Below are 112054 nucleotides of genomic sequence, written 5' to 3'. Positions count from 1 at the left end.
AGGCCTGCTTACAGGCGCGGTTCGATACGCGAACGCTGGGGGTTGCTCGGCACGGGCGGGCGACCGTAACGGTCATCACCGGCCACGCCGAACGGTGGCTCGTCCTCGGGCTCATCGGCCACGGCGGCGGCTTTGGCGGCGGCAGCCCGTTCCTTGCGCGCATTGGCGGCCCGCTCGATGGGGAAGCGGATCAGCACGATCACCAGGTAGAAGCCGAAGGCGATCATGCCATACATGAGCAGATCGGACGCCGCCCGCCAGACGTTGTTGCCAACCTTGAACAAGATGTCCAGGGCGACAATGGCCAAGGCTGGGGCAACTTTGTCCTTCACCGGGTCGACGACGGTGGGGCTGAACAGCAACACCGCCATCAACAAGCGCAGCGGCTCGCGCAACCAGCGCCACATCCAGCGGGTCATGCGCATCCACACCAGTAGGCAGCCCAGGGCGGCGAAGGCGTAGAGGCCCCAGGCGATCAGATAGTCATTCTCGGTCATGGTGTCCATGGCAAGGCAGGCAAAGAGACGCTTATAGTAACGGCTTTTCACGCGTCAGGCTGCCCCGGCGTCTGGCGAATGGCCTGTGTGGTGGCTTCTGTCCAGGCCGCGTGTCCCTTTTTGTACAACGTTCGAGAGCCTTTCATGTCCCTATCTGCCCACGTTTCCAACGCCCCGATTGCCCGCAAGGACGCCGGCGTTGACCCGTACGCCTGGCTGCAGGAGCGCGACACCGACGCCGTGCTCGACTACCTCAAGGCGGAAAACAGCTATCAGGACGCGCAACTCGCCGATCAGGCGGAACTGCGCGAAACCCTGTTCCAGGAAATCAAGGGGCGTATCCTCGAGACCGACCTGTCCCTGCCCTCGCCCTGGGGCCCGTACCTGTATTACACCCGCACCACCGCCGGTGACGAATACCCGCGCCATTACCGTTGCCCGCGCCCGGCCGACGACAGCCTGACCGTGGACGAGAGCCGCGAACAACTGCTGCTGGACCCGAACGCGTTGGCCGGCGGCGGTTTCTTTGCCCTGGGCGCCTTCAGCATCAGCCCCGACCACCAGCGCCTGGCCTACAGCCTGGACACCACGGGCGATGAGATCTACACCCTGTTCGTGAAGGAATTGTCCAACGACAAGGTCAGTGAACTGTCCTTCGACGATTGCGACGGCAGCATGACTTGGGCCAACGACAGCCTGACGCTGTTTTTTGGTGAGCTGGACGAGACCCACCGTCCTCACAAACTCTGGCGCTATCGCCTGGACGGTACGGCCGCCGAGCAAGTGTTCCATGAGCCGGACGGGCGCTTCTTCCTGCATTGCTATCGTTCGAGCTCGGAAAAGCAGTTGATCCTGTCCCTGGGCAGCAAGACCACCAGCGAAGTCTGGGTGCTGGACGCCGCGCAACCGCAACAGCCCTTCACTTGCCTGGCGCCACGCCTGGAAAACCACGAATACGACGTCGACCACGGCCGGCTCGATGGCCAATGGACCTGGTTGATCCGCAGCAACCGCGACGGGATCAACTTCGCCCTGTACCAGGCTGCCGACACCGGCGTGGCGCCGACCGAGGCCGACTGGCAAAACCTGATCCCCCACAGCGACACGGTGATGATCGACGGCCTGAGCCTGAACGCCGGGGCCATGACCCTGAGCCTGCGCGAGGGCGGCCTGCCGATCATCGAGGTGCATCCCCAGGGCTTGCCGGCGTATCGGGTGCAGTTGCCGGACGCGGCCTACAGCCTGCATGTGCAGAACAGCCTGGAATTTTCCAGCGAGCGCATCCGCCTGCGCTACGAAGCCCTGAACCGCCCGGCGCAGATCCGTCAGTTGGACCTGGCTAGCGGCGCGCAGGTCGTGCTCAAGCAAACCCCGGTGCTGGGGCCGTTCGACGCCGATGCCCTACGTCAGCCAGCGGCTCTGGGCGACGGCAGCGGACGGCACCCAGGTGCCCATCAGCCTGGTGGTCAAGCGCGAAGCCCTTGGCCAGCCGGTGCCGCTGTACTTGTACGGATATGGCGCCTATGGCGAAAGCCTCGACCCGTGGTTTTCCCATGCGCGGCTGAGCCTGCTCGACCGTGGTGTGGCGTTTGCCATTGCCCACGTGCGCGGCGGCGGTGAGTTGGGGGAAGCCTGGTATCGCGCCGGCAAACAGGAGCACAAGCACAACACCTTCAGCGACTTCATCGCCTGCGCCGAACATTTGATCGCCAACGGTTTCACCACCGCTGACCAACTGGCGATCAGTGGCGGCAGCGCCGGCGGCCTGCTGATCGGCGCGGTGCTCAATCAACGTCCGGAGCTGTTCAAGGTGGCGATTGCCGAAGTGCCGTTCGTCGATGTGCTCAACACCATGCTCGACCCCGACCTGCCGCTGACCGTCACCGAATACGACGAATGGGGCAATCCAGAGGAGCCGGACGTTTATGATCGGATCCGGGCCTACGCCCCGTACGAAAACGTCCGCGCCCAGGCGTACCCGGCGCTGTTGGTGATCGCCGGGTACAACGACAGCCGCGTGCAGTACTGGGAGGCGGCCAAGTGGGTGGCGAAATTGCGCGCCACCAAGACCGACGACAACCCCCTGCTGCTCAAGACCGAACTGGGCGCCGGCCACGGCGGAATGAGCGGGCGTTACCAGGGATTGCGTGACGTAGCGCTCGAATATGCATTTGTCTTGAAGGTTTTGGGGGTGGTCTGAGGAACTCCATCGGATCGCTGGGTCTTAGCTCCATGCGCAAGGCTCTGAGACAACTAAAATCCAATGTGGGAGCGAGCCTTTGTGGGAGCAAGGCTTGCCCGCGATACAGGCGACTCAGTTCTGTCTGTCAGATCAAGCTGATGCCATCGCGGGCAAGCCTTGCTCCCACAAGAGTCTGTCCCAAAGATCTGCTTACACCCGGGCCAACCTGAACCCGTAACAAACACAAGAAAAAGACCGTGACGACATGTCAGAACCGACCTTACTGAACAAAGAAATCCGCGACTGGCTGATGGACTGCGGTCTGTTCGACCAGTTGCTGCCCGTCGACTTCGCCGCGGCGTCGGGCTATTTCAGCATCAGCGCCATCGCCGAGGGCGAAGCGATTTTCCGCGAGGGCGATGCCGGCAGCTTCATGTGCATCATCCACACCGGCCAGGTGGCCGTGCAGAAAACCGGCCCCGACGGCCAACCCGTGACCATCGCTACCCTGCGCAGCGGTCGGGCCTTCGGCGAAATGGCCGTGCTCGACGGCGAACGGCGCTCGGCCAGTTGCATCGCCGCCAGTGATTGCCAGTTGCTGAACCTGGGCAAGGACTCCCTGGAAAAAATGCTCAACGACGCCCCCAAGATCGCCGCCAAGATCATCCGCGCCCTCGCCGTCTCCCTGTCCAAGCGCCTGCGCATGGCGGATGGGCAGTTGTTGTCGCAGCAGGTCTGACAGCAACCATTAAACCCACAGGAGCCCCTGTGGGAGCGAGCTTGCTCGCGATGGCGGAGGGTCAGTCGGTATCAATATTGACTGACACACAGCCATCGCGAGCAAGCTCGCTCCCACAGGTTATTGCGTCGTGTCGAGGATTTACCCCCCCGGCGACTTGGCCTTCACCGGCTTCGGCTCCATGCCCGGTATCGGCTGGTCCTTGGGCGGCTTGGGCATTTCAATGGGCGGCAGCAAGGGCGGTCCACCGCTTCCCGGGCCAGCCTTGGGCACACCGTTGGGTGTGACCGGCGGATACGGCATCGGGGTATCAGTGCCCGGCGACCCTGGGATGCTGGGCGGGTTGACCGGAATCGTCGGTTGTTGAGCCTGGGCGCAACTTATTGAGAGCGCCGCCAGGGCAATGGCCGTTAGAATGATGCACTTCATCAATGGCTCCGTGGCTATTGTCTGCTTTAAGGCTAGTCGTTACCGCGCGGTTTGCCCTCCTATGAGATTTCCATGAAACGTTTCGTTCTGCTCGACACCACGCCCATCCCTGATAACGGCGGTGCCCTGTGCCTGTTCGAGTACGGCGAAGACTTCGTCATCAAGATCCAGGGCGGTGACGGCGGGCAGTTGATGAACACCCGCATGCACGGGTCCGAAGACGCCCTGGCGGAGATTCCTTGCCGCAAGGTCGCCGGTCGTCCTGGCTCACGCGTGCTGATCGGCGGCCTCGGCATGGGCTTCACCCTCGCTTCGGCCCTCAAGCACCTGGGCAAGACCGCCGAAGTGGTGGTGGCTGAGCTGGTGCCCGGCGTGGTGGAGTGGAACCGTGGCCCCTTGGGTGAAAAAGCCGGGCGGCCGCTGGCGGACCCGCGCACGGTGATCCGCCTGGAAGACGTGGCCAAGGTGCTGCAAGCCGAACCCCAGGGGTTCGACGCGATCATGCTCGATGTCGACAACGGCCCGGAAGGCCTGACCCAGAAAGCCAACAGTTGGCTGTACTCGGCCGGAGGCCTGGCCGCCTGCGCCAAGGCCCTGCGGCCCAAGGGCGTGCTGGCGGTATGGTCGGCCAGCGCCGACCGGCAGTTTTCCGACAAACTGAAGAAAGCCGGCTTCAAGGCCGAAGAGGTGCAAGTGTTCGCCCATGGCAACAAAGGCACCCGCCACACCATCTGGATTGCCGAGAAACTCAAGGGCTGAGCTAAACTGTGCCCAACCGTCATCTGTCTTTTTTACAAAGGTGAACCCATGAGTTCGTCAACGCCACCGTCCAACACCGCCAAGCTGGACCGTATCCTCGCCGATGCCCAGCGCGATCGGGAGATGGGCTACCGCGACAAAGCCCTGAAAATGTACCCCCATGTCTGTGGCCGCTGCGCCCGTGAGTTTTCCGGCAAGCGCTTGAGCGAACTGACCGTTCACCACCGCGACCACAACCACGACAACAACCCCCAGGACGGTTCCAACTGGGAACTGTTGTGCCTGTACTGCCACGACAACGAACACTCGCGCTACACCGACCAGCAATACTTTGGCGACGGCTCCCTGAGCACCCCGAAAATCGCCAAGGCGACCCACAACCCCTTTGCCGCTTTGGCTGGGTTGATGAAGAAAGACGAGTAATCCAGCCATAGTGACGAGCCCTGCTTTGTGGGAGCAAGGCTTGCCCGCGATGAAGCCGATGCGGTCTTTCAGAAACCGAGGCGCCTATTTCGCGAGCAAGCTTTGCTCCCACAGGGTTTCGTGTATGCCGAAAATCCAATGTGGGAGCGAGCTTGCTCGCGATGGCGATCAAACAAACACCACACATCTCGAACCTGACCACCCTCCCCCATTCCCCGTATAATCGCGCCTTTTCCCCAAAGGCACCCCGCCCGTGGCCAACAAACGCTATAGCTGCATCGGTCTGTTCAACCCCAAGTCACCGGAAAATGTCGGTTCGGTCATGCGTGCCGCCGGTTGCTACGGCGTGGCGTCGGTGTTCTACACCGGCAAGCGCTATGAGCGCGCCGCCGACTTCGTCACCGACACCAAGAAAGTCCATTACGACATCCCTCTGATCGGCATCGACGACCTGAAGAAAATCCTGCCCCCTGGGCTGTGTGCCAGTGGCCGTGGAGCTGGTGGAAGGCGCACGTCCGCTGCCCGAATACACCCACCCGGACCGGGCGCTGTACATCTTCGGCCCGGAGGACGGTTCGCTGGACAAGGACATCCGCGACTGGTGCGAGGACGTGGTGTACATCCCCACCACCGGCTGCATGAACCTGGCCGCCACGGTCAACGTCGTGCTGTATGACCGCATGGCCAAAGGCAACAACACCCGCTCAGGGCCGCAATTCCGCTGATCGGTGCAATATTCGATTGAACGAGGCAATCGCTCAGGCAGTCAGTTTTATACCAATCCCCACACTGGAGACAGATCATGAGCGATAACAATCCGTTCGAGCCGATTGAGAGCACCCCTTTCCAATCCCATCCGCCACAAAACGTGCACGGCTGGGAACGCGTTGGCTCACTGGCCGGCGGTGTGCTGATGATGATGGGCAAGGGCTTGCGTCGTGGCGGGGTGATCGGCCTGGCTCAACTGGCGATCGGCGGCCTGGCCCTGGCGCGGGGGATCACCGGACATTGCTCGGCCAAGAGCCTGCTGGAAAAGAATCGCCAGAATCTGCACAGCGCCCGCACCCGGATCGAGCAGGCCGGTGAGGAGCTGAGTCGCCTGAAGGCCAATGCCGAGGCGGCGACGAGCACGGCTACGGTGACGGGGAATGATTCGTTGGATTCGCCCAAAGTTGGGCTCTGATTTTTTGCGGTGGGGCTGATGGCCTCATCGCGAGCAAGCTCGCTCCCACACTGGGTCTTTGGTGCACACACTATTTGTGTACGACATCGATCAATGTGGGAGCGAGCTTGCTCGCGATGGCGGGTTCACTGAAGTAACCGGCTATCCAGCACAGTAGAGGCCCCACCCAGAACGCTCTCACTGAGCTGCACAAACTCCTGGGTATCGACAGTTTCCAAGCGCATCGCCCCCTGCAACACATCATCCAGCGAACGCTTGTTGCGGGTCTTCAGGCGAATCTCGCGGTCCAGTTCCTGCAACAGCAACACCGCCTTGGCCACCGCCGCCGGGCTGATCTGCTCGCCGCGCAAGGTGGTGACACCCTTGCTCTCGCGGGCGAGTCGTTCGTTCAAGGTCTGGTAGCGCTCATCACTCAGGCCGCCGGCGCGGCGGAGCAGTTCGATGGCGTAGTACTCGGTCAGCCCCTCACTGATCCAGTCGCTACGGTCCTGATCATTGACCCGGGCCAGCGCCTGCACCAACTCCCGCAACAACGGGCTGCTGCCCCGCTCGCTGACCAGCGGCGGTCGGCTGTGCAGGTAAATCGAGTCGTGGCCGGCCTGAGCGCCACGCCACAGCGGATCGCCAGCGCCGACAATCAGCAGCTTGCCCGGATAGCGCGGTACCAGCGCTTGCACCTGCGGCCAGACGAACGTCAGCAGCGTCAGCACATCCATCCGGCGCATGCCCTGGCCCTGGGGCGAGGCCACCGTCACCTCGGTTTCGCCCAGGCGTGTGCGGCGGCTGCCGAGTTTGCCGGCGAGCATCCAGCCAGTGGGACGGTCGAACAACCGCGAGGGATTGTCGATGCGAAAACGTTGCTTGCCGATGCGCGGCCAGGGAGTCTCGATGCTTTTCCAGCCGTCGGGCAATTCCACCTCAAGACGGGCCACCAGTTCGACGCCATCCTGCTGGTCGAGCTTGGCCGACGGCACCAGATCGTCGCCACGCAGCAACGCCCACGTCGGGGTCATGCGGGTTTCGAAGGTGGCGTTCTTGCGGACATGGCTGATGCGCACACGGTAGCTCAGGCTGGCCTTGTCGGCGGCCGGACGCCAGACGCCACGCGCCTCCTTGCCGGGGGTGAGCTGCCACTGACCGTCGGCTTTGAAATCGCTGTAGCGGCTGCCGTCGCCGAGGTCGAAATCCAGGCTGCGCACCGCAGAACCCCGGGCCAGGGTCAGGCGCACCTCGGCCTGATCGCTCTGTGGCAATAAATGTACGTGATAATCCAGGTCGACTTTCTGCGCCGCCCACAACGGCCCGCACACCGCCAGCAGCCCGGCCGCCAGCATCCGTTTCAATCCTGCAGCCATGGGTTCTCCCTGGTGGTGCGCCGCCGGTGGTTCAGCCAGCGCGGAAAATCAGATGATCTTCCCAATCGTCTTCCGGCACGCTGCCTTCGGCCAGCATGCGCCCGGACTGGGAAATGCGTTCGTGGTGCACGGCATCGCGATCGCCGCAGACCAAGTGGTGCCACAACGGCAAGTCCTTGCCCTCGCTGACCAGCCGATAACCGCAGGTCGGCGGCAGCCATTTGAATTCATCGGCCTTGCCCGGCGTGAGCTGGATGCAATCGGGCACGAAATCACGGCGGTTGGGGTAGTCGGTGCACTGGCAGGTTTTCAGGTCCAGCAGTTTGCAGGCGATACGTGTGTAGTAGACGCTGTTGTCGTCTTCGTCTTCGAGCTTTTGCAGGCAGCACAGGCCACCGCCGTCGCACAGCGATTCCCACTCATGCGGATCGAGCTGATCGAGGGTTTTGCGTATCCAGAACGGTTCGACTTTGGCGGCCATGGCTCGAGCATCAACATCAGGTGGTGAAAAGGCCGACAGTCTAGTGCCGGGACCTCGTCAGGCCAAGCATTGGCGACTGTCGGTAGGCAGGGGCTTGTCAGGCCGGGCGGCGGGACGTAGGTTTCTGCATTGTCTTTCCAAACTCGAGCCAGGTAAGCCCATGAGCGCCAATTCCCGCATTGCCGATTACGCGATTCACCCTCAGTTCATCGAACGCTGGTCGCCCCGTGCGTTTACCGGCGAAAGCATTGCCGAAGAAACCTTGCTGAGCTTCTTCGAAGCCGCGCGCTGGGCCCCTTCGGCCTACAACTCACAACCATGGCGCTTCCTGTACGCACGGCGCGACACGCCGAATTGGGAGCGCTTCCTGGGTTTGCTCAACGAGTTCAACCGCGGCTGGGCCCAACACGCTTCGGCGTTGGTGATCATCGTCTCGAAAACCACCTTCGCGGTGCCCGGTGCCACCGAGGAAACCCCGGCGCAGTCCCACACCTTCGACACCGGCGCGGCCTGGGGCCACCTGGCACTGCAAGCCAGCCTCAGCGGCTGGCATACCCATGGCATGGCCGGTTTCGACCAGGAACTGACCCGCAAGGAACTGAAGATCCCGGAAGGCTACGCCCTGCACGCCGCCGTGGCGATTGGCAAGCTGGGAGACAAATCGACCCTGGCCGAGTACCTCCAGGCCCGCGAAGTCCCAAGCCCGCGCCGGCCATTGAGCGAACTGGTGGCGGAAGGCGACTTCAGCCTGTAACCCCATTTTGTGACCGCTGAAGACTCCCCTGTGGGAGCGAGCTTGCTCGCGATGGCGTCAGATCAGCCACTTTGATGTCGACTGACCCACCGCTATCGCGAGCAAGCTCGCTCCCACACTGGATCATGCTGAATCCGGGGGTCAGTAACCCCGGCTGAAATCCACTTCCCCGCGCAGTGCTTCGCCCGCCTGGTAGGCCCGCAGGTTTTCCAGGAACAATTGCACCATCATCGGTGGCGAGGTCGGTGCCGAGCTGTGGCCGGTCAGCAGCAAGCCCCAGGCGGTCCAGAACGGATGGCGCTGTGGCAATGGCTCCTGGCGGCAGACGTCGATCACCGCACCGGCCAGGTGCCCGTCCTTCAGGGCTTGCACCAGGTCCGCATCCACCACCGCCACGCCGCGGCCGACGTTGATGAACAACCCGCTCGGCTTGAATTGCTTGAACAGCGCCGCGTCGTAGATGTCATGGGTATCCGGCGTATTGGGCAGCAAATTGATCACGTAATCCATTTCGCCCACCAGACGGGGCAAGTCCTTCAACGCCCCGACTTCGATAAACGGTGCCAACGCCCTGGCTTCGCTGGCGATGCCATACAGCTGCACACCGAACGGCATCAGGAACTGCGCCACACGCTGACCGATGTCCCCCGTCCCGACGATCAACACCTTGCGCCCAGCCAGGCCTTGGCCCTGGCGGTTGTCCCACTTGCGCTCGACCTGGCTGACCAACCGTGCCAGCACCTCGCGCTCATGGCCGAGCATGTAGGTGAGCACGTACTCAGCCATCACCTGGCCAAAAATGCCCACCGCACGGGTCAGGCGGTAATCGCGGCTCAAGCCATCGGCCAGCAGCGGCGTGATGCCCGCCCAGGTCGATTGCAGCCAACGGGGCTGGTGGCCTTGACGCAACAGGGTGGCCAGCAGATCAGGCTGGCCGAGCCAGACCGGACAATCGGTGGCCAGCCGCGACAGTTCGGCGGAATCGCCGCTGGTCAGGACTTCAATATCGGGTGCAGCCTGACGCAGAAGCTGGGCGTACACCGCGTGATCGTGTTCGGCAATCAGAACGCGCATGAATCAAACCTTTCAAAAACAGTGCAGACGACCGCCGGCAGAGTGTCGCTCCATCCCTGCGATCGTCGTCAATAAATCATTCCAGTGTTACAAAAGGCACCCAGGACAGGTGCCCCCATTACCGTCAGACCGGGTCGTTGCGGCGCAGCAACTCTTCGGGCAAATGCTCGATGTACTCGTCTTCGGCCGGCGGCATCTGCAAGTGATAACCCTGGGTGTCGAGGTTTTCCAGCACTTTGTTGATGTCTTCCCGGGACAGCTCCCGCTCGGGGCTCAGCACCAGGTCGAAGGCATGGATCGCCTTGCCAAAGGCGGTCATCAAGGGCTCGGGCACACGCTTCAAGGCATCGCTCTTGAGCACATAAAGGTACATCTCGTTTTTCTTCGAGCTGCGGTAGATGGAGCAGATACGTTTCAAGGCTGTTCTCCGGCAGTGGCCAGGCTGTCGAGCAGCGCCTGGCCCATCAATTCGCGGCGCCAGCCACGCAACGAATCGGGCAATTGGTAAGGCCCCTCGGGGAAGCCGCTCTTGATCAGCGCTTCGAGGGTTTTCTTGCGCAGCATCAGCTCCGGGGCGATCTCCAGGCGCTCGGCTTCAGCCTGCCCCAGCGCCCGCAGGCGCTTGACCAGGGCCGCAGCCTCGATGGGCAATGGCTCGGCCACGGCCGGCGGCCATTGCTCGGGCGCAATGCTGGCGGCGCGCTGGATCAGGTCCAGCAGAAACTGGCCGTCCTGGCGCACGGTACGCGGGTGCATGTCTTCAATCTTCGCCAGTGCGCCGAGATTATCCGGCTGGGTGCGGGCCAGGGGCCACAGCGAGTGCTCGCGGATGATGCGGTTGCGCGGCAGGTCACGGGCCCGCGCCTCGCGTTCGCGCCAGGCGCACAACTCGCGCAGCACGGCCAATTGGGCGCGGGACAGTTTCCAGGCCAGCTTGGCCTCGCGGTAAACCTCGTACGGGTCGACTTCGCGACGCAGGTTGGCCACCAGTTCGGCGCCATCCTCCAGGACCCAGCGGTATTTTTCGTCGGAAAGCTTCGGGCGCAGTTCTACGAAAACTTCCGCCAGATGCACGGCATCTTCTGCCGCGTAGCTGATCTGCGTCTCGGACAGAGGTCGTTGCAACCAATCGGAACGGGTCTCGCCCTTGGGCAGCTCGATGCCCAGCACTTCCTGCACCAGCCGCGAATAGCCCATGGAGAAACCCAGGTTCAGGTAGGCAGCGGCCAATTGGGTATCGAACAGCGGCGCGGGCAGGCTACCGGTCAGGCGCAGCAGCACTTCAAGGTCTTCGCTGCAGGCGTGCAACACCTTGAGCACTGCCGGGTTTTCCAGCAGGGCGGCCAAGGGTTGCCAATTGTCGATGGTCAAGGGGTCGATCAGGTAGGCACGCTTGCCGTCGCCGATCTGCAATAAACCGGCAATGGGATAAAAAGTGTCGACCCGCATGAATTCGGTGTCGAGGGCGACGAATGGCAGCTGTTGCCACTCGGCGCAAAACTGACCGAGGCTATCGTTGTCGCGAATCCAGTGAATATCGATGGCCACACGGCTCTCCCTTGAAGAATGGCGCGCAGTATATATCGCCGCTGGCGATTGCGAGCATCCATAGAGCAGCCCCTTAAGAGAAATCGCCTGCGAAAAAGCAAGAATAGTCCTACATCAAGACTTAACCGGTCTTACGCAACACATAAACACGCGTCAGCGCAAAACCGGGCAGGAAATCCTGATACCACAGCACGCTGAAACCGGCCTGGCAGAACTCGGCTTCTACACCGGCCTTGTCGGCCAGGCTCCGTTGCGGCGCCTGGCCGATCTTGAGGCGTCCTTCGATTTGCACCGAAACGATCACCGTGTCGCGACTGACCCGATGAAACTCGCGCAATAGCGCCAGGCGATGCTCGCTGGCACTGACGTGGCGAAACAGTTGCAAACAGAAAATACAATCCACCGCGTTGGCCGGCAGCCCGATGGTGAACGCCGAACTCGGAAAGGTCTTGACCCGCTGGAGCAACGCGCCGCCATGGTGGGTGAGCGCGTGTTCGAGCATGTCCGGCGACGGGTCCGTCGCCAGGATCACCCGGTTGGCATGCTCGGCCAATACCGGCCAGAACCGCCCCGCCCCACAGGCCACATCCAGCACCAGCCCCGGCTCACCCGCCATCTTCAGAGCGTTGCGCACCATGTGCTCGTCGCGCCAGAACGCCAGGCGCAAGCGGCGCGGTGCCAGCCGATGGCAGACCTGCGCATGTTCCTGGTCATGCTGCCGGGCGAACTCAAGTTCGACGGTGGATGGGGGTAACCCGGACATACAAACGACTCTTGGAATAGATTGGATGACAGGTTAACCAACCTTGCGTGAAAAAAAGGTCCAGGCGCTCACTCCCGCGCCAGGACACCGTCAATCACCGCACCGCGACAGTTGGCGAACAGGTCCAGGTCGCGGTTGTAGACCTGGCTGTTGACTTCCAGCAGCCCGAGCATCGAGTGGAACAGGTTGTCCTGGCTCAAGGGTTTTTCCCGGCTCAGTTGCAAGCAATGGGTGTCGACCGAAAAGGATTTCTGATAGCTGTCGGAAAACCAGGCCAGCATCGCCACGTGTTTCTGTTGCTCCGGGGCGAGCATGTAGGGCGTGCCATGGAGAAACAGGTTGTATTCACCCAGGGACTCGCCATGGTCCGACAGGTACAGCATGGCCGTGTCGACCTTGTCCTGGTTGGCCCGCAGCAGATCGATCAAGGTCGACAGCACGTGATCGGTGTACACCAGCGTGTTGTCGTAGCCATTGACGATGCTCTCGCGGCTGCAATTGTTCAGCGCGTTGCTTTCGCACACCGGGGTGAAATGCTCGTACTCCTTGGGGTAGCGCTTGAAGTACTCCGGCCCGTGACTGCCCATCTGGTGCAGCACCAGCACCGTGTCCTTATCAAGCGTGTCGATGAAATGCTGCAGGCCCTGGAGCAGGATCTCGTCGCGGCACTCACTGTTGGCGCACAGGGCCGGGTCCTTGAGATTGCTGACATCCTGCAGCGTGACCCGGTCGCAGGTGCCCTTGCAGCCGGACTGGTTGTCCCGCCAGATCACCTCCAGCCCAGCGCGCTTGAGTACATCCAGCAAGCCCTCTTCATTCTTGGCGACGCTGGCGTCGTAGTTCTTGCGCCCCATGTTGGAAAACATGCAAGGCACCGACACGGCGGTTTCGGTGCCGCAGGAATGCACGTCGGTGAAGGCGATCAGGCCGGCCTCTTTGTCCAGTGTCGGCGTGGTGTCGCGGTTATAACCGAGGATGCCGAAGTTCTCGGCCCGGGCACTTTCGCCCACCACCAGGACGGTCAGGGATTTGCGGCCGTGGGTTTGCCAGGCCGGGTTGCGGCTCGCGTCTTCGCCCAAGGTGATGAACGGCTGCTTGGCCGATGCGACCTGCTCACGCAAGTACCCGAGCGAAGCACCGATGTAGTTGCTCGGCACGACCATCAAGCGCAATTCGTGGTGGTTACGAAACAATGAAGACAGGCCTTGGTAGTTGGCCAGGGCGACCAGGCCGATCACCGCGGCCGAGGCCACGCCGACCAGCAACTTACTTAATAATTCCTTGGGCCAACTACGGTAGTTGATCGGAGTCTTTAACAACAACCAGCACGGCAAGACACCCAATAAGCCGATATAGACAAACAACTTCAGTGACAACAGATCACGGACTTCCGTGGCATTGGTTTCAGCGAAGTTGCGCAACATGCCGGCATCGATCAGTACGCCATATTGGGCCATGAAATACGCCACGCCAGCACTGATCAGGAACAGCAACATCAGCACGGGCTTGAGCAGCGGACGGAAGGCCACGAGCGTCAACACCAGGTTGAACGCGCAGAAGATCATCAGCCCAAACGCCACGCACATCAGCAGGCCCCGGGCGTCAGCCGTGGTGATCGCCAGCAAGTGTTGCCAGAGCACGATATTGAAGCCCACTAACAAAAAGGCACTGGCGGCCAGCGTCACCCACTCGGGGCGCACGGCTTTAATAGTCAGCATGATGGTTGACGGTTTCCTGAAGTTGCTCTTTTAAAAAGAATTTGCCGCAGGAAATGTGAAAAATTCATTTCCTACGGCAACACAAACTTTAGGTAGCGCACCATCAATTTTTCGTGAAAAAGTTGCTATTAAATAATTATTTAAGCAGCAAGCCATAAGCGGCAAGCCTGATCTGCTTGAAGCTTGAAGCTGCCCTCAAGCCTGATTCAGATACCAACGCCAATCCTGCTCCCCGACTTCCCCCATGAACTGACGGTACTCGGCGCGCTTGACCGCCAGATAGACACCGAGGAATTCATCACCAAACGCTTCTCGCGCCCAAGTCGAAGCCTCGAGGGCGCGCAGCGTGGTGAGCCAGTCGGTGGGCAGCAATTCGGTCGCCTGGGCGTAGCCGTTGCCTTCGACAGGTTTACCGGGATCACACTGTTCACGTAGACCGCGATGAATGCCGGCCAATATCGCCGCCGCTGCCAGATAAGGGTTGGCATCGGCGCCACAGATACGATGCTCGATGTGCCGTGAGAACGCCGGGCCGCCCGGCACCCTCAGGCTCACGGTGCGATTGTCCACGCCCCAAGTGGCGGCCAGAGGTGCGTAGCTGTTGCTTTGGAAACGTCGGTAGGAATTGGCGTTCGGACAAAACATCAACAACGAGTCGAGCAAGGTGTCGAGCATCCCGCCCACGGCATGGCGCAGCAGCGGCGTGCCGTCAGCGGCTTCGCTGGCAAACAGGTTGTGGCCGTCACGGTCCGCCAGGCTGACATGCAGGTGCATGCCCGAGCCCGCCAAGTGCTCGAACGGCTTGGCCATGAAACACGCCTGCATGCCGTGCTTGTGGGCCACGCCCTTGACCAGCCGTTTGTAGCGCACCGCTTCATCCATGGCTTGCAAGGCATCGCTGCGGTGTTCGAGGGTGATCTCCACTTGCCCCGGAGCGTATTCGGAAATCGCGGTCCGGGCCGGAATGCCTTGCAGCTTGCACGCGGCGTACAGGTCGGCCAGGAACGGCTCGATCTGCTCCAGCTCACGCAAACCATAGACCTGGGTGGCCCGCGGTCGACCACCGTCAGCGTCCCGCGCCGGCTGCGGCCGACCTTGGCTGTCGCGTTGGGCGTCCAGCAGATAAAACTCCAGCTCCGCCGCCATCACCGGGTAATAACCGTCGGCCTGCAAGCGCTCGATCACCTGGCTGAGCAGATGACGCGGATCGGCGATGGTCGCCGGCAGGCCTTCCTGGGGATGCATGCTGACCTGCACTGCGGCCGTAGGCATCAACCGCCACGGCATGCGCTGCAGGCTGCCGCTGATGGGATAGGCGCGGCAATCGATGTCACCGACGTCCCACACCAACCCGGAGTTTTCCACATCATCGCCATTAAGGGTCAGCCCGAGAATCGTACTGGGCAACGGCCGGCCACTTTCGTAGACCGCCAACAGCTCGTCCCGATGCAACAACTTGCCCCGGGGCACGCCGTTGTTATCCAGGATAAACAGCTCGAACAGCTCGATATCGGGGTTCTGCGCAAGAAACGCCTGGGCGTGTTGCACGGGGGCGAAAGAAAGCTTGGAAAGGCTCATGAGAAGGCTCGTATTTCCATGTCGGACGGGCGACAAGTCGCCGTCGTTCTGTGCTCGCCATTGAGCGAGCACCGTGAATGATCAACAGGCAATACGAGTATCTGGAGGACGCGCATGACGGCAATGCCAGAGCGCCCAAAAGGCCAGTTCGGAGGGCAGCGCGCTGAGGGCTGGGGCCATGGCAGGCAGGAACCTGCCGACCGGATCGACGGCGGCGGATGAAGGGTAGTGGAATGCCAGGGGCCAACCGTCCATGAGCGCATCACAGGAAACACATTGAGCAAGCGTCCCATGCCACCTTGGGCGGTTAAACCTGGATTTGATGGAGCTTGGATTGCCGCTAACTAAACATAAGCAAACGCATCAGTCGATGATCAACACGTCGTGTTCCCTACACTATCTGTCCCGTTCCCGACCATGAAAACGCCTGCCTGGCATTCTCTTGGTACCATCGTTCCGTTAGGATCATCAGCCTGGTTTGCGCAAGATCCGCGCAAGGAGCACAGCGAGAGACAGAACGGATGCTGAACAGTAACGCCCTCAGAAAGCTCGACATGCAGGACCTCATGGTGTTTAGCGCCGTGTACGAGCAAAGCAGTGTCACCGGCGTGTCCGAGGCATTGTGCGTCAGCCAGTCAACCGTCAGTTATTGCCTCAAGAAACTGCGAACCTATTTCGAGGACGAGTTGTTTATCAACACCCGCACCGGCATGCGCCCCACTTGTAAGGCCGAGGGCATGTACGATCATGTGCGCGGCATTTTGCAGAGCATCAACCTGTGCCATGCCGGTCCGCCAACCTTTGATCCGACACGGCAAGCCATTACCTTCAATATTGGCGCACCGGAATATTTCGAACACCTGATCCTGCCGCAGCTGCTGCATGGCTTCGATTACGCCAAGCTGCCGGTGGTGGTGAACGTGCACAAGCTTGAAGCCGACAATCCCGCAGAGGAGTTGCGCGACGGCAGCCTGGACCTGGCGATCTGCTTCGGCCCGAACGTGCACCGCAACCATGCCGAATTCAAATTCCGGCAGTTGTTGGAGGAGGACCTGGTTTGCGTCGTGGACAAACGGGCGACGCCACTTGAACCACAGCTGAGCCTTCAATCTTTCGTACAGCGCCGACACGTGTTTCCGACGCCCTGGGCGTCAGCGACCAACAGGGTGGATGGTTGGCTGTCGCAGCAGGCGCATCAACGGCAAATCGCCGCGCGCGCCAACAGCTACAGTGCCGCACTGAAGATGATCACTGGCACCGACTTTATCCTGACCCTGCCCCGCCGCATCCAGAAGCTGCTGGCCAACGAGGCGATTTTCAATCACCACGAAGCGCCCAAGGGCCTACCGGGGTTTACCTTGAACATGCAGTGGAGCCCGGCCTTCGATCAGGACAGTGCCAACGCCTGGCTACGCGAACAGATCATCAAAGCCTGCGCCCACGTAGCACCTGATCGTCATTGACCGATCAAGGCCTTGGCATAAGGCTCTCGGTCGATGTCGAGAATCTCCACGCACAGCTGCACGCTGACCTCGGCCGGCCATGGCCCCAGGTCCTGGATCACCGCCAGCAGGCTAGCGGACAGTTGTTTCTTGATTTCCACCGAGCGGCCGCTGAGCAAGGCCAGCTTCACGTGCACGAAACCCCGTTCGCCTATCCCTGTACCCACTCGAAAAGTCTCGAGCTTCACGGCCCGGCTCTTGACGTCCAACTCGGCGCCGAATTGACCGGAGAGCACCAGTGCATTGTTCAGGCGCATCAGTGCGACCTCGGCATTCAGCTGGGGCAGGTTGGCGGTGTATTCCATGTGCAGGTGAGGCATGTGTTCGACTCCGATTCGAAAAGATGACGAGGGGGTTTCAGCCGGCACAACCTTACCTCGACTTGATTCGTTCAGGCAGGTTTTGTTTCGGTGCGGGCCGGGGTCAGGACTGTTCCAGCGGCACGCGTTCGCCCATGAACGCCTCCAGCCGCGACCGCAACCAGCGCTCGGCCGGGTCACTGTCGACATGGCTCAGCCAGACCATGGACAAATCCAGGGTCGGGGTCTTGAAGGGAAAAGGTTCGTTGAACAGGTGCCCCGAAGCGGCCATGGCAGCAGCGGTATAGTCCGGCAGGCTGGCGATCAGGTCGGTGCCGGCCAGCAACGCCGGCAATGCGCTGTATTGCGGCACCGACAGCACGACCTGGCGCGTGCGTCCGATCTCGGCCAGCCATTCGTCAGCGAACCCGGCAACGTTCGCGGTATGGGAGACCAGCACATGAGGCCGCGAGCAGTACTCGTCCAGGGTCAGCGGCGTGTCCGACGCATCGGCGCGCAACACGCGAGGCTGGATGTGGCGCAACAGCTTGCGCTTGGCGTTGGCCGGCAAGCCGCGCGTCTGGCTGATACCCACAGTGATATCGCCCGATGCCAGCAAATCGGGAATGCGCCAGTAATCGACATGCTGGACCACGAACACGATTTGCGGCGCCTCTTGCCGCAAGCTGCTCAACAGCGGCGGCAACAAGCCGAACTCGACGTCGTCCGACAGGCCGATGCGAAACGTCATGGTGCTGTTGGCGGGATCGAAATCGTGGGTCAGGCTCAAAGCCACCGACAGCGAATCGAGCGCCGGCGAGAGATGCCGGATGATTTCCTCGGCCCGGGCCGTCGGCTCCATGCGGTGGCCGACGCGAATGAACAGCGGGTCATTGAACATTTTGCGCAAACGATTGAGGGCCGAGCTGATGGTCGGCTGGCCCAGGAACAGTTTTTCCGCCACTCGCGTCACGTTGCGCTCAAGCATCAGCGTTTCGAAAACCACCATGAGGTTGATGTCGGCCTTGCGCAATTCGTTGCGGTTCATCCACTGCCCCCCGATTCCTTGATGGGATGCAGTGTAGAAACGCCGGGGGTTGTGCGTCTATGCGCGAAAAGGCGAAGCGCCTGTGTAATACCGTCAAAGAACTTGGAAGAGGCACCCTCGCCACAGTGAAAAGCCTATTTCAGGGATTGAACAGAAATGCCGACCTCATGTTCGCGACATGACTTTTTTCCTGAAAGGGTCGAATACCCGATCCGGGCCATGCCCAGCAATATTTGATAACCAATGGAAACGAATTTCCCATAGCCAAAACCACCCACTTCGCTAGGCTTGCAGCCACATGTTCAATGCATGTCTTGAGTGAATGAATCGCAGGGAGCGAACCGATGTATTTTGAGATCTATCGACAGACCCGAGGCACCCCGAGCACCGGAAAAGGCCAGTGGCGCTGGCGCTTGAGGGCCGGCAACCACGAAACGATCGCCAGTGGCGAATCCTATGTGAACAAGAGTGACTGCCTTCACGTTATCCGGCTGATCAAGAATGTCCAGGGTGAAACGCCGGTAAAAGAGATCTGAACTGTGGCGAGGGAGCTTGCTCCCGCTGGGCTGCGAAGCGGCCCTATGATTTTGCGGTCGCTGCGCAACCGAGCGGGAGCAAGCTCCCTCGCCACAGGTTTATTCGCCTCAAGTAAACAGTGCTGCAGCCTGAGTTTTTTTGCTGTGACGAAGGTCACCCGGCAGGTAGGGTATACGGAAAAAAGCAGGAGGCCGGTGCAATGACTCGATCCATCCACAACCGCGACTGGCTGGTGCGAGCGCCTGAATCGAGGAAAATGGAACGCATCGAGGCCTATTTCAGCGGGCATGGCTACACCACCCATCGCCATGACACCTACGCCATCGGCATCACACTTTCGGGTGTGCAGAGCTTCAACTATCGCCACACTAAACGCCACAGCCAACCCGGCGGCACCATTGTCCTGCATCCGGACGAGGTGCACGATGGTGAAGCCGGGACGAGCGAGGGGTTTCGCTACCGGATGTTCTACATAGAACCGTCGGTGATCCAGCACGTGTTGGGGGGCAAGACATTGCCCTTCATCGAAGGAGGATTGTCCAGCGATCCTCGCCTCAACATCGCGACCCGTCGATTATTGAACAGCCTGGATCATCCCCTCGACCCGTTGGAAGAAGAAGACGCCATCTACGATGTAGCCCAGGCACTGGACACCGCGGCGGGCAACAGGCGTGGACGGCGGCTGATCGACTACCCGGCGGCAGAGCGTGCCCGTCTGTTCATCCACGATGCCCTCGACCAGACGATCACCCTGGACGATCTGGTGCAGGCCAGCGGCAGGGATCGATGGAGCCTGTCCCGGGATTTCCGGGCGCTGTACGGCACCAGCCCCTATCGCTACATCACCCAGCGTCGCTTGAATGAAGCCCGGCGCCTGGCCTTCCACGGCACGCCATTGAGCGAAGTGGCCCTGGCCTGTGGTTTTTTCGATCAGAGCCACATGACCCGGCTGCATACCCAGGCCTTCGGTATTTCACCGGCACGCTGGCTGAACATGCTGCGCTAAGACAGCGACTGCGCGCCGCAAAAAGCTGCACGATCATCCAATACGCACGCAGGCTCGAACCATAAAGTAGGACGCACCACCCCACCAAGGAGCATGCCTCGATGACCCGTTACGCCCCCATCAACTTCGCTCAGAAATACACCCTGTTCCAAGAACAGTGGGCACCGAAAGTCGTGGCCGAAATGAACGATTACCAATTCAAGATCGCCCGGCTCGAAGGCGACTTCGTCTGGCACGCCCACGCCGATACGGATGAAACCTTCATCGTGCTGGAGGGCGAGCTGCGTATCGACTTTCGCGACGGCGCAGTGACAATTGGCCCGGGCGAGATGTTCGTGGTCAAAAAAGGGCGTCGAGCATAAGCCCAGCGCCGCAGAGGAAGTGAAATTGCTGCTGATCGAGCCACGCGGCGTCCTCAATACCGGCGAAGAAACCAATGAGCGAACGGCGGTCAACGATGTGTGGATCTGACTGAGCCAGGCTCAATCGTATTCAGCGTCCTGATGGCCCCCCAGCAACCGCCGTTGACGAGGTGTCGCGGCGGCCAGGACCTCAGGATTGAACTGCCAGTGCAGATAAGGTGAGAACTTCTGCGCGACCATCCGCCGACCGTAGTGCACCTGGAGCAGGTACCGCGTGCGGTCGATGATCTGCCCGGCATTCAACACACCGGGCAGCAGGACAAAGCCCTGCTATGCAGGGCTCGCAGGTGGTCGTCAGTAGACGCAACACCACCGGTTTCAGGTGCGGAAGCGACCGACCAGCCCTGCCAGGTTTTGCGACAGCGTGGAAAGCTGTCGGCTGGCGTGCATGCTCTGGGCGGAATTGGCGGCTGCTTCGTTGGACAAGTCGCGGATGTCGGAGATGTTGCGGGCAATTTCTTCGGTGACGCTGCTCTGCTCCTCGCAAGCGCTGGCGATCTGTGCGGCCATGTCGTTGATCCGCTGGATCGAACCGCCAGTACCGCTGAGCACCTGATCGACACCCGCCGCACGTTCGACGCTGTCCCGGGCCTTGCTGCTGCCCACATGCATGGCTTGCACAGCCTTGGCGACACCGCTCTGCAACCGCTCGATGCGAACCTGAATGTCCTTGGTCGAATCCTGGGTGCGGGCCGCGAGCGCCCTGACTTCATCGGCCACCACGGCAAAACCACGGCCCTGCTCACCGGCCCTCGCGGCTTCGATGGCGGCGTTCAGCGCAAGCAGGTTGGTTTGTTCGGCGATACCACGAATCACCTCGAGCACGGCACCGATACTGGAAGTTTCCTGGGCCAATGCCTCGATCGTGCCCGAAGCGCTCTCCACTTCCTGGGCCAACTGGCGGATCGATTCGATGGTACTGCTGACCACCTCGGCGCCGTCACGAGACTGGCTGCTCGCCTGTTGCGCGGCACCCGAGGCGTTCGCCGCGTTATGTGCAACTTCATGCACCGCCGCGCTCATCTGAGTGGCGGCGGTACTGACCTGATCGAGCGCCGCATGCTCGCTGCTGATCAACCGGTCATTCGTCGTGGCCATGTCGGCCATGGCGCGCGCCGCGGAGTCGACCTCCCCGGTCACCCGTCCAACCTCGGCGATCAAAGGCTGCAGCTTGTCGAGAAAACGATTGAAGGCACTGCCGAGCTGGCCCAACTCGTCGGCCGAGCGTACCTCGAGACGCCCTTTCAGATCGCCCCCTCCCTCGGCAATCTGCTCGACGCGGTGCAGCAGTCGACGCATAGGACTCAGCACCACGAGCGGCAGAACAACAAGCACCAGGATACAACCGAGCAGCCCAACCAGCAGAATCGCGCCCTGTTGCACGCCGACTGCCTCGCCGTTTTCAATCGCCGCATCGCCTTCGCGATGTGACGCCGCGTCTTCCAGCTCACCCAGCTTGTCGATGGAGTCGCGCATGGTTTCGAACAGACGCTCACTGTCACCAAAGCTCAAGGCGCTGGCGCCCTGCGGATCGCCTACAGACTGTTCGAGGACCCGCCGCGAAACCTGCATCCATTTCCCAAAGCTGTCATTGAATTGGCTGACCAACGCCTGCGCCTCGGCACCAGGCTGCATCGCGGCATATTGCTGCACGCGGTCATACGCCTGCTTCGCATTCTCGCCATGGCTGGCGCCCAACGCTTGAATATGCTCATCCGCATGACCGTCAAGCAGGCTGCGCTCGGCGACGAAAGCCTGATAAAGATCGCGATCGGCATTGAGCAACAGGCTGATGGCCGGCAGATAACGTTTGGTCAACTGCGTGCTCGATTCAGTCACCTGACCGATGCCGCGCATGCCCGTCCATCCCATCAGCACCAGCAGCACAGCCAGGAATGTAATCGGGAGAGTGATTTTCCAACGAAAGCCCAGATCGGCAAAAAACCGTGGCATGGGGTGTCACTCCTTTCATGGGGGATTGACTGACCTATCGGCAGCCATGTCTTGAGCTATAGACCATTAGTCTAATTGTTACAAAGCTTTGGGTCTGGCAGACACCGGGGTTATGCAGGTCGCGGAGGGGGTTGGGCGGGATAAAAAAGGCGGGGGAGGCAATAGCTGCGGGGAATTTTCTGACATTTCCCGCCCACATAATTTAGAGAATTTTCTGACTCATCATCTGATTGATGATTTCTCCAGAAGGGCTCTATAGTCCAAGTGCCGTTCGTAAGAGCGGCTTGGGTTTGGCGACCCATGACAAATATGCAGGAACCTCTCACGGATTGCGGAACGCTACCGTGCGCAATATGCTGCTTTTCGGTAGCTGTGCGTGGGAGATCTTCGGATCTGCCGGTTTTTCTATTTGTCCGGTTCGCCAACCCGCGTACAGCTACCACCTTATTCGTTTGGCGACGACTAAGAAGGTCCTCAATCAAATGGAATTTAAAAAATGAATAGATACATGGCTCTTACCAGCAATGCCGACGATCAACCTCTCTTCGTCGATACCTCCGCACCTTTGCACATCCTGCTCGACACGGCGGGCTATAGAATCCGCGCGGTCACCCAGCTTTTAGAGAACCTCGCCATGCGAGGGGACATTCCAAGTGATTCAGTGGTCCTTCAGGACTTTGCACAACTATGCTGCATCTCCTTGAGGGATGGCTGCGACGTACTCGACGTCATAGCCCGGCGGTTGGATGCAGAACCGGCGTAGCTCAAAGGGCCTCTCTCACGGGGCCCATTTCGTCGAAACGGCATGGTTCGATGACACCGAAACCCTCCGGTTTGCCCGAGGTCGATTAATCACATAAGCTGATCAGCATGAATACACACACCTCGGAGGCTCCGATGGCTACCACAAAAAAAGTCGAGAAAGCACGCAGAAAAGTCACTCACGAAGAGCTGACATTTCTTGACGTTCGACAAGCTGCACGTGATGGTCAGAAAGTGTTCGATAAATTTGTAATCACTGGCAAGCTTCCTATTACAAAGTAGGCGTGGATGCCAGCCGTTAAAATTTCCGCACTTTTTGAAGAAACACAGAACTGGAAAAATATTGCCGCACACTTTTATAACTACAAAGTGTGCGGCGACCTTCCGGCTATCTTTGGCAGAGATGAAAAGCTCGATCTGAGCGATATGTATCACATCCATTTGGCTAGCACCGCAGAAACACAAGCTCGCTGGGCCCAAATCGGCCGCCAGTACTATCGCACAGCCCTAACGGAAGACCCTGACAACGACTTCTGGCTTATTTACGCCTATGATGACTTCAAAGATGCGTACCTACTGCTGACGATCATTGGGCCAGACGCTCACAACCGTACGGAATGGGGATCGTTTTTACGTACGGTTCATAACGACATCGTGCAGTCTTGGATTGTGGGAAAAATCATTTTCCCTGAGCTAGATGACTAACGCTATCTAACCTAATCACATTGCGCGTGCTCACTGTAAGTATTTCATCAGCCTCTCGAGAACATTACAAGTGTAACTCTAATAGAGTTTCAGCCTAGTCCGGCGTCAGGTTTTTCCCGAAACAAATCCATTGCACTTCCAAACTCGGCACCCATTACCGTCCATTGGCGCTCTAACTGTTGCTCAAGAGCAGGAATATCACAGACAATTCCGAGATCATTGCGAATAGATATCATGAGCTTTAGTTGCATCTTGGAAAGCTCTTTCATATCTGGCATCAGCAATTTGTTAAATTCCCTCAATCGAGCATTGTAGACATCGTATGCAGTCGACCTAGCATCGGCGTAATCCTGAGCCTGACTGGAAAAAAAATCGTAAGAGTTTTGGAGAGTTTGAAATATCTCAGCATCCTGCCGCCCCTCTTCATTAAACTTATGCATTTCTCGCAATATTCTTGAGGCTTCAGCGGATGAACCTATATAGCCCGTATCATTAATTTCAATATCGGCTTTTGCATCCTGCACCGGAAGAAGCCTCGGTAGTAGTTTCAAAAACAATATTCCGAACGCCACACTTAGCTCCCCTGCTAGCTGCGTGGTTTTCGGCTCCGCCACTAACTTCAACTTTGCCATCGACGCTGTTATTGCCTGAAGCTCAGAACTCATAGTCAACGTAGACAAATCACGACTAGCCAAACTGCCAACATGGATATTGGTTACTTCAATATCCTCAACAGCTTTTAAATAAACCTCACGCCGAAGATTACTGTTCTTCTCCTTAGACTTCTCGCGTGCATCATGGTCAAGTTGAAGCTTCAGCCGAGTATTGTTACTTCTATTCGAGAGCATGACACCTATGAGCGTAATGCACGATGCACCAATACCTGACCAAATTACGTCCGGAACTGATTTTAAGAATGTAACGAACTCATACCACATTGACGCCCCCTTTCTAATATCATAATCGTGGTCTGTCCCCGTTTCCCCCTTGGGCCGGTTTATCCCTTTCGGAGCTCATCGCATTGGCAGTGGAGGACGTGGATCTGGTAGCCGGCGTAGTGCATGTGCGCCGGGCGTTGGTTGTGGGTGAATTCAAGGTGCCCAAGGAACGCACCAGATTACGTACAGTGGAGCTTATCGATCCCGCCCTTGATCTGATGAGGGAAATTGTCGCCGCAGCTCACCGGGCCCCCTATGAAGAGATTAAGGTAATTCAGCGAGATAACATCACTAGCAAGAAGCAGAAAGTACGGTTTCTGTTTCGCAGCAGCACCAGTGGGTTGCTATGGAACGGGAGGACGTTGAGCAAATGGTTTACTGAGCATTTGAAAAAGGCTGGGGTTAGGCATCGGGGAGCTAACCAATGTCGGCATACCTTTGCCAGTCAGATGCTGTCGAGTTATGTGCCGGTGGAGTGGGTGGCTAGACAGTTGGGCCATGCGGATACGACGATGGTTAGGAAGCACTATGGGCGGTGGATTCCTACTGATACTAAGAGCATGGCAGGGATGGTTTCGGAGATGCTTGGGTTCAGGAACTAAAAAAGCAAGCAGTGAGGCCATAGTTATCTCAAGTGGAGAATTATGGCCTTCCAAGCAAGAAAGCTATTACTTTTCTTTATCTAAAGACTTTTTACGCGGCCTTTTAGGTTTGGAAGCCCCCACCTTGGTCTTCTTAAGAATATAAGCCTGCCGCCTAACTTCATCCTGCTCAGCCTCCTCTTGAGCTGCCTCATTAAAGTTCGCCGAAGGCAAAGACCAAATACCGTGAGACCCCCTAGCAGTAAGATTAGAAACCATCTCACGAATAGCACCATACAAAATCACATACCCGGTAGCTCTGACAGCGCGAAAAAGCTCCATCCCATGCAACGTGTCAGATTTATATCGGAGATACACAATAGCCTTAATATCTACACTATAAGGCAACTCAATAGGGCTCTCCGTACCTTCGTCATTAACAAGAATAATATTCAGACCAAAAATAAAATCTTTGGGATCTTCGGCTTTGTCCTTGTCATATTGCAGAGTCATCCGACGCCTAAAAAGCACACCCTTAAAAGGGAAGTCAAGCTGCAAAAATTCTTGCGAATACTCGCCCTCAAAACTCGGATTAGCTTCAACTTTAACGTGAACAAACTCCACTTTATCAATTGAAAGCGAAGGAACCTTCATTGGCCTCTACCTCTCCATCATTGAAACCATACCTAGAGGAATTTGCAGCGCTGCACAAACCACCATTCTCGACTTCAAAAATATCTGCTTCAGTTTCAGAAAAGCTCAAATGAGACAAGGCGGAACGTACTTGAGCCTCACCAAAGCAAATATTAAGCTTTTCTTGAATAGCATCAGCGAGCAAATAGATAGTATCAAGTTTCAGATTCTGGTCTCCTTTGAGCCACCGGGAGACATTTGCCTCGGAAACGCCAAGTCTTTCCGCGACATCAATATTCTTCAGCCCCTTCGCAGCCATTACTCGCCTAATCTCAAAAACTGGAGCTGCACGTCGCGCAAAAACGAAAACTTCCGAGTCTTCTTCAATCTGCCGAGCGATTTCGAAATTATCCATAAATTAACCCTTCGAAATAAGCATAATTTTTGAGTCAACTATTTTTTTAATCAATTCTTCAGCCCGATCTTTAACTGATTTCTCTGTCGTCTGCTGATTTTTATGGGCAGCCTCAAGGAAAAAAACATAACGCTCACCTAGCCCGGTGTATGGGTATATATATATTCTATCTTTATTGCCATGTTTCAACTCACGCAAGTTTTCGGTTTTACCGGCATATTTAAAACTATGTGCGACCTTGTAGCTCACGATGCTGTTCGCAAAATGCTCAGAAAAATCCTCCATCATCATCCCGCTATAAATGGCATCGACCATAGCAACGAAATGGCTCTTTTTGGAGTTATCATTAACTTCAGCGATGACCGACTTGGCGAAAAATGACTTATCGGCCTGCTCGGAGGCGGGAAGAATCATCACAGGGACCCACTTAAGAGTGCCATTGAGTACAACCTGCTTGCCAGTATTGACGCCGGCTTTTTCAAAGATGTACTTCCTTGTCAGTACGCACAGCTTCATGCTGAATCCTTAACACACAGGTTAACCCATAGAGCAGGTGACATCAAGCCAGCCCGACGACGTGCAGCGAATATGTCATGAAATCAGGCACCATAGCTACTACACCGCCATCATTTCGCCTCTACTGAGCTAAGCAAAAGCAATCACTGAACGCATAACCGTCCATTCGTATGCTCCGGCGGCTCATATCGATAGCGCAGGGAAGACGCCGGCATCGCAGAGTTTTCACCCGACCTCTCCAAGGAGCTTGATACCTGCCAGGAGATTCAAGGGCTATTCACTTGCCCTAAAAATGCCCTAAACCAAACGCCAGAAACGAAAAAGCCCCTGAAATGTTCAACCATTTCAGGGGCTTAGTCGTATTCAATAATGGCGGAGAGATAGGGATTTGAACCCTAGGTACTGTCGCCAGTACAACGGATTTCGAATCCGTCCCGTTCGGCCACTCCGGCATCTCTCCAGTGGCGCGCATCATACCAGCACATTCGCCGGAAGCGAACCCCCGAGCGAAATTTTTTCCGTGCTATCAGATGCTTGCGTCGATTACAGCGGCACACCCAGACGCTGGGCGACTTCTTCGTAGGCTTCGATGACGTCACCGAGGCCTTGGCGGAAGCGGTCCTTGTCCATCTTCTTCTTGGTGTCCTTGTCCCAGAGGCGGCAGCCGTCCGGGCTGAACTCGTCGCCCAGGACGATGGAGCCGTCGCTGAACACGCCGAATTCAAGCTTGAAGTCCACCAGCAGCAGGCCGGCGTCGTCGAACAGCTTGGTCAGCACTTCGTTGACCTTGAGGGACAGCTCCTTCATGCGGGCCAGTTGCTCGGCGGTGCCCCAACCGAAGGCCACGACGTGGGATTCGTTGATGAACGGGTCGCCCTTGGCGTCGTCCTTCAGGAACAGTTCGAAGGTGTAAGGGTTGAGCTTCATGCCCTCTTCCACGCCCAGGCGCTTGACCAGGCTGCCGGCGGCGTAGTTACGCACGACGCATTCGACCGGGATCATGTCCAGCTTCTTGACCAGGCATTCGTTGTCGCCCAGCAGCTTGTCGAACTGGGTCGGCACGCCGGCGGCTTCGAGTTTTTGCATGATGAAGGCGTTGAACTTGTTGTTCACCATGCCCTTGCGGTCCAGCTGTTCGATGCGCTTGCCGTCGAACGCCGAGGTGTCGTTGCGAAACAGCAGGATCAAGCGGTCAGCGTCGTCGGTCTTGTAAACCGACTTGGCTTTGCCGCGGTAGAGTTCTTCACGTTTTTCCATGATGGGCTCCGCTTGCTAAGTAGTGGGCTAGGCGATATGTCGCCAGTCGAGCCCTGAATCTTGATCGGCCAGTTGCAGCCAGTCCGGGTCGCACCCGAGGGTGTCGACGAAACATTGCCGGGCCAGCTGCGGCAGGTTGTTCTTGCTGCTCAGATGGGCCAGGACCAGGTGTTGCAGGCCTTGCCAGCCCAACTCGGCCACCAGGAACGCGGCCTGATGGTTGTTCAAATGTCCGTGCTCCCCGCCTACCCGCTGCTTGAGGAAGTACGGGTAGTAACCACGGGCCAACATGTCACGGCAGTGGTTGGACTCGATCATCAACGCATCGAGGTCCCGGTAACTGTCCATCACCCTGTCGCAATACGACCCCAGGTCGGTGAGCAACCCGAAGCGCCGCTCGCCATCGCTGAACACATACTGCGTCGGTTCCCGGGCATCGTGCGCCACGCTGACCACGCTGATGTCCAGGTCACCGATGCGCAGTTGCTCGCCACCGGCCACGAAACCGGCCGGCTCGATGGGCTTGCGCAGGCCTTGCAGTGTGCCATGGCTCAGGTACACCGGCAGATTGTAGCGCCGAGACAGCAAACCCACGCCATGCACGTGGTCGGCATGTTCGTGGGTCACGAGTATCGCGCTCAGTTGCGCCGGGTGCACACCCAGGCGCAACAGGCGTTTCTCGGTTTCCCGCAGGGAGAAACCACAATCGACCAACACGTACGTGCCAGCGCTGGCGACCAGCGTGCCGTTGCCCTGGCTACCGCTGCCGAGAACGGCAAAACGCATCGGATCAGCCCAGGTTATCCTGAATCACGCTCAACACCTTGCGGGCCACATCGGCCGGCGCCACGGTGTTGATGTTCTTCTCGACGGTGACCTGGACGTTGTCGCCGACCTTGCTCAGGCGAACCTGATAACGCTCGGCGCGGGCTTCGACTTCTTCCTTGTCCGGCTTGCTGCCGAACAGGCCACTGAAGAAGCCAGGTTTCTCGTCTTTCTTCTCGGCCTTCTCGGCGAGGTTGATGTAGTACAGGCCCAGGCTGCGGTTGATGTCTTCAACGCGCCACTCACCCTGCTCCAGCGCACGGCCAACGCTCGACCAGGCGCGGTCCAGGTCGGAGCCGACGTTGAGCACCGGGTTGCCGCTGCCGTCTTCGTTCAGGCTGACGCGACTCGGGGTGTCGTAGTCACGGGTAGCCAGCATCGACACCGAACCGCCCTGCTCCGCGTTACGACTCATGCTGGCAAGCATGTCGTCCACCAGCGCAGCGTCGAGGCCGGTATTGACCGAACGGTTGGTGAAGGCCACATCGGCGGTGCTGCCGGCGGGACGCTCGGCGCTGACCACGTAGATTTCACTGGTGTTGCGCTGCACGCCCGGCTCGATGCGCACCCGCACGCGGGTTTCGCTGTCGGCTGCGACACCGGCGGCGCTCAGGCGCTTGGCCATGGCGGCGGACAGTTCATCGGAACGCTGCCAGGTGGTGGTGAACTCGCCGGTTTGCGGACGCTGTTCATCCAGGCGAAAACCGTTGTCCTGGAAGAACTGGATCGCCACGGGCCAGACTTCGGCCGGTGGATGCTGGCCCATGACCCAGCTGGAATCGCCACTCTTCTGCAGGGTGTAGTCGCTGGCATCGGCCACGGCCGACAGCGGCTGCGGACGTGGAACGACGTATTCGCCCTTGACGCTGTCGTCGGCTACGTTGCGCGGGATCGGCAGCAGCGGATCCAGGCGCTTGGCGACGTTGACGTCTTGCGGCAGTTGCATCGGTGCAGTCTGTTGCGCTTGCAGGTAATCGCTACCACGATCGCGGAAGTAACCTTCCGGCCCCCAGATCCATCCACAGCCGCTGGTGCTGGAGATAATCAAGGCAAGTGCGGAAAGTCCGGCCATTCGCTTCATGCGTTGTACTTCCTCAATTAAACCAGGACGCCGGACTGGCGCAGGGCCTGCCGCAGCGGTTCGTGACAGGAGGTGCTCAGCCAGGTCAGTGGCAAGCGGATGCCTTCGTGCATCAGGCCCATTTCAACCAAGGCCCACTTCACCGGAATCGGGTTGGCCTCGATGAACAGATCCTTGTGCAACGGCATCAGTTTTTCGTTGATGGCCCGTGCAGTCTCGGCGTCGCCCTTGAGCGCAGCCTCGCAAAGGTCGGCCATTTCGCGCGGGGCGACGTTGGCAGTGACGGAGATGTTGCCCTTGCCACCCAGCAGGATCAGCTCGACCGCTGTCGGATCATCGCCGGACAGCACGATGAAGTCCTTGCTCACGCCATCGAGGATGGCCTTGGCGCGCTTCATGTCGCCGGTGGCTTCCTTGATGCCGATGATATTCGGCACGGTGGACAGGCGGATCACGGTCTCGGCCTGCATGTCGCAGGAGGTACGGCCGGGAACGTTATAAAGAATCTGCGGGATGTCGACGGCTTCGGCAATGTGTTTGAAGTGCTGGTACAAGCCTTCCTGAGTTGGCTTGTTGTAGTACGGGACGACCAGCAGGCAGGCGTCGGCACCGGCTTCCTTGGCGTTGCGGGTCAGCTCGACGGCTTCGCGGGTCGAGTTGGCGCCAGTACCGGCGATGACGGGGATGCGACCGTTGACCTGCTTGACCACGGCACGGATGACTTCGATGTGCTCATTGACGTCGAGGGTTGCCGACTCGCCGGTGGTACCGACGGCGACAATGGCATGGGTGCCGTTCTCAAGGTGGAAGTCCACGAGTTTGCTGAGGCTGGCCCAGTCAAGATGCCCTTGTGCATCCATGGGTGTGACCAGTGCCACCATACTGCCCGCAATCATGAAACCGCTCCTGCCGGAAAAAGAGAGCGGTAATGGTACTGGCGCCAAGATGCTTGTACAAGCGAACTACCATTCCCCTGGGCGATGGTTTTCGCTACCCTTCAGGCTTTGATCGGTACCGACAGGCTCATACGCCGGTTTCCAGCCTCCGTTTTCGACGCCACAAGCCCCGATCCCGGGTTTATCCTGGTGCATTCCTGCTGTCGCGGAATGCAGCGCAACCCCGGGTACAAGGCTTGAGCCGTTGGTTTTTTCCGGGCCTGGCGCTGTGTCGAGCGGCAAAGGTACCGACCGCTCATCGCTTTAGGAATGCTGCATGTCCACCCCCACAGTCCGCGAACAATTCCTTGTTATCAGTGCCCTTGGCGCCAACCCCATGGAGCTGACTAACGTCCTGTGCCGCGCCAGCCATGAGAATCGCTGCGCCGTCGTGACCTCACGCCTGACCCGTCATGGCGAATGCAGTGCACTCGTGCTCGAGATCTCCGGCAGCTGGGACGCCCTGGCACGCTTGGAAGGCAGCCTGCCGGTGCTGGCCAAGAAGCATGCCTTTACCGTCAACGTGGTACGCAGCGCAGCCCTGGAGAACCGTCCCCAGGCCCTGCCCTATGTGGCCTATGTGAGCTCAGCCTACCGTCCGGACATCATCAACGAGCTGTGCCAGTTCTTCATGGACCACCACGTCGAGCTGGAAAACCTGACCTGCGACACCTACCAGGCTCCGCAGACCGGCGGCACCATGCTCAACGCCACGTTCACCGTGACCCTGCCCGCCGGCACCCAGATCAGTTGGCTGCGCGATCAGTTTCTGGACTTCGCCGATGCGATGAACCTGGATGCGCTGATCGAACCGTGGCGCCCACAAAACCCAATGTAAGGAAGCGTTCATGGCCGTTGCCGTCGACCAGCCGGTTACCGATTTCCAAGCGCCCGCCACCAGCGGGCAGACCATCAGCCTCGCCGCCCTCAAGGGCAAGCAGGTGGTGATCTACTTCTACCCCAAGGACAGTACCCCCGGCTGCACCACCGAAGGCCAGGGTTTCCGCGACCAATACACACAATTCCAGGCCGCCAACACTGAAGTGTTCGGCGTCTCCCGGGACAGCCTCAAGTCCCACGAGAACTTCAAGTGCAAGCAGGAGTTTCCGTTCGAGCTGATCAGCGACAAGGACGAGGCCGTCTGCCAGCTGTTCGACGTGATCAAGCTGAAGAAGCTCTATGGCAAGGAATACCTGGGCGTTGATCGCAGCACGTTCCTGATCGACAAGGACGGTGTGCTGCGCCAGGAATGGCGTGGCGTGAAGGTGCCGGGGCATGTGGATGCGGTGTTGGCGGCGGCTCAGGCGCTGAACAAGGGCTGAAATTTTCGCGGCCTGTACTGGCGCTATCGCGAGCAAGCTCGGCTCCCACACTGGATTTGCGGCGTTAATAAATCCCCTGTGGGAGCCGAGCTTGCTCGCGATGGGGCCATAAGCCTCACCCCATTACTCACGCTACAACAACGGCGCTACAACCGGCTCCTTGCTCGGCCACGCATCCAGCACGGCCTTGAACAGCGTCGCCAGGGGAATCGCGAAGAACACGCCCCAGAATCCCCACAACCCGCCAAACAGCAGCACCGCGCAGATGATCGCCACCGGGTGCAGGTTCACCGCCTCGGAGAACAGCAGCGGCACCAGCACATTGCCGTCCAGGGTCTGGATGATTCCGTAGACCGCCATCAGGTAGATGAACTGATCGCTCCAGCCCCACTGGAACAGCGCAATCAAGGCCACCGGCACGGTCACCACCACGGTGCCGACGTAAGGCACCACCACCGAAATGCCAACCAGCAGCGCCAGCAGGGCCGCGTAATTGAGCCCCATGGTCACGAAACCGATATAGGTCACGGCGCCGCAGATGAAAATCTCGATGACTTTTCCGCGAATGTAATTGGCGATCTGCCGATTCATCTCCTGGGCCACCCGGGTGATCAGCGCCCGCTCACGCGGCAGGTAGCCACGCACCCAACGTCCGATCATTTCCCGATCCTTGAGGAAGAAGAACACCAGGATCGGCACCAGCACCAGGTAGATCATGATGTTGACCAGCAGCGGCAGGCTGGACAGCGAAAACGTCAGCGCCCATTGGCCGAACTTGCCAATCTCGCCGCGCACCACTTCGATGGTCTGCAACACCTGCTCATCGGAGACCAAGTGCGGATAACGCTCAGGCAGCAGCAATAGCAGGGACTGCCATTTGGCGAGCATCCCTGGCAATTCGTTGAACAAGGTCACCAACTGGTGCCAGAGCAGCGGCACAATCACCACGATGAACACCACCAGCACCCCCATGAACAGGGCGAACACCAGCCCCACTGCCGCGGTGCCGGGCAGCCGCAGACGCTCCAGCGTCGTGACCAGCCCCTGCATCAGGTACGCCAGCACCATTCCCGCCAGCACCGGCGCCAGCATGCCGCCCAAGGTAAGCACGGCGGTAAAGGCCAGGAACAGCAGCACTGCCAGGACAACCGCCTCTTCATCGGAGAAGTAGCGCTGAATCCAGTCGCGTAACACTTTGAACATTAAAAATCCTTAAGAGACGCTGTCGGTTTTTTCAGGCCTTTTTCAGCCAGTAACGGTAGACGCCGTTTTCGTCTTCTTCACGCAGCAGCGTATGACCGGCCAATCGGGCGAAGGTGCGAAAGTCCCGTTGCGAGCCCGCATCCGTGGCGATCACCTTGAGCACACTGCCGCTGGCCAGGCGGTTGAGTTCCAGCTTGGCCTTGAGCAACGGCAACGGACAGTTCAGGCCGCTGGCGTCCAGTTCGGCATCGTGGGCTACAGCATCAGTCATGGGTTCGCTCCGCGGCAGGTCGTTGAGCGGCCTAGAATATCTGGTCCCGGGCCCGGTGTCCGGCTACAGTAGGGTCTTTGTCAACTAAGGCCTCGTGCATGACATTTCTGCGCCCCACCCTGCTGACGCTCGCTTGCCTGCTTGCCTCACCGGGCTTCGCCGACGACTTGCCGTCACTTGGCGATGCCAGTTCTGCCATCGTCTCGCCAGAACAGGAGCACCAACTGGGTCGCGCCTGGCTGGCCCTGCTGCGCAGCCAGGTTTCACAGCTCAACGATCCACAGCTCAAAGACTACGTCGAGACCAGTGTCTACAAGTTGGTGGAGACCAGCCAGGTCAATGACCGGCGTCTGGAATTCATCCTGATCAATAGCCCGCAACTCAACGCCTTCGCCGCACCGGGCGGCATTGTCGGGGTCAACGGCGGCCTGTTCCTCAACGCTCAGACCGAAGGCGAATATGCCTCGGTCATGGCCCACGAACTGGCGCACTTGTCACAACGCCACTTCGCCCGCGGCGTCGAGGCCCAGCAGCGCATGCAAGTGCCGATGATGGCCGCGCTACTGGCTGGCATCGTGATTGCCGCCGCCGGTGGCGGTGACGCCGGGATCGCGGCCATCGCCGGGACCCAGGCCGCCGCCATCCAGGAGCAACGGCGCTTCTCGCGCCAGAATGAACAGGAAGCCGACCGCATCGGCATTCAGAACCTGGAAAAGGCCGGCTACGACCCACGGTCCATGCCAACCATGTTCGAGCGCCTGATGCGCCAGTATCGATTCGACGCCAAGCCCCCGGAATTTCTGCTGACGCACCCGGTGACCGAATCCCGGATCGCCGACACCCGCAACCGCGCCGAACAGGCCAAGCCGGGCGGCATCGAGGACAGCGTGCGCTATCAACTGATTCGCGCGCGGGTCCAGTTGACCTACGAAGAAACCCCGGGCCTGGGCGCCAAGCGCTTCCGGGCACAGCTGGATGAGAACCCGAAGAACGACGTGGCCCGCTATAGGCCTGGCGATCGCACAGATCAAGGGCGGTCAGTTGAATGAAGCACGGGAGAACCTCAAGCCGTTGCTGGCCAAATCTCCCAACGAAATCATCTACAACCTGGCCCAGGTGGACCTGGACATCACCAGCAACAAACTGGCCGACGCGCAATCGCGCGTCGACCGGATGCTGAGCCAGTACCCGGGCAACTATCCGCTCAACCAGGTACGCGTCGACCTGCTGCTCAAGCAGAACCGCCCCGCCGATGCCGAGAAGGCCCTGGAAACTTTGCTCAAGTCGCGCCCGGACGACCCGGACGTCTGGTACATGGTGGCCGAGACCCGTGGCCTGTCAGGCAATATCATTGGCCTGCACCAAGCCCGTGCCGAGTACTTCGCCCTGGTGGGCGACTACCGTCAGGCCATTCAGCAACTGGACTTCGCCAAACGGCGCGCCGGCACCAACTTCCCCCTGTCGTCGCGCATCGATGCCCGCCAACGGGAGCTCATGGAGCAGGAACGCATGGTCAAGGACATGATGGGCTGAGCATTCGCCAGGCATAAAAAAACCGCCTCTTTCGAGGCGGTTTTTTCAGCGGCTAACCGATCATTCGGCCAGCTTGAAGGTGATGAAGCTCGCACGCCCCTGACGCAGGACCCGCATCGACACCGAACGATTCTTCGGCAATGCCTTGGCAATGTCGGTGAACTCCTTGGCCGAACCGATAGCCTGGTTGTTCAGGTGCGTGATGATGTCGCCCGGCTGGAGACCGATCAGCGCGGCAGGACCGTCCTGCACTTCCTTGATCACCACACCGCCCTGGAGCTCCAGGGTACGCTTCTGCTCTTCGGTCAGTTCGGCCACGGCCACGCCCAGACGGTTACTGCTGCGCTCGACACCGGACTTGGGCAGCGAATCCAGCTCCTTGCCCTCTTCAGGAATGGCGCCGACAGTCAGCTCGACGTTCTTGCGCTTGCCTTCGCGGATCACTTCCAGATTGGCCTTCGCACCAGCCTTGAGGGCACCCACCAGGTGCGGCAGGTCGGCGGACATGACAATCGGCTGGCCATTCATGCTCAGAATCACGTCACCCACTTGCAGGCCGCCCTTGGCAGCCGGGCCACCTTCCTGGATCTGTGCCACCAGCGCACCGGCGGGTTTCTCCAGCCCGAACGACTCGGCCAGGTCCTTGTTCACTTCCTGGATCACTACGCCCAACCAGCCACGGCTGACCTTGCCTTCGCTTTTCAGTTGGTTGGACACGTCCATGGCAACGTCGATCGGAATCGCGAAGGACACGCCCATGAAGCCGCCCGAACGGGTATAGATCTGGGAGTTGATGCCCACCACTTCACCGTCGAGGTTGAACAGCGGGCCACCGGAGTTACCCGGGTTGATCGGCACGTCGGTCTGGATGAACGGCACGTAGTTTTCGTTCGGCAGGCTGCGACCGATGGCGCTGACGATGCCCTGGGTCACGGTATGGTCGAAGCCGAACGGCGAACCGATGGCCACGACCCATTGGCCGGCCTTCAGGTCCTGGGATTTGCCCAGCTTGAGCACCGGCAGGTCCTTGCCCTCGATTTTCAACAGCGCCACGTCGGAACGTGGGTCGGTGCCGACCAGCTTGGCCTTGAGCTCGCTGCGGTCGGCCAGGCGTACCAGGATTTCGTCGGCATCGGCGATCACATGGTTGTTGGTCAGGATGTAGCCATCAGGCGAAATGATGAAGCCCGACCCCAAGGATTGCGCTTCGCGCTGGCGGCCACCGCCGGGCGAACGAGGCTGTTGTGGCATGCCACGCTCGAAGAACTCCCGCAGCATCGGCGGCAGGCCTTCCAGATCCGGCATCTGCTGGTCTGATACACGGCGATCCGGCAGCTTCTGGGTCGTGCTGATGTTCACCACGGCGGGTGAAGCCTGCTCGACCAGTTGCGTGAAATCAGGCAATTCGACCGCCAGAGCAGGAACGGCCTGGCCGAGCACAAGCACGGTGGCAAAAATGGAGAGATAGGTTTTCAAGCGTGGTATCGACATACGGCTCCCGTTACGACGAGCATGGTTAAGCGATATGGAGCAAGGAATACCAGGGGAAAGATACGCCGGTATTTTTGTTCCGGGAACAGACAAGGCCAGGGCCGAGCGGCTCTGACCTATAGAAAAAAAGCTGGTTTTTTGCAAATGAAAATGCTGACAGGAAGTTTCGGCATTTCGATCAAGCCCTGGCGTCATCAGCCTCTCGCGCAATCGAACCACCCGTGCTGTCAGCCGACTATTGAGTCGCGGTGACGTCGGAGCGCATGGAAAGCGCGATCCGTTCCGCCGTACCGATAGGAATCTCACCGACCACCGTGACCATCATTTCGCCCTGGGGCGTCGTGAGCCTGCGGGAGACGGCAGCCGTTGGGCCAAGCTGAGTACGGGTATCGGCGGCGTTGGCACCGTTCAACGGCTCCAGGAACACCGAGAAGCGCGCCAGACCATCGTCATACATCAAGCTGTTGACCTGGACATGGGTGTCTGGGTCCTTGCGCGCGGCACTGCTGGTCAGTTCAAAGCCGGGTGGCAACCAGTCCGAGTGCCAGGCGGTTTTCGCCGCGACGGCCTTTCCGGGATCCTGCGCGACAGCCTTGCATTCGGCACTGGCCTGAAGGTCACTATCCGTGGGAGCGGTGACGTTCAAGCGAGTGAACTGGAAGCGTTCGAGCAATTGGCCCTTGTCATTGAGCAACAAGGACTTGAGCGGCAGGCCGGTCTCTTTGTCCAGGTGCAGTTCAAAGCCATAGCGATGCTGATCCTTGGGCGTCAATGCCACGATGACCGCTTGACGCCCAGCCACACGCGACTTGCCAATGACGGCAAGGTCATACCAATTCTTGAGTTTTTGCGGATCGAGCGCACGTGAAGTGCTGTCCGGCGTATTGCCCAGCCCCGCGATCAAGGAGCCGCTGACGCATTGAGTATGCCCATCAATGCGCAGGACTTCCTGTGCCGAGCCGTCGAGCTGGAGTAACCGCTCGCGGACCTTGCCATCCTGGACGCGATGCCAGATGTTATGGGTAGAAAAGCTACCGTTGCGCTCGTAAACGAAAGTGCCCTGGAAGCTCTGCTGTTGCTCGGCTTGACTCAGGCGGTTCAACCAGTCCTGAGCCTCATCGGCATGGGCTGGCATCGCACACCAGCCACCAAGCAGAAGCGTGAATAGAGGTATGGCGCGCAATGGCTTTCCTTATTAACGGTTTTCCAGGCTGGCGGCACGGGCGTAAGGCAGCGCGCTTTCGGTACCTTTCAGGGCAGCTTGCTGGGCATGCTGACGCAGGTAGTTGGGCAGACGCTGATCATGCCAGCCAGGCTGGCCTTGCAGAACACCGTTGACCATCGGGCCTGCGGCTTCCGAACCTTCGCTGTAACCGGCCAATACCGCTGGGCCCTTGACCTGTGGAGCAACCAAGCCAGGCTGGTTGGACTGCTGCGCCATTTGCACGCCGGCAATCTCATCCTGGTTATACAGGCGTACACCGGCCAGTACGGCAACGGTGACCGACGCGGCTACCGCCAGACGGCCCAGGCTGCGCCATGGTCCGCGTGAAGCTTTAGCCGGTACGGCTTCGTCAGCCAATGCAGCAGAAACGGCCGCGGCGATGTCCAGGCGTGGAAGCAGCAAGTCCTTGTGCATGACAGCCCGGGCGATCTGGTAACGAGCCCAGGTCTCACGTGTTTCAACATCGTCGAAGGCATTCAATACCCGACGCAATTCAAGTTCGTCCGCTTCGTTGTCCATAACTGCGGACAGCGATTCCTGCAGGGCTTCACGACTCATGGCGTTCCTCTCTTGGCTGTCGCCGCTGTCTCTAGTTTTCCTGCAACAAAGGCTGCAGGGCTTTATCGATGGCCTCCCGAGCGCGGAAAATCCGGGAGCGCACGGTGCCCACAGGACATTGCATGACGCTCGCAATGTCTTCGTAACTCAGACCGTCGAACTCACGTAAAGTTAAAGCCGTACGCAAATCTTCAGGCAGTTGCTGGATGGTTCGATGGACGGTGCCTTCGATCTCATCCCGCAGCAACGCACGTTCCGGTGATTCGAGATCCTTGAGGCCATGATCGCCATCGTAGAACTCGGCATCTTCAGAACTTACATCGCTATCCGGCGGCCGGCGGCCGCGTGAAACCAGATAGTTTTTCGCCGTGTTAATGGCGATGCGGTAAAGCCACGTATAAAACGCGCTGTCCCCGCGGAAATTACCAAGTGCGCGGTAGGCCTTGATGAAGGCTTCCTGAGCGACATCCTGCGCTTCATGGGTGTCGTGCACGAAACGCACGATCAACCCGAGAATTTTGTGCTGGTATTTCAGCACTAGCAGATCGAAAGCTCGCTTGTCGCCGCGTTGGACGCGCTCGACCAGCTGCTGATCCTCTTCCTGGGTTAGCATGAACACTCCTCGATAAGCTCGAAGGAGGCTTGCATTACTAAATGACCGGGCTTGCAAACATAGACTCGGGCTTTTCGCAAAAGTTCTCCCCCTTCCAAGCAAGTTTCCGGCGTGCTCTGATCTCGGCACGCACGAAAAACGCAGCAGGAGATTCCCCGGCTGCGCGAATAATCTGTCATCGGGTCTGTCGGCAGAGATTTCAATCGAAATCTTGCACCAACCCGACGCTGCTCCCTTTTGCAGACAACCGTCTATTGAACGTAGGCGCTTGGCAAAAGTTCCCGCTATTTATAGCGCTGTAGATAGAATAATGGGCAACCATGACGTGATAAACAGCGCTCTGTCCTCGAAACGGCCGTCTTTGTCGACTCAAAGCCAAACCGGCGATCCGACGAAGTGTGTCGCTTTTCTGTCACGCTGGTTTCACATTGCCATGAATGCCCGGCTATTGTGCCGATCCCCCCCTCTATATACTAGTGGGCTGCGTGGCTGCCCGACCCGTTGAAGCGGTGTCTGGCGCCAACCCCGACCCGGGTCGCCTTGAGCGGAAACCATTCGAATGAGCCAACAGTTTCAACACGATGTTCTGGTAATCGGCAGCGGAGCCGCCGGATTGAGCCTGGCGCTAACCTTGCCTGCGCATTTGCGCATCGCAGTACTGAGCAAGGGCGACCTGGCCAACGGCTCGACCTTCTGGGCCCAGGGCGGCGTCGCCGCTGTGCTGGACGATACCGACACCATTGAATCCCACGTCGACGATACACTCAACGCCGGCGGAGGCCTTTGCAATCCGCAAGCGGTGCGCTTCACCGTCGAACACAGCAAGGAAGCCATCCAGTGGCTGATCGACCAGGGCGTGCCGTTTACCCGTGACGAACAATCGGGCACCGAAGACGGTGGTTTCGAGTTCCACCTGACCCGCGAAGGCGGCCACAGCCATCGGCGCATCATCCACGCGGCCGACGCCACAGGTGCGGCAATCTTCAAGACCCTGCTCGCCCAAGCGCGACTACGGCCGAACATCGAATTGCTGGAACAACGCGTCGCGGTCGACCTGATCACCGAAAAACGCCTGGGCCTGGACGGTGATCGCTGCCTCGGCGCCTACGTGCTCAATCGCGGTACCGGCGAAGTCGACACCTACGGCGCGCGCTTCGTCATCCTGGCGTCCGGTGGCGCGGCGAAAGTCTACCTGTATACCAGCAACCCAGACGGCGCCTGCGGCGACGGCATTGCCATGGCCTGGCGTTCGGGTTGCCGGGTGGCGAACCTGGAGTTCAACCAGTTCCACCCCACCTGCCTCTATCACCCGCTGGCCAAGAGCTTCCTGGTGACCGAGGCCCTGCGTGGCGAAGGGGCTCACTTGAAGCTCCCCAACGGCGAACGTTTCATGCAGCGCTTCGATCCGCGCGCCGAACTGGCGCCGCGTGACATCGTCGCCCGGGCCATCGACCATGAAATGAAGCGCCTGGGGATCGATTGCGTCTACCTGGACATCAGCCACAAGCCAGAAGCGTTCATCAAGAGCCACTTCCCGACGGTGTACGAGCGCTGCCTGGAATTTTCCATCGACATCACCAAGCAACCGATCCCGGTGGTGCCGGCGGCGCACTACACCTGCGGTGGCGTAATGGTCGACCAACAGGGCCGCACCGACGTGCCGGGCCTGTATGCCATTGGCGAAACCAGCTTCACCGGCCTGCACGGCGCCAACCGCATGGCCAGCAACTCGCTGCTGGAATGTTTCGTCTACGCCCGCTCGGCGGCGGCAGACATCCTTGAGCAATTGCCACAGATCGCCATTCCGGCCGCCCTGCCCTCGTGGGACGCCAGCCAGGTCACCGACTCGGACGAAGACGTGATCATCGCCCACAACTGGGACGAACTGCGGCGCTTCATGTGGGACTACGTGGGCATCGTGCGCACCAACAAGCGCCTGCAACGGGCACAACACCGGGTGCGCTTGCTGCTGGATGAGATCGATGAGTTCTACAGCAACTATAAAGTCAGCCGCGACCTGATCGAGCTGCGCAACCTGGCCCAGGTGGCCGAACTGATGATTCGCTCGGCCATGGAGCGCAAGGAAAGCCGGGGGCTGCATTACACCCTCGACTACCCGAACCTGCTGCCCGAGGCACTGGACACTATCCTGGTGCCGCCCACCTACGGCGACTGAACCTGAGCCGCACCCGCAGGCGCCGGTGGACATCCGGCGCCAGCGCGTCGAGGGGCACGCACAGCGAGCGGACCCGCCGCTCGCCCTGCAAGCGAAAACGCAACACGATGATCAGCGGCAACGCCAGGCTATCAGGGCGTAGCTGCACAGCCTGCCAGCCATCGGCCCGGCTCCAGAGCTGCCAGCCAGCGGCATTGCGACGCAACCCGCAAAAGGCCCGGCGATGGGTCAGCACTACCTGTCGGGGGATTACCCAGGCGCCATGGGCCAGGCACAGGATGACGCCCAGCGCTGCGCACCAGGAAGGGATGGACAACAGGAACAACGAACCCAGGGCGAACACCTGAGCCAGCAGGTAGGCCGCCAGCAACTGCCCGGAGGCCTGCCCGCGGCATTCGAAGCGATTACTTGGGTTGGACACGGTCCAGGATCATCCGGACCATGCGCTGCAACTCAGGGTCTTCGGATTCGCTGCGCTCCATGAACCAGCCGAACATGTCCTGATCCTCACATTCGAGCAGGCGGACATAGCACGCACGGTCCACTTCATTGAGATGGGGATAGACCTCTTTCACGAACGGCACCAGCAATACGTCCAGCTCAAGCATGCCGCGGCGGCTGTGCCAGTAGAGGCGATTCAGTTCAACATCTTCGACCATGGAGCGCTCCTCAAATAGAGCGCAAGTATACAGGCCTCGCCACAGCGCAACAGACCGCTTTGGTCAGGCACCACAGATCCTTTGTGAACTACCCATTTCAAGGGCGTCCCCTTATGATGTCTACCAGACTTTTTACCCTGCGATGACCCATGGCTGATTTCGCTTTTTTCTGCACCCTGTCCCACGAAGGCGTCCTCGCGGTCCGCGGCGTGGATGCCAGCAAATTCCTGCAAGGCCAATTGACTTGCAACCTCGAGTACCTGAACGACAGCCGAGCCAGCCTCGGCGCCCGCTGCACGCAGAAAGGCCGGATGCAATCGAGTTTCCGCATCCTGCTCCAAGGCGATGGTGTATTGATGGCCATGGCCACCGAACTGCTCGAACCGCAACTGGCGGACCTGAAAAAATATGCCGTGTTCTCCAAATCCAAGCTCACCGACGAAAGCGCAGCCTGGGTTCGCTTCGGCCTGGAAAAACGCCGACAAGACCTTGGCCGGCCTGGGCCTCGAACTGCCGAGCGACACCGACAGCGTGGCGCGCCATGAAGCCTTGATCGCCATCCGTGTGTCTCCCGACCGCGCCGAGTTGTGGGCACCCGCTGAACAGGCACAGGCACTGCGGACCCGCCTGGGCGCAGAACTGGCCGAGGCAGACCTGAACCCCTGGCTGCTGGGCCAGATCCGTGCCGGGATCGGCCAGGTCATGCCGGCCACCCGCGAACTGTTCATTCCACAGATGCTCAACCTGCAAGCCGTCGGCGGCGTCAGTTTCAAGAAAGGCTGCTACACCGGGCAGGAAATCGTTGCCCGTATGCAATACTTGGGCAAGCTCAAGCGCCGCCTGTATCGTCTACGGCTGGACGCCAGCGAACTGCCGGAACCCGGCACGGCGCTGTTCTCCCCCACGCACGGCAGTTCCATCGGCGAAGTGGTGATTGCCGCTCGTGGCGAGGGAAACATTGAACTGCTGGCGGTATTGCAGGCCGAAGCAGCAGAAGACGACAATTTGCACCTCGGTGCCTTGGAAGGCCCTCGCCTTCAATTGTTGGACCTGCCTTACGAACTGGACCGCGACCGCGAAATCCAGCGCTGATCGCAGCATTTGTCGCAACACCCTAGAGAACCGAAATGAGCGATTTGGCGGATAAGGTCCAACGGGATTTGGTGCAGGCCATCGATAACGATGACTTGGTTCTGCCAACATTACCGGAAGTGGCCATGCAGATTCGCCGGGCCGCCGAAGACCCGGAAATCAGTGTCAGTAACCTGAGCAAAGTGATCGGCCGCGATACGGCCCTCTCGGCACGCCTGATAAAAGTGGTCAACAGCCCGCTGCTGCGCGCCACCCAGGAAGTCACTGACCTGCACACAGCCATCACTCGACTGGGCGTCAACTACAGCAGCAATCTGGCCATTGGTCTGGTAATGGAGCAGATTTTCCACGCCCGCTCCGAAGTGGTGGAACTGAAGATGCGCGAAGTCTGGCGCAAAAGCCTGGAGATCGCCGGCGTCAGCTATGCATTGTGTCGTGGCTACACCCAACTCAAGCCCGACCAGGCCGCATTGGGTGGGCTGGTGCATCAGATCGGCGTGCTGCCGATCCTCACGTATGCACAGGACAACAATGAGTTGCTGTCGGACCCGGTCAGCCTCAACCACGTCATCGAGACGATTCACCCGATACTGGGAGACAAGTTACTCAGTGTCTGGGAGTTTCCGGAGCGGTTGGTGAAGCTGCCGGGGTTGTATCTGGATTTCAACCGGGACTCGAAGCAAATCGATTATGTCGACCTGGTGCAGGTCGCGGCGCTGTATTGCTACAAGGACACCGACCATCCTCTGAGCAAGATTGACGTATTCAGCGTCCCGGCCTTCAAGAAACTGGGCATCGACCCGGAGAACAAGGCCCGCTGCGCGGATATTGAAGAAGCGCGGTCGATGTTCTATTAAGCAGGTCGGACACCTACGAACTCGTAGTCAGGCCTGAATCTGCGACCTGTGGCAACAGGATTTGTGGGAGCAAAGCTTGCTCGCGAAACAGGCGCCTCGTATAAAGACCGTGTCGCCATCATCGCGGGCAAGCCTTGCTCCCACAGAATCAGTCTGCGCCTGGAATAAAACTCACCCGCACCTTCAACCCGCGCACCTCCCCGTCGTGCAAAGTGATCTGCGCCAGATGAGCGCGGCAGATTTCGCCGACGATCGCCAACCCCAGTCCCGAACCGGCCACTTGCTGGTTGCGTCGATAGAACCGCTCGAACACCCGGTCGCGTTCATGCAAGGGAATGCCGGGCCCATCGTCCTCGACCTCCAGCACGGCCGGTGCAGACACCCGCAGGATCACATTGCCGCCCGATGGGGTATGGGCCAGGGCGTTGTCCACCAGATTGCTCAACAGCTCGTTCAACAAGGTCGGCTCGCCCCGCAGCCATACCGGCTCGTCGGCTTCCAGGGCCAGCGCCACGCCTCGGGCATGGGCCAGCGGGGCCATGGCCATGCCCAACTCTCGGGCCAACTGACTGAGGTCAAGCAACTGCGCGCCGCCTTCGGCAATCGCCCGGGCACCATTTTCCACTCGCGCCAGGGACAGCAACTGGTTGGCCAGGTGAGTCAATCGATCGGTCCCCTGGGCCGCGGTTTCCAGGGTTTCACGCCAGGTCGCCGGCTCGCTGGCACGCAAGCCCAGCTCCAGGCGCGCCTTGAGCGCGGCCAAGGGCGTGCGCAGTTCATGGGCGGCATCGGCAATGAACTGCGCCTGGCGTTCGAACTGCCCGCGCAGACGCTCGGTGAAATGGTTGAGGGCCCGCACCAACGGCCATAATTCGTGTTGCACCTCCACCAACGGCAGCGGCCGCAGATCGTCCGGCTGGCGCTCCTCCACCGCCGTGCGCAAGCGCTCCAACGGGCGCAACGCCGCACTGACCGCAAACCACACCAACAGCAGCGCGCCCACGGCCAGCATGCCCAGGCGCAACAGCGTGTCGGCCATCAGCCCGCGGGCCATGCTGACCCGCGCCTCTTCGGTCTCTGCCACGCGAATTTCCGCCATGCCGTTCATGTTCGGCTCGCTGACCGCCTTGAGCAGGCTTACCACCCGCACGTTCTGCCCCTGATATTGGGCGTTGTAGAAGCGCGCCAGGGCGGGGTAATCATCCGTGCGTGGCGTTCCCGGGGGCGGACCGGGGAGGTTTTCGTAACCGGAAATCAACTTCTTGTCGATGTCATTGACTTGGTAATAAATGCGTCCGGCGCTGTCGTAGGCAAAGGTGTCCAGGGCCACGTAGGGCACATCCGCGCTGAGGCTACCGTCGCGCTGGGACAAGCCCGCGGCGATGGTCCGGGCCGAGGCCAGCAGGGTCCGATCGTAGGCAGTGTCGGCAGCCTCGCGACCGTTCCAATAGGCGCTCAAACCGCTTGCAAGCATCAATACCACCAGCAGCAGTGCCAAGTTCCGAAGCAGCCGCCAGCGCAGGCTGTCGGGGCTTATGCATTGCGGTTTTCCAGCAGGTAGCCCAAGCCGCGGAACGTCACGATCGCCACCGCATGGCCGTCGAGTTTCTTGCGCAGGCGGTGGACGTAGATTTCGATGGCGTCGGGGCTGGCTTCTTCGTCCAGGCCGAACACCTGGGCCGCCAGTTGTTCCTTGCTCATCACCCGTCCGGGTCGGGCAATCAACGCTTCCAGCACGGCTTGCTCGCGGGATGTCAGGGTCAGCAATTCATCGTCGAGGGTGAAGCGGCGGGTGTCCAGGTCATAGACCAGTCCACCACATCGCTGCTGGCGCTCACCGCCCAGTACGCTACGGCGCAATAGGGCCTTGACCCGGGCCTCCAGTTCAGTGAGCTCGAATGGCTTGGCCAGGTAATCGTCGGCACCGAGGTTGAGGCCATGGACGCGGTCCTTGACGTCGCTGCGGGCGGTCAACATCAGCACTGGCAAGGTCTTGCCGCGCGCCCGCAGGCGCGCCAGCACCTCGAAACCGTCCATGCGCGGCAGCCCGACATCGAGCACCGCCACAGCGTATTCCTCGCTGCTCAAGGCCAGGTCGGCCGCGACACCGTCGTGCAGCACGTCCACGGTCAAACCGGTGCTCTTGAGCGCTTGGGCAACGCTTTCGGCGAGCTGCAGATGGTCTTCGACGAGCAGAACACGCATGGGTTATTCCTCGATTCAGGGATGGTCGACGCCATTCTTTGGCGCGGAGTTTACAGCCGCATCCGTCGCTGTGGAGGCAAAAAACATTTTGAAAGCTTTTGAAAGGTTAGCGAAAGGTTGGGCCATTAGAGTCCCTTTACGGATAGTTTCGACTGCCCGCCGCGACGCCCCATCGCGAACGAAAAATGCCTCGAAGCGTTTTCGCCCTATAAGAAAATTAAAAGCGGAGTATTCACCATGCCGTCCATGCAGCTCCAGGCCCCAGCGCCTGCTCGCCCTTCTCGCTTCAATCAGACCGCCCTGGGCGGTGCCACCACGCATTCAATTCCGATAACGACCTGCGCCGATCATCAGCGATGACCGGGGGCGGGAATCCGTCAACGACAAATTTCACCACACACAACAACAACTCCTGTGGAGACGATAATGAATCTATCACTGCGTAAAGTAGCCTTGGCAGCCGGATGCCTGATGTTCGCCGGGCAGTTGCTCGCCGCTGATCCATCCAAAGAACCCAAGCGTCCCGAATGCATCGCCCCGGCCGCCCCGGGCGGCGGTTTCGACCTGACATGCAAACTGGTGCAAAGCGCACTGGTCAACCAGAAGCTGCTGACCAAACCCATGCGCGTGACGTACATGCCTGGCGGCGTCGGCGCGGTGGCCTACAACGCAGTGGTTGCACAGCGCCCGGCCGATGCCGGCACTCTGGTGGCCTGGTCCAGCGGTTCGTTGTTGAACCTGGCCCAAGGCAAGTTCGGCCGCTTCGATGAAAACGCCGTGCGCTGGCTGGCCGCCGTTGGCACCAGCTATGGTGCCATTGCAGTGAAGAGCGACTCGCCCTACAAGAATCTCGATGACCTGGTACAGGCCCTGAAGAAAGATCCGGGCTCCGTGGTAATCGGTTCCGGTGGCACCGTGGGCAGCCAGGACTGGATGCAAACCGCGTTGATCGCCAAGGCTGCAGGCATCGATCCGCGCAAACTGCGCTACGTGGCGCTTGAAGGCGGCGGTGAAATCGCCACGGCCCTGCTCGGTGGCCATATCCAAGTGGGCAGTACCGACATCTCCGACTCCATGCCGCACATCCAGAGTGGTGACATGCGCCTGTTGGCGGTGTTCTCCGATAAACGCCTGGACGAGCCGGAAATGAAAGACATTCCGACGGCCCGTGAACAAGGCTACGACATCCTCTGGCCGGTGGTTCGCGGCTTCTATCTCGGGCCGAAGGTCAGCGATGAAGACTACGCCTGGTGGAAAGACGCCTTCGACAAACTGCTGGCTTCCGAAGAGTTCGCCAAGCTGCGTGACCAGCGCGAGCTGTTCCCGTTCGCCATGACCGGCCCGGAACTGGACACCTACGTGAAGAAGCAAGTGGCTGATTACAAGGTGCTGGCCAAAGAGTTCGGCCTGATCCAGTAACCGTCTCTGTTCTCGCGGCGGCGCTGGTACTGTCCGCGCCGCCCAGGAGTTAGTCATGCTCACCATCCAACGTATTTTTGCCGCGGTGCTGCTGCTGGTTTGTATCGGCCTGGCGCTGATGGCCTGGCCGTATCAGGCCGCCTTTTCCTATGAACCGGTCGGCCCGCGCGCCTTTCCATTATTGATCCTGGGACTGATGGGCCTGGCGCTGCTGTACATGCTGTTTCGCCCTACGCCCGTCGTGCACAGCGACGACGACCCGCAACTGGACCGCGAAACCCTGCAGAAGATCGGCATTTGCGTGGTGCTGTTGCTGGTCTTCGCCGGGACCTTCGAACCCCTGGGCTTCATCGTCGCCAGCATCCTGATCGGTGTGCCGATGGCGCGCCTGTATGGCGGTCGCTGGGTACCGAGCGTGGTGATCATCAGCCTGATGGCCATCGGTCTTTATCTGTTGTTCGACAAGCTGATGGACGTGCCGCTGCCCCTGGGCCTGCTCGACGTCCTGGGAGAATTGATATGGATACCCTGAATTATCTCGGCCAGGGTTTTGGCGTTGCACTGACCCCCTACAACCTCGTCACGGCACTGACCGGCACCCTGATCGGCACCGTGGTCGGCCTGCTGCCGGGCCTGGGCCCGATCAACGGCGTGGCGCTGCTGATCCCGATCGCCTTCGCGCTGGGGCTGCCGCCGGAATCGGCGCTGATTCTGCTGGCGGCGGTGTACCTGGGTTGCGAATACGGCGGACGCATCAGATCCTGCTCAACATCCCCGGTGAAGCCTCCACCGTGATGACCACCCTCGACGGCTACCCGATGGCCCGTCAGGGCCTGGCCGGGGTGGCGTTGTCGCTGTCAGCGTGGAGTTCGTTCATCGGCGCGTTCATCGCCACCTGCGGCATGGTGTTGTTCGCACCGCTGCTGGCCAAATGGGCGATTGCGTTCGGGCCGGCGGAATACTTCGTCCTGATGGTGTTCGCCATTGTCTGTCTCGGCGGCATGGCCGGCGACCGACCGCTCAAGACGTTCATCGCGGCGCTGATCGGCCTGTTCCTGTCCAGTGTCGGGATCGATGCCAACAGCGGCGTCTACCGCTTTACCGGTGACAACATCCACCTGACCGACGGGATTCAGTTCGTCGTGCTGGTGCTGGGCTTGTTCTCCATCAGTGAAATCCTGTTGCTGCTGGAGAAAACCCATCGCGGCCAGGAAGCGGTGGAAGCCACCGGGCGGATGATGTTCAACATCAAGGAAGCGGCCTCGGTGTTCTGGGTGAACATCCGCTGTGGCGTGCTCGGTTTCATCATGGGCGTATTGCCTGGCGCGGGCGCAACCCTGGCCAGTGCCGTGGCCTACATGACTGAAAAACGCATCGCCGGCACCAGTGGCACGTTCGGCCAGGGCGACAAGCGTGGTCTAGCGGCGCCGGAAACCGCCATCGGCGGCGCAGCCTGCGGCGCACTCGTGCCGATGCTGACCCTCGGCGTTCCCGGCTCGGGCACCACGGCGGTAATGATCGGCGCGCTGTCGCTGTACAACATCACTCCCGGTCCCCTGCTGTTCCAGCAACAGCCGGACATCGTCTGGGGCCTGATCGCGTCGTTGTTCGTCGCCAACATCATGCTGGTGATCCTCAACATTCCGATGATCCGTGTCTTCACCCGCATCCTGGCGGTGCCGAACTGGGCATTGGTGCCAGTCATCGCGATCATCACCGGGATCGGTGTCTATGCGGTGCATGCCACCACCTTCGACCTGTTCCTGATGATCGGCATCGGTATCTTCGGCTACATCCTGCGCAAGTTGGACTTCCCGCTGTCGCCTGTGCTGCTGGGCTTCATCCTCGGTGGGCTGATGGAGCAGAACCTACGGCGTGCGCTGTCGATCTCCAACGGTGCGCTGGAGATCCTCTGGTCGAGCCCGATCACCTTCGGCTGCTGGATCCTGACGGCGATCATGTTGCTCCTTCCTCTGCTGCGCATCTGGCGTCGTCGCAGTGCTCAGCGTCGTGCCCTGGCCAATGTCTGAGGCGACCTTCAGACATTGGTGGGGAACACCGCTGGTCGGCCTGGCCGGCGGTTACCTGGCCAGCCTGATCGGCTGGCCTTTGCCCTGGATGGTCGGCTCGTTGCTGGCGATCATCCTGGTGCGCTGTCTTACGCCGTGGCAACTGATGGAAATCCCCGGCGGCCGTAAATGCGGCCAATGGGTGGTGGGCATCGGCATCGGCCTGCACTTCACCCCCGTGGTGATGGAGCAGGTCCTGAGCCACTTCGGCCTGATTTTCTTCGGCGCGCTGATCACCAGCGTGTCCAGCGTAGTGAGTGTCTGGCTGATGCGTCGCACCGGCGAGGACCGCGCTACCGCGTTTTTCTCGAGCATGCCGGGCGGTTCCGGCGAAATGGTCAACCTCGGTGCCCGCAACGGCGCGGACCTCAGCCGTGTCGCGGCGGGTCAGAGCCTGCGGGTGCTGGTGGTGGTGCTGTGCGTGCCGGCGGCGTTCAAGTATCTGTTGGGCGAAGGTGCGCCGGTGCAACACGCCACGACGGTGGACTGGCTGTGGCTGGCGCTCCTGTTTCCGGCGGGCGCCCTGCTCGCCTGGGTCTGGGAGCGCTTGCGCCAACCCAATCCCTGGTTGTTCGGGCCGTTGCTGGTGAGTGCGGCGGTCAGCATCGGTTGGGACCTGCACATTGGCCTGCCGAACGGCGCCAGCCAGATCGGCCAATGGCTGATCGGCAGCGGGTTGGGTTGTCATTTCAACCGGCAGTTCTTTCGTCGGGCACCGTCGTTCATGGGCCGCACGTTGGTTGGCACGGTGTTGACGATGCTGATTGCCACGCTTGCAGCCCTAGGCTTGAGCACCTTGACCCATCTGGATCTGCGTTCGTTGACGCTGGGCATGATGCCCGGCGGCATCGCGGAAATGAGCCTGACGGCGGAGACGCTGCAACTGTCGGTGCCGTTGGTGACGGCGTTGCAGGTGATGCGGTTGCTGTTCGTGCTGTTTCTGGCGGAGCCGTTGTTCAGGTATTGGACGCGCAGGCCGGGTTCAAACGCTTAAACCGAGTTGCCTTCATCGCGAGCAAGCTCGCTCCCACAGGGGATTTGCGGCGTACAAAAATCGGGTGGCCACTGAAGATCAATGTGGGAGCGAGCTTGCTCGCGAAGGCACCGGCACATTCAACATCACCGCCGCTGGTCCACCGCTTTCGCGAGCAAGCCCGCTCCCACAGGGGATTTGCGGCGTACAAAAATCGGGTAACCACTGAAGATCAATGTGGGAGCGAGCTTGCTCGCGATGGGGCCAGCCCGACTAGCGCATCAAACCGGCGGCAACCGCCACTCGATCGGCGTCTCGCCCTGCTGCTGGAGAAACTTGTTGGTCCGGCTGAAATGCCCGCAGCCGATGAAACCTCGGTGGGCCGACAGCGGTGACGGGTGGACCGAAGTCAGCACCAAATGCTTGGTCGCATCGATCAGCTTCTGCTTGCTCTGGGCATGGGCGCCCCACAACAGGAACACCAAGTGCGGCTGGTGTTCGCTGACGACTTCAATGATCCTGTCAGTAAAATGCTGCCAACCTTTTTTGGCATGGGCGTTGGCATTGGCGCGCTCCACGGTCAGGGTCGTGTTGAGCAGCAATACGCCCTGGTCGGCCCAGCTCTGCAGGTAGCCGTGATTCGGGATATCGATGTTCAAATCGCGCTTCAATTCCTTGTAGATGTTGACCAGGGACGGCGGTGTCGGCACGCCCGGCTGTACCGAGAAGCACAAGCCATGGGCCTGGCCTGGACCGTGGTACGGGTCTTGGCCGAGAATCACCACCTTGACCTTATCCAGCGGCGTGGAATTGAGGGCGTTGAAAATCAGTGGAGCCGGCGGATAGATCTCCTTGCCGGCGGCGTATTCACTGCGCAGGAACTCACGCAACTCCGCCATGTAGGGCTGGTCGAACTCGGCACGCAGTGCCTGCTTCCAGCTCGGTTCGAGTTTGATACGGTCGTCAGCAGTCATGGTTGCATCCGGTAAAAACAATGGGCGCACCCTAGGAAAGCCTACAGGGCTTGTCAATTGATCTGACGCAGAACCGGCACTTTCCTACGCAGCGGTCATACTGAACATTCAAATTTCTGATCGAGGTCACGATGAATCTGCACTTCGAAGAACTCACCGGCATCGACGGTGCCCGTATCGGCATCGCCACCCTGGACGCCGAAAAATCCCTGAACGCTCTTTCCCTGCCCATGATCAACGCCTTGCGTGATCGCCTCGATGCCTGGGCCAGGGAGCCGCAGGTCGTTTGTGTGCTGTTGCGCGGCAATGGCGCCAAGGCCTTCTGCGCCGGCGGTGAAGTGCGCAGCCTGGTGGAGGCCTGCCGCGCTCATCCCGGCGAGGTACCGCCGTTGGCGGCACAATTCTTCGCGGCCGAATACCGCTTGGACTTTAACCTGCACACCTACCCCAAGCCCTTGCTGTGCTGGGGCCACGGTTATGTACTGGGCGGTGGCATGGGGCTGCTGCAAGGCGCCAGTACCCGCATCGTCACGCCCAGCAGCCGCCTGGCCATGCCGGAAATCAGCATCGGCCTGTACCCGGATGTCGGCGCCAGTTGGTTCTTGTCACGCCTGCCCGGCAAGCTCGGGCTGTTTCTCGGCCTGACCGGTGCCCATATGAATGCCCGGGACGCCATCGACCTGGGCCTGGCCGACCGTTTTTTGCTGGATGAACAACAAGACGACCTGATCGAAGGCCTGCTGCAGCTCAACTGGCAGGAGCAGACCGAGATGCAGCTCAACAGCTTGCTCAAGGCTCTGCAGCAGGAAGCCATCGCCCAACTGCCCGAAGCCCAATGGCTGCCGCGGCGGCCGAAAATCGATGAGTGGTTGGATGTCAGCGATGTGCGCTGCGCCTGGAAAGCCCTCAGCCTGCTGGTGGATCACCCTGATCCACTGATCGCCCGCGCCGCCAAGACCATGACCGAAGGCTCACCGTTGACCGCTCATCTGGTCTGGGAACAGATCGCCCGGGCCCGACATTTGTCTTTGGCCGGTGTGTTCCGGATGGAATACACCCTGAGCCTCAACTGCTGCCGTCATCCGGAGTTCAGCGAAGGCGTGCGGGCGCGATTGATCGACAAGGATCACAAACCGCGCTGGCACTGGCCGGACATCAACCATGTGCCTGAAGCGGCGGTCGAGGCGCACTTTCACAAGGCCTGGGAAGGCCGGCATCCATTGGCGGATCTGTCCAACGAGTAAAGATCTGGGTGACATTCTGGAGAGTGCCATCTGTGGGAGCAAAGCTTGCTCGCGATGACAGGGTATCAGTCAGCCTCCCGGTGACTGGCATACCGCTATCGCGAGCAAGCTTTGCTCCCACAAGCGTTGTCCTATCGGGTTTATTACAGGCATAAAAAAACGGCGCTCAATGCGCCGCTTTTTTTCTGCCCAGAGATCAGCGGTGGTGGCCCCGTCCATCGTGATTGCCGCGTCCACGGTCATGATCGCCGCGTCCCCGATGATCACGCCCGCCTCGACCACGTCGGTCGTCATTCCAGCCGCCCCGGTTATGGCCGTCCCAGCCGCCCCGGTGTGGGTAAGGTCGATACGCCGCTCGCGGTGGCGAGTAATAGCGTGGGCCTTGCTGGTAGTAACGCGGTGCCGAGTAATAGCGGGGCGCCGATTGGTAGTACCGCGGGGCGTAATAACCACGCGGTGCCGAATAATAACTCCCACCACCGTAATAGACCGGTGCCGGTGAGGTGTAGACCTCGGAACGGTAGTAGCTCGAATCTCCGTCGTAATAAGGCACGCAGGCCGAAAGAGTCAAACCGAGAAACGCAATGAGCAGCAGTCGTCGATACATGGCGGCCTCCTGGACCGCGGATGGGCCACATCAGCGACGCTGATGGGCGGCAGTCAACGTTGTGTGACTGACAACTACTCAGACAGCCAAATCGGAATCTGGTGCGACCTGGCAACAACTAGAAACATGTCCCTCGTCGCCCTCTTCCGGTGCGCGAGGGCACCACAAATAAGCACAAATCCGCCCTTAGTCCTCCCTTTCCAACACTTGCCCCCTCTGGCCCGGGCCTTTGCCGGAATTGGCACGGCTCTCGCTTTAACAAACTCCGTGCAGGAGTCATCACAGGTTCGCGGCACCACAATTTGCAATGGCTGACTAGGGTTCCGGCTCGCTTCTGGCGAGTGGCTGGTCCGAGAGTTGGCGACCTCCAGTTGAGGTTACACGGCGGGACAAAAGCCCGGGAGACAAGCCACCGTTCGCGGTGCCGCGTTGCTCCTGTCCGCCCTTGATCAACTGGAGAACCACCATGTTCAAGCTTCGTCTGTCTGCCCTGCTCCTCGCCGCACTCTCGGCCCTCGCGAGCTTCTCATCCGCCGCCGCACAAAAAGACCACTTCAGCGTCTGCTGGACCATTTACGCCGGCTGGATGCCCTGGGAATACGCCGGTAGCCAAGGCATCGTCGACAAATGGGCAAAAAAGTACGGCATCAAGATCGATGTCGTGCAGCTCAACGACTACGTCGAATCCATCAACCAATACACCGCCGGACAGTTCGACGGCTGCACCATGACCAACATGGATGCCCTCACCATTCCCGCCGCCGGTGGCGTAGACAGCACCGCGCTGATCGTCAGCGATTTCTCCAACGGCAACGACGGCATCGTCCTCAAGGGCGAGGGCAAGAAAGTCGCTGACCTCAAGGGCATGGACGTCAATCTGGTGGAATTGTCGGTGTCCCATTACCTGCTGGCCCGCGCCTTGGATTCGGTTGGCCTCACCGAGAAAGATCTGAAAGTCGTCAACACCTCCGATGCCGATATCTCCGCCGCCTTCAACACCGACCAAGTCAAGGCCGTCACCACCTGGAACCCAATGCTCTCGGACATCAAGGCCCAGCCTGGCATGAGCGAAGTGTTCAATTCCAGCCAGGTTCCCGGCGAGATCATGGACATGATGGTGGTCAACACCCAGACCCTGCAGGACAACCCGGCCCTGGGCAAAGCGTTGACCGGTGCCTGGTTTGAAGTGGTGGCGCTGATGAACGCAAAAAACGCCGCCAGCCAGGCCGCGTTGGAACACATGGCCAAAGCCTCGGGCACCGACCTCAAAGGTTTCCAGGCGCAACTGGACACCACCAAGCTGTTCGCCACGCCCAAGGAAGCCCTGGGCTTCGCCACCAGCGAGCAACTGCCCACGACCATGGGCAAGGTGGCCGAGTTCTCGTTCCAGCACGGCTTGTTGGGCGAAGGCGCCAAGGACACGAACGCGGTCGGCATGGCGTTCGCCAATGGCGTGACCCGCGGCGACAAGGCCAACCTCAAGCTGCGCTTTGACCCGACCTACGTACAGCTGGCCGCCGACGCCAAGCTGTAAACCGGAGGACCTGGCATGCGCCTGATCAACCGCTACCCGGATCGTCCCAGCCGCTTGTTGCTGGTGATCCTGCCATTCGCGCTGGTGTTGTTCGCCTACTTCATGGGCTCGGCCGAACGGTTGACGGATAACCCCAACGACAAATTGCTGCCCAGCGCCGTGCAAATGGCCGATGCGGTCAAGCGCCTGGCCTTCACCGCGGACGCCCGCAGTGGCGACTACCTGCTCTGGCAAGACACCGCGTCGAGTCTGCGGCGGCTGGCCATCGGCTTGGGTATCAGCGCCCTGGCCGGGCTGTGCCTGGGCATTGCCGCCGGTACGTTGCCGCTGTTTGGCGCACCGCTGTCGCCGCTGCTCACCGTGGTGTCGATGGTGCCGCCGCTGGCCATCCTGCCGATCCTGTTCATCGTCTTCGGCCTGGGGGAACTGTCAAAAGTGATGCTGATCGTGATTGGCATCACCCCCTGCCTGGCTCGCGACCTGGAACAGCGCGCCCGGGAAATTCCGTCCGAACTGCTGATCAAGGCCCAGACCCTCGGCGCTTCGACCTGGACCCTGATACTGCGGGTGGTGCTGCCGCCACTGCTGCCGCGCCTGTTGATTTCCCTGCGGCTGATGCTGGGTTCTGCCTGGTTGTTTCTGATCGCGGCCGAAGCCATCGCCTCCACCGACGGGTTGGGCTATCGGATTTTCCTGGTGCGCCGTTACCTAGCGATGGACGTGATCTTGCCCTACGTGATGTGGATCACCCTGCTCGCCTGGCTGATGGACTGGGGCCTCAAGCGCCTGACCCGCCGAGCGTTCCCCTGGTACGAGGGGGCGAAGGCATGAGCTTCATCACCGTGAACAATGTCTGGCAACAGTATGCCGATCAGGTGGTACTGGAGCGTTTGAACCTGAGGGTCGCCGAGGGTGAGTTCTGCACACTGGTGGGGGCGTCGGGTTGCGGCAAGTCAACCTTCCTGCGATTGCTGCTGGGCCAGGAACGCGCCAGTCGCGGACAGATTCTGCTGGACGGTGAACCCTTGGCCGGCGAGCCGGATGCCAGCCGGGGCGTGGTGTTCCAGCGCTACTCGGTGTTCCCGCACCTGACGGTTCTGGACAACGTCGCCCTGGGCCTTGAGTTGCCGCGCTCGCCGCTGCTGGGACGGCTGTTCGGCAATGCCAAGCGCCAGACCCGCGAAGAAGCCGCCCAACTGCTGGATAAGGTCGGCCTGGGCCATGCGCTGGACAAATACCCGGCGCAACTGTCCGGGGGCATGCAACAGCGACTGGCCATCGCTCAGGCACTGATCATGAAGCCCCGTGTCCTGCTGCTGGACGAGCCCTTTGGCGCCCTCGACCCGGGCATTCGCAAAGACATGCACGCCTTGTTGCTTGAGCTGTGGCGCGAAACCCGGCTGACGGTGTTCATGGTCACCCATGACCTGTCCGAAGGTTTCAGCCTCGGCACGCGCCTGCTGGTGTTCGACAAAGTCCGTGTCGATCCCCACGCCCCCGGCGCCTATGGCGCACGCATTACCTACGACATTCCATTGAACAGCGACCGCCGCATCCGTGCCGCCGTCGACGCCCTGCCCGCCGAACTGGCCGGCACGTTGCGTATCGCTTGAAAGGAGTTTTGCCATGACCGATTCGATCTCTATGTTCCCCCCCTTCGCCGAAGAGCTGCTGCCCGGTGGCGGCCACCGTTCCTTCGTGCTCAAGCGCGGCCAACTGCTGCGCCTGACCGACCTGCGCGGCGGGGCCAACGTGAGCCTGACGCTGCTCAATGCCAACGAGAAAACCGAACGCCTGAACCTGCCCGACAGCCTCAAATGCCAACACACCGCCAAGCTCACCGCCGGCCATTGCCTGTACTCGGACATGGGTCGAGTACTGGCGGCCATCACCGCCGACACTTGCGGCTGGAGCGACAGCCTCGGCGGCGTGCTCTGCGCCGAAGAGGTCGCTGAAAAATACGGTCAGGGCCGCTATCAGGAACTGCGCAACGGCTTCTTTCGCAACGGCACCGACAACCTGCTGGTGGAACTGGGCAAATGGGGGCTGGGCCTGTCCGACCTGCTGATGACCCTCAACCTGTTCAGCCGGGTCGATGTCGATGAGGCCGGAGGCTTTCATTTCGTTGAAGGCAACTCCCAGGCCGGCGACTACATCGAGCTCTATGCACCGATGGACACCCTGGTGGTGCTGACCGCACTGCAACACCCTATGGACCCGAACCCGCACTACGCCCCGCAACCGCTCAAGCTCAGCTGGATGAACGCCGACGCCAGCGTCGCCGAGCATTGCTGCCAGTCGCGCCCGGAAAACCAGCGCGGCTTCATCAACACCGACCGCCTGTTCGCCTGAGGATCGCTGCCATGTCACTCGCCATCGCCACCGTACCAAAGCAGCCTGAAAGCGCTATCTACCGCGCCACCATTCCCGCCGGGGAGCCCTGGCTGACGGAAGTCAAGAAGGGCCAGACCCTGCGCATCCTCGACCTGGAAGGCAACCAGGCGGTCGATACGCTGTTCTACAGCCTGGCCAACCCCAAGGAACGCTACGACGTGCAGCGCACCTTGCGCCGGCAGAACAGCGTTTACCTGAGCACCGGCAGCGTCCTGTACTCCAACCTCGGCCAGCCAATGCTGACCATCGTCGAAGACACCTGTGGGCGCCACGACACCCTCGGCGGGGCCTGCGCCCAGGAAAGCAACACCGTGCGCTACGCCTTGGAAAAACGCTACATGCACAGCTGCCGCGACAACTACCTGCGGGCCTGTGCCCACGACGGTCGGCTGGGCAAGGGCGACATCGGGCCGAACATCAACTTCTTCATGAACGTGCCGGTGACCGCAGACGGCGGCCTGACCTTCGAAGATGGGATCTCGGCACCGGGCACATACGTCGACCTGCGGGCCGAGATGGATGTGATCGTGTTGATCTCCAACTGTCCGCAACTGAACAACCCCTGCAACGCCTACAACCCCACACCAGCGGAGCTTTTGATATGGAACTGAAACTCAGCCGCCTGCGCCGCTGGCTGTTTGTGTTGTGCCAGAGCCGGTCGGGGCAATGCCTCAAATAACACCCTGATCCACTGTGGGAGCGAGCTTGCTCGCGATAGCGATCTGTCAGTTACATCAAGGTTGGATGTGCCGCCGCTATCGCGAGCAAGCTCGCTCCCACAGGGGACATAAGGTGTTTGGAAGTTTGCTGTCGGGGACGACCCCGCTGGCCATCGAAAACTGCGGGACGGCCCGCATCCCAGTTCAGGCAGCACGCATGCCTGAGGGGGCAATGCCATGTTCGAAAAAATCCTCATCGCCAACCGTGGCGCCATCGCTTGCCGCATCCTGCGGACCTTGCGCGAGCTGGAGGTCAAAGGCGTCGCGGTGTACTCCCAGGCCGACGCCGCCAGCTTGCATATCCAGCAGGCCGATGAAGCTTATTGCCTGGGCGATGGTGCGGCGGCCGGTACTTACCTGGCGGTGGATAAACTCCTGGCAATCGCCAAAAGCAGCGGCGCGACCGCGATCCATCCCGGCTACGGTTTCCTCTCGGAAAACGCAGCCTTCGCCGAAGCCTGCGAGGCCGCTGATATTGCTTTCATCGGCCCAACGCCGGAGCAACTGCGTGTGTTCGGCCTCAAGCACACCGCCCGCGACTTGGCTCGTCGACACGGCGTGCCGCTGCTCGAAGGCACCGAACTGCTCGACAGCCTCGACGCCGCGCTATTGGCGGGCACCCAGCTCGGCTATCCGGTGATGCTCAAAAGTACCGCGGGCGGCGGCGGCATCGGCATGCGCGTGTGTCGCAGCGCCACCGACCTGAGCGAATCCTTCGAAGCGGTCAAGCGCCTGGGCCAGAACAACTTCAGCGACGCCGGGGTATTCATCGAGAAGTACATCGAACGCGCGCGGCATCTGGAGGTGCAGGTATTCGGCGACGGCCAGGGCCAAGTGATCGCCTTGGGCGTACGCGACTGCTCGGTGCAACGGCGCAACCAGAAAGTCCTCGAGGAAACCCCGGCGCCGAACCTGCCCGAAGGCATGGCTGACGAACTCTGCGCAGCGGCGATCCAACTGGCCCAGGCGGTGAACTACCGCAGCGCCGGCACCGTGGAGTTTGTGTTCGACAGCGACGCGGGGCGCTTCTACTTCCTGGAAGTGAACACCCGCCTGCAAGTGGAGCACGGTGTCACCGAGCAGGTGTGGGGCGTGGACCTGGTGCGCTGGATGGTGCAACTGGCGGCCGGTGATCTGCCGCCACTGAGCGAGCTGGGCCAGGGATTGAAAGCCGAAGGCCACGCGATCCAGGCACGCCTGTATGCCGAGGATCCAGGCCGGGATTTCCAGCCAAGCCCGGGGCTGCTGACCGCGGTGAAATTTCCGCAGGCCGACGGCAAAGCACTGCGCATCGACACCTGGGTCGAGGCCGGTTGCCAGATCCCGCCCTACTTCGACCCGATGATCGCCAAGGTCATTCGCTGGGCGCCGACCCGTGAGCAAGCGCGGCTGGGCTTGCATCAAGCGCTGGACGAAAGCTTGTTGTACGGCGTCGAAACCAACCGCCACTACCTGCAACAGATTCTCCTCGACGCGCCGTTTGCCAGCGGTCAACCCTGGACCCGCTGCCTGGAGGCCTTGGTCTACCGCGCCAACACCGTGGAAGTGCTCAGCCCCGGCACACAGACCAGCGTCCAGGACTATCCCGGCCGCCTCGGTTATTGGGCCGTGGGGGTGCCGCCGTCGGGACCGATGGACAGCCATTCGTTGCGCCTGGGCAATCGCCTGCTGGGCAATGAAGAAGGTGCCGCGGCGTTGGAAATCACCATGAACGGGCCGCGGCTGCGCTTCAACTGCGATGCGCGGGTGGCGATGACCGGCGCGGTGATTGCCCTCACGCTCGACGGTGAAGCCGTACCGATGAACACCCCGTTGTCGATTGCTGCCGGCTCCACCCTGACGATCGGCACCATCGCTGGGGCCGGGTCGCGCAGTTACCTGTGCCTGCAAGGCGGCGTGCAAGTGCCGGATTACCTGGGCAGTAAAAGCACGTTCACCCTCGGTCAGTTCGGCGGCCATGGCGGACGGGCGTTGTGTACCGGCGATGTACTGCACCTGACTGAACTGGATGAGCACGCCGCGCTGCCACAACAGAACGCGCCGATCCTGGAGTTGCCGTCGGAACGGCAGATCCGCGTAATCTACGGCCCGCACGGCGCGCCGGAATATTTCACCGAGCGCTACATCCAGACCTTCTTCGACACTGCATGGGAAGTGCATTTCAACTCCAGCCGCACGGGCGTGCGCCTGATCGGGCCGAAACCTGAATGGGTTCGCGCCGACGGTGGCGAGGCTGGGCTGCACCCCTCCAACATCCATGACAATCCCTACGCCATCGGCGCCGTGGACTTCACCGGCGACATGCCCGTCATCCTCGGCCCCGACGGCCCGAGCCTGGGGGGGTTCGTCTGCCCGGTGACGGTGATCGAGGCGGACCTCTGGCAGTTAGGGCAGCTCAAGGCCGGGGACAAGGTGCGATTCGTGCCGGTGGATATATCGACCGCCCGCTCACTGGCCTTGAATTGGGCCCCTTGTGGGAGCGAGCTTGCTCGCGATAGCGGTCTGTCAGTTTCATCAAGGTTGGATGTGCCGCCGCTATCGCGAGCAAGCTCGCTCCCACAGGGTATGGGGTCGCCTGTGGTGTTGGATATTGGGCAGGACGACACCCGCCTGGTGGCGAGATTAGCCGGCGACACCCACCTGTTGCTGGAAATCGGCGCCGCCGAACTGGACCTGGTGCTGCGCTTTCGCGCCCACGCGTTGATGCAGGCTTTGGAACACAAACAACTGCCCGGCGTGATCGACCTGACGCCGGGCATTCGCTCGCTGCAAGTACACTATCAACCCGAACAAATGCCCCTGGCCGATCTACTGAGCATCGTCGTCGGTGAGTGGGACGCCGTATGCGCCGCGCAGGACCTGCAAGTGCCGTCGCGCATCGTCCACCTGCCGCTGTCCTGGGATGATCCGGCCTGCCAGCTGGCCATCGAGAAATACATGACCACGGTACGCAAGGACGCACCCTGGTGCCCGAGCAACCTGGAGTTCATTCGACGCATCAACGACCTGCCCAACCTCGACGAGGTGCAACGCACCGTGTTTGACGCCAGCTACCTGGTGATGGGCCTGGGGGACGTTTACCTCGGCGCGCCGGTCGCCACGCCGCTCGACCCACGGCATCGACTGGTGACCACCAAATACAACCCGGCCCGGACCTGGACCGCGGAAAACTCGGTGGGCATCGGCGGCGCCTACATGTGCGTGTACGGCATGGAAGGGCCTGGCGGCTATCAGTTCGTCGGGCGTACGTTGCAGATGTGGAATCGTTATCGGGAGGTCGCGGCATTCGACGGCAAGCCCTGGTTGCTGCGGTTCTTCGACCAGATCCGCTTCTACCCGGTCAGTGCCGATGAACGGCTGCACATCCGCCGTGAGTTCCCGCTGGGCCGCTTCGACCTGAAGATTGAGCACAGCCAGCTCAACCTCGCCGACTACCAGCGTTTTTTGGTGCAGGAAGCCGACAGCATCGCCGCGTTCCGACAACAGCAACAAGGCGCCTTCAACGCCGAGCGCGAGCGCTGGATCGCCAGTGGCCAAGCGCACTTCGACAGTGAAGAACCGGCCGTCGCACCAAGCGAAGATTCGCTGCTGACCGAGGGTCAACTGAGCGTCGACAGCCACATCGCCGGCAACCTCTGGCAAGTGCAGGTAGACGTTGGTGCGCGGGTGGCCGCCGGTGATGTGCTGGTCATCCTGGAGTCGATGAAAATGGAAATCCCGCTGCTTGCGCCCTCGGCCGGCGTAGTGCGCGAGGTGCGCGTCCAGCCCGGTTCGGCGGTGCGCGCCGGACAACGCGTCGTGGTGCTGGACCGTGCCTGAACTCAATCAAAGGATTAACACCATGAACTTCTCTCTTCGCTTGGACGACCTGCGCAATCACTACCGCAGCGGCGAACTGACGCCTCGGAAACTGCTGTTGGGCCTGCGGGAAAAAGCCGCGGCGCTGAACCCGGACTATCACCTGTTCATCCATCTGCTCACGGCCGAGGAACTGGAGCCCTACCTGGCCGCGTTGGAAGGCCGCGACTTGGAGAGCTTGCCCCTGTACGGCGTACCTTTTGCCATCAAGGACAACATCGACCTGGCCGGCATTCCGACCACGGCCGCCTGCCCGGCGTTTGCCTATGTGCCACCCTGCTCGGCGACCATTGTCGAGCAGTTGCTGGCACTGGGCGCGATCCCCCTGGGCAAGACCAACCTCGACCAATTCGCCACCGGGCTCAATGGCACTCGCTCGCCCTACGGCGCCTGCCGCAACAGCGTGTTGCCCGACTATCCGGCAGGCGGTTCGAGCGCCGGTTCGTCGCTGGCCGTGGCCTTGGGCGTAGCGAGTTTTGCCTTGGGCACCGATACCGCCGGCTCCGGCCGGGTGCCCGCGGCGTTGAACAACCTGGTGGGGTTGAAGGCCACTTTGGGGTTGATCTCAACGGCGGGCGTGGTCCCGGCCTGTCGCACGCTGGACTGCGTCACGACCTTCACGGCGACGGCCAAGGAAGCCAGCCAGCTCTTGGCGCTGACGGCCCGTCCAGACCCTGGTGACGACTACAGCCGCTACAACCCGCAGTGGAACGACGGCGCCGCGTTCGGCGCGCCCCGGCGCTTTCGTTTCGGCGTGCCACGCCAGCAGGACTTGGAATTTTTCGGCTGCCAGGAAGGTCCGCAACTGTTTCAGGACGCCGTCGAACGGCTCGAACGCCTGGGCGGCGAAGCCGTGGAACTGGACTTGTCGCCGTTCCTGGAAGCCGCACGGCTGCTTTATGAAGGTCCGTGGGTGGCCGAACGCTACAGCGTTGCCGGCCCCTTGATGGAACGCGAGCCGGAGGCCGTACTGCCCGTCATCCGCGCCGTCCTGGCGAAAGCGCCTACGGTAGATGGCGTGCAAACCTTCCGCGCCCGGTACCGTTTGCAAGCGCTCAAAGCCCAATGCGACCGAGCCATGGACACACTTGATTGTGTACTCACTCCGACCATCGGCCGCCCGGTGACCCTTGCCGAACTGACCGCCGAACCCGTGCTGCGCAACTCTGAGCTGGGTTACTACACCAATTTCATGAACCTGCTGGACTACGCCGCCGTCGCCGTTCCCAGTGCGTTCATGGCCAACGGCTTGCCCTGGGGCGTGACGCTGTTCGGTCGAGCCTTCACCGATCAATACCTCTTGAGCGTGGCCGATGCCTTGCAGCGTCAACAGGACAAGGCCTTGCCCATTCCCGCCCACCCGGCTCGCCACGACCGGGCGCGGCTGGTGGTGTGTGGCGCACACCTGGACGGGTTGGCGCTGAACTGGCAGCTCAAGCAACGCGGCGCCCGGCTGATCGAGGCCACCCAAAGCTCAGCGGACTACCACCTCTATGCCTTGGCTGGCGGCCCACCGTTGCGTCCCGGCATGGTTCGGGTTCGTGAAGGCGGCGTGGCGATCGAGGTCGAGGTCTGGGAGCTGCCGAGCAGCGAACTGGGCTCGTTCCTGACCGGCATTCCCGCACCGTTGGGGCTGGGTAAGGTGCAACTGGCCGATGGACGCTGGGAAAGCGGATTCATCTGTGAATCGTATGGCCTGGAAGGCGCACGGGACATCAGTCATTTGGGGGGATGGCGGGCTTATCTAATTACCCTTGAGTAAACAGGACTCTGTGGCGAGGGGATTTATCCCCGCTGGGCTGCGCAGCAGCCCCAAAACCTGTCAGCGCGGTATATCAGACAGAGTGCATTGGGGCCGCTTCGCGACCCAGCGGGGATAAATCCCCTCGCCACAATTTTGCAAACCTGCAAATCCGAGCACCTTTTCCCACAGGGCCACTAAACTGATTTCATTGGGTCTGCGCCAAGGGAATCGCCATGTCGCTCCGTTCGCCGTTGTATTCCCAGCGCAAGCCGCTCCTGGCGGTGGTGGCGCTGCTCGGTACAGGTTTCCTGATCATTACGTTGCTGGGCTATTACGCCGCCCATACCTCGATACGCGATCACATTCTCAAGACGCTGTACGTGAACCTGCTGATCGGCGTGCTCGTGACGCTGGCGGTCCTGGCCATCCTTTATCGGCTGATCAACCACTACCAGCAACGCATCGACGCCCAGGCCACCCTCGACAGCCTGACCGAATTGCCGAACCGCCGTGGCTTCGACCTGCTGGCCGTGCAAGCCCTGCACGAAGCCCCAGCGCGAGCCCAAACCCTTGACGGCGTTGCTGGTGGAGCTGGACGACTTCAAGCGACTGGACACCACCCACGGCCATATCGCCACCGATCAACTGCTGACCGGGTTCGCCCGCGACCTGACCCAAAGCCTGCGGCATTCGGACATCGTCTGTCGCTGGAGCGCCGACGCCTTTGTCGTCCTGCTCAAGGACACCGACGGCCAGACCGGTCTGAAAATCGCCGAGAAAATTCGTCAGCACATCGAAAAGCAGCGCTATTTCTGCAGTGGCAAACAATTGTTGGTCACCGTCAGCCTCGGCCTTACCACCTTGCAGGACGAAGACACCTTGCACAGCCTGCTGTCGCGGACCGATCATGCGTTACAACGCGCCCGGCAGACCGGGTGCAACCGAACCTGCGTGGACAAGCCTCACTCCAGTTATGAATAAACCCGACCTTTGCCCGGCCTGCGGCGGCACCAACGACTGCACCCTGGCCGACCCACGAACCGCCGACAGGGCCTGCTGGTGTTACGGCGTGAGCATTGACCCGGCCGTGCTTGAAGCATTGCCGGCCGAACTGCGTGATCAGTCCTGCCTGTGCCCACGTTGCGCCCAGGTCGAAGGCCAGTTGCGCGCCAAGCCCCAGCCGATCGCGTAAGATGCCCACCCTCCGCTGCCCTGCCTGAACTGCCCATGCGTGTCGACCGTTTCCTCAGCAATCTTCCGCGATTCAATCGCCAACAAGTGCGCCTGTTGCTGGTGGAGCGCCGGGTGCGAATCGACGGCCAGACCGTCAGCGATCCCCATGCACCGGTACGTGAATTCAGTCGCGTCGAAGTCGACGACCAAGTGCTGCAAGCCGGCCGGCCGGCGCGCTACTTCATGCTGCACAAGCCGCCCGGCTGCGTCAGTGCCACTCGCGATCCGCAACACCCCACTGTCCTCGACTGGTTGAACGAACCGGACAAGGACGACCTGCACATCGCCGGGCGCCTGGATTTCAACACCACCGGGCTGATGCTGATCACCAATGACGGCAGTTGGTCGCGGCGCCTGACTCAACCGCAGACCAAGCTGCCCAAGGTCTATTACGTCGAAACCGAGCAAACCATCACCGCCGAATACGCCGACACCTTCGCCCAAGGCCTGTATTTCGCCTTCGAAGACCTCACCACCCAACCGGCAGAGCTGACGCTGCTGGGGGAAAAATCAGCGCGCTTGAGCATCGTTGAAGGGCGCTACCACCAGGTCAAGCGCATGTTCGGCCACTTCAACAACAAGGTGCTGCGCCTGCACCGCGAGCGCATGGGCCCACTGACGCTGGACGACCATCTCGAGCCGGGCCACTACCGCGCCTTGAGCCCTGAAGAAATCCAGCTCATCTGATCCCGCTACCGCTGGGCAGAAGTGTCGAACAATTTTCCGACAGGTACTTGCGCAACGGTCTACCCCCTGCTTGAATCAAACCGTCGGCCGAAATGTGACCGATGAGTCACCACATACTTCCAAGAAACTTTTTGCCGGCGGGAACCCTCAGGTTCCGTCTGTTCGCCCGGCAAACTGCCCGCCTATAACAACACCCGTCGACCGCTGTTTTGGATCGACATGGGCCTTATCTTCCAGGCGTATGCCTACCTGTCACATTGCCCGTGCAATCTCATTGCGCGCATACCCGCTTGCCAGGAGTCTTATGACATGAGGCCAGAAATCGCTGTGCTGGATATACAGGGTCAGTATCGGGTTTACACGGAGTTCTATCGCGCAGACGCCGCACAAAAGACCATCATTTTGGTCAACGGCTCAATGGCCACCACCGCGTCGTTTGCACAGACCGCCAAAAACCTCTACCCGCAATTCAATGTCGTGCTGTACGACCAACCCTACGCGGGCAAGTCAAAAGCTCACAACCGACATGAGCAAATGCTGACAAAAGAGATTGAGGGCCAGATTCTCCTGGAACTGATCGACCACTTCGCCGCCGAACACGTGCTGTCGTTTTCCTGGGGCGGCGCCGCCACGCTGACTGCCTTGGCCCAGCGGCCAAGACGTATCGAAAAAGCGGTGATCAGCTCGTTCTCGCCAGTGCTCAATGCGCCGATGCGCGACTACCTGGAGCGCGGTGTGGATTACCTGGGCAACCTGGACGGCGACCGGGTCGGGCACCTGGTCAACAGCACCATCGGCAAGCACCTGCCGCCGTTGTTCAAGCGTTTCAACTATCGCCACGTCAGCAGCCTGGCCGAGCATGAGTACGGGCAGATGCACTTCCACATCAGCGATGTGCTCCACAGCGATCGCTTGTGCTATGTCAACGCAGCGAAAAAAATCAACGTGCCGGTGCTGTTCCTGAATGGCGAATGGGACGAATACACCGCGGCCGACGACGCCAAGCTCTTTGCCGATCATGTGCAGCACAGCAGCTTCAGCACGCTGCAAGCCACCGGGCACTTTCTGGACATGGAACACAAAGCCGCTTGCCGCGACAGTCGCAACGCCTTGATGAGTTTCCTCACACCGGAACAACACGAAAGCCGACCGCGCTATAGCTACGTGCAGGGCTACCATGCATTGGCTATCTGAAACCGAGTCTTGGCGAGCAAGCCCCTTCTTGCGCCTTCAGCAATGGGGTTTGCCCGCCAACGACCGCTCTGGTTTGAGGCTCGCGTAGACGACTGACCGCACCCCAAGTGAAGAAAAACTTCAAATCCGTGCCCACATCTGGTACAAAGTCAGCCGCTCCGAGCGGGTGTCGTATAATGGCATTACTCCAGCTTCCCAAGCTGATAACGAGGGTTCGATTCCCTTCACCCGCTCCAATCGAATTCTGGTCCCGCGTCGTATGTTTTTTGACGGGGGATTAAAAAAACCGGCTCTTGGTGGCCGGTTTTTTTTGGTCTGGAGTTTGTGGTGGTTTGCTCCCCTGGTGGTCGCGCCGAGGATCTACATGTCGATCAGCTTGTGAAGCACATTGATAATTCTGGACGCCTCTACAAGGCTGGCGTTGACAAGATCGACTACCATATCCCCGAGAAGCATACGGGACACGAACTGATGGCCATGCTTGGGATAAATGACGGAGCAACTCCCTGTTTACCATGAAACTCGGATCCACAAAGGAGTCCACGAGCCCATTCGCAGACTTCATTCGTAATGCGAAATCGGAAGAAAAAAACGCGTCTACAGTGAAGTGCTGATCGAAGCTACCAAAAAACAGAATGAAGTGATGTTGGCTGCGCGTGCAAAGCCAGCCTGATCACGTTGCTGGATTCCAAAACTGCCCGGCCGACCGCCGGGCTTTTTCATTCCGCTGTTAACCTGCTCTCACGCTCTGGCGCCTATGGGCACGCCGGCAAGTTTGGAAAGCCGACTATGGCCAGCGAGACGTTGCACAACCTCAACAACGGGACCTTTGCAGGAAAGATAGACAATTGTCCTGAGAGAAATGAATCTCGTGGCGAGGGAGCTTGCTCCCGCTTGAGTGCGAAGCGCTCACAAGAGGGCTGTTGCGCAGCCTAGCGGGAGCAAGCTCCCTCGCCACGGGTTCCGCGGTGCTCTCCCTGCGTTGCGTCGCCCTCAGTATCCAGTCAAGCACTCGGCAAATGCCCCAACGGCAACGCCCCCGGTGTCTTCACCGTATTAATCGCAAAATTGCTCCGGATATCGCTGATCCCGGGCAATTTCAACAACTGCCCCGTGACAAAACGGTCATAAGCCCGCAGGTCTGGCACCACGACTTGCAATAGAAAATCCGACTCGCCCGATACCAGGAACGCCGAGATCACTTCGGGCAATGCCGTCACTGCCTGGCGAAATGCTTCGGCTCGCTCGTCGTTGTGCCGTTCGACCTTGACGCCTACGAAGATTGTCAGCCCGAGGCCCACTTCGTCGCGGTCCAGGACGGCTTGGTAACCACGAATAACCCCCGCTTCTTCGAGCATCCGCACACGGCGCAGGCAGGGTGAGGGGGACAGGCCGATTTCTTCGGCCAGTTGCACGTTGCTCAGGCGGCCGTCGCGTTGCAGCGCGACGAGGATTTTGCGGTCGAAGGCATCCAGTTTCATGAGTTGGCATTTTCCGATTGAATGATGCAGATATTTGGCAGGTTATGCCAATTCTTGAAGCTTTAGAAGCCATCTTCGCAACCACCTGCCCTGCCCGTCAGCCATAGACTTGGCACTTGCGAATCGTTGATGAAAGGGGTGTGGCATGGCAGAGCTCGGGTTGTTTTTGATGGCGTTGACGGTGGCGTATCTGTTGCCCGGGCCGGACATGATCCTGCTGCTGCAAACCGGTGCCCGTCAGGGCAGGGGCGCGGCGCTGGCGACGGCAATGGGCCTGGGAGTTGCTCGGGGATGCCATGTTGCGTTGGCGGCGCTGGGACTTTCAGCGTTGTTCAAGACAGCGCCATGGACCTTTGATGCAGTGCGTCTGGCCGGGGGCTGCTTATTTGTTATGGATCGGTTTTCAATGCCTGCGGACCACCTTGTTGCCGAGTTTTGAAGGCGCCGCTGTCGAGGCCGGAAAGCGGCATTGGTGCCAGGCGATTCGGCGCGGGTTGCTGACAAATCTGCTCAATCCCAAGGCCTTGCTGTTTTGCTCAGTGTTATTGCCGCAATTTATCGATCCACAAGCTGGACCGGTGCTGGGGCAATTCGATCCTGGGCATGGTGCTGGTCGGCGTCGGCCTGTTGTTCGACAGCACCTACGCATTGGTGGGTGTCGCACTTGGACGCTGGCTCCAGCGATCGCCTTCGGCCCAGCGTGTACAGCAGTGGTTGTTTGGGAGTCTTTTGATTGGTTTTGCGATACGGCTGACGTTTGTGCAGCAGTCATAGCGACAGCAATTCGCAAGCGGCTCCTGGTATTTCAGCTATAAATCCAGGGCTGCTTCAGCCAGCGGGAGCAAGCTCCCTCGCCACTCACGCATTTGCACCCTGTTTCACATCCCGAAATAAACCCACCCCGCCCCTCTGCCGCCCTTGTGCGACACCGCTTCTAGACTTCGTTGCAATACCTGCCCGAGCCCACCCATGGCGTCCGTGGTGGTTATAGTGTTGATCATTTCTCTTCAGTAGGTATAGTACCCACCAAGCACGCCACACGGAGGTGTTGTGAATAGCCGATTTTTGATAAGCCAGATCATTGCAGACGGTTGGTATCTGGTGCGGGTTCGGGGCAGTCACCATCACTTCAAGCACCCTACCAAACCGGGATTGGTCACGGTTCCTCATCCGAAGAGGACCTGCTCAAGAAAACGGCCATCAGTATTTTGCAACAGGCGCTGCTTCAGCCGGCCCGTTGCGCGACGTTCCCGGAGGACGATGAATATGCTTTACCCGATTGCGATTTCCATGGGCGATGACAACCACGCCTGGGGTGTTGAAGTGCCAGATATTCCAGGATGTTTTTCCGCTGGCGACGACCTGGACGAAGCCATGGCGATGGCGCGTGAGGCTATCGAGGGTCACTTCGAGATTCTGGCTGAAGACGGCTCGCCGATTCCGCCGGCCAACACCGTCACCTTGCACGTAGCCAATCCGCAATATGCCGGTTGCACCTGGGCACTGGTGGATATCGATGTGACCAAATACCTGGGCAAGGCGCAGAAACTCAACATCACGTTGCCCGGCTACCTGCTCAACCGTATCGATGAGTATGTGTTGCACCATCCTGAAGAGAAGAGCCGCTCCGGCTTCCTGGCGTCGGCAGCGCTGAAGGTGTTGCAGCAGGGGCGGTGAGCAAGCGCTGACGAAACACGAACCTGTGGGAGCGAGCTTGCTCGCGATAGCGGTGTGTCAGCCACCCGTATAGTGCTGAGCCGACGCCATCGCGAGCAAGCTCCCACAGGGTTCAGCTAGACGACTATTTGTTCGTCTTTCCAGACTCCTGCATCTGCACCGAAGACTTGGTGCCATCGGTGTTGTCCTTGGTCTCGTTATCCGAGTTGTCGAAACAGCCTTGCAGGGCGAACAGGCAGCAGGCGAGGCAAAGGGTGCGGGTGGTACTCATGGTGTACTCCAATACTGAGGACTTTCAGCAGTGACCTGCGAAAGATCCAATGGTTGCGAATGACCATCGTGCCGAGCGAGGAATGGCGCGGATGTTTGTGACTTGCTATTTCACCACCTCGTTGTTGCCGCCCCCTCGACAGACCAATTCAACTTGATCACCTACGGGTGGTTCAATGTGTCGCGTATGGCACCGCTCAAGCGCCACGTCCCGCCCATGACGGGTTTGCGGCTCGAAAGGATGCCACCCTCCCTTCCCCGCCACTGGCTCAGCCGTCGCCGAATAATCGTTCATGGAAATAATTTGTTCAGCGTTGAAAAACAACGCAACAAAGGACTCCGTCCTGTCCAAAATAAACCAACTATTATATGAACAGATTGACGCGTTCATTCGCAGACCTTACCACCAACGACATTTAAACAAATATTCATCGGCGAACAACTTATCAAGCATAAAGATTTACAAAGGAAATTTGACACAAGGAACAAACCATCATTTCATATGGCGACTTACTTTCAAGACACTGAAAAATTCTCGAACAAGATAATGACCCCAATTAATTTCTGGCACAGCACGCACCAGATTAAAGAAGACACCTCTCATGTTGACACCTTTGTTTTCAGTCACTTGATTGCACCTTATTCTTATATTTCAAATTCACCTTCACAACACTACCCAAGGATATTGCCGTGTCAGAGCGAATTAAAGTAGTTATTTCCGGGGCTGATCGCCTGGCTCAAAACCAAATCTGCAAATTTAATTCATCGCATTACGATGTGGATCTGATCCATGAATCGTTTCCCGATCAGGCACGGCTTATCTCCGCAATCACCGACGCACATATTTATATTCAAGCTGGTGAGGAAATACTGACCGAAGAGGTCCTGCGGCACGCTGCCCAATTGCAGCTCGTGGCATGCCTGGCTACCGGGGCCGAGCATTTGGTCGATATTGATGCAGCAGATCGCCTCGGTATCTCGGTTACCAATACGCCAGGCTTGAAAGTGATGTACGACGCCATGGGCGAGTTTCTCGTGGGGCTGGTTATCGCGCTAAGAAGGAAATTGATCTACTTCCATACCGAACAAAAAAAAGGTCGTCTGCATGAAATGGATACTCCGCTTCTCAAGGATGCGGTGATCGGCATCATCGGTATGGGCAGGGTCGGCTCCCGCATTGCCCGAATAATGCACGATGGGTTCAAGTCCAGGATCGTCTACACCGCTAACTCGCAGAAACTCGACATAGAACGCGATATCCAGGCCCAACGACTGTCGATGGCCTCATTATTGGAAAGTAGTGACGTGGTGATTCTGGCCTGTCCGTACAACGACTCCACATTGGGCCTCATCGGAGAGCAGGAAATTGCCCTGATGAAATCCTCCGCCATGCTGATCAATACATCAGAGGCCTCGTTAGTTGATGGCCGGGCACTCTACAAGGCCCTGCTCGAGCAGAAAATTGCAGGGGCCGCGTTTGACGACAAGAACTGGGATATGCCACCACTCATCAAGAATGGCGAGGCGATCAACATGCCGATCGCCATGCTTGAGCTGCCTGATGACCGTTTCATCTGCACCCCCTATGTAGGAGCGTCGACCGCTGCCGTGTGGGATGAGATGGCAAGCGTGGCAATCAGCTCGGTAGTGAACTATCTCAAGCATGGAACAGATGAACATCTTTACAACCGGAACCTGGATATGGCCATGCATGCGCAACGTGCCAGCGCTGACTTATTCCACTCTGCGGTACTGGAAGGCTAGTGGCAGGAACAACGCAATAACGCAACTACGTCCGGAACGGACTTAAGCTACTTAAACTGGTGGAGTGAATTGGGATTTTACTCCTCTCCACCATTTTTACTCGGTCTCGGTTGCTTCGCATTCGAGAGGCAAGGCATGTAACGGGGGAGAACGCCCGGTGGCTTGGGCGCCAACTACTTAAGTTGGTAGTCGTGAGTTCGAGTCTCACTCTCCTCCACCAATTTTTATTCGATCGCGATTGCTTCGCGTTCGACAGGCAAGGCATGTAACGGGGGAGAACGCCCGGTGGCTTGGGCGCCAACTACTTAAGTTGGTAGTCGTGAGTTCGAGTCTCACTCTCCTCCACCATTTTTTATTCGATCGCGATTGCTTCGCGTTCGACAGGCAAGGCATGTAACGGGGGAGAACGCCCGGTGGCTTGGGCGCCAACTACTTAAGTTGGTAGTCGTGAGTTCGAGTCTCACTCTCCTCCACCAATTATCGGCAGTTCGGTTTGTTCAGCTCAGCGAGGGACAACTTGAACAGTTTGTAAGCACATTCGATCTTCTTGTCTGTGCTGACTTGAATGAAGGATGCAGGATATGCAGTGGGTTTCAGAGGGTCGGCGCATCATCAAAATTGCGGTACCACTTTCAATCGTCTATCTGATTGAGAGCATGATGGCATTCGTTGACTCCGTATTCATGGGCAGATTTCGTGCAGATGAAATTGCTGGCTATGGTTTAGGCGCTCGTATTGTTTTCGACACCGCTAATGTCATTTGCGTGTGCGTCATTGGCATGGTTGCGGTTTTTTCAGCCAAGTACGACGCCATTCAGAACAAACGAGCCGTGGAAGTGCATGTGCAACATGGTTTCTACATGTGCTTTCTACTTGGTCTCCCAGTCGTTCTGGTGACGTTGAATCTTGGCAGCTTGCTGCTTGCCTTCAATGTCGACCCAGCGGTGTCTTTCCAGGCTGATCAATACGCACAAGGCGCGGTCTACTCAATCTTGCCGTTAGCGTTGTTCTGCGTCCTGCGGGACCACTCGGCGGCGGTTTCCGACTTTTCGTCCATTTTCTACATCACGCTGTTTGCATGCGTATTTAAAGCGGTGATTTCCTACGCACTGATCCTAGGTGAGTTCGGTTTTCCGCGGCTGGGTGCATATGGTGCGGGGCTTTCAACCTCCTTGGTAAGCTGGGGAATGCTGGCTGCGGAGGTCGGACTCTACTCACTGAGCAACCGCAAATCCGCCAAGGCATACGCCATCTTCACAGGCTGGGCGGCACCTAAACTATCCCTGGTAAAAAAATACTTGGCGATGGGGTTGCCACTCTCTGCCACTAGCTTTGTCATTTCGCTGATGATCATCCTCCTTATGCTCTTTACAGAGAAGGTGGGCACATTGGAGTTGGCAGCGGCACAACTGGTGTTCTCCTATATCTTTCCAGTATACATGCTGGTTGAAGGGGTTCGTGAAGCCATTGCCATTCGTGTCGCTCAAGAGCATGCGCTGGATAACGTGCACAAAGTGCGAAAACTGACGGTGGTGGCATCCATGGTCGGCATGCTGGTCTTGTTGCCTTTTGCCCTTATCGTATTTTTCGATTCCACGTTGGTAGCTTCCATGTTCTTCGACGTCAAAGCCTCCTCGAACTCTGATCTTCTAACCCAGTTCAATCTGATTGTTTGCCTGGCGACACTGAGCATCGTCTTTGAGTGCGTCCAGATCATGCTGCTGGGCGCATTGAAGGGTTTGGAAGATACCAAGGTGCCCTTCCTTATCAATACCGCTACCGCCTGGTTGGTCGGCGTGGCCGGTGGATATCACTTGGCATTCAACATGGATCAAGGCGTAGTCGGTCTATGGGTGGCGCTGATCCTCAGTCATCTCCTTTCGTTGCTGATGCTGACGGTACGGCTGGCACTGGTCACAAAACCCAACAGTCCCTTACTGAGCGCAAGCCCTACACACGACTAGTCGCCATTTATCACGCCAGTCGAAGCAGGCCGAGAGGCTGATCATCAGAGCTTTTGCAACCATCACCGGTTGGTATGAGGGGAAATGCGTATGCGTGAAGTACTGGCTACTTACATCGACGCTTATGAAGTTGCAATCAACTGCCTTGAGCAGTTACATGGCGTCGAGCTTGCGACGGCGGTAGGTGAATTACTGTCGCGAATTGCCGCCTGCGATGATGTACTGGTCAACAATGTACTTAAGCATCATGGCCATGTACTTGAACTCAGCGCTGAGGAATGGGCGTGGTTCTTGCCCGGCATTCTTGAATTGGAACGCAACAGCGCCTTTGTCGCGGCGTATCTGATAGAAAAAATCCCGCTGCTCAAGCGTCACTTGGATATGCAGGCGTTCGTGGAGTTCCTGTTGGCCATCAAGGATCAATCTGCACGCGGCGTGTCCTGTCTGATCGGCACATCCGACTCCGCCTTGTGTGATGATCTGGAGTCGATCCTTGAGGCGGTAGGCGTGGCTTATTATCAGGCCGCCATGGGCTGCGTGCTACGCCACAAGGATGTACTAGGCCCTTGCTGCGCCCCTTTGCTCATCCATATCAAGCACTATCATCGGCACCTGCCCGCCACGGAGCTGGATGCGCTGGTGGCATTGGTTTGCGCCGTACACGCTCGTTACGGCAGTTTTGGTGCCGTTGCGTTGCTGGAAAATGCTGATGTGGTATTTGAACACCATAGTATTCAGACGGTACACAAACGTCTTGACGCGCTGTCAGACGGAAGTGTTGACTACTTCCATTACCTGTTGGTCAATGGTTTGCCGGAGGTTGGGGCGGTTCGTACCATCACCGCTTCGCTTGAGCAATTGAATGCAGCGAGTCTGATCTCGCATATCGATGCACCTGGGGTATTCGATGGCGGGCTGATCTCCGCGATTCTTTCCAATATAAATCTCATGGACCCGAAAACAATCGAAAACATGCGGTATCAGTTGGCGATTGATAATTTCAATAAATGGTTCGAACAGCAACACGCCTTTGCCAATGCCCGTAGGCATATCACCGATGCTTATGCTGGCGCTTGGTTTTTACCGTTCAACTATTGGGGCGGTGAAATGGGTATCGCCCGTTTCAGAACGCTGATCGGACAGGCGATAGACGCGACCTACGACAAAGTCGCCCGGCAAACCTTGGTGTACCGGAACAAATCATTGTTCGACCGACATGCCGAGTACACCGAAACCCGTTTGCAGTCAATAATAGATGCGGCCTTCCCCAGAGACAGCATTGGATCGCCAGAACCTGAAAATATTACAAGTATCAGAACCTTCCTTGACGATAAGGATTGGGAGGGTTTAAGGGAACGTCAATCAAGGCAGAGGGGGTTCATTAGTACCTGGAACAGAAATCCATGGCAGGACTACAGTCGCTCCGACGAGTTTTATTCTTGTACCGGTATCGGTGACTACGCGGTCAACAATGCCCCAGGATATTTGGTTGAACCAAATTTATGTCGCCTGTATGTCTGGTATCAAGGGCGGCGCATTGGCCGTATTAATCTGATTGCCGTGGCAGATGTCAAAGGTGTGCCCGGGCTATTGCTTGACGGCGTCGAAGGCGGCGGTCGCCTGCTGCAATCTGAAGAACGGCTGTTGGACATCTTGGACAGCGTTGGTGAATTCGCCAAGCGTTGTGGATTGAGCGCCTATTACATTAACTGCAAGGCGACCTACAACAATGTCCCAAAGCAGTTCATAGCCCAGGCGATTTTCCATATGGGGCTACCGGTGAAGCCTCGTTATCTGCGGCGCTTTTATCAAGGGATGGAAATCTATCAGGCGATGCCGCACGGACTCATACCGTTCTTCGAATCTTTCGGGAACAACCTGTCCGGTGTAGTTAGCTGCCTCAAAATAAAATTGGATTGAAGAGGGTGTTCAGAGGACCTGCGGCAGAAGCACTGGTTGCGACTGTCATCGCGCCGGACGATGAACGTGGGGGACCGGCTGAAATGTAAGTAGAATTTTCACCGCCTCGTTGCTGTCACACCAGACAGGTGCATCCAACAAGGAAACACGGCAATGACGTTCGCAAAAATCGCTCAAAAACTGGCCCTCTGGGCGGGGAGCCCCAAGACATTCCTGGGGGCCATCGTGTTGTTGGCGCTGTGGGCCGCCAGCGGACCTTTCTTCGGTTTCAACGACACCTGGCAATTGATCATCAATACTTCGACCACCATCATCACCTTCCTCATGGTGTTCCTGATCCAGAACACGCAGAACCGCGATACGGACATCTTGCATTTGAAAGTGGACGAATTGCTGCGGGCGACCAAGGAAGCACAGAATGCGATGCTCGGCCTCGAGTCGCTGGACCTCAAGCAACTGGAAGCGCTGAGAAAGCATTACCAGGCCATGGGCCAGGGCGAAGCCAAGAACCTTGAAGGTTTGGAAAAAGACAGCAAAGTGGACCTGAACCAGTGCTGAGGCAGATGCGCTGGAAGGCCCCCATCTAGCGGGCAAACATCAGCCGGGACGCGAACGTCCCGGCCCAGGATGCAACAACATGTGGATCAGCGGCTGGCCTGCAGTGCCCTGGCCATTTCGAGATGGGTCTGCAACTTGGGCAGGGTTTCGTCGGCGAAAGCCTTGATCTCCGGCACTTCGGTGGTCTGAGCCTGCTGCTGGATCTGCGCGATGGCCTCCTCGGTGGCCTTGACCTGGCTGGCGGCATACGCGGCTTCGAACGACTCGCCTTCCTTGACCTGCGGCATCAGGGTCTTGGCCTTGTCAGCCACCTCCTCCCGGGGGGCGACAGGCAAGTCGAGCTTCTTGGCGATCTTCGCCAGATGTTGATTAGCGGTGGTGCGGTCGTTGATCACCATGATGGTGTAGTCCTTGACCTCCCTGGATTCGGCTTTTCCGTGGGCCATGCGACTGGCCTCGATATCGGCCATGCCTTTGGCTGAAGCATCGTTGATGAATTCGGCAGGCGATTGGGCCCAGGCACTGTTGGCACCCAGACCCATCAACACGATGACACTGGTGGTGCGAAAGAAGCTGGCCATACGGCTCATAGTCGCGCCCTCCTCTGATAAAAGTTCTGACGGGTTCCCGCCTCTGAATCAGAACCACCCGATTTCGCTTTCCGCTGAGTAGCTGTCGACAGCCGCGAGAGTGGTTCTCCTACTTCTGCGACCCACTTCAAACCTCTTCGTTCGATCATGGACGATGTTTCCGGCGAGCGGAGCCCGCCTGACATCTGAAAAGGACAACGCTTGAAAGGTTGAAAAAGACTTTGGCGCCGCGACGAACGGCGACGCGCTATCAGATGCCGAATGCCCTGTGATTGTGACGCTTGGCCGCGTACATCGCCTCGTCGGCGTGGCGAAACAGCGCGACATCTTCAGTGCCATGCTCGGGGAAGCAGGCCACGCCGATGCTCGGTTCGATGCTCAGACAGTGCCCGTCCAGACGCAGCGGCTGGGCCAGTGCATGGCGGATTTTTTCCTGCACGCGATGGGCATCCTCCAAGGCCTGGATGCTGTGCAGCAAGACTACGAACTCGTCTCCGCCAATGCGCGCCACGGTGTCGGTGTCGCGAATACAGCCCTTGATACGATTGGCCACCGCCTGTAACAGCATGTCGCCCACGCCGTGGCCATAGGTGTCGTTGACCTGTTTGAAACGGTCCAGGTCGATATACAGCAAGGCCATGCGCCCGGACGCAGCGCGGGCAGTCGCCAGTGCGCACTTGAACCGTTCACGGAGCAATTCGCGGTTGGGCACCTGGGTCAACTGATCGTACTGAGCCATGTGCTGCAAGCGGGCGTGCAACTGCTTGCGCTCGATGGCGATGGTGATCTGTACGCAGACGTACTGCAGCAGTTCCTTGTCCTGTTCGGTGTAGCGCTCGTTGTCCGGCGCACTCTTGACGATCAACGCGCCAATCGTGCCGCTCTGTGAGTTCAGCGGCACGCCCAGCCAACACGGCGCGTCCGGCTGCGCCACCAGGTCGTCGAACCCCGCTGGCAACTGGCTGCAACCGGGCGTCAGGAGGATCGGCTGGCCACTGCGAATCACCTCGGCGCACAAACGCCCTGTGACCGTGCCCGGCAATTCGGGCTGCCCTTCCCGATCATCGACGTGATAGGGGAAGTTCAACTGCGAACATTGTTCGTCATACAGCGCCACCGAAAAATTCAGCGCCGGCAGCCACTCGCCAATAATCAGGTGGATGCGCTTGAACAGCGCCAGCAAGTCGGCCGCGGCATGGGCCGCCTCGGAAATCGCATACAACGCCGCCTGGCGGGACTCGGCCTGCTTGCGTTCGGTGATGTCCCGGGCCACGGCAATGCGCAGTTGGTCCACCGGCGACCAGCGTGCCGACCACAGGATGTGCACCACCCGCCCGTCCTTGCGCAGGTAGCGGTTCTCGAAATTGAGTTTGGGCTCGCCCTCCATGATCTCCCGCGCCGCCTCGAGGGTTCGCTGGCGGTCGGCAGGGTGTACCAGATCGATCATTGGCTGACCGATCAATTCTTGCGGGGTGTAACCAAAAATGCGCTCGCAGGCGGCACTGACAAACACGAAACGCCCTTGACCGTCGACGGCACATACGGCGTCCAGCAGAAGGTCGATGTAGCTGGCCAGCGGCGCGGAACTTGAAGTGTCCATGGGGCTGGTGGTCATCCGGGTAATGCAGCGGTGAGCGAAGCGGGTGATCGTCAGTTCGTGACGCCGATACAACGAGCGAGACCGACGCGCCCCCGATATCGATGAGGATAGCGCAGGCGATCAGAGTGCAGAGGATCAAACGCCTACTCGATTCGACGCCGCCCCATCACCGCGCGGTAAAAAACCTCATGCCAGCATACGGTGCCTGCCGACAGGCCTTCAACCGCGACGCCAGGTCACCCACATGGACCTCCAGCTTGTGCCCGTCCGGGTCGAGAAAGTAGAACGAATCACCCTCGCTGCGGTTGTCTCGCCACGATGACACCTGGGCCGCTTTCAGCCGCGCCACCAGCAGCGGGAAATGCTCGGCGCTGGTACTGAATGCGTAATGGGTATAGTCCGCGCTCGGCTCAGTCCTGCGCAACGGGTCGAAAGACAGGCACAACCACAGCTCCGGCAGCGACAAATACGCCCCGCTGTTCCATTTGGCCTCAAGACGCAACTGCAAGAGTTCGCCATAGAAAGCCACGCTGCGATCCAGGTCGGTGACCGCAAGGGTCAGATGATTGAGGCCAGAGAGCATCAGCAAGCAACCTTCAGAAAAGAGTGATAACCCAGCGGGCTTGGGGCAAAACCTGGGTGCTCCCAAGCTCCGACAGCGCCGATGGATTCCCCGGCCAGGGTCCTAGGCAAAGTCCTACGTGGAAATCTCCAGTGACACTCAAACACGCCGGAAACAGCCGATTCAAAGCCCTGCACAACAATCTGTAAAGTCTGGAAACACACCGCTATCGAAACACCCCACGGACAGCACCATCAACCAAGGAATGTAATCGCGCCATGGACCAGACTGCTCAACCACCTCATTACTTCACCAACTACCGCAAGCTCATTTCCCTTGCTGACCTGGATTGGCAGGGCACCGAAGCCGGAAAAATCTCAGGGCTGAATGTCGAGGTCAAGACACCCAATGTACTGGTCGATCAATACGGTCGGACGTTTCATCACTTCTGCACCACGTCCTACCTGGGCCTGGACTATCACCCCGCGTTGCTGGACGGCGCCATGACCGCCCTATGGGAAGCCGGGACCTTGCGGGTCGCCAACTCAAGGAATCGCTGCAAGCTGGCGATCCTGGAGCAGTACGAAAGCCAATTGTCGGAGCTGTTTGGCGCCAGTTGCCTCAGTGCCCTGTCGTGCAGTGCGGCGAGCGCCGGGATCCTGCCGCTGCTGGCCAGCGGCGCATTCACTCAAAATCGCGCGCCCGTCATGGTGTTCGACAAACATGCCCATTATTCGATGAACCACAGCAAGGCCGCCTGCGCCGACGAAACCCAGGTTATCACCTGCCCGCACAACGACATGGACTTCATCGAAGACGTGTGCAAACGCCAGCGCGAGGTGGCGTATGTGGCCGACGGCGCCTACAGCATGGGCGGGATGGCTGACCTGGACAGCCTGATGTACCTCAAGCAGCGCTATGGCCTGTTTCTTTACCTGGACGATTCCCACGCCCTGTCTGCCGTCGGGGAATCCGGCGCTGGTCTGGTCCGTTCGCGCATCCCGGCGGTGGACGAGCGCACCCTGATCGTGGCCTCGTTGGCCAAGTCATTCGGCGCCAGTGGCGGGCTGGTCATGTTTGGCTGTGAGCGGCACAAGGCTCTGGTGCAGCGCTACGGTGGGCCGAGCAATTGGTCCCAGAGCCTGGACGCCGCGGCCATTGGCGCCGGCATGGCGTCGATCCGCCTGCACCGCAGCCGGGAATTCAGTGCATTGCAGGCGCGTTTACAAGCTAATATCCGCCTCTTCGACAGCCTCGTGCGGACCGGACAGCGCGGCACCCCCATGGCGATCCGCATGGTGCCTTGCGGTGAAGCGACCCTGGCCAACAGCCTGGCGGTCGAACTGGCCGAACTGGGGTATTTCACCTCGGCGGTGTTTTTTCCCGTGGTGCCGCAAGGCAAGGCCGCCATTCGCATTACCCTGCGCGCCGACATGGAGCCGGACGTGATTCGCTCGTTTTGCGAACAGATCACCGAACTGCTGCTGACCCACGGGCGTGACCTTCGCCCTTGAGACAGGACGCTCGATGAAGAACCGTACCACCCTGATCGTCACCTGCACCACCGTCTTCCTGGCACAACTGGGCATGAGCATCTACTTGCCGGCCCTGCCCGCTATCGCCCGGGATCTTGGTGCCGATGCGTCGCGGGTTTCCTGGGGCCTGTCGGTGTACCTGATCGGCATGGCGCTGCCCATGTTGCTGTGGGGCAGCCTGAGCCAGCGCTTGGGGCGCAAGCCGGTCTTGCTGGCGGCCTTGGGGTTGTACGGCCTGGGCAACCTGGCCCTGCCGCTGAGCACAACCGTGGAGGCATTCCTGACGTTCAGGTTGATCCAGGGCATCGGTGCCAGCGGTATCTCAGTGATGGCGCGGGTCTTGATTCGCGACAGTTTCAGCGGCGACCTGTTGGCCAAGGCCCTGTCCTGGATATCGATCGCCTTTGTGATTGCCCTCGGTATCGGCCAATACCTGGGCTCGCTGATCCAGGCCGCTTTCGGCTGGGAGGCGATTTTCCAGGGCTTGGGTGCCGTCAGTCTGGCCATGGCAGCGGCTGTGTCCCAGGCCAGGTTCCCGATACTGGTGCACGCCAGCAATGGGCAATCGGCGTGGGGGATCTACGGGCAGATATTCCGGCAACGGGCGTTCCTGTTGCCGGCCTTGGCCGGTGGGCTGGGTTACGGCGTGATCGTCGCCTTCAATACCGCAGCGCCGCTGATCCTGCAGGAGAGCTTCCACTGGTCGGCCATCGAATACGGCCTGCTGGGCTGGCCGATCAGTGCGGCGTACCTGCTCGGGGCGCTAGCGGTGAACGCGTTTGTACTGCGCACCGGCCAACGGCGGATGATGGGCTGGGGCATCGCACTGGTGCTGGGCGGCAGCATGACCATGCTGGCAGGCAGCCTCACCCTGAGCAGCATCGCGTTGCTCTTCTGGCTGCCGTATTGCTTCGCGGTGTTTGGCCAGTCGTTGATCTATCCCATCAGCCTGTCCCTGGCCAATGAAGGCGCACCGGTGGCCGGCGCTTATGCCATGGCGTTGAGCGGGTTCCTGCATCAACTTATGGCCTCGGTGATCGGCGCCATGGCCAGCCTGTTGTTGAGCCAACAAGCTTGGCCACTGGCGGCGTTGTGCGCACTGCTGGGGGCGGCGGCGATGCTCTGTGTGCGGTTCGTGCCGCCCCGGGTCGCTTAGAACGCGCTGCGGAAAATCTCTTCGATCTGCCGCTGGTCCGCCGCCCGTGGGTTGGTCAGGCCGCACGCATCTTTCAAGGCGTTGGTGGCCAGCACCGGTATGTCGTTGAGGCGCACACCCAGGTCACGCAAACCAGCCGGAATGTCCACGTCAAGGGCCAGGCTGCGGATCGCCGCAATAGCGTCCCGGGCCCCCTCTTCTGGGCCGGCCCTGTGCGTATCGACGCCCATGGCATGGGCCACGTCGGTCAGGCGAGCAGCGCATACCGAGGCGTTGAAGCTCTGCACATGAGGCAACAGCACCGCGTTGCACACGCCATGAGGCAAGTCGTAAAAACCACCCAGTTGATGCGCCATGGCGTGCACGAACCCCAACGACGCATTGTTGAACGCCATCCCCGCGAGAAACTGCGCATAAGCCATGTTTTCCCGCGCCGCCAGATCGTTGCCGTCGCGCACGGCCAGGCGCAGGTTGTTGCTGATCAGGGTGATGGCCTTCAGCGCGCAGGCATCGGTAATCGGCGTGGCGGCGGTGGAGACATAAGCCTCGATCGCGTGGGTCAGCGCATCCATGCCGGTGGCGGCCGTCAGGCCCTTGGGCATCGCCACCATCAGCGCCGGGTCGTTCACCGACATCAATGGGGTCACGTTGCGATCGACAATCGCCATTTTCACGTGGCGTGTCTCGTCGGTGATGATGCAAAAGCGGGTCATTTCGCTGGCGGTGCCTGCCGTGGTGTTGATAGCGATCAGCGGCAATTGCGGCTTGCTCGAACGGTCGACGCCTTCATAGTCGCGAATCTGCCCGCCGTTGGTGGCGCACAGGGCAATGCCCTTGGCGCAATCATGGGGCGAACCGCCCCCCAGCGACACGACGAAATCACACTGGCTCTCCTTCAGCAGCCCCAGCCCGAGCTCGACATTGGCGATGCTTGGGTTGGGCTTGGCGCCGTCGAAAATCACCGAATCGATATCCTGCAGAGCCAGCAGTTCAGCCACCTTGCTGGCGACGCCGGCCTTGGCCAGCCCCGCGTCGGTGACGATCAGGGCCTTGCGAAAGCCGTAGTTGCGAATGGCAGTCATCGCTTCATCGAGGCAGCCCAGCCCCATGATGTTCACGGCGGGAATGAAAAAAGTGCTGCTCATGGGGTCACGCTCCTGGTTGAGGCCGGATCGGCAGGGCCTACAGAATGACCGACTAGTCATGACGCATCTTGATCTGGCTCAAGACTGGGTCGTGATAAAGTCGCGACCTGCCTTTGCCACGTTTTGAGATGATCCTTGCGATGACCGATTTCCAGGAATACGACACCCGGCTCGAAGACTGGGAGGCCGTGCGCGCCGATACCGCCTTCAGCGGCCTGCTGGTGGGCAATGGGGCCAGCCGCGCGGTGTGGGACGATTTCGGCTATGACTCGCTGTTCGAAAATGCCCGCACCGTCGAGGAGAAGCCCTTGAGCCCGTCGGAACTGAGCGTGTTCGACGCGATGCAGACCCGCAGTTTCGAACAGGTACTCGGGGCGCTGAAAACCACCAGCCGGGTCAACAAGGCCCTGGCCGTCAGCTCCGCCGCCCCGCGCAACCGCTATTACGCGATCAAGGAAGCACTGATCAACACCATGCACGCGGTACACATCCCGTGGCGGCTGGTGCAACCGTCGACCCTGGCGACGCTCAACCAGGAGCTGAGCCGCTACCGCACGGTGTTCACCACCAACTACGACCTGCTCAACTACTGGGCGATCCAGCATAGCGCCGAGACCATCAGCGACCTGTTCTTCGGCGATGACCACAGTTTCGACCTGAGCCAGGCGGCCACAGACAAACCGCGCCTGCTGTACTTGCACGGCGGTCTGCACCTGGTGCGCAACCAGGACGGGACAGCGCGCAAGCTCACGTCCACCGAAGGCACCTTGCTGGGCAGTTTCGCCATCAACAACACGATCAAGACCCTCGACGACGTGCCACTGTTCGTCAATGAAGGCCCCAGCGCCGACAAGCTCAAGACCATCCGCAGCAGCGATTACCTGTCGTTCTGCTACGACCAGTTGCTGCAGCATGGCGACAACCTGTGCCTGTTCGGCCATGCCTTGGGCGAGCAGGACCGGCACATTGTCCATGCCCTGCGCCTGGCCGCCCCGAAAACCGTGGCGATCTCGATCTATCCCCGTAGCCAGGCCTTCATCCAGCATCAGAAGCGGCATTACGCCAAGGTGTTCCAGGGGCTGGAGGTGCAATTGCGCTTCTTCGATGCCAAGAGCCATCCATTGGGCGATCCGAAGCTGTCGGTGCCGGTGGAGGTTTAAAGGCAGGCTAAACCTGAGTGGCGAGGGGGTTCACTTGTGGGAGCAAAGCTTGCTCGCGATGAACGATAACTCGGCTAGCCTGCACAATCGCAGCGCCTGCATCGCGGGCAAGCCTTGCTCCCACAGGTAACCTCGCCACAGATCCTCTTATTGCCGTCCTGTCAGAGCGCAACCACGGTCTTGTCCTTGATGACCGTCGTCGGTCCATTGGCCTTGACGCTGGCGATGCCTTTGTCCCGCGCAGCGTCCGATGAATACGCCTCACTGCTGCCAATCACTTCGTGGTTGCCGGCCTTGAGGTTGAAGTACGGATGGCCGTCCTTGGTATTCTTGAGTTCATAGCGCTCGGCCAACGGACTGTTTTTCTGCACCGCAGCAATGCCACCGTCGACGCCGCTGCGGGTGGTGTACAGCTCGCTGGTCAAGATGGTCTCGGCGTTGGCCGCCTTGAGTACAAACCGAAACTGGCCACTGCTGCTTTTGCTGATTTCGTACCATCCAGACATGATTGTTCTCCAGGCAATGAGGGCATGCCCCGAGAGTAAAGACCCGCTGCGCTTGTCCTGCCAGTGCGTTACTACAAAGTGATAGCGGTGCCCAACAGGGTCAGGAACCCCGCCAACCAGTTCGGGTGCGCAGGCCAGGCCGGTGCGGTCGCGAGATTGCCCTGGACATGGCCTTGGGTCACGGGAATATCCATATAGGTCCCACCCGCCAGCCGTACTTCCGGGGCACACGCTGGATAGGCGCTGCATTCGCGCCCTTCGAGGATGCCCGCCGCCGCCAGCAATTGCGCACCGTGGCACACCGCGGCAATCGGTTTGCCCGCCAGATCGAAATCGCGCACCAGTTGCAAGACCGCTTCGTTCAGGCGCAGGTATTCCGGCGCACGCCCACCTGGCACCAGCAGCGCGTCGTAGTCGGCGGCCTGGACACTGGCAAAATCATGATTGAGGGCGAACAAGTGCCCCGGTTTTTCACTGTAGGTCTGGTCGCCTTCGAAATCGTGGATCGCCGTGCGCACCGTCTGCCCGGCCTTTTTGCCCGGACACACGGTGTGCACGGTGTGGCCGATCATCTGCAAGGCCTGGAATGGCACCATGACTTCATAATCTTCGACGTAATCGCCGACCAGCATCAGGATTTTCTTGGCGGCCATGGGAAGGGCTCCTTTGGGAATGCGTGAGGGGTGAACGCATTAAAGGTAGACCGGTACGTCGGTGGATGAAGGATAAGCAGTGATTACCTGACGGGCTGCATCGATACGCTGTTCTCACAGGCCAGACTCAACCTTGTAGGAGCACAGCTTGCTCGCGATGCAGGCACCATGACTCGACAGTAGAACCGAGTCATCCTTCGTCGCGAGCAAGCTTTGCTCCCACAGCCCCCTACTCCAGGAGTTGGCGTAAACAGGAGTCAGGCGAGATAACCATCCGCCCGCAGCAGCGTTTCGAGGCAGTGCTCGGTGATGTGGTAGAAGGCCTTGAGTTCGTCGATTTTTGCCAGCAGCTCGGTGGGGTCCGCAGGTTCTGCGCGTTTGACGGCCAGGATCATCTTGTTCTTGTTGGTGTGGTCCAGGGAGATGAACTCGAAGACCTTGGTCTCGTAGCCGCAGGCTTCCAGGAACAGCGCCCGCAAACTGTCGGTGACCATTTCCGCCTGCTGGCCCAGGTGCAGGCCGTATTGCAGCATCGGCTTGAGCAACGCCGGGCTCTGGATCTGCAGGCGGATCTGCTTGTGGCAGCACGGCGAGCACATGATGATCGAGGCGCCCGAGCGAATGCCCATGTGGATCGCGTAGTCGGTGGCGATGTCGCAGGCGTGCAAGGCGATCATCACGTCCACCGCGCTCGGCGCCACGCTGCGCACGTCACCGTGCTGGAAGCTCAGGCCCGGGTGTTCCAGCCGCGCGGCCGCTTCGTTGCAGAGCTTGACCATGTCCTCGCGCAGCTCGACACCGGTCACCACGCCTTCGGCCTGCAAGGTGTTGCGCAAGTAATCATGGATGGCAAAGGTCAGGTAGCCCTTGCCCGAACCGAAATCCGAGACCCGCACCGGTTTGTCCAGGGCCAGTGGCGAAGACGTCAGCGCATGGCTGAAGACCTCGATGAACTTGTTGATCTGCTTCCACTTGCGCGACATCGCCGGAATCAGCTCGTGCTTGTGGTTGGTCACGCCCAGGTCCGCCAAGAATGGCCGGCTCAGGTCGAGGAAGCGGTTTTTCTCGCGGTTGTGCTCGGCAGACGGCACTTCCCGCAGTTGCTGGGGTTTGCTCTTGAACAGCGAGCTTTTGCCCTTCTTGCTGTACTCCAACTGCGCCTCGTCGGTGACCGCCAGCAAATGCGCGTTCTTGAACGATGCCGGCAACAGCGCGGCGATGGTCGCCACGCCTTCGGCCAGCGGGAAATTCTTGGTGATGTCGCGGGTCTTGTAGCGGTAGACGAAGGACAGGCATGGCTGGTCCTTGACCGTCAGTTGCTTGATGATCAGCCGCTGGAGGTCCGCCTCATCCCCGACATATTTGGCCAGCACCAGTTTGATGAAAGCATTTTGCTCGAGGCTGGTTTGCAGCAGCTCGATGAACTGGGCGTGGTGATCCGGCGCAGGACGGGCGGGGGTGGCGATGACAGACATGAAAAAAGCGGCCTCGGGGCGGGCGGATCGGGAATGGCGGGTATTTTAGGGGGGATGGGAGGCAAGGGCACGGAAAAGTTCGTGTAGTGAGCAGTAGCCTCCGTGGGAGCAAGGCTTGCCCGCGATGGATACGCCGCGATAGTGCAGGCTCACCGCGTTATCGTTCATCGCGAGCAAGCTTTGCTCCCACAGGCTGTGCTCCCACAGACTTGTGCTGGCGGGAAATTTTCAGCCCAGCACCACCAACCGATTCGGCAGTTCATTGCGCTCGTGGGTCACCGGTACGTGCACCTTGAGCAATTCGCCACAGGCTTCGATGCAGGTCACGAACCCCTGCAAGGTCTGCCCCTGGCGAACCTGCTGGGTGAACGTTGCGACGATGGCGTCCCAGCATTTGTTATCCAGGTGCTTGGAGATGCCTTCATCGACCAGGATTTCCACATAACGCTCGGCCTCGCAGACAAAAATCAGCACGCCCGTGCTGCCCACGGTGTGGTGCAGGTTCTGTTCGAGGAATTGCCGGCGCGCCAGGTTGGAGGCCCGCCAGTGACGCACGGAACGAGGGATCAGGTGCGTGGTGACCCTGGGGATGCGGAACACCAGGCACAACACGATGAAACTGACCCACTGCACCAGCAACAGGCTGTGCAGGGCCAGCCAACCGGTGAGGTAATGGACCACGCCAGGCACCACCAGGGCCAGCAGGCTCGCCCATAGCAGTGGGATGTAAGCGTAGTCGTCGGCGCGGGCGGCCAGCACCGTGACCAGTTCGGCGTCGGTATGCCGCTCGACCCGGGCGATGGCCTCGGCGACCTTGCGTTGTTCGTGTTCAGTCAGTAATGCCATGGTTAAAAGTGCCTGCCCATTCTCATTATTATTGTCACCAGCCGCCCGACGAACCGCCGCCCCCGAAACTGCCACCGCCACCGCTGAAGCCGCCGCCTCCACCGCCGAAGCCTCCCCCACCGGAGCCGCCCGAACGACTGGAGCCGCCGCCTCCAGTCGGCAGGATACCGAGCATCTGGCAGACCAATATCGTCAAAATAAACAGTATCACCAGGAAGATGAACAGCCCGGGATGGCGCTCGACGAAATCGCCCTGCTCCTGCTGCCCATCCGCACTGTACGCCGGCGCCGGCTCGTCCAGCGGGCTGCCGCCCAGCACCACCAGCATCGCCGCGACGCCGTCGCTGATGCCTTTGTTGAAGTTGCCGGTCTTGAAGGCCGGGGTGATCACCTGGTTGATGATCACCGAACTCTGGGCGTCGGTCAGGCGATCCTCCAGGCCATAGCCCACTTCGATGCGCAGTTTACGGTCATCCCGGGCGACGATCAGCAGCGCGCCGTTGTTTTTATCCTTCTGCCCAATGCCCCAGTGGCGCCCCAGTTGATAGCCGAAGTCTTCGATGCTACTGCCTTGCAGGTCCGCCAGCGTGACCACCACCACCTGTTCGCCGGTGGCCTGTTCGTGGGCCTTGAGCTGCGTCTCCAGTTGCGTGCGCACCGAAGGGTCGAGCATCTGGGCAGTGTCCACCACTCGTCCGGTCAGTGCCGGAAACTTCAGCTCGGCCTGGGCCGTGATAGCAAAGACCCAGAGCAACAGCACCAGGCCAAATTTCAACACTCGCATCGTAACTCCTGTGTGGGAGCGAGCGGGTGTGGGAGCTGAGCTTGCTCGCGATGAAGGCACCTCGGTCTTTCTAATGTCGGCGTTATCGTTCATCGCGAGCAAGCTTTGCTCCCACAGGCTCACTCCCACAGTTTTTTTCAAAACTTCACTTCAGGGGCTTTTTCGGCATTGGGGCTGGTGGCCTCGAAGGTTTCGCGGATTGGCAGGTCGCTGTACATCACGCTGTGCCACAGACGCCCCGGGAACGTGCGGATCTCGGTGTTGTACTTCTGCACCGCCAGGATGAAGTCGCGGCGGGCCACGGCGATGCGGTTCTCGGTGCCTTCGAGCTGCGATTGCAGCGCCAGGAAGTTCTGGTTGGCCTTGAGGTCCGGATAACGCTCGACCACCACCATCAGCCGGCTCAACGCGCCGCTCAACTGGTCCTGGGCCTGCTGGAACTGCTTGAGTTTTTCCGGGTTGTCCAAGGTGCTGGCGTCGACCTGGATCGACGTGGCCTTGGCCCGCGCCTCAACCACTGCGGTGAGGGTGTCCTGTTCGTGCTGGGCGTAGCCCTTGACGGTTTCCACCAGGTTGGGGATCAGGTCGGCACGGCGCTGGTATTGGTTCTGCACCTGGCCCCAGGCGGCCTTGGCCTGTTCGTCCAGGGTCGGGATGTTATTGATGCCGCAACCGGCCAGCAGCGTGGTGAGCAGCATCAAGGCCAGTATCGGCAGGCTGCGAAGGTGGTTCAGTCGTGGATTCATGGGATGAAGCGCTCCCTGGCATGACATTGGAAAAACCCGGCCACCTATCTCACTGGCGTCTGGGGCATAATCTGCCGCCGCACTGGATTGAAACGGGTCGATGGGCTAAAAGATGCGCAGTGCGAAACTAAGTTCAGCCCAATGGGTTCGAAAGTGTGCTGCATTTAACTGAACAACAATAGCCGCTCCTCACATTTTGGCTGACCGGCGTGATCACCGCCTTTTAGGCTTGCGAGAAAACTATTCATGAAGAAGCTGTGTTTGCTGGGCCTGTTTGTCACCCTGGCCAGTCAATCCGTATTAGCCGACAACCTGCCCGCCCCCATAGAGAACAAGGACGCGTTCATCAGCAACCTGATGAAGCAAATGACCCTCGAGGAAAAGATCGGCCAATTGCGCCTGATCAGCATCGGCCCGGAAATGCCCCGGGAGATGATTCGCAAGGAAATCGCCGCCGGCAACATCGGTGGCACGTTCAACTCCATCACCCGCGATGAGAACCGTCCGATGCAGGACGCGGCCATGCGCAGCCGGTTGAAGATCCCGATGTTCTTCGCCTATGACGTGATCCACGGCCACCGCACGATTTTCCCGATCCCCCTGGCCCTGGCCTCGAGCTGGGACATGGACGCCATCTACCACTCCGGTCGCATCGCGGCCAAGGAAGCGGCCGCCGACAGCCTGGACATCACCTTCGCGCCCATGGTCGACATTTCCCGCGATCCACGTTGGGGCCGAACGTCCGAAGGTTTCGGTGAGGACACCTACCTGGTGTCGCGCATTGCCGGGGTGATGGTCAAGGCCTTCCAGGGCAACGGCGCCAACGCGGCCGACAGCATCATGGCCAGCGTCAAGCACTTCGCCCTGTACGGCGCAGTGGAAGGCGGCCGGGACTACAACACCGTGGACATGAGTCCGCTGAAAATGTACCAGGACTACCTGCCCCCCTACCGCGCCGCCATCGACGCCGGAGCCGGCGGGGTGATGGTCGCGCTGAACTCCATCAATGGCGTGCCGGCCACGGCCAACACCTGGCTGATGAACGACCTGCTGCGCAAGGAATGGGGTTTCAAGGGCCTGGCGGTCAGTGACCACGGCGCCATCTTCGAACTGATCAAGCACGGCGTCGCCAAGGACGGTCGCGAAGCGGCGAAGCTGGCGATCAAGGCCGGTATCGACATGAGCATGAACGACTCGCTCTACGGCAAGGAACTGCCAGGGCTGCTCAAGGCCGGCGAGATCGAGCAGAGCGACATCGACAATGCCGTGCGCGAAGTGCTCGCGGCCAAATACGACATGGGCTTGTTCAAGGATCCCTACCTGCGCATCGGCAAGGTCGAGGACGACCCGGCCGACACCTACGCCGAAAGCCGCCTGCACCGCGCCGACGCCCGTGACGTGGCGCGCCGCAGCCTGGTCCTGCTGGAAAACCGCAACCAGACCCTGCCCCTGAAGAAGACCGCGAAAATCGCCCTGGTCGGCCCGCTGGCCAAGGCACCGATCGACATGATGGGCAGTTGGGCCGCGGCTGGGCGCCCTGCGCAATCGGTCACTCTGTTCGACGGCATGACCCGCGCCCTGGGCGCCGACTCGAAGCTGATCTACGCCCGTGGCGCCAACATCACCGGCGACAAGAAGGTGCTCGACTACCTGAACTTCCTCAACTTCGACGCCCCGGAAGTGGTGGATGACCCGCGCCCAGCTCAGGTGCTGATCGACGAAGCGGTAAAAGCCGCCAAGGACGCCGATGTGGTGGTGGCCGCCGTGGGTGAGTCCCGTGGCATGTCCCATGAATCGTCGAGCCGTACCGAACTGAACATCCCGGCCAGCCAACGCGAGCTGATCAAGGCCCTGAAGGCCACCGGCAAGCCGCTGGTGCTGGTGCTGATGAATGGCCGTCCGTTGTCGTTGCTGGAAGAAAAGCAACAGGCCGACGCGATCCTGGAAACCTGGTTCAGCGGCACCGAGGGCGGCAACGCCATCGCTGATGTGCTGTTCGGCGACTACAACCCGTCGGGCAAGCTGCCGATCACCTTCCCACGTTCGGTGGGGCAGATTCCGACCTACTACAACCACCTGAGCATCGGCCGGCCGTTCACGCCGGGCAAGCCGGGTAACTACACCTCGCAGTATTTCGATGACACCACCGGCCCGCTCTACCCGTTCGGCTACGGCCTGAGCTACACCGAGTTCAGCCTGTCGGACATGGCCCTGTCGTCGACCACGCTGAACAAGACCGGCAAGCTCGATGCCAGCGTGACCCTGGAAAACACCGGTAAGCGTGACGGCGAAACCGTGGTGCAGCTGTACATCCAGGACGTGACTGGCTCGATCATTCGTCCGGTGAAAGAGCTGAAGAACTTCCGCAAGGTGATGCTCAAGGCCGGCGAGAAGAAAGTCATCCACTTCACCATCACCGAAGACGACCTGAAGTTCTTCAATGCCCAGCTCAAGTACGGGGCTGAACCGGGCAAGTTCAACGTGCAGATCGGCCTGGATTCCCAGGACGTGAAGCAGCAGAGTTTTGAGTTGCTCTGACCCCTGGCAACACAAAACCCATGTGGGAGCGAGCTTGCTCGCGATGGCGTCAGATCAGTCACATTAATATCGACTGACACTCCGCTATCGCGAGCAAGCTCGCTCCCACAATTGGTTCTGCGACAAACGCTTTTGTGATCGCTGAAACTCCCACAGTTGTATCTGGTTGTTCGGACTAACCCCGCCGATCCAACAGATTCACCACCACCCGATCCACCAACCCCCACACCCGCTGCTTGAACCGCTTCCACAGCGGCCGGCGCTGCCAGGCGTCGAGGCTGACTTGCAGGCTCTGGGCGAAATCCCGCTCGAAACTGGCCGCCACGGCGCTGCTGAGCCTGGAATCCAGGGCTTCGAGGTTGGCTTCCAGATTGAAGCGCAGGTTCCAGTGATCGAAATTGCACGACCCGATGCTGACCCAATCATCCACCAGCACCATTTTCAGGTGCAGGAAACACGGCTGGTACTCGAATATCTTCACGCCGGCCCTGAGCAATCGCGGGTAGTAACGGTGTCCGGCGTAGCGCACGGACGGGTGATCGGTACGCGGGCCGGTCAGCAGCAGGCGCACGTCGACGCCTCGGGCGGCGGCCTTGCGCAAGGAGCGGCGCACGTTCCAGGTTGGCAGGAAATACGGCGTCGCCATCCAGATGCGTTTCTGACCGCTGTTCAACGCCCGCGATAGCGACTGCAGGATGTCGCGATGCTGGCGGGCGTCGGCATACGCCACCCGGCCCATGCCCTCGCCCACCGGCGGAACGCGAGGCAGGCGCGGCAAGCCGAAATTGGAGGCGGGCTTCCAGGCTCGCCGATGACGGTTGGCAAGCCACTGGCGGTCGAACAGCAACTGCCAGTCGAGCACCAACGGACCGACGATTTCCACCATCACTTCGTGCCACTCGCTGCGGTCGTCGAGGGGGTTCCAGAATTCATCGGTCACCCCGGTGCCGCCCACCACAGCCAGGCGTTGGTCTACCAACAGCAGCTTGCGGTGATCCCGGTAGAGGTTGCGCACCCAGCGACGCCAGCTCAGGCGATTGTAGAAACGCAACTCCACCCCGGCCTCGGTCAGGCGCTTGCGCAGGGCCAGGGTAAACGCCAGGCTGCCGTAGTCATCGAACAGGCAGCGCACGCGAACGCCGCGCTCGCAGGCCTGGACCAGTGCCTGGACCATCGCCTCGGCGCAGGCCCCCGCTTCCACCAGATACAGCTCCAGCTCGACCTGTTCCTGGGCTCGGGCGATTTCCACCAGCATGCGCGGGAAGAACTGTGGGCCGTCGATCAACAGCTCGAAGCGATTGCCTTCACGCCAGGGAAAGACCGGGCCGCTCATGTCAACGCGCCGTGAAGATCAGCACCGCATTCACCGGCACCGACAGGCTGATGGCCGACAACCCGGCCAGGTTGCGCAGCTTTTCCAGACCCGGCGCCAGATCGAAGTCCGCCGCGTTGAGCACCACCGGTTCCAGGGTCACCACTTGGAAGCGACGTTCATCCAGGCGCGTCGCCAGCAGTTCGACCGGGTACTCGTGCTGCTTGCCGTGCAGGTTCACCGTCAGCGGCAGGCGCAACTCCAACTGGGCGCCGTTGGCCAGGTCCTGGATCGGCGCCAGGTCGATCTTGGCGGTGACGGTGGCTTCGGCAAATTGCTTGATCTCGAACAGCTCGGCGCGCATGCGCTCGTCCCGCAGGGGGATGCCGCTGTTGATGGATTCCAGTTCCACTTCCAGGCGCGCCAAACCGTCGGGCTGGACTTGGCCGTGCAGCACCAGGAAACGCTGGACCTCGGAGACGTTGCCATTTTTGCTGCTGATAAACGACAGCCGCGACGACTCACCGTCCAGGTACCAGTCGGCCTGGGCCGGCAGCGCTGCGCAGGCCAGCAGCAAACTGGCAATCGCGTGAGGGAAAAACCGCTTGAACATACACACTCGGGGGGCAGATAAACCTGTGGCGAACCTTAACCGGGCCGAGGGCGCTTGCAAACTGTCTGTTTCAATAACTGCCAGGAACACACAGAACCTGTGGTAAAGGGATTCGTTTGTGGGAGCAAGGCTTGCCCGCGATGGCGATTCCTAAAACGCCATCGCGGGCAAGCCTTGCTCCCACAATAGGATCGGCGTCAGACCTTGTACCCAGCTCAGGGTTCCAACCGACACCCCTGCCGCTCGCCCAGCCATTGCGCACTGTTGCTGCGCCCCAACCCACTGACGGTGACGCGCTTGGCCTCAACGGTTTCGAGTAAATCGCTGATGGGCACTGACTGCTTCACATACCCCCGGCAATACTCGGCCGGTTGCTCCATCACATAGCGGCACGAGCAGTATTCCTTGGCGGTGTAGGCGCTGATAATGTCGGGAAAGGCCCGCAGCGCCACCCGCTCCAGCCAGACCCAACCGAACAAGGCGATAAGCAGCACCGACAGCAAGGTAAGCAATATTTTGCGCTTCATGGCTGCACCTTCCCGGCGAACGCCGCCATGGCGCGCTTGAGCAGTTCGTTATGGCGATAGCTCCCGTCGCGGTCGTCGCCGTAGCGCACGATCACCAGTTTGGCGCTGGGAATGACGTACAGCGCCTGGCCCCAATGACCAAGGGCGGCGAAGGTATCCGGCGGCGCATCGGGCCAGGGGTGGAGCGTTGGATCGGCGCCGCGGTTGAGCCACCAGTGCCCGCCCGGCACGGCTTCGTCCTGGCCGGCAAGGAAGTGCACGAACGGTTCGCGGCTGAACGCGATCCAATCCTTGGGGATCAGTTGCCGTTCGCCCCAACGACCGTCCCGCTGCATCAACAACCCGACACGCGCCAAGTCCCGCGCGGTGAGGTAGGCATAGGACGATCCCACGAACGTGCCACTGGCATCGGTTTCCCAAGTGGCGTGGCGGATGCCCAGGGGTTCGAACAGGGCCGTCCAGGGATAATCGGGATAACGTGCCGCGCCGACGATGTTTTTCAGGGCCGCCGCCAACAGGTTGCTGTCACCGCTGGAATAGCGGAACGCCTGCCCCGGTGGGCTGAAGCTGTCATGCTGCGCGGTGAACGCCGCCATGTCATGACGCCCGCGGGTGTAGAGCATCGCCACCACCGATGACTTGAGCGGTGCGTATTCGTAGTCTTCCTGCCAGTCCAGGCCCGAAGCCCAGTGGAAAAGATCAGCCAGGGTCATGTCCGAATGCTGGCTCAGTGGCGGATAGTATTTGGCTACCGGATCGTCCAGGACAAAGCGCTGTTCACCGTAGGCCACGCCAAACACCGTCGCCAGCAGGCTTTTGCTGATGGACCAGGTCAGGTGCGGTGTCTGGGCGGTGGTCGGCCCGGCGTAGCGTTCGTAGACCAGCCGACCGTCCTGGATCACCAGCAACGCGTCGGTGCGGATGCCCTCGCGGCTCGCATCGTCCCGGGGTGGGAAGGCGTATTGTTCCAAGGCTTCAATGGACTGCCCGGTGGGGGTCGGGCCACTTGGCCATTGCTCGCCGGGCCAGTCTTCGGCCTGAACGCTCAGGTTGAGCAACAGCAGCGGGATCAGGAACCAGCCTTTGGACATGCTTGGGGCTCGCAGGGATGAACCTTCGAAGCCTATTCAGACTTGATGACAGTTTCGATATTTTGTGTCGACAGTACTGATGCCATCGCGGGCAAGCCTTGCTCCCACAGTTCTAGTGCAAGCCTTGCTCCCACAGGTGCAATCCCAAAATGACAGTCTGCCGTAGACCTGTGGGAGCAAGGCTTGCCCGCGATGAGGCCCTTCAACCCAATGAAGATCCCAACGCCTTGACCAGCCGTTTGGCCCGCGCCCCCGCCGCAAGGTCCATCACCCCCTTATCCCGCGTCCACATCTCGCGCCACGCCGCAGGCCCGGCGGCCAGGGCCGCATTGAGTTCGCCGTCGAGCCCTTGGAACTGGGCGAACAACCCGCCCAGCAGCACATGTCCGGCAGGGCTGGAAGGGTTGTGGCGACTCACTTCCGCGCAGCCGGCGAGTAACGCCAGCAGGCGCAGTTGCAACACCTGGGGCCAGGCACATTCCTGCCCGACGCCATACAACCAAGCCGTCATCGCACTGAGCACATAAAGGTCTTCCAGGGTGCGGAACGGTTTGACGTAGGCGTCCCAACCATCACCTGCCAGCAACTCGCACAACGCGCCGTCAAGCAGCACGCGACCATGGCTGATGTCGGGCATCAGGCCCATGGCGGGCAGTTTTTCCAGGGTCACGCCGGGCTCGCCCGCATAGGCCACCGCCAGGTTCAGCCGTGGCGCTTCACCGGGCGCTTCGCAGCGGGCGGCAATCAACAGCCACTCGGCGGCATCGCCGGCGGTGACGAAATCCTTGCGCCCGCTCAGGCGCAAGTCGTCGAGGCGGGTTTGCATGTCCGCCGGGCGCAGGCTGCGTTGTTCAGTGGCACACAGGGCGCCAAGGCTCTGCGGCGCGCTCGGCCAAAGCACCCGCAGCGCCGCCTGGTACCCGACCAGGAACGCCAGCCCCGGCGTGGCCATCGACCGAGCCCCAACCACGGCCAACTCGAACGGCGTCACCGGCCCCAGGCGTTGCAACAACGCGGCATAACCTTCAGCCAGGTCCGGATGGGTGGGCAGCCGTTCGCCGCGTTCGATCAGGGTGTGCCAGGGCATGAGAGGGGCTCCTTGAAGGCTGTCATATAAGCATCACCAAAGCTTCATGGCGATGACACCGGGGCTACATAGCCTGACTTTGCACAACATGGCTGCATAAAGAAAGTCGACAGGCTGCAACTGAACAGCCCGCACGGAGATTCGCTATGACCCAGATCGCCCGCATCAGCGACACCGGCAATGAACGCCGCCTGCAAGCCGAACGCCTGATTGGCGCCCACGCTTTGCAAGAAGCCCAGGCCCTGCGCTTCAACGTCTTCAGCGGCGAATTCAACGCCAAGCTCAAGGGCGCGGAAAAGGGTCTGGACATGGATGACTATGATGTTCACTGCGCCCACATCGGCGTACGCGACCTGAACACCGGCCGCCTCGTGGCGACCACTCGCCTGCTCGACCACCAGGCCGCCAGCAGCCTGGGCCGGTTCTACAGCGAAGAAGAATTCAGCCTCCACGGCCTGGTCCATCTCAAGGGCCCGATCCTGGAAATCGGCCGCACCTGCGTCGACCCGGCCTACCGCAACGGCGGCACCATCGCCGTACTGTGGGGCGAGCTGGCCGAGGTCCTGAACGAAGGCGGCTACAGCTACCTGATGGGCTGCGCGAGCATTCCGATGCAGGATGGCGGCATCCAGGCCCAGGCGATCATGCAGCGCCTGCGCGAACGCTACCTGTGCACCGAACACCTGCAAGCCGTGCCGAAAAAACCACTGCCGACCCTGGACGTGCCGTCCAATGTGATCGCCGAAATGCCACCGCTGCTCAAGGCCTACATGCGCCTGGGCGCGAAGATTTGCGGCGAGCCGTGCTGGGACGAAGACTTTCAGGTGGCCGACGTGTTCATCCTGCTCAAACGCGACGAACTCTGCCCGCGCTACGCCCGTCACTTCAAGGCAGCGGTGTAATGAGCCGGTTGCGGGTGTACGCGCGTATTGCGCGAGTCTTGCTGGTGGTGACCCTGGGCCTGAGCATGGCCAGCGTGTTCGGCCTGTTCGAACGCCTGGGGGTCGCCAACTCGATGGTTCGTCGCCAGCGCTGGTCGCGCTTCTTCATGGCGCGGCTGAGCCATGCCCTGCCCTTTTCCGTCACCGTCCACGGTCAACTGCCACAACGGCCGATGCTGTGGGTCAGTAACCATGTGTCCTGGACCGACATCCCGTTGCTGGGCATGCTCACGCCGATGTCATTCCTGTCCAAGGCCGAAGTGCGCACCTGGCCGGTCGCCGGATGGCTGGCCGCCAAGGCCGGCAGCCTGTTTATCCGGCGCGGGTCGGGTGACAGCCAATTGATCCGCAAGCAAATGAGCCGCCATCTGGAACAGGCCCATCCGCTGCTGATGTTCCCGGAAGGCACCACCACCGATGGCCGCTCCCTGCGCACCTTCCACGGGCGCTTGTTGTCGGCAGCCATTGATGCCGACGTCGCGTTGCAACCGGTGGCGATCCGTTACCTGCGCAACGGTGAACCGGATTCGCTGGCACCGTTCATTGGCGATGATGATTTGCTGTCGCACCTGATGCGCCTGTTCGCCAATGATCGGGGCGAGGTGCACATCCACCTGCTGAAACCGATTGCCTGCCACGGCCAGGAACGCGCGGCCCTGGCTTTCCAGGCGCAACAGGCGGTGCACAAGGCGTTGTTCGGGACGATTCCCGAGAAACAGCAAGCGCCAATGCGGCCTGCCATTGCGGCCTGATCCGAGAACCTGTGGAAATCCCTTGTGGGAGCGGGCTTGCTCGCGAAGGCGGCTTAACATTCAGCAGAGATGTTGACTGAACCGCCGCTTTCGCGAGCAAGCCCGCTCCCACAGTTAGTTTTGTAGTGCAATCTGGCTCAGCGCAAAATCCTGAAGCTGCGGATAGAACAACCGGAAATCCTCGCTCAACGGCTCATAGAGTCTGACCAGTTCCGGCATCGCCCCTGCCAGCTCCTCCGGCCGGGACAGGCGTCGGGAGATTCCCCGCAGCACCTGCCCCAGCACCTCGAATTCCTGATAAGACCCCAGCCAATCATCCGCCGCCATATAAGGCGCGATCTGCGCCAGGCGCCCCGGCAGTTGCGGTTCGGTATTGAGTACCTGGTACACCCGAGAGGTGAAATCCATCAGCGGCCCCTCGCCGTACAGCATCCAGTCCCGGGCCAGACAGTGATCGAAAAACACGTCGAGGACGATCCCGGCATAGCGCCGGCGTCCCGTGGAAAAACGCGACAGGGCAACGTCCACCAAGGGATGGCGGTCGGTGTACATGTCGATGCGCCGATGCAAGGCAATCGCCGCTTCGATCCGGGCATCGTACTGCCCTTGCAGCGGCCCTTTGACGAAATCGCCGTAGAGACTGCCGAGCAATTGTTCCCGGCCGAGGCCGCCGAGGTGCAGGTGCGCGAGATAGTTCATGGCGAGCAGCTTAGCATCGTCACGCCAATATCGTTATAACCCGATATAGCGATTTATTCGATCCTCAGATCAAATCCATATTGGTATATCGCAAAATAACGATTTAAGGTTCGCTCCATCGCGATATAGCGTTTTACTCACCCCGAGCTTGCCACCCATGACCCTCGACCTCGACGAAATAATAAAAGCCCTGGCGCACCCAGTACGGCGAGACATCCTCAACTGGCTCAAAGACCCCAAGGTCCAGTTCCCGGAACAGTTGCACAACCACGAGTTCGGCATTTGTGCCGGGCAGATCGACCAGCGTTGCGGCCTGTCGCAATCCACGGTGTCTGCGCACTTGGCGGTGTTGCAACGGGCGGGGCTGATCACCAGCCAGAAAGTCGGTCAATGGCACTTCTTCAAACGCAACGAGGAAGTGATCCAGCAGTTCCTCAAGCAAATGAGCCAAGAGCTCTGACCTGACAAGGACCCATCATGCCCCTCTCACTCCTGATCCTGGCTCTGAGCGCCTTCGCCATCGGCACCACCGAGTTCGTCATCATGGGCCTGTTGCCCGATGTGGCGGCCGACCTGGGCGTGTCGATTCCCGGCGCCGGCTGGCTGGTGACCGGCTACGCTCTGGGCGTGGCCATCGGTGCGCCGTTCATGGCCCTGGCCACCGCCCGACTGCCGCGCAAGGCCGCCCTGGTGGCGTTGATGGGGATTTTCATCGTCGGCAACCTGCTCTGCGCCATCGCCAGCGACTACAACGTGCTGATGTTCGCCCGGGTGGTCACGGCCCTGTGCCACGGCGCGTTCTTCGGCATCGGTTCGGTGGTGGCCGCTGGCCTGGTGGCGCCCAACAAGCGCGCCTCGGCCGTGGCCCTGATGTTCACTGGCCTGACCCTGGCCAACGTGCTCGGTGTGCCGCTGGGCACCGCACTGGGCCAGGAAGCCGGCTGGCGCTCGACCTTCTGGGCCGTGACCGTCATTGGCGTGGTAGCGCTGATCGGCCTGATCCGCTTCCTGCCCGCCAAACGCGATGAAGAAAAACTCGACATGCGCTCGGAACTCATCGCGCTCAAAGGCGCTGGCCTGTGGCTGTCCCTGAGCATGACCGCGCTGTTCTCCGCGTCGGTGTTCACCCTGTTCACCTACGTCGCCCCATTGTTGGGTGAAGTCACCGGCGTATCGCCCCGTGGCGTGACCTGGACCCTGGTGCTGATCGGCTTGGGCCTGACCCTGGGCAACATCATCGGCGGCAAGCTGGCGGACAAGAGCCTGGCGAACACCCTGATGGGCGTCTTCCTCACCATGGCCGTGGTGTCCACCGTACTGAGCTGGACCAGCGTGGCGTTGATCCCCAGTGAAATCACCCTGTTCCTCTGGGCCACCGCCTGCTTCGCCGCCGTACCGGCCCTGCAAGTCAACGTGGTGACCTTCGGTAAAGACGCACCCAACCTGGTGTCCACCCTGAACATTGGCGCCTTCAACATCGGCAACGCCCTGGGCGCCTGGGTCGGCGGCAGTGTCATCGACCACGGCCTGGGCCTGACCTCCGTTCCCCTGGCCGCCGGCGCGCTGGCCGTGCTGGCGCTGCTCGTCACCCTCATCACTTTCCGTCAGGGCGGCAACGCCGACCTGGCCCCGGCAACTCATTGACTGTTAACCCTTTCACTTTCGAGGTTGTATTTTCATGGCGACTATTTTCGACCCCATCAAACTCGGCGACATCGAGCTGAAGAACCGCATCATCATGGCCCCGCTCACCCGCTGCCGCGCCGACGCAGGCCGCGTGCCCAACGCGTTGATGGCCGAGTACTACGTGCAACGCGCGTCCGCCGGCCTGATCCTCAGCGAAGCGACCTCCGTCACGCCGATGGGCGTGGGCTACCCGGACACGCCGGGTATCTGGTCCAACGATCAGGTGCGCGGCTGGGCCAATATCACCAAGGCGATCCACGGCGCTGGCGGCAAGATCTTCCTGCAACTGTGGCACGTGGGCCGGATCTCCCATCCGTCGTATCTGAACGGTGAAACCCCGGTGGCGCCCAGCGCGATCCAACCCAAGGGCCACGTGAGCCTGGTGCGTCCGCTGGCCGACTACCCAACGCCGCGCGCACTGGAAACCGCTGAAATCGCCGACATCGTCGACGCTTACCGTGTCGGTGCCGAGAACGCCAAGGCCGCCGGTTTCGACGGCGTGGAAATCCACGGCGCCAACGGCTATCTCCTTGACCAGTTCCTGCAAAGCAGCACCAACCAGCGCACCGACAACTACGGCGGCTCCCTGGAAAACCGTGCCCGCCTGCTGTTGGAAGTGACCGACGCAGCCATCGAAGTCTGGGGGGCCGGCCGGGTTGGCGTGCACCTGGCGCCACGCGCCGACTCCCATGACATGGGCGACGAAAACCGCTTGGAAACCTTCAGCTACGTGGCTCGCGAGTTGGGTAAGCGCGGCATCGCCTTCATCTGCTCCCGTGAGAAAGAAGGCGACGACAGCATCGGCCCACAACTCAAGCAGGCTTTCGGTGGCCCGTACATCGCCAACGAACGCTTCACCAAGGACAGCGCCAACGCCTGGCTGGCCGAGGGCAAGGCCGATGCCGTGGCCTTCGGCGTGCCGTTCATTGCCAACCCGGACCTGCCGGCCCGCTTGCAAGCCGATGCACCGCTGAACGAAGCGCACCCGGAGACCTTCTATGGTAAAGGTCCGGTGGGTTATATCGATTATCCAGTGATGTAAGTCTAAAAAAACAAAAGCCCTGCCTCGAAAGAGCCAGGGCTTTTTTATTTGCGCTTAATATCCAGTCAAACATCCAAACTTCTAAAACCCATCTAACTGTCCATATTATCGCCAGCCACAAGACCAAACGTCTTGCCCGCTTGCAGTCACTCTCTTTGAAAAGGATTTCAAATGAACACTACCCTAGAAAACAGCCAACAGACCAACAATAGTATTTATGAACTCATCGCCTCTCAATTCAGTTGGGCACCGTTGGCCGTGTTGTACCAATTCCTCAAATCACTCGATACGCAAGAATATGTGCCGATGCTCACGGCGCTGATAGAGAAAGCGAACCTGAATGACAAGGTCAACAAGGAGGTTCAAGCCTGGGAACAGGAACGCCTCAACCCAAGCCGCACCCGTCTCGTCGTAAAGTTGATCAACCATACCGACTTGGATTTTGAAGTCGGTGAACATAACTTGCAGTGGAATGCGGACGAGCAACACCCCACACAGATTCTTCCCTGGGATATCCAAGCCTGGAAGTTCGACCTCGCGTATACCCGGCGCCTGGGCAGTCCCAGTAAGGACATGTTCAAACATTTCATTGTGTTCGGCGATAAAGAGTTTGGCTTTCGTTTTGACTTCGGTTTGCGCGTCAATACATCCTTCGGTGTTATTTCACCAACGCTGACCCCCGTCCGGACCCACACACTGACCTCGATTGGAACAAGCCCGATCCAATGCACGACTCGAATCACTCGCACAGCCCGTGAAGAGCCCTATGGTTTTACCGTGGAACTCACGCTGAGCTGAAAAATTCGGCCTCGCCCGTGATGCTGTTCACTTAAGGCTTGCCTGAATCCTTGTGGCGAGGGAGCTTGCTCCCGCTGGGCTGCGTAGCAACCCTTGTGAGCGCTTCGCACTCACGCGGGAGCAAGCTCCCTCGCCATAGGTTCATAGTTTTTACAGCCTCGCCAGGGCCGTCTGGCGGCCCGTTCGCAAGACCTTGTCAACCGGGCTCTTCCTGCACATTTCATCCACGCGAAACAAATTTCCTACAAAATTCGCCGCCGGTTGCCTATCAACCGCGCCAGTGTCGGTTTATAAAAGCATCCTTACGCGCTCGTATTGACACAAACCGACGCAATTACGCGTTTTGTTTCATTTGCGCAGGCTGGGGCTCAAGTGCAGCATGTCCAGCCCGATCTCCACCCAACGCTCGGCTTCACCCGCCAGGGCGAAGCTGTCGGGGGCCAGCAGCCACTGGTACAAAATGCCATCGATGTAGGCATGAATGGCGACTGCCGCCCTTTCAGGGTCCAGATCATCCGGCAACTGGCCGCGTTTCATCGCATTGCGCAACGACAGGGCGATGCGCACATTGCAGTCGAGGCTGACCTCGCGTCGCTGCTGGCGCAAATCGCACATTTCATCGGTGAATTCACACTTATGGAACAGGATCTCATTAATGCGTCGGGTTTTCGGATCCAGGGCCACTTGCTGGAACAACCGGACCAACAACTTGCGAATACAGCCCAGCGGATCAAGCTCCTCTTCGCTCTCACTGGCACGGGCCAACTCGTCGAGCGGCTCGTGCAGGGTATCGAGCATGGCCTGGAGCAGATCCGCCTTGTTGCTGAAATGCCAATAGATGGCACCGCGCGTCACACCGGCCAGTGTCGCGATGTCGGCCAGGGTCGTACGCGCCACGCCACGCTCGAAAAAGGCCTTTTCGGCCGCTTCGAGTATCTGGCTGCGAGTCTCCTGGGCTTCCTCTTTGGTACGACGGACCATGGCAGTAAACACCTCAATCAGGATGCGGTCAGCAATGCGTAAGAATCAGCTGAACAAAATGTGAGGCGACGTCTCCTGGAAGGCGTCCCCGATCTACGCTGGCCTTTGTCAGGCTTTTGTAAATCCGGATATTACGCAATTTGGCTGTTTACAAACAACCATGTACGTAAGTATATTTCTTAGCATCCTACTAATTGAATTACTGCTGCTTTTTTACCTTTCCACCTTTCGAGTGCGCCCGCTGCGCGCCTGGACCCGAGGATTTCCATGCAATTCAAGCCAGCTGTTACTGCTCTGGTTACCGCCATCGCCCTGGCATCTCTGCTCAGCGGATGCAAAAAGGAAGAGGCTGCACCTGCTGCTCCCCCTCCTCAGGTCGGCGTCGTAACCCTCAAGACCCAAGCCTTCACCTTGACCTCGGAACTGCCGGGGCGCACCAGTGCGTTCCGCGTCGCGGAAGTACGGCCACAGGTCAACGGGATCATTCTCAAGCGCCTGTTCAAGGAAGGCGCCGACGTCAAGGCCGGCCAGCAGCTTTACCAGATCGACCCGGCCGTCTATGAAGCGACTCTCAAGAGCGCCGAGGCCAACCTGCGCTCCACCAAGTCGATTGCCGACCGCTACAAGCAGCTGGTGGACGAACAGGCGGTGAGCCGTCAGGAATACGACACCGCAGTGGCCAATCGCCTGGAGTCGGAAGCCAACCTGCAGACCGCCCAGATCAACGTGCGCTACACCAAGGTCTATGCGCCGATTTCCGGTCGCATCGGCCGCTCTTCGGTGACCGAAGGTGCGCTGGTCAGTAATGGCCAGACCGATGCCATGGCAACCATCCAACAACTGGACCCGATCTATGTCGACGTGACACAGAGTTCGGTCGAGCTGCTGCAACTGCGCCGCGAGCTGGAAAGCGGTCGCCTGCAAAAGGCCGGCGAAAACGCTGCCATGGTCAAGCTGACCCTGGAAGACGGCAGCCAGTATCCGCACGAAGGCAAGCTGGAGTTCTCCGAAGTGTCGGTCGACCAGACCACCGGTTCGGTGACCTTGCGCGCCGTATTCCCTAACCCCGACCACACCTTGTTGCCGGGCATGTTCGTCCATGCACAGTTGCAGGGCCGGAGTGAACAGCGCGGCAATCCTGGCGCCGCAACAAGGCGTGACCCGCGACCTCAAGGGCATGCCGACCGCCATGGTGGTGGGCGCCGACAACAAAGTCGAACTGCGCCAGCTCAAGGCCAGCCGCACCGTCGGCAACCAGTGGTTGATCGAAGACGGGCTCAAGGCCGGCGATCGCTTGATCACCGAAGGTTTGCAATACGTACGGCCGGGGGCTGAAGTCAAAGCCACCGAAGCCACCAACGTCGATACCAAGAACCCGGCCCCCGCTCAGGCAGCTGATAAAGCAGCCGGCGGCAAAGGGGAGTAAACCATGTCGAAATTTTTCATCGACCGTCCGATTTTCGCCTGGGTGATCGCCCTGGTGATCATGCTGGTCGGGGCTCTATCGATCCTCAAGTTGCCGATCAACCAATACCCGAGCATTGCGCCGCCAGCCATTGCGATCCAAGTGACCTACCCGGGCGCTTCCGCGCAAACCGTGCAGGACACCGTGGTGCAGGTGATCGAGCAGCAGCTCAACGGCATCGACAACTTGCGGTATGTGTCCTCGGAAAGTAACTCCGACGGCAGCATGACCATCACCGCGACCTTCGAGCAGGGCACCAGCTCCGATACCGCGCAGGTCCAGGTCCAGAACAAGCTGAACCTGGCCACCCCGCTGCTGCCGCAAGAAGTGCAGCAGCAAGGCATCCGCGTGACCAAGTCAGTGAAGAACTTCCTGATGGTCATCGGTGTGGTGTCGCGCGACGGCAGCATGACCAAGGACGACCTGTCCAACTACATCGTGTCCAACATGCAGGACCCGATCTCGCGCACTGCCGGTGTCGGCGACTTCCAGGTTTTCGGCGCCCAGTACGCGATGCGGATCTGGCTCGACCCGGCCAAGTTGAACAACTTCAACCTGACCCCGGTGGACGTGAAAAACGCCATCGCCGCGCAGAACGTCCAGGTCTCGTCCGGCCAACTCGGCGGCTTGCCTGCCCTGCCCGGCCAGCAACTGAACGCCACCATCATCGGCAAGACCCGTTTGCAGACCGCCGAGCAGTTCAAGGCGATCCTGCTCAAGGTCAACCCGGACGGTTCGCAAGTGCGCGTCGGCGACGTTGCCGAGGTGGGCCTGGGCGGTGAGAACTACAGCGTCAGCGCCCAGTTCAACGGCGCCCCGGCCTCGGGTCTGGCGGTCAAACTGGCCAACGGCGCCAACGCCCTCGACACGGCCAAGGCCCTGCGCAAGACCATCGACGACCTCAAGCCCTTCTTCCCGCAAGGCGTGGAGGTGGTGTTCCCGTACGACACCACCCCGGTGGTGAGCGAATCGATCAAGGGCGTGGTGGAAACCCTGGTCGAAGCGGTCGTGCTGGTGTTCCTGGTGATGTTCCTGTTCCTGCAGAACTTCCGCGCCACCATCATCACCACGATGACGGTGCCGGTAGTGTTGCTGGGTACCTTCGGGATCCTCGCGGCGTTCGGCTTCAGCATCAACACCCTGACCATGTTCGGTATGGTGCTGGCCATCGGCTTGCTGGTGGACGACGCCATCGTCGTGGTGGAAAACGTCGAACGGGTGATGAGCGAAGAAGGCCTGTCGCCCAAGGAAGCCACCAAGAAATCCATGGGCCAGATCCAGGGTGCCCTGGTGGGTATCGCCCTGGTGCTCTCGGCAGTACTGCTGCCAATGGCGTTCTTCGGCGGTTCCACCGGTGTGATCTATAAGCAGTTTTCCATCACCATCGTCTCGGCCATGGCCCTGTCGGTCATGGTGGCGTTGATCTTCACCCCGGCGCTTTGCGCCACCATGCTCAAGCCCATTCCCAAGGGTGAGCACGGCACGCCGAAACGCGGTTTCTTCGGCTGGTTCAACCGCAACTTCGACCGCGGCGTACGGAGCTACGAACGTGGCGTGGGCAATATGCTCAAGCACAAGGCGCCGTACCTGCTGGCCTACATCATCATCGTGGTCGGCATGGTCTGGCTGTTCACTCGCATCCCGACAGCGTTCCTGCCGGAAGAAGACCAGGGCGTGTTGTTCGCCCAGGTGCAGACACCGGCCGGTTCCAGCGCCGAACGCACCCAAGTGGTGGTGGACAAGATGCGTGAGTTCCTGCTGCGTCCAAGCAAGGACGGCGGTGAGGGCGATGCCGTGGCGTCGGTGTTCACAGTGACCGGTTTCAACTTCGCCGGTCGCGGCCAGAGTTCCGGCATGGCCTTCATCATGCTCAAGCCATGGGACGAGCGTAACGCCGACAACAGCGTGTTCAAGCTCGCGACCCGTGCCCAGCAGCACTTCTTCACCTTCCGTGACGCGATGGTGTTCGCCTTCGCCCCGCCGGCCGTGTTGGAGTTGGGTAACGCCACCGGTTTCGACGTGTTCCTGCAGGACCGCGCCGGCATCGGCCACGCCAAGTTGATGGAGGCGCGTAACCAGTTCCTGGGCATGGCGTCCCAGAGCAAAATCCTTTCCCAGGTGCGTCCGAACGGCCTGAACGACGAGCCGCAATACCAGCTGGAAATCGATGACGAAAAGGCCAGTGCGCTGGGCATCACCTTGTCGGACATCAACAACACCCTGTCGATTGCCCTGGGCAGTAGCTATGTGAACGACTTCATCGACCGTGGTCGGGTGAAGAAGGTGTACGTGCAGGGCCAACCCGGTTCTCGCATGAGCCCCGAAGACCTGCAGAAGTGGTACGTGCGCAACAGCGCCGGGACCATGGTGCCGTTCACGGCGTTCGCCAAGGGTGAATGGGTCTACGGCTCGCCGAAACTGGCGCGTTACAACGGCGTGGAAGCGATGGAAATCCTTGGCACCCCGGCGCCTGGCTATTCCACCGGTGAAGCCATGGCCGAAGTCGAAGCCATCGCCAAGAAGCTGCCGGCCGGTGTCGGCATTTCCTGGACGGGCCTGTCCTACGAGGAACGTCTGTCGGGCTCCCAGGCGCCAGCGTTGTACGCCTTGTCGCTGCTGATGGTGTTCCTGTGCCTGGCGGCGCTGTACGAAAGCTGGTCGATTCCGATCGCGGTCATGCTCGTGGTTCCCCTGGGGATCATCGGGGCCCTGCTGGCGACCAGCCTGCGCGGCCTGTCCAACGACGTGTACTTCCAGGTGGGCTTGTTGACCACCATCGGCCTGGCGGCGAAAAACGCCATTCTGATCGTGGAATTCGCCAAGGAACTCCACGAGCAGGGCCGAACCCTGGTGGAAGCCGCCGTTGAAGCCTGTAGGATGCGTCTGCGACCGATCATCATGACCTCCCTGGCGTTCGTCCTCGGCGTAGTCCCGCTGGCAATCTCCACCGGCGCCGGTTCGGGCAGCCAGCACGCCATCGGTACCGGTGTAATCGGCGGTATGCTCACCGCCACCATCCTGGCAATCTTCTGGGTGCCATTGTTCTTCGTGACCGTGTCGTCGATAGGCCGTCGCAAAAATACCGACGGGCACGACACTCCTGAAACTTCCAAAGAGGCTGGCCAATGAGCAAGTCGCTACTCTCCCTGACCATCGCCGCCATCGTGCTCAGCGGCTGCTCGCTGATCCCCGACTATCAGCGGCCCGAAGCACCGGTCGCGGCGCAATACCCGCAAGGGCCGGCCTACGAGGCGGCCAATGCGCCCGGCCAGGCCGCCGCCGAGCAAGGCTGGAAGCAGTTTTTCCATGACCCGGCGCTGCAACAGCTGATCCAGGTCGCCCTGGAAAACAACCGCGACCTGCGCGTCGCGGCGCTGAACATCGATGCCTACGCCGCGCAATACCGCATCCAGCGTGCGGACCTGTTCCCGGCGGTCTCGGCCACCGGCTCCGGCAACCGTCAGCGGGTACCGGCACGGGCTTCGCAAACCGGCGAAGCGGCGATCAGCAGTTCCTATTCGGCGACCTTGGGCATCAGCGCCTATGAACTGGACCTGTTCGGTCGGGTTCGCAGCCTGAGCGAGCAAGCGCTGCAGAGCTATTTTGCCACTGAAGAAGCCCGCCGTAGCACCCAGATCAGCCTGGTGGCCAACGTCGCCAATGCCTACCTGACCTGGCAGGCCGACAAGGAACTGCTCAAGCTGACCCAGGAAACTCTCGGGGCCTACGAGCAAAGCTTCAAGCTGACCTCGCGCAGCGCCGAAGTCGGCGTCGCCTCGGCCCTGGACCTGAGCCAGGCGCGCACCGCGGTGGAAAACGCCCGTGTGCAACTGGCCCGCTACACCCGCCAGGTCGCCCAGGACGAGAACAGCCTGACCCTGCTGCTGGGTACAGGCCTGCCGGCCAACCTGAACTCGCAACCGTTGAGTGATGACCTGCTCAGCGAAGTGCCGGCCGGGCTGCCATCGGACCTGCTGCAACGTCGTCCGGACATCCTCCAGGCCGAACGCAACTTGCTGGCCGCCAACGCCAACATCGGTGCCGCACGGGCCGCGTTCTTCCCGAGCATCAGCCTGACGGCCAACGCCGGCACCCTGAGCCCGGACCTGTCCGGCCTGTTCAAAGGCGGTTCGGGCACCTGGACCTTCGCGCCGCAAATCAACCTGCCGATCTTCAACGCCGGCAGCCTGCGCGCGAGCCTGGACTACGCCAAGATTCAGAAAGACATCAACGTCGCGCAGTACGAGAAGTCGATTCAGACAGCGTTCCAGGAAGTTTCCGACGGCTTGGCCGCGCGCCAGACCTACAACGAACAGTTGCAGGCCCAGACCGACTTCGTCGCCGCCAACCAGGACTACTACCGCCTGGCCGAGCGTCGCTACCGCATCGGCGTCGACAGCAACCTGACCTTCCTCGACGCCCAGCGCCAGTTGTTCAGCGCGCAACAGTCGCTGATCACTGACCGCCTTGCGCAACTGACCAGCGAGGTCAATCTGTACAAGGCATTGGGCGGTGGTTGGAATGCCGAGACGGGCAAGAACGAGCCGGTGGCGGAGAAAGCTCCGCCACTGAAATTGTTCTGATTTGAAGCCTGAACGCTGAAACACGAAGCCCACCGGAAGGTGGGCTTTTTGTTTGTGTGCGCTTTAACGCTGGCCTATGTGGGAGCAAGGCTTGCCCGCGATGGAGGCGATGCGGTCTTTCAGGAACCGAGGCGCCTGTTTCGCGAGCAAGCTTTGCTCCCACAGGACCTGCTCAAACAGATCTGATGGGTGTACGACCAGGAGAGCCAGGTCGGCTACTAGGCCGCCTCGTGGTGGACGTTGATCTCGGCGCCCCGTTAACCACAATGCCCGCGTTCGGGCACACCGAGCCTAAGCGAGGTGCCGAGTGGTGGGGCAGGAGCGTTTTGGTTACTTTTGCGCCTTCAAAAGTGACCCGCCGTAAGGGCGGCCCCCTAAGTCGCCGTTACCGCGAAAACGGATATGTACTCAGTCAACAAGAGCAAAGCCAACTGACAGGCCGCCATCGCGAGCAAGCTCGCTCCCACAGGAATGGCATTGGGCCGATGTAATTTTTGCCGTTCGATAATCGCCCAAAACCCGCAAACAGCAATTGAACCGATCCCGAGCGGCCCTTCACCATCGCTCCCACAAAACCAATAACAACAGGTTCGACGACATGCCCCTACGCCCCGCCTCACCCGGCTGATCCCTTGATCGCCTAACCGCCCAGGTTCCACCGCACCGTCTGCAACCCAACGTTGCGGCAACGACTCGCTTCGCCCACAACAATTAGAGACACGCCCATGAAACCCACACAGCACTTGTTCCCCAGCCTCATCGCCGTCGCCCTGACCAGCACCGCCCTGCCCGTCTTGGCCGCGGAATCGGGGTTTGTCGAGGATGCCAAGGTCAACCTCAACCTGCGTAACTTCTACATCAACCGCAACTTCACCAACCCGAACAATGCCCAGGGCAAAGCCGAGGAATGGACCCAGAGCTTCATCCTCGACGCCAAGTCCGGTTTCACCCAAGGCACAGTCGGTTTCGGCGTGGACATCCTGGGCATGTACTCGGTCAAGCTCGATGGCGGTCGCGGCACCGCCGGCACCCAGTTGCTGCCGGTGCATGACGACGGTCGCCCCGCCGATGACTTCGGCCGTTTGGGCGTAGCCCTGAAGGCCAAGGTGTCGAAGACCGAGTTGAAGGTCGGCGAATGGATGCCGGTGCTGCCGATCCTGCGCTCCGACGATGGCCGCTCCCTGCCGCAAACCTTCCGTGGCGGTCAGGTGACCTCCACCGAAATCAACGGCCTGAGCCTCTACGGCGGCCAGTTCCGCGGCAACAGCCCGCGCAACGACGCGAGCATGGAAGACATGTCGATGAACGGCCGCGGCGCGTTCACCTCCGACCGTTTCAACTTCGGTGGCGGCGAATACGCCTTCAACGAAAAACGCACCCAGGTCGGTGTCTGGTACGCGGAACTGTCCGACATCTACCAGCAGCAATATTTCAACCTGACCCACAGCCAACCCATCGGCGATTGGACCCTGGGCGCCAACCTCGGCTACTTCACCGGCAAGGAAAACGGCAGCGCACTGGCCGGCGACCTGGACAACAAAACCGCGTTCGCCATGCTCTCGGCCAAATACGGTGGCAACACCTTCTATGTCGGCCTGCAGAAAGTCGGCGGCGATGACGCCTGGATGCGCGTCAACGGCACCAGCGGCGGCACCCTGGCGAACGACAGTTACAACTCCAGCTACGACAACGCCAAGGAAAAATCCTGGCAACTGCGCCACGACTTCAACTTCGCCGCCGTCGGCGTGCCGGGCCTGACCCTGATGAACCGCTACATCAGCGGTGACAACGTGCACACCGCCACGGTCGACGACGGCAAGGAATGGGGCCGTGAAAGTGAGCTGGCCTATACCGTGCAGAGCGGTGCGCTGAAAAGCCTCAATGTGAAATGGCGCAACTCGACGATGCGCCGGGATTACAGCAGCAATGAGTTCGATGAGAACCGGTTGATCGTCAGCTATCCGATCAGCCTGCTGTAGACGCCGAACATGGATGGAAGCTGTACCACCGTCATCGCGAGCAAGCTCGCTCCCACAGGGGATCTGTGTCGAGCACAAAATGTGTACTCACTGAAGATCCAGTGTGGGAGCAAAGCTTGCTCGCGATATAGCGGTGGGTCAGTGGCATTTCTGTTGAGTGTGGCATTGCATCGCGAGCAAGCTTTGCTCCCACAGTCTTGACTCCCACAGGGAGTTTGGGGGTGAACGCAGATCCGGTGACCAGTAAAAATCCATGTGGGAGCGGGCTTGCTCGCGAAGGCGTCATCACATTCAACATCGTCGCCAGCTGACCCACCGCTATCGCGAGCAAGCTCGCTCCCACAGGGGTTGGGGTGATGCTCAAGTCCGGGATTCGACACCCAGTTCATCCCAGACCGACTCGGCCAGGTGGAAAGTGGCATTGGCCGCCGGGATGCCGCAGTAGATGGCGCTCTGCATGATCACCTCCTTGATCTCGCTGCGGCTCACGCCGTTGTTGGCGGCGGCGCGCAGGTGCAATTTGAGTTCTTCGTTGCGGTTCATGCCGATCAGCATGGCGATGGTGATCAGGCTGCGGGTATGGCGCGGCAGGCCCGGGCGGGTCCATATGTCGCCCCAGGCATGGCGGGTGATCATCTCCTGGAATTCGCTGTTGAATTCGGTCAGGGCATTGAGGCTGCGATCGACGTGGGCATCGCCCAGCACCGCGCGGCGTACTTGCATGCCTTCGTCGTAACGTTGTTTCTCGTCCACAGAAAACTCCTCAGGCCCGGCCAGAATCAAGCAGGAAATCCAGCACCCGCGCGCTGAACGCCG

At 60.2% G+C, this 112054-nt stretch carries 100 protein-coding genes, 5 tRNA genes, 13 pseudogenes and 1 riboswitch (1 of these 119 cut by a window edge); of the genes and pseudogenes, 61 read left to right on the top strand and 57 right to left on the bottom strand.

Going from position 1 to position 112054, the window contains the following annotated elements:
- Positions 1-8 precede the first annotated feature (8 nt).
- A complete protein-coding gene (locus tag PSH84_RS11925) occupies positions 9-506 on the bottom strand; it encodes an MFS transporter (RefSeq protein ID WP_122566110.1) in 498 nt (165 codons plus the stop codon).
- Positions 507-641: 135 nt separating this feature from the next.
- Between PSH84_RS11925 and PSH84_RS11920 the strand changes: the two are divergent.
- Positions 642-2697: pseudogene (locus PSH84_RS11920) on the top strand (S9 family peptidase).
- 247 nt (positions 2698-2944) lie between these two features.
- Positions 2945-3418, top strand: coding sequence for a cyclic nucleotide-binding domain-containing protein (locus PSH84_RS11915; RefSeq protein WP_014337065.1), 474 nt, complete (start codon positions 2945-2947; stop codon positions 3416-3418).
- A gap of 141 nt (positions 3419-3559) precedes the next feature.
- Here PSH84_RS11915 and PSH84_RS11910 read toward each other — a convergent pair whose 3' ends face one another.
- Positions 3560-3847, bottom strand: a complete 288-nt coding sequence (locus PSH84_RS11910; RefSeq protein ID WP_305482984.1) for a hypothetical protein — start codon at positions 3845-3847, stop codon at positions 3560-3562.
- 72 nt (positions 3848-3919) lie between these two features.
- On the opposite strand from PSH84_RS11910, the gene PSH84_RS11905 reads away from it, so the two are divergent.
- The 4 genes and pseudogenes from PSH84_RS11905 to PSH84_RS11890 all read left to right on the top strand — a co-directional run bounded on the left by PSH84_RS11905 (position 3920) and on the right by PSH84_RS11890 (position 6212).
- On the top strand, positions 3920-4606 hold the full coding sequence (locus PSH84_RS11905; protein ID WP_072409852.1) for a spermidine synthase: 687 nt from the start codon (positions 3920-3922) through the stop codon (positions 4604-4606).
- 48 nt (positions 4607-4654) lie between these two features.
- Positions 4655-5029 carry a YajD family HNH nuclease gene (locus tag PSH84_RS11900; protein ID WP_003184246.1) on the top strand — a complete coding sequence of 125 codons (375 nt, stop codon included), beginning with the start codon at positions 4655-4657 and terminating at the stop codon, positions 5027-5029.
- Between the two features lie 253 nt (positions 5030-5282).
- Positions 5283-5754 (top strand): annotated as a pseudogene (locus PSH84_RS11895) (RNA methyltransferase).
- Between the two features lie 77 nt (positions 5755-5831).
- Positions 5832-6212, top strand: coding sequence for a YgaP family membrane protein (locus PSH84_RS11890; RefSeq protein WP_305482982.1), 381 nt, complete (start codon positions 5832-5834; stop codon positions 6210-6212).
- A gap of 125 nt (positions 6213-6337) precedes the next feature.
- Here the strand turns inward: PSH84_RS11890 and PSH84_RS11885 are convergent, their stop codons facing one another.
- Both PSH84_RS11885 and PSH84_RS11880 read right to left on the bottom strand, forming a co-directional pair.
- Positions 6338-7567: a hypothetical protein gene (locus tag PSH84_RS11885; protein WP_305482980.1), complete on the bottom strand. Its 1230-nt coding sequence runs from the start codon at positions 7565-7567 to the stop codon at positions 6338-6340.
- A gap of 31 nt (positions 7568-7598) precedes the next feature.
- Positions 7599-8048: a YcgN family cysteine cluster protein gene (locus PSH84_RS11880; RefSeq protein WP_305482978.1), complete on the bottom strand. Its 450-nt coding sequence runs from the start codon at positions 8046-8048 to the stop codon at positions 7599-7601.
- A gap of 160 nt (positions 8049-8208) precedes the next feature.
- Between PSH84_RS11880 and PSH84_RS11875 the strand changes: the two genes are divergently transcribed.
- Positions 8209-8802, top strand: coding sequence for a nitroreductase family protein (locus PSH84_RS11875; protein WP_305482976.1), 594 nt, complete (start codon positions 8209-8211; stop codon positions 8800-8802).
- Between the two features lie 141 nt (positions 8803-8943).
- Here PSH84_RS11875 and PSH84_RS11870 read toward each other — a convergent pair whose 3' ends face one another.
- From PSH84_RS11870 to PSH84_RS11845, 6 genes are all read right to left on the bottom strand, one after another.
- Positions 8944-9876, bottom strand: coding sequence for a D-2-hydroxyacid dehydrogenase (locus tag PSH84_RS11870; RefSeq protein ID WP_305470152.1), 933 nt, complete (start codon positions 9874-9876; stop codon positions 8944-8946).
- A gap of 124 nt (positions 9877-10000) precedes the next feature.
- Positions 10001-10294, bottom strand: coding sequence for a YcgL domain-containing protein (locus tag PSH84_RS11865; protein ID WP_122566102.1), 294 nt, complete (start codon positions 10292-10294; stop codon positions 10001-10003).
- A complete protein-coding gene (gene rnd, locus PSH84_RS11860; protein ID WP_122566101.1) occupies positions 10291-11424 on the bottom strand; it encodes a ribonuclease D in 1134 nt (377 codons plus the stop codon). Before rnd ends, PSH84_RS11865 begins: the two co-directional genes overlap by 4 nt.
- Before the next feature lie 121 nt (positions 11425-11545).
- Positions 11546-12187, bottom strand: a complete 642-nt coding sequence (locus tag PSH84_RS11855; RefSeq protein ID WP_305482973.1) for a class I SAM-dependent methyltransferase — start codon at positions 12185-12187, stop codon at positions 11546-11548.
- A gap of 68 nt (positions 12188-12255) precedes the next feature.
- A complete protein-coding gene (locus PSH84_RS11850; RefSeq protein ID WP_305482972.1) occupies positions 12256-13905 on the bottom strand; it encodes a phosphoethanolamine transferase in 1650 nt (549 codons plus the stop codon).
- Positions 13906-14100: 195 nt separating this feature from the next.
- Positions 14101-15483 carry a glutamine synthetase family protein gene (locus PSH84_RS11845; protein ID WP_305482969.1) on the bottom strand — a complete coding sequence of 461 codons (1383 nt, stop codon included), beginning with the start codon at positions 15481-15483 and terminating at the stop codon, positions 14101-14103.
- Between the two features lie 521 nt (positions 15484-16004).
- Between PSH84_RS11845 and PSH84_RS11840 the strand changes: the two genes are divergently transcribed.
- Positions 16005-16946 carry a LysR family transcriptional regulator gene (locus tag PSH84_RS11840; protein WP_305482967.1) on the top strand — a complete coding sequence of 314 codons (942 nt, stop codon included), beginning with the start codon at positions 16005-16007 and terminating at the stop codon, positions 16944-16946.
- Here PSH84_RS11840 and PSH84_RS11835 read toward each other — a convergent pair.
- Entirely contained in the window at positions 16940-17305 is a 366-nt protein-coding gene (locus PSH84_RS11835; RefSeq protein ID WP_122566096.1) for a 5-carboxymethyl-2-hydroxymuconate Delta-isomerase, read from the bottom strand. The genes PSH84_RS11840 and PSH84_RS11835 overlap by 7 nt on opposite strands.
- 103 nt (positions 17306-17408) lie before the next feature.
- A complete protein-coding gene (locus tag PSH84_RS11830; RefSeq protein WP_122566095.1) occupies positions 17409-18332 on the bottom strand; it encodes a LysR family transcriptional regulator in 924 nt (307 codons plus the stop codon).
- Positions 18333-18676: 344 nt separating this feature from the next.
- Between PSH84_RS11830 and PSH84_RS11825 the strand changes: the two genes are divergently transcribed.
- From PSH84_RS11825 to PSH84_RS11815, 3 genes and pseudogenes are all read left to right on the top strand, one after another.
- Complete coding sequence (locus PSH84_RS11825; RefSeq protein WP_063322516.1) at positions 18677-18868, top strand: YegP family protein; 192 nt, start codon at positions 18677-18679, stop codon at positions 18866-18868.
- A 200-nt stretch (positions 18869-19068) separates the two neighbouring features.
- The gene (locus PSH84_RS11820) at positions 19069-19875 is read left to right on the top strand and encodes an AraC family transcriptional regulator (protein ID WP_305482964.1); all 807 of its coding nucleotides are present in this window, start codon (positions 19069-19071) and stop codon (positions 19873-19875) included.
- Positions 19876-19976: 101 nt separating this feature from the next.
- Positions 19977-20346 (top strand): annotated as a pseudogene (locus tag PSH84_RS11815) (cupin domain-containing protein).
- An 11-nt stretch (positions 20347-20357) separates the two neighbouring features.
- Here PSH84_RS11815 and PSH84_RS11810 read toward each other — a convergent pair.
- The 3 pseudogenes from PSH84_RS11810 to PSH84_RS28995 all read right to left on the bottom strand — a co-directional run.
- Positions 20358-20519: pseudogene (locus PSH84_RS11810) on the bottom strand (phytanoyl-CoA dioxygenase family protein); the annotation flags it as partial.
- Between the two features lie 96 nt (positions 20520-20615).
- Positions 20616-21209, bottom strand: a pseudogene (locus PSH84_RS29000) (methyl-accepting chemotaxis protein); the annotation flags it as partial.
- A 312-nt stretch (positions 21210-21521) separates the two neighbouring features.
- Positions 21522-22169: pseudogene (locus tag PSH84_RS28995) on the bottom strand (MCP four helix bundle domain-containing protein); the annotation flags it as partial.
- Between the two features lie 577 nt (positions 22170-22746).
- Between PSH84_RS28995 and PSH84_RS11800 the strand changes: the two are divergent.
- Positions 22747-23013 (top strand): hypothetical protein, encoded by a 267-nt coding sequence (locus PSH84_RS11800; protein WP_041475780.1) that lies wholly within the window; start codon positions 22747-22749, stop codon positions 23011-23013.
- A 287-nt stretch (positions 23014-23300) separates the two neighbouring features.
- Positions 23301-23717, top strand: coding sequence for a type II toxin-antitoxin system YafO family toxin (locus tag PSH84_RS11795; RefSeq protein ID WP_305482961.1), 417 nt, complete (start codon positions 23301-23303; stop codon positions 23715-23717).
- Positions 23718-23806: 89 nt separating this feature from the next.
- Here the strand turns inward: PSH84_RS11795 and PSH84_RS11790 are convergent, their stop codons facing one another.
- Positions 23807-24655: a hypothetical protein gene (locus PSH84_RS11790; protein ID WP_305482960.1), complete on the bottom strand. Its 849-nt coding sequence runs from the start codon at positions 24653-24655 to the stop codon at positions 23807-23809.
- 98 nt (positions 24656-24753) lie between these two features.
- Between PSH84_RS11790 and PSH84_RS11785 the strand changes: the two genes are divergently transcribed.
- Positions 24754-25257, top strand: a complete 504-nt coding sequence (locus PSH84_RS11785; RefSeq protein ID WP_305482959.1) for a tyrosine-type recombinase/integrase — start codon at positions 24754-24756, stop codon at positions 25255-25257.
- 66 nt (positions 25258-25323) lie between these two features.
- Here PSH84_RS11785 and PSH84_RS11780 read toward each other — a convergent pair whose 3' ends face one another.
- The 8 genes from PSH84_RS11780 to dapA form a co-directional block, all read right to left on the bottom strand.
- Positions 25324-25890, bottom strand: coding sequence for a hypothetical protein (locus PSH84_RS11780; RefSeq protein ID WP_305482958.1), 567 nt, complete (start codon positions 25888-25890; stop codon positions 25324-25326).
- Complete coding sequence (locus tag PSH84_RS11775; RefSeq protein WP_305482956.1) at positions 25865-26284, bottom strand: helix-turn-helix domain-containing protein; 420 nt, start codon at positions 26282-26284, stop codon at positions 25865-25867. Before PSH84_RS11775 ends, PSH84_RS11780 begins: the two co-directional genes overlap by 26 nt.
- Positions 26285-26287: 3 nt before the next feature.
- A complete protein-coding gene (locus PSH84_RS11770) occupies positions 26288-26800 on the bottom strand; it encodes a hypothetical protein (protein ID WP_305482954.1) in 513 nt (170 codons plus the stop codon).
- A 370-nt stretch (positions 26801-27170) separates the two neighbouring features.
- Positions 27171-27260, bottom strand: a tRNA-Ser gene (locus PSH84_RS11765).
- A gap of 83 nt (positions 27261-27343) precedes the next feature.
- Positions 27344-28057 (bottom strand): phosphoribosylaminoimidazolesuccinocarboxamide synthase, encoded by a 714-nt coding sequence (gene purC, locus PSH84_RS11760; protein WP_025212375.1) that lies wholly within the window; start codon positions 28055-28057, stop codon positions 27344-27346.
- 27 nt (positions 28058-28084) lie between these two features.
- Positions 28085-28843, bottom strand: a complete 759-nt coding sequence (locus PSH84_RS11755; RefSeq protein ID WP_122566081.1) for an MBL fold metallo-hydrolase — start codon at positions 28841-28843, stop codon at positions 28085-28087.
- A 4-nt stretch (positions 28844-28847) separates the two neighbouring features.
- On the bottom strand, positions 28848-29963 hold the full coding sequence (gene bamC, locus PSH84_RS11750; RefSeq protein WP_122566080.1) for an NlpB/DapX family lipoprotein: 1116 nt from the start codon (positions 29961-29963) through the stop codon (positions 28848-28850).
- Positions 29964-29980: 17 nt separating this feature from the next.
- Positions 29981-30859 carry a 4-hydroxy-tetrahydrodipicolinate synthase gene (dapA, locus tag PSH84_RS11745; protein WP_122566079.1) on the bottom strand — a complete coding sequence of 293 codons (879 nt, stop codon included), beginning with the start codon at positions 30857-30859 and terminating at the stop codon, positions 29981-29983.
- 316 nt (positions 30860-31175) lie between these two features.
- Here dapA and PSH84_RS11740 point away from each other — a divergent pair, with 316 nt between their 5' ends.
- Positions 31176-31736, top strand: coding sequence for a glycine cleavage system transcriptional repressor (locus PSH84_RS11740; protein WP_003184325.1), 561 nt, complete (start codon positions 31176-31178; stop codon positions 31734-31736).
- 10 nt (positions 31737-31746) lie between these two features.
- A complete protein-coding gene (locus tag PSH84_RS11735) occupies positions 31747-32220 on the top strand; it encodes a peroxiredoxin (protein WP_122566078.1) in 474 nt (157 codons plus the stop codon).
- A 132-nt stretch (positions 32221-32352) separates the two neighbouring features.
- Here the strand turns inward: PSH84_RS11735 and PSH84_RS11730 are convergent, their stop codons facing one another.
- Positions 32353-33423: an AI-2E family transporter gene (locus tag PSH84_RS11730; protein ID WP_122566077.1), complete on the bottom strand. Its 1071-nt coding sequence runs from the start codon at positions 33421-33423 to the stop codon at positions 32353-32355.
- A 31-nt stretch (positions 33424-33454) separates the two neighbouring features.
- On the bottom strand, positions 33455-33694 hold the full coding sequence (locus tag PSH84_RS11725) for a sulfurtransferase TusA family protein (RefSeq protein ID WP_053120054.1): 240 nt from the start codon (positions 33692-33694) through the stop codon (positions 33455-33457).
- A 98-nt stretch (positions 33695-33792) separates the two neighbouring features.
- Between PSH84_RS11725 and PSH84_RS11720 the strand changes: the two are divergent.
- Positions 33793-35227 (top strand): annotated as a pseudogene (locus PSH84_RS11720) (M48 family metalloprotease).
- Between the two features lie 60 nt (positions 35228-35287).
- On the opposite strand, the gene PSH84_RS11715 reads toward PSH84_RS11720, so the two are convergent.
- From PSH84_RS11715 to rpoE, 4 genes are all read right to left on the bottom strand, one after another.
- A complete protein-coding gene (locus PSH84_RS11715) occupies positions 35288-36718 on the bottom strand; it encodes a DegQ family serine endoprotease (protein WP_305470127.1) in 1431 nt (476 codons plus the stop codon).
- Positions 36719-36953: 235 nt separating this feature from the next.
- Positions 36954-37901 (bottom strand): MucB/RseB C-terminal domain-containing protein, encoded by a 948-nt coding sequence (locus PSH84_RS11710; protein ID WP_305482952.1) that lies wholly within the window; start codon positions 37899-37901, stop codon positions 36954-36956.
- A 12-nt stretch (positions 37902-37913) separates the two neighbouring features.
- Entirely contained in the window at positions 37914-38501 is a 588-nt protein-coding gene (locus PSH84_RS11705; RefSeq protein WP_122566072.1) for a sigma-E factor negative regulatory protein, read from the bottom strand.
- A 31-nt stretch (positions 38502-38532) separates the two neighbouring features.
- Complete coding sequence (gene rpoE / locus PSH84_RS11700) at positions 38533-39114, bottom strand: RNA polymerase sigma factor RpoE/AlgU (RefSeq protein ID WP_003172477.1); 582 nt, start codon at positions 39112-39114, stop codon at positions 38533-38535.
- A gap of 559 nt (positions 39115-39673) precedes the next feature.
- Between rpoE and nadB the strand changes: the two genes are divergently transcribed.
- Positions 39674-41290 (top strand): L-aspartate oxidase, encoded by a 1617-nt coding sequence (gene nadB / locus PSH84_RS11695; protein ID WP_305470124.1) that lies wholly within the window; start codon positions 39674-39676, stop codon positions 41288-41290.
- Here nadB and PSH84_RS11690 read toward each other — a convergent pair.
- Entirely contained in the window at positions 41259-41711 is a 453-nt protein-coding gene (locus PSH84_RS11690) for a protein YgfX (RefSeq protein ID WP_305482950.1), read from the bottom strand. The genes nadB and PSH84_RS11690 overlap by 32 nt on opposite strands.
- A complete protein-coding gene (locus PSH84_RS11685) occupies positions 41695-41949 on the bottom strand; it encodes an FAD assembly factor SdhE (protein ID WP_003184348.1) in 255 nt (84 codons plus the stop codon). Before PSH84_RS11685 ends, PSH84_RS11690 begins: the two co-directional genes overlap by 17 nt.
- Positions 41950-42098: 149 nt before the next feature.
- On the opposite strand from PSH84_RS11685, the pseudogene ygfZ reads away from it, so the two are divergent.
- Together ygfZ and PSH84_RS11675 are read left to right on the top strand one after the other, a co-directional pair.
- A pseudogene (gene ygfZ / locus PSH84_RS11680) lies at positions 42099-43041 on the top strand (CAF17-like 4Fe-4S cluster assembly/insertion protein YgfZ).
- Between the two features lie 35 nt (positions 43042-43076).
- The gene (locus PSH84_RS11675; protein ID WP_122566068.1) at positions 43077-43898 is read left to right on the top strand and encodes an HDOD domain-containing protein; all 822 of its coding nucleotides are present in this window, start codon (positions 43077-43079) and stop codon (positions 43896-43898) included.
- A 148-nt stretch (positions 43899-44046) separates the two neighbouring features.
- On the opposite strand, the gene PSH84_RS11670 is transcribed toward PSH84_RS11675, so the two are convergent.
- Positions 44047-45435, bottom strand: coding sequence for a sensor histidine kinase (locus tag PSH84_RS11670; protein ID WP_305483166.1), 1389 nt, complete (start codon positions 45433-45435; stop codon positions 44047-44049).
- Complete coding sequence (locus tag PSH84_RS11665; protein WP_003198779.1) at positions 45432-46103, bottom strand: response regulator; 672 nt, start codon at positions 46101-46103, stop codon at positions 45432-45434. The genes PSH84_RS11670 and PSH84_RS11665 overlap by 4 nt, the downstream gene beginning before the upstream one ends.
- Before the next feature lie 426 nt (positions 46104-46529).
- On the opposite strand from PSH84_RS11665, the gene PSH84_RS11660 reads away from it, so the two are divergent.
- From PSH84_RS11660 to PSH84_RS11645, 4 genes and pseudogenes are all read left to right on the top strand, one after another.
- Entirely contained in the window at positions 46530-47522 is a 993-nt protein-coding gene (locus PSH84_RS11660) for a Bug family tripartite tricarboxylate transporter substrate binding protein (protein WP_122566066.1), read from the top strand.
- Between the two features lie 55 nt (positions 47523-47577).
- Positions 47578-48054: a tripartite tricarboxylate transporter TctB family protein gene (locus PSH84_RS11655; RefSeq protein WP_305482948.1), complete on the top strand. Its 477-nt coding sequence runs from the start codon at positions 47578-47580 to the stop codon at positions 48052-48054.
- Positions 48042-49552 (top strand): annotated as a pseudogene (locus tag PSH84_RS11650) (tripartite tricarboxylate transporter permease). The gene PSH84_RS11655 and the pseudogene PSH84_RS11650 overlap by 13 nt, the downstream one beginning before the upstream one ends.
- Positions 49545-50585, top strand: a complete 1041-nt coding sequence (locus PSH84_RS11645; protein WP_122566063.1) for an AbrB family transcriptional regulator — start codon at positions 49545-49547, stop codon at positions 50583-50585. The pseudogene PSH84_RS11650 and the gene PSH84_RS11645 overlap by 8 nt, the downstream one beginning before the upstream one ends.
- Positions 50586-50845: 260 nt before the next feature.
- Here the strand turns inward: PSH84_RS11645 and ung are convergent, their stop codons facing one another.
- Positions 50846-51538, bottom strand: a complete 693-nt coding sequence (gene ung / locus PSH84_RS11640) for a uracil-DNA glycosylase (protein WP_305482946.1) — start codon at positions 51536-51538, stop codon at positions 50846-50848.
- Positions 51539-51669: 131 nt separating this feature from the next.
- On the opposite strand from ung, the gene dspII reads away from it, so the two are divergent.
- Entirely contained in the window at positions 51670-52782 is a 1113-nt protein-coding gene (dspII, locus tag PSH84_RS11635; protein ID WP_072409938.1) for an enoyl-CoA hydratase/isomerase DspII, read from the top strand.
- Positions 52783-52978: 196 nt separating this feature from the next.
- Here the strand turns inward: dspII and PSH84_RS11630 are convergent, their stop codons facing one another.
- The gene (locus PSH84_RS11630; protein ID WP_122566061.1) at positions 52979-53389 is read right to left on the bottom strand and encodes a hypothetical protein; all 411 of its coding nucleotides are present in this window, start codon (positions 53387-53389) and stop codon (positions 52979-52981) included.
- A 304-nt stretch (positions 53390-53693) separates the two neighbouring features.
- A riboswitch (guanidine-I (ykkC/yxkD leader) is annotated at positions 53694-53795 on the top strand.
- A gap of 60 nt (positions 53796-53855) precedes the next feature.
- Here PSH84_RS11630 and PSH84_RS11625 point away from each other — a divergent pair.
- The 12 genes and pseudogenes from PSH84_RS11625 (at position 53856) to PSH84_RS11570 (ending at position 66988) form a co-directional block, all read left to right on the top strand.
- A complete protein-coding gene (locus PSH84_RS11625; protein WP_305470115.1) occupies positions 53856-54923 on the top strand; it encodes a putative urea ABC transporter substrate-binding protein in 1068 nt (355 codons plus the stop codon).
- 15 nt (positions 54924-54938) lie between these two features.
- The gene (locus PSH84_RS11620; protein ID WP_305482944.1) at positions 54939-55754 is read left to right on the top strand and encodes an ABC transporter permease; all 816 of its coding nucleotides are present in this window, start codon (positions 54939-54941) and stop codon (positions 55752-55754) included.
- Positions 55751-56536: an ABC transporter ATP-binding protein gene (locus PSH84_RS11615; RefSeq protein WP_122566058.1), complete on the top strand. Its 786-nt coding sequence runs from the start codon at positions 55751-55753 to the stop codon at positions 56534-56536. The genes PSH84_RS11620 and PSH84_RS11615 overlap by 4 nt, the downstream gene beginning before the upstream one ends.
- A gap of 13 nt (positions 56537-56549) precedes the next feature.
- The gene (locus PSH84_RS11610) at positions 56550-57275 is read left to right on the top strand and encodes an urea amidolyase associated protein UAAP1 (RefSeq protein WP_305482942.1); all 726 of its coding nucleotides are present in this window, start codon (positions 56550-56552) and stop codon (positions 57273-57275) included.
- Positions 57276-57286: 11 nt separating this feature from the next.
- Positions 57287-57928: an urea amidolyase associated protein UAAP2 gene (locus tag PSH84_RS11605; protein ID WP_305482940.1), complete on the top strand. Its 642-nt coding sequence runs from the start codon at positions 57287-57289 to the stop codon at positions 57926-57928.
- 285 nt (positions 57929-58213) lie between these two features.
- The gene (uca, locus tag PSH84_RS11600) at positions 58214-61855 is read left to right on the top strand and encodes an urea carboxylase (protein ID WP_305482938.1); all 3642 of its coding nucleotides are present in this window, start codon (positions 58214-58216) and stop codon (positions 61853-61855) included.
- A 22-nt stretch (positions 61856-61877) separates the two neighbouring features.
- On the top strand, positions 61878-63656 hold the full coding sequence (gene atzF / locus PSH84_RS11595) for an allophanate hydrolase (protein ID WP_305470107.1): 1779 nt from the start codon (positions 61878-61880) through the stop codon (positions 63654-63656).
- 344 nt (positions 63657-64000) lie between these two features.
- A pseudogene (locus PSH84_RS11590) lies at positions 64001-64619 on the top strand (GGDEF domain-containing protein); the annotation flags it as partial.
- Positions 64612-64830: a cysteine-rich CWC family protein gene (locus PSH84_RS11585; RefSeq protein WP_305482936.1), complete on the top strand. Its 219-nt coding sequence runs from the start codon at positions 64612-64614 to the stop codon at positions 64828-64830. The pseudogene PSH84_RS11590 and the gene PSH84_RS11585, both read left to right, overlap by 8 nt.
- A gap of 35 nt (positions 64831-64865) precedes the next feature.
- Positions 64866-65558 carry a pseudouridine synthase gene (locus tag PSH84_RS11580; protein ID WP_122566051.1) on the top strand — a complete coding sequence of 231 codons (693 nt, stop codon included), beginning with the start codon at positions 64866-64868 and terminating at the stop codon, positions 65556-65558.
- A gap of 309 nt (positions 65559-65867) precedes the next feature.
- On the top strand, positions 65868-66752 hold the full coding sequence (locus PSH84_RS11575; protein ID WP_305470105.1) for an alpha/beta fold hydrolase: 885 nt from the start codon (positions 65868-65870) through the stop codon (positions 66750-66752).
- 162 nt (positions 66753-66914) lie between these two features.
- Positions 66915-66988: transfer RNA gene (locus PSH84_RS11570), tRNA-Gly, on the top strand.
- A gap of 768 nt (positions 66989-67756) precedes the next feature.
- Here the strand turns inward: PSH84_RS11570 and PSH84_RS11565 are convergent.
- Entirely contained in the window at positions 67757-68233 is a 477-nt protein-coding gene (locus PSH84_RS11565) for an Lrp/AsnC family transcriptional regulator (protein WP_305470104.1), read from the bottom strand.
- A 145-nt stretch (positions 68234-68378) separates the two neighbouring features.
- Between PSH84_RS11565 and PSH84_RS11560 the strand changes: the two are divergent.
- The 3 genes and pseudogenes from PSH84_RS11560 to PSH84_RS11555 all read left to right on the top strand — a co-directional run bounded on the left by PSH84_RS11560 (position 68379) and on the right by PSH84_RS11555 (position 69910).
- Positions 68379-69007 (top strand): annotated as a pseudogene (locus PSH84_RS11560) (LysE family translocator).
- Positions 69008-69283: 276 nt separating this feature from the next.
- Positions 69284-69364 (top strand): annotated as a pseudogene (locus PSH84_RS28755) (type II toxin-antitoxin system HicA family toxin); the annotation flags it as partial.
- Between the two features lie 135 nt (positions 69365-69499).
- Positions 69500-69910: a type II toxin-antitoxin system HicB family antitoxin gene (locus tag PSH84_RS11555; RefSeq protein ID WP_305470102.1), complete on the top strand. Its 411-nt coding sequence runs from the start codon at positions 69500-69502 to the stop codon at positions 69908-69910.
- Positions 69911-70034: 124 nt separating this feature from the next.
- Here the strand turns inward: PSH84_RS11555 and PSH84_RS11550 are convergent, their stop codons facing one another.
- Entirely contained in the window at positions 70035-70181 is a 147-nt protein-coding gene (locus tag PSH84_RS11550) for a hypothetical protein (RefSeq protein ID WP_163006726.1), read from the bottom strand.
- A gap of 689 nt (positions 70182-70870) precedes the next feature.
- Between PSH84_RS11550 and PSH84_RS11545 the strand changes: the two genes are divergently transcribed.
- The 7 genes from PSH84_RS11545 (at position 70871) to PSH84_RS11515 (ending at position 76386) form a co-directional block, all read left to right on the top strand.
- Complete coding sequence (locus tag PSH84_RS11545; protein WP_305470100.1) at positions 70871-71944, top strand: 2-hydroxyacid dehydrogenase; 1074 nt, start codon at positions 70871-70873, stop codon at positions 71942-71944.
- Positions 71945-72086: 142 nt separating this feature from the next.
- A tRNA-Lys gene (locus PSH84_RS11540) sits at positions 72087-72164 on the top strand.
- Between the two features lie 50 nt (positions 72165-72214).
- Positions 72215-72292, top strand: a tRNA-Lys gene (locus tag PSH84_RS11535).
- Between the two features lie 50 nt (positions 72293-72342).
- A tRNA-Lys gene (locus tag PSH84_RS11530) sits at positions 72343-72420 on the top strand.
- 105 nt (positions 72421-72525) lie between these two features.
- Complete coding sequence (locus PSH84_RS11525) at positions 72526-73908, top strand: MATE family efflux transporter (protein WP_305482934.1); 1383 nt, start codon at positions 72526-72528, stop codon at positions 73906-73908.
- A gap of 90 nt (positions 73909-73998) precedes the next feature.
- Complete coding sequence (locus PSH84_RS11520) at positions 73999-75828, top strand: hypothetical protein (RefSeq protein WP_305482932.1); 1830 nt, start codon at positions 73999-74001, stop codon at positions 75826-75828.
- A gap of 153 nt (positions 75829-75981) precedes the next feature.
- On the top strand, positions 75982-76386 hold the full coding sequence (locus PSH84_RS11515) for a low affinity iron permease family protein (protein WP_122566764.1): 405 nt from the start codon (positions 75982-75984) through the stop codon (positions 76384-76386).
- Positions 76387-76472: 86 nt separating this feature from the next.
- On the opposite strand, the gene PSH84_RS11510 is transcribed toward PSH84_RS11515, so the two are convergent.
- The 3 genes from PSH84_RS11510 to fos all read right to left on the bottom strand — a co-directional run bounded on the left by PSH84_RS11510 (position 76473) and on the right by fos (position 79159).
- The gene (locus PSH84_RS11510) at positions 76473-76976 is read right to left on the bottom strand and encodes a DUF4142 domain-containing protein (RefSeq protein WP_163006772.1); all 504 of its coding nucleotides are present in this window, start codon (positions 76974-76976) and stop codon (positions 76473-76475) included.
- A gap of 250 nt (positions 76977-77226) precedes the next feature.
- Positions 77227-78576 (bottom strand): sensor domain-containing protein, encoded by a 1350-nt coding sequence (locus PSH84_RS11505; protein ID WP_122566765.1) that lies wholly within the window; start codon positions 78574-78576, stop codon positions 77227-77229.
- Between the two features lie 166 nt (positions 78577-78742).
- Complete coding sequence (gene fos, locus PSH84_RS11500) at positions 78743-79159, bottom strand: fosfomycin resistance glutathione transferase (protein WP_305470093.1); 417 nt, start codon at positions 79157-79159, stop codon at positions 78743-78745.
- A gap of 257 nt (positions 79160-79416) precedes the next feature.
- Here fos and PSH84_RS11495 point away from each other — a divergent pair, with 257 nt between their 5' ends.
- Positions 79417-80652: an aminotransferase class I/II-fold pyridoxal phosphate-dependent enzyme gene (locus tag PSH84_RS11495; protein WP_305482930.1), complete on the top strand. Its 1236-nt coding sequence runs from the start codon at positions 79417-79419 to the stop codon at positions 80650-80652.
- 13 nt (positions 80653-80665) lie between these two features.
- On the top strand, positions 80666-81829 hold the full coding sequence (locus tag PSH84_RS11490) for an MFS transporter (protein ID WP_122566768.1): 1164 nt from the start codon (positions 80666-80668) through the stop codon (positions 81827-81829).
- Here PSH84_RS11490 and yiaY read toward each other — a convergent pair.
- Positions 81826-82974: an L-threonine dehydrogenase gene (yiaY, locus tag PSH84_RS11485; RefSeq protein WP_122566769.1), complete on the bottom strand. Its 1149-nt coding sequence runs from the start codon at positions 82972-82974 to the stop codon at positions 81826-81828. The two genes, PSH84_RS11490 and yiaY, sit on opposite strands and share 4 nt — an antisense overlap.
- Positions 82975-83114: 140 nt before the next feature.
- Here yiaY and PSH84_RS11480 point away from each other — a divergent pair, with 140 nt between their 5' ends.
- Positions 83115-84134, top strand: a complete 1020-nt coding sequence (locus PSH84_RS11480; RefSeq protein ID WP_305482928.1) for a DUF4917 family protein — start codon at positions 83115-83117, stop codon at positions 84132-84134.
- Positions 84135-84295: 161 nt separating this feature from the next.
- Here PSH84_RS11480 and PSH84_RS11475 read toward each other — a convergent pair whose 3' ends face one another.
- From PSH84_RS11475 to PSH84_RS11450, 6 genes are all read right to left on the bottom strand, one after another.
- Positions 84296-84640, bottom strand: coding sequence for a YegP family protein (locus tag PSH84_RS11475; RefSeq protein ID WP_122566772.1), 345 nt, complete (start codon positions 84638-84640; stop codon positions 84296-84298).
- 71 nt (positions 84641-84711) lie between these two features.
- Positions 84712-85293 (bottom strand): DJ-1/PfpI family protein, encoded by a 582-nt coding sequence (locus tag PSH84_RS11470; protein WP_305482925.1) that lies wholly within the window; start codon positions 85291-85293, stop codon positions 84712-84714.
- A gap of 257 nt (positions 85294-85550) precedes the next feature.
- Positions 85551-86768, bottom strand: coding sequence for a class I SAM-dependent methyltransferase (locus tag PSH84_RS11465; protein ID WP_305482923.1), 1218 nt, complete (start codon positions 86766-86768; stop codon positions 85551-85553).
- Between the two features lie 228 nt (positions 86769-86996).
- Complete coding sequence (locus tag PSH84_RS11460) at positions 86997-87614, bottom strand: TPM domain-containing protein (RefSeq protein WP_122566775.1); 618 nt, start codon at positions 87612-87614, stop codon at positions 86997-86999.
- 34 nt (positions 87615-87648) lie between these two features.
- Entirely contained in the window at positions 87649-88398 is a 750-nt protein-coding gene (locus PSH84_RS11455; protein WP_122566776.1) for a TPM domain-containing protein, read from the bottom strand.
- A 137-nt stretch (positions 88399-88535) separates the two neighbouring features.
- Entirely contained in the window at positions 88536-89144 is a 609-nt protein-coding gene (locus tag PSH84_RS11450) for a LemA family protein (protein WP_305482919.1), read from the bottom strand.
- A 246-nt stretch (positions 89145-89390) separates the two neighbouring features.
- Here PSH84_RS11450 and bglX point away from each other — a divergent pair, with 246 nt between their 5' ends.
- Positions 89391-91682 (top strand): beta-glucosidase BglX, encoded by a 2292-nt coding sequence (gene bglX / locus PSH84_RS11445; RefSeq protein WP_122566777.1) that lies wholly within the window; start codon positions 89391-89393, stop codon positions 91680-91682.
- Between the two features lie 175 nt (positions 91683-91857).
- Here bglX and PSH84_RS11440 read toward each other — a convergent pair whose 3' ends face one another.
- From PSH84_RS11440 to PSH84_RS11420, 5 genes are all read right to left on the bottom strand, one after another.
- Positions 91858-93015 carry a phospholipase D-like domain-containing protein gene (locus PSH84_RS11440; protein WP_305482917.1) on the bottom strand — a complete coding sequence of 386 codons (1158 nt, stop codon included), beginning with the start codon at positions 93013-93015 and terminating at the stop codon, positions 91858-91860.
- A 1-nt stretch (position 93016) separates the two neighbouring features.
- A complete protein-coding gene (locus PSH84_RS11435) occupies positions 93017-93607 on the bottom strand; it encodes a YceI family protein (RefSeq protein WP_122566779.1) in 591 nt (196 codons plus the stop codon).
- A 215-nt stretch (positions 93608-93822) separates the two neighbouring features.
- Positions 93823-94134, bottom strand: a complete 312-nt coding sequence (locus PSH84_RS11430; RefSeq protein WP_305470083.1) for an amidase — start codon at positions 94132-94134, stop codon at positions 93823-93825.
- Complete coding sequence (locus tag PSH84_RS11425; RefSeq protein WP_305482915.1) at positions 94131-95225, bottom strand: serine hydrolase domain-containing protein; 1095 nt, start codon at positions 95223-95225, stop codon at positions 94131-94133. The genes PSH84_RS11430 and PSH84_RS11425 overlap by 4 nt, the downstream gene beginning before the upstream one ends.
- 202 nt (positions 95226-95427) lie before the next feature.
- Positions 95428-96312 carry an acyl-CoA dehydrogenase family protein gene (locus tag PSH84_RS11420; protein WP_305470080.1) on the bottom strand — a complete coding sequence of 295 codons (885 nt, stop codon included), beginning with the start codon at positions 96310-96312 and terminating at the stop codon, positions 95428-95430.
- Positions 96313-96458: 146 nt separating this feature from the next.
- Here PSH84_RS11420 and olsB point away from each other — a divergent pair, with 146 nt between their 5' ends.
- Both olsB and PSH84_RS11410 read left to right on the top strand, forming a co-directional pair.
- On the top strand, positions 96459-97214 hold the full coding sequence (olsB, locus tag PSH84_RS11415; RefSeq protein ID WP_122566783.1) for an L-ornithine N(alpha)-acyltransferase: 756 nt from the start codon (positions 96459-96461) through the stop codon (positions 97212-97214).
- Complete coding sequence (locus tag PSH84_RS11410) at positions 97214-98005, top strand: lysophospholipid acyltransferase family protein (RefSeq protein WP_122566784.1); 792 nt, start codon at positions 97214-97216, stop codon at positions 98003-98005. The genes olsB and PSH84_RS11410 overlap by 1 nt, the downstream gene beginning before the upstream one ends.
- A 114-nt stretch (positions 98006-98119) precedes the next feature.
- Here the strand turns inward: PSH84_RS11410 and PSH84_RS11405 are convergent, their stop codons facing one another.
- Entirely contained in the window at positions 98120-98704 is a 585-nt protein-coding gene (locus tag PSH84_RS11405) for an acyl carrier protein phosphodiesterase (protein ID WP_305482913.1), read from the bottom strand.
- Between the two features lie 157 nt (positions 98705-98861).
- Here PSH84_RS11405 and PSH84_RS11400 point away from each other — a divergent pair, with 157 nt between their 5' ends.
- From PSH84_RS11400 to PSH84_RS11385, 4 genes are all read left to right on the top strand, one after another.
- On the top strand, positions 98862-99164 hold the full coding sequence (locus tag PSH84_RS11400; RefSeq protein WP_003198672.1) for an ArsR/SmtB family transcription factor: 303 nt from the start codon (positions 98862-98864) through the stop codon (positions 99162-99164).
- Between the two features lie 17 nt (positions 99165-99181).
- Positions 99182-100348: an MFS transporter gene (locus PSH84_RS11395; RefSeq protein WP_305482911.1), complete on the top strand. Its 1167-nt coding sequence runs from the start codon at positions 99182-99184 to the stop codon at positions 100346-100348.
- Positions 100349-100382: 34 nt separating this feature from the next.
- Complete coding sequence (locus tag PSH84_RS11390) at positions 100383-101432, top strand: alkene reductase (RefSeq protein WP_122566788.1); 1050 nt, start codon at positions 100383-100385, stop codon at positions 101430-101432.
- A gap of 171 nt (positions 101433-101603) precedes the next feature.
- Complete coding sequence (locus PSH84_RS11385) at positions 101604-102230, top strand: hypothetical protein (RefSeq protein WP_305470074.1); 627 nt, start codon at positions 101604-101606, stop codon at positions 102228-102230.
- A 348-nt stretch (positions 102231-102578) separates the two neighbouring features.
- Here the strand turns inward: PSH84_RS11385 and PSH84_RS11380 are convergent, their stop codons facing one another.
- Positions 102579-103211 carry a TetR family transcriptional regulator gene (locus PSH84_RS11380; RefSeq protein ID WP_186704494.1) on the bottom strand — a complete coding sequence of 211 codons (633 nt, stop codon included), beginning with the start codon at positions 103209-103211 and terminating at the stop codon, positions 102579-102581.
- 267 nt (positions 103212-103478) lie between these two features.
- Between PSH84_RS11380 and PSH84_RS11375 the strand changes: the two are divergent.
- From PSH84_RS11375 to PSH84_RS11360, 4 genes and pseudogenes are all read left to right on the top strand, one after another.
- Positions 103479-104637, top strand: a pseudogene (locus tag PSH84_RS11375) (efflux RND transporter periplasmic adaptor subunit).
- 3 nt (positions 104638-104640) lie between these two features.
- A complete protein-coding gene (gene emhB / locus PSH84_RS11370; RefSeq protein ID WP_122566792.1) occupies positions 104641-107805 on the top strand; it encodes an efflux RND transporter permease subunit EmhB in 3165 nt (1054 codons plus the stop codon).
- Positions 107802-109259, top strand: coding sequence for an AdeC/AdeK/OprM family multidrug efflux complex outer membrane factor (gene adeC, locus PSH84_RS11365; RefSeq protein WP_122566793.1), 1458 nt, complete (start codon positions 107802-107804; stop codon positions 109257-109259). Before emhB ends, adeC begins: the two co-directional genes overlap by 4 nt.
- Positions 109260-109984: 725 nt before the next feature.
- On the top strand, positions 109985-111238 hold the full coding sequence (locus PSH84_RS11360) for an OprD family porin (protein ID WP_305482909.1): 1254 nt from the start codon (positions 109985-109987) through the stop codon (positions 111236-111238).
- Between the two features lie 360 nt (positions 111239-111598).
- Here the strand turns inward: PSH84_RS11360 and pcaC are convergent, their stop codons facing one another.
- Together pcaC and pcaD are read right to left on the bottom strand one after the other, a co-directional pair.
- On the bottom strand, positions 111599-111991 hold the full coding sequence (gene pcaC, locus PSH84_RS11355) for a 4-carboxymuconolactone decarboxylase (protein ID WP_122566795.1): 393 nt from the start codon (positions 111989-111991) through the stop codon (positions 111599-111601).
- Between the two features lie 10 nt (positions 111992-112001).
- A protein-coding gene (gene pcaD, locus PSH84_RS11350) for a 3-oxoadipate enol-lactonase (RefSeq protein ID WP_122566796.1) crosses the window boundary here: on the bottom strand, positions 112002-112054 show its 3' portion. 748 nt of this gene lie beyond the right edge of the window; the window shows 53 of its 801 coding nt (coding positions 749-801); its start codon lies off the right edge, out of view — the gene reads right to left on this strand; it ends in the stop codon at positions 112002-112004.

Origin of the sequence: Pseudomonas beijingensis (assembly GCF_030687295.1) — a bacterium.
GTDB classification, from domain to species: Bacteria; Pseudomonadota; Gammaproteobacteria; order Pseudomonadales; family Pseudomonadaceae; genus Aquipseudomonas; species Aquipseudomonas beijingensis.
This window is presented reverse-complemented; position numbering and strand designations above follow the sequence as displayed.

What these genes read in the sequence shown, in the direction of transcription:
- PSH84_RS11925 (WP_122566110.1), bottom strand. Translation starts at nt 506, where the DNA reads ATGGACACCATGACCGAGAATGACTATCTGATCGCCTGGGGCCTCTAC.
- PSH84_RS11915 (WP_014337065.1), top strand. Translation starts at nt 2,945, where the DNA reads ATGTCAGAACCGACCTTACTGAACAAAGAAATCCGCGACTGGCTGATG.
- PSH84_RS11910 (WP_305482984.1), bottom strand. Translation starts at nt 3,847, where the DNA reads ATGAAGTGCATCATTCTAACGGCCATTGCCCTGGCGGCGCTCTCAATA.
- PSH84_RS11905 (WP_072409852.1), top strand. Translation starts at nt 3,920, where the DNA reads ATGAAACGTTTCGTTCTGCTCGACACCACGCCCATCCCTGATAACGGC.
- PSH84_RS11900 (WP_003184246.1), top strand. Translation starts at nt 4,655, where the DNA reads ATGAGTTCGTCAACGCCACCGTCCAACACCGCCAAGCTGGACCGTATC.
- PSH84_RS11890 (WP_305482982.1), top strand. Translation starts at nt 5,832, where the DNA reads ATGAGCGATAACAATCCGTTCGAGCCGATTGAGAGCACCCCTTTCCAA.
- PSH84_RS11885 (WP_305482980.1), bottom strand. Translation starts at nt 7,567, where the DNA reads ATGGCTGCAGGATTGAAACGGATGCTGGCGGCCGGGCTGCTGGCGGTG.
- PSH84_RS11880 (WP_305482978.1), bottom strand. Translation starts at nt 8,048, where the DNA reads ATGGCCGCCAAAGTCGAACCGTTCTGGATACGCAAAACCCTCGATCAG.
- PSH84_RS11875 (WP_305482976.1), top strand. Translation starts at nt 8,209, where the DNA reads ATGAGCGCCAATTCCCGCATTGCCGATTACGCGATTCACCCTCAGTTC.
- PSH84_RS11870 (WP_305470152.1), bottom strand. Translation starts at nt 9,876, where the DNA reads ATGCGCGTTCTGATTGCCGAACACGATCACGCGGTGTACGCCCAGCTT.
- PSH84_RS11855 (WP_305482973.1), bottom strand. Translation starts at nt 12,187, where the DNA reads ATGTCCGGGTTACCCCCATCCACCGTCGAACTTGAGTTCGCCCGGCAG.
- PSH84_RS11850 (WP_305482972.1), bottom strand. Translation starts at nt 13,905, where the DNA reads ATGCTGACTATTAAAGCCGTGCGCCCCGAGTGGGTGACGCTGGCCGCC.
- PSH84_RS11845 (WP_305482969.1), bottom strand. Translation starts at nt 15,483, where the DNA reads ATGAGCCTTTCCAAGCTTTCTTTCGCCCCCGTGCAACACGCCCAGGCG.
- PSH84_RS11840 (WP_305482967.1), top strand. Translation starts at nt 16,005, where the DNA reads ATGCTGAACAGTAACGCCCTCAGAAAGCTCGACATGCAGGACCTCATG.
- PSH84_RS11835 (WP_122566096.1), bottom strand. Translation starts at nt 17,305, where the DNA reads ATGCCTCACCTGCACATGGAATACACCGCCAACCTGCCCCAGCTGAAT.
- PSH84_RS11830 (WP_122566095.1), bottom strand. Translation starts at nt 18,332, where the DNA reads ATGAACCGCAACGAATTGCGCAAGGCCGACATCAACCTCATGGTGGTT.
- PSH84_RS11825 (WP_063322516.1), top strand. Translation starts at nt 18,677, where the DNA reads ATGTATTTTGAGATCTATCGACAGACCCGAGGCACCCCGAGCACCGGA.
- PSH84_RS11820 (WP_305482964.1), top strand. Translation starts at nt 19,069, where the DNA reads ATGACTCGATCCATCCACAACCGCGACTGGCTGGTGCGAGCGCCTGAA.
- PSH84_RS11800 (WP_041475780.1), top strand. Translation starts at nt 22,747, where the DNA reads ATGAATAGATACATGGCTCTTACCAGCAATGCCGACGATCAACCTCTC.
- PSH84_RS11795 (WP_305482961.1), top strand. Translation starts at nt 23,301, where the DNA reads ATGCCAGCCGTTAAAATTTCCGCACTTTTTGAAGAAACACAGAACTGG.
- PSH84_RS11790 (WP_305482960.1), bottom strand. Translation starts at nt 24,655, where the DNA reads ATGTGGTATGAGTTCGTTACATTCTTAAAATCAGTTCCGGACGTAATT.
- PSH84_RS11780 (WP_305482958.1), bottom strand. Translation starts at nt 25,890, where the DNA reads ATGAAGGTTCCTTCGCTTTCAATTGATAAAGTGGAGTTTGTTCACGTT.
- PSH84_RS11775 (WP_305482956.1), bottom strand. Translation starts at nt 26,284, where the DNA reads ATGGATAATTTCGAAATCGCTCGGCAGATTGAAGAAGACTCGGAAGTT.
- PSH84_RS11770 (WP_305482954.1), bottom strand. Translation starts at nt 26,800, where the DNA reads ATGAAGCTGTGCGTACTGACAAGGAAGTACATCTTTGAAAAAGCCGGC.
- purC (WP_025212375.1), bottom strand. Translation starts at nt 28,057, where the DNA reads ATGGAAAAACGTGAAGAACTCTACCGCGGCAAAGCCAAGTCGGTTTAC.
- PSH84_RS11755 (WP_122566081.1), bottom strand. Translation starts at nt 28,843, where the DNA reads ATGCGTTTTGCCGTTCTCGGCAGCGGTAGCCAGGGCAACGGCACGCTG.
- bamC (WP_122566080.1), bottom strand. Translation starts at nt 29,963, where the DNA reads ATGAAGCGAATGGCCGGACTTTCCGCACTTGCCTTGATTATCTCCAGC.
- dapA (WP_122566079.1), bottom strand. Translation starts at nt 30,859, where the DNA reads ATGATTGCGGGCAGTATGGTGGCACTGGTCACACCCATGGATGCACAA.
- PSH84_RS11740 (WP_003184325.1), top strand. Translation starts at nt 31,176, where the DNA reads ATGTCCACCCCCACAGTCCGCGAACAATTCCTTGTTATCAGTGCCCTT.
- PSH84_RS11735 (WP_122566078.1), top strand. Translation starts at nt 31,747, where the DNA reads ATGGCCGTTGCCGTCGACCAGCCGGTTACCGATTTCCAAGCGCCCGCC.
- PSH84_RS11730 (WP_122566077.1), bottom strand. Translation starts at nt 33,423, where the DNA reads ATGTTCAAAGTGTTACGCGACTGGATTCAGCGCTACTTCTCCGATGAA.
- PSH84_RS11725 (WP_053120054.1), bottom strand. Translation starts at nt 33,694, where the DNA reads ATGACTGATGCTGTAGCCCACGATGCCGAACTGGACGCCAGCGGCCTG.
- PSH84_RS11715 (WP_305470127.1), bottom strand. Translation starts at nt 36,718, where the DNA reads ATGTCGATACCACGCTTGAAAACCTATCTCTCCATTTTTGCCACCGTG.
- PSH84_RS11705 (WP_122566072.1), bottom strand. Translation starts at nt 38,501, where the DNA reads ATGAGTCGTGAAGCCCTGCAGGAATCGCTGTCCGCAGTTATGGACAAC.
- rpoE (WP_003172477.1), bottom strand. Translation starts at nt 39,114, where the DNA reads ATGCTAACCCAGGAAGAGGATCAGCAGCTGGTCGAGCGCGTCCAACGC.
- nadB (WP_305470124.1), top strand. Translation starts at nt 39,674, where the DNA reads ATGAGCCAACAGTTTCAACACGATGTTCTGGTAATCGGCAGCGGAGCC.
- PSH84_RS11685 (WP_003184348.1), bottom strand. Translation starts at nt 41,949, where the DNA reads ATGGTCGAAGATGTTGAACTGAATCGCCTCTACTGGCACAGCCGCCGC.
- PSH84_RS11675 (WP_122566068.1), top strand. Translation starts at nt 43,077, where the DNA reads ATGAGCGATTTGGCGGATAAGGTCCAACGGGATTTGGTGCAGGCCATC.
- PSH84_RS11665 (WP_003198779.1), bottom strand. Translation starts at nt 46,103, where the DNA reads ATGCGTGTTCTGCTCGTCGAAGACCATCTGCAGCTCGCCGAAAGCGTT.
- PSH84_RS11660 (WP_122566066.1), top strand. Translation starts at nt 46,530, where the DNA reads ATGAATCTATCACTGCGTAAAGTAGCCTTGGCAGCCGGATGCCTGATG.
- PSH84_RS11655 (WP_305482948.1), top strand. Translation starts at nt 47,578, where the DNA reads ATGCTCACCATCCAACGTATTTTTGCCGCGGTGCTGCTGCTGGTTTGT.
- PSH84_RS11645 (WP_122566063.1), top strand. Translation starts at nt 49,545, where the DNA reads ATGTCTGAGGCGACCTTCAGACATTGGTGGGGAACACCGCTGGTCGGC.
- ung (WP_305482946.1), bottom strand. Translation starts at nt 51,538, where the DNA reads ATGACTGCTGACGACCGTATCAAACTCGAACCGAGCTGGAAGCAGGCA.
- dspII (WP_072409938.1), top strand. Translation starts at nt 51,670, where the DNA reads ATGAATCTGCACTTCGAAGAACTCACCGGCATCGACGGTGCCCGTATC.
- PSH84_RS11630 (WP_122566061.1), bottom strand. Translation starts at nt 53,389, where the DNA reads ATGTATCGACGACTGCTGCTCATTGCGTTTCTCGGTTTGACTCTTTCG.
- PSH84_RS11625 (WP_305470115.1), top strand. Translation starts at nt 53,856, where the DNA reads ATGTTCAAGCTTCGTCTGTCTGCCCTGCTCCTCGCCGCACTCTCGGCC.
- PSH84_RS11620 (WP_305482944.1), top strand. Translation starts at nt 54,939, where the DNA reads ATGCGCCTGATCAACCGCTACCCGGATCGTCCCAGCCGCTTGTTGCTG.
- PSH84_RS11615 (WP_122566058.1), top strand. Translation starts at nt 55,751, where the DNA reads ATGAGCTTCATCACCGTGAACAATGTCTGGCAACAGTATGCCGATCAG.
- PSH84_RS11610 (WP_305482942.1), top strand. Translation starts at nt 56,550, where the DNA reads ATGACCGATTCGATCTCTATGTTCCCCCCCTTCGCCGAAGAGCTGCTG.
- PSH84_RS11605 (WP_305482940.1), top strand. Translation starts at nt 57,287, where the DNA reads ATGTCACTCGCCATCGCCACCGTACCAAAGCAGCCTGAAAGCGCTATC.
- uca (WP_305482938.1), top strand. Translation starts at nt 58,214, where the DNA reads ATGTTCGAAAAAATCCTCATCGCCAACCGTGGCGCCATCGCTTGCCGC.
- atzF (WP_305470107.1), top strand. Translation starts at nt 61,878, where the DNA reads ATGAACTTCTCTCTTCGCTTGGACGACCTGCGCAATCACTACCGCAGC.
- PSH84_RS11585 (WP_305482936.1), top strand. Translation starts at nt 64,612, where the DNA reads ATGAATAAACCCGACCTTTGCCCGGCCTGCGGCGGCACCAACGACTGC.
- PSH84_RS11580 (WP_122566051.1), top strand. Translation starts at nt 64,866, where the DNA reads ATGCGTGTCGACCGTTTCCTCAGCAATCTTCCGCGATTCAATCGCCAA.
- PSH84_RS11575 (WP_305470105.1), top strand. Translation starts at nt 65,868, where the DNA reads ATGAGGCCAGAAATCGCTGTGCTGGATATACAGGGTCAGTATCGGGTT.
- PSH84_RS11565 (WP_305470104.1), bottom strand. Translation starts at nt 68,233, where the DNA reads ATGAAACTGGATGCCTTCGACCGCAAAATCCTCGTCGCGCTGCAACGC.
- PSH84_RS11555 (WP_305470102.1), top strand. Translation starts at nt 69,500, where the DNA reads ATGCTTTACCCGATTGCGATTTCCATGGGCGATGACAACCACGCCTGG.
- PSH84_RS11550 (WP_163006726.1), bottom strand. Translation starts at nt 70,181, where the DNA reads ATGAGTACCACCCGCACCCTTTGCCTCGCCTGCTGCCTGTTCGCCCTG.
- PSH84_RS11525 (WP_305482934.1), top strand. Translation starts at nt 72,526, where the DNA reads ATGCAGTGGGTTTCAGAGGGTCGGCGCATCATCAAAATTGCGGTACCA.
- PSH84_RS11520 (WP_305482932.1), top strand. Translation starts at nt 73,999, where the DNA reads ATGCGTGAAGTACTGGCTACTTACATCGACGCTTATGAAGTTGCAATC.
- PSH84_RS11515 (WP_122566764.1), top strand. Translation starts at nt 75,982, where the DNA reads ATGACGTTCGCAAAAATCGCTCAAAAACTGGCCCTCTGGGCGGGGAGC.
- PSH84_RS11510 (WP_163006772.1), bottom strand. Translation starts at nt 76,976, where the DNA reads ATGAGCCGTATGGCCAGCTTCTTTCGCACCACCAGTGTCATCGTGTTG.
- PSH84_RS11505 (WP_122566765.1), bottom strand. Translation starts at nt 78,576, where the DNA reads ATGGACACTTCAAGTTCCGCGCCGCTGGCCAGCTACATCGACCTTCTG.
- fos (WP_305470093.1), bottom strand. Translation starts at nt 79,159, where the DNA reads ATGCTCTCTGGCCTCAATCATCTGACCCTTGCGGTCACCGACCTGGAT.
- PSH84_RS11495 (WP_305482930.1), top strand. Translation starts at nt 79,417, where the DNA reads ATGGACCAGACTGCTCAACCACCTCATTACTTCACCAACTACCGCAAG.
- PSH84_RS11490 (WP_122566768.1), top strand. Translation starts at nt 80,666, where the DNA reads ATGAAGAACCGTACCACCCTGATCGTCACCTGCACCACCGTCTTCCTG.
- yiaY (WP_122566769.1), bottom strand. Translation starts at nt 82,974, where the DNA reads ATGAGCAGCACTTTTTTCATTCCCGCCGTGAACATCATGGGGCTGGGC.
- PSH84_RS11480 (WP_305482928.1), top strand. Translation starts at nt 83,115, where the DNA reads ATGACCGATTTCCAGGAATACGACACCCGGCTCGAAGACTGGGAGGCC.
- PSH84_RS11475 (WP_122566772.1), bottom strand. Translation starts at nt 84,640, where the DNA reads ATGTCTGGATGGTACGAAATCAGCAAAAGCAGCAGTGGCCAGTTTCGG.
- PSH84_RS11470 (WP_305482925.1), bottom strand. Translation starts at nt 85,293, where the DNA reads ATGGCCGCCAAGAAAATCCTGATGCTGGTCGGCGATTACGTCGAAGAT.
- PSH84_RS11465 (WP_305482923.1), bottom strand. Translation starts at nt 86,768, where the DNA reads ATGTCTGTCATCGCCACCCCCGCCCGTCCTGCGCCGGATCACCACGCC.
- PSH84_RS11460 (WP_122566775.1), bottom strand. Translation starts at nt 87,614, where the DNA reads ATGGCATTACTGACTGAACACGAACAACGCAAGGTCGCCGAGGCCATC.
- PSH84_RS11455 (WP_122566776.1), bottom strand. Translation starts at nt 88,398, where the DNA reads ATGCGAGTGTTGAAATTTGGCCTGGTGCTGTTGCTCTGGGTCTTTGCT.
- PSH84_RS11450 (WP_305482919.1), bottom strand. Translation starts at nt 89,144, where the DNA reads ATGAATCCACGACTGAACCACCTTCGCAGCCTGCCGATACTGGCCTTG.
- bglX (WP_122566777.1), top strand. Translation starts at nt 89,391, where the DNA reads ATGAAGAAGCTGTGTTTGCTGGGCCTGTTTGTCACCCTGGCCAGTCAA.
- PSH84_RS11440 (WP_305482917.1), bottom strand. Translation starts at nt 93,015, where the DNA reads ATGAGCGGCCCGGTCTTTCCCTGGCGTGAAGGCAATCGCTTCGAGCTG.
- PSH84_RS11435 (WP_122566779.1), bottom strand. Translation starts at nt 93,607, where the DNA reads ATGTTCAAGCGGTTTTTCCCTCACGCGATTGCCAGTTTGCTGCTGGCC.
- PSH84_RS11430 (WP_305470083.1), bottom strand. Translation starts at nt 94,134, where the DNA reads ATGAAGCGCAAAATATTGCTTACCTTGCTGTCGGTGCTGCTTATCGCC.
- PSH84_RS11425 (WP_305482915.1), bottom strand. Translation starts at nt 95,225, where the DNA reads ATGTCCAAAGGCTGGTTCCTGATCCCGCTGCTGTTGCTCAACCTGAGC.
- PSH84_RS11420 (WP_305470080.1), bottom strand. Translation starts at nt 96,312, where the DNA reads ATGCCCTGGCACACCCTGATCGAACGCGGCGAACGGCTGCCCACCCAT.
- olsB (WP_122566783.1), top strand. Translation starts at nt 96,459, where the DNA reads ATGACCCAGATCGCCCGCATCAGCGACACCGGCAATGAACGCCGCCTG.
- PSH84_RS11410 (WP_122566784.1), top strand. Translation starts at nt 97,214, where the DNA reads ATGAGCCGGTTGCGGGTGTACGCGCGTATTGCGCGAGTCTTGCTGGTG.
- PSH84_RS11405 (WP_305482913.1), bottom strand. Translation starts at nt 98,704, where the DNA reads ATGAACTATCTCGCGCACCTGCACCTCGGCGGCCTCGGCCGGGAACAA.
- PSH84_RS11400 (WP_003198672.1), top strand. Translation starts at nt 98,862, where the DNA reads ATGACCCTCGACCTCGACGAAATAATAAAAGCCCTGGCGCACCCAGTA.
- PSH84_RS11395 (WP_305482911.1), top strand. Translation starts at nt 99,182, where the DNA reads ATGCCCCTCTCACTCCTGATCCTGGCTCTGAGCGCCTTCGCCATCGGC.
- PSH84_RS11390 (WP_122566788.1), top strand. Translation starts at nt 100,383, where the DNA reads ATGGCGACTATTTTCGACCCCATCAAACTCGGCGACATCGAGCTGAAG.
- PSH84_RS11385 (WP_305470074.1), top strand. Translation starts at nt 101,604, where the DNA reads ATGAACACTACCCTAGAAAACAGCCAACAGACCAACAATAGTATTTAT.
- PSH84_RS11380 (WP_186704494.1), bottom strand. Translation starts at nt 103,211, where the DNA reads ATGGTCCGTCGTACCAAAGAGGAAGCCCAGGAGACTCGCAGCCAGATA.
- emhB (WP_122566792.1), top strand. Translation starts at nt 104,641, where the DNA reads ATGTCGAAATTTTTCATCGACCGTCCGATTTTCGCCTGGGTGATCGCC.
- adeC (WP_122566793.1), top strand. Translation starts at nt 107,802, where the DNA reads ATGAGCAAGTCGCTACTCTCCCTGACCATCGCCGCCATCGTGCTCAGC.
- PSH84_RS11360 (WP_305482909.1), top strand. Translation starts at nt 109,985, where the DNA reads ATGAAACCCACACAGCACTTGTTCCCCAGCCTCATCGCCGTCGCCCTG.